Genomic DNA, 85,068 nt, shown 5'->3' with positions numbered 1-85,068 from the left:
GACCTCGGCCTCCGACAGTGCCGTCCTGGTCATCACACACCACATCCCCGATTCATCGTGAGAATCCAGTGTTGCGCTGACCTATTGAGAGCACCGCGCATTCCGCGCGTTCTCACGAGTAGCGGCCGATTATCCCAAGTTCATGAATGAACGGGCTCCTAAATCCCGCGTTTGCGCGCTTTCATGTCGTAACTTGATGAATCGTGAAGCATCTGTTGACTGCGGCCACGATGGTACTGGGTCTTTCGATCACAATGGGGCATATACCTGCCCGCGCGGAGGCGGATCCGCCGGAATCTCCGGTGTCGGTTGCCCCATCAGTTGGTGTACAAGAGGGTCCGAACCCGCTGCAGCAGTGGATCGATTCCCATCTTCCCGCGCCGACGAAAATGCTACCGCGAGCGGCGCGGCCCCTTGCGGCACCGAGTGATCTGCCGCAGGAACTGATAGCGCTGTGGAATGCCGTGCAGTCCGCGCCGTCCGGTGACCCACTGTTCGACACCTGGCCGGCGGATCTCGCCCGCTATGCGCCCGGCGACATTCTGGAATGGCGGGATGTGACGGCGTCGGCCACGCCGACGATGTTTCTCATGAACTTCACCTCCATTGCACGCGCCACTCTGCTGAAATTCCGCACCACCAACTCCGCCGGTGAGCCCTCCATCGGCACCGCGACGCTGGTCCTGCCCCCCAAGGCGTGGACCGAGCCCGGCAGCCAGCCCGTCTTGGTGAACGCGCCGGCCACCAACTCGCTCAACAAGCGCTGCACCCCCGGTTACATTCTCTCCCACGGCATGGAAGTCCCGACCGGCAACGATTTCACACCGTCGCCGACCGCCTGGGCGATCGAGCACGGCTACGCGCTGATAATCCCCGACCACGAGGGCCCCCTGATGGCCTACTCGGAGCCGACCGTCGCCGGACACAACCTGCTCGACTCCATTCGCGCGGTCCGCAATTTCGCCCCGGATCAGTTCGGCGAGAGCCGTTTCGCCTCGACCGGATACTCAGGCGGTGCCGTCGCTTCCCACGCTGCGGCCATGCTGGTACAGGAATACGCACCGGAACTGCTGCCGTATTTCGCCGGCGCGAGTTTCGGTGGATTGGTCACCGACTATCGCCGGTTCGCCCACGCTTTCGACGGTTCCTACATCTCCGCGTTCCTGCTCACCACCGCGCTCGCGCTCGGCCGGGAGCACCCAGAAATCCTCGGCCTCATGAACCATGCGGCGCAATGGGTGGCGACGTCCCCCATCAAAGATAACTGCAGCGGCAGTTTCGGCGCACTCGGGATAATGCCCATCCCGGTCGACACGATGGCCACAATCGATAAGTCGCTCGACAGCGAATCGGCCGAGGTGATCTTCCAACATCTGAGTATGAGCGGCCGGAAATCGGGTGTGCCGCTGTTCATTTACCACGGTATCCACGATCCTTGGATTCCCGCGCCGGAGGCCGAGCAGCTGTGGCGCGAGCAATGTGCTCTGGGAGTGGCAGCGACGAAGAATATCGTCGGCGGTGAACATCTGGCGGCCTACGTCAGCTCCTATAGCGCGACCATGGATTGGATGGATCAACGATTGCGCGGTGTGCCTGCGACCGGAACATGTGCCGCGACACCCGACGGACGGTGACGCTGCCGTCCATCGCGGCGTGGTCCACCGGTCGCGGCGCGGAGACCTGCGCCTCGCAACCGATCTCGGATCCCGTCGACTGACGTCATAGTTCGCCGATGACGGGCGTCGGAATTCACCAGCGTAGCCATTGGTGACAACTGGGATGCCGAACCAGCCGTACCCGACTTGCTCTCGGTCCGGTCCGAGTAGGTCCCGCCGTGTCCACTGCGAAGGCCCGGTCCAGCAGGACCGGGCCTTCGTCGTTTCTGCTCGAGCCGGCTTCCGGACGCCGGCAGATGACCCTTGCGTTAGTTCAAATATGTTCAACTGGGGCAACATTGAACTTCGAGACGCTGTGGGATGCCCTGCCTCATCGGGGTCGCTCAGCCGCCTGAAGTTCAAAAAATTTCACACCTGAACTTCAGGCTGTGATTCGACGGCAACCGACGTGCGACAAGGTATATGGGACGACTGGAGGATTGGATGGCGCAGGGGGGAGCGGGCGGCTTCGGGGGCAGGCTGAGTCGGCGTGCTGTCCTCGGCTCGGCCCTGGCCGCAACCTGGCTGGTCGGGGATATTTCCTCGGACAGCGTTGGGCGGGAGGTTCAACGGAACCCGGTGAACGCGGCGCGGGATCCGGCTCATACCGATGTGTTGTTCGTTGGTGCGCATCCGGACGATGAATCGAGCAACCTGTCCACCTTCGGACAGTGGCACGAAGACTTGGGCTGGAGCACCGGCGTCGTCACCGTCACGCGTGGCGAGGGTGGGGGCAATGCCGTCGGACTGGAGGAAGGGCCGGAGTTGGGTCTGATCCGGGAGATGGAGGAACGCAAGGCGACCGCCTTCGCCGGGATCGAGAATATCTATTACCTCGACAAGCCGGACTTCTGGTACACCCTCTCCGCGCCGCTGACCGCGCGCATTTGGGGCGAGCAGGACACCATGGCCAGACTGGTGCGGCTGGTGCGGCTGACCACGCCGCACACGATCGTGGTGATGGACCCCCGGCCGTTCAACCAGCATGGCGGCCACCAACTCTCGGCACGTCTCGGTATCGAGGCGTTCCGACTGGCAGGGGATCCACTGGCGTATCCCGAGCAGATCACCGGTGAAGGGCTGACGCCGTGGCATCCCAGTAGGCTTCTTGCCCAGAACTACGGGTTCGACTCGTTGCTCGGGCCAGACGCACCCAAACAGCGACGCACCGATCCTGACACCGGTTTGCCGGTCATCGGTGTGTGGTCCGGCGCTCGCTCGCACGAACACAACATGACTTGGGCGCAGGTCGAGCGCGACGCGACTCGGCTTTATCTGACACAGGGTTTCGGCGCGATGCCTGCGCAAGTGTCGTCGGACCCGGGGCAGCTCGGTTCCGATTGGTTCACGGTACTGGCTGAGGACGGTCGGTTCGTCCAGGCGGCCGTGCACCGGCAAACCGGACTGAAGCCGCTGTACGCCGAGTTCCGTGACTGGGCGGACCGCGCCGGGTTGCCGTGGTTGGCCAACCGGGTCCAGCCGAACTATCCACCGAATCCGAGCACCACGATCCCGGCCGTCGCGGCCGCGCCTGTCCTCAATGGCGTCGAGGCACCCGGGGAGTACCCGGGGCCGGAACTGCCGCTCGCCGTCTGGGAGGGCGGCGGCGGATGTGCGGCGACAGCGAAGCTGGTTCGGCACGACGACGACCTGTACGTGCTGGTCAACGTCGCCGACGACCGAAAGGGCGCCGAACTGGCGGCCGACGACATCAAGCGGCATTGGCGCACCGACTCGATCGAGATCGTCCTCGACCCACGCGGCGACTCCGACGACACCTCGACCACCCTGAAGACCGGGATCCTGCCGTACACGGCAGGCCGAGGTGGCCCAGCTGCCGAGCGCGATGCCGACAATCATCAGGGTGTGGCGGCCGAGGCAGTGCCGGGGATGCAGGTGGCCGCGTTGGTCACCGAGCCGTACCGGGGATACTCGATCGAGGTGAAGATCCCGCTCACCGGGCTTCCCGCCGCGGTCGATCCCACCAAGTTCGCGATGAACATCCTTGTCTACGACTCCGACACCGACGACAAGACCGGCCAGATCCGCCTGGCCTGGTCGCCATTCGGCAGTGCCCAGGCAGACCCCTACGTGTGGGGCACCGCGACACTCCTCGGCTATCGACAGCCAGCGGACCGCTCGACGACCGAGGTGCCGCCCGCCATTCCGCAGACCGCCGCGCGTAGCGCCGACTCGTCCGCGTCGTTGGCCCAGACCAGACGTACCGGAGTGCCGATCGCGGGCAGCCCGCGGCCCAGACTCATACGCTAGCTCGCGTTTGCGGTTCCGGAACCTGCATCGTGGCCGGATGTGTGGCTGTGCCATCGCCGGAGTCTCCAGCGGCGAGTCGAGTTGTGCCCGGCCAACCGGTGTTGTCGACCGGCATCCGGTCGCGGACCGGACCCGCAGCCGATGGTCGCAGGATGTGATCCACCCTATAGTTCGCGGCTGAAACGAAAACCCTGTTCGCTCAGATGATCTAGAAGCGTCCGCCACGTGGGCGGGCCCCTACCGTGGAGGAAATATGACCCGACCTGTTCTACTCGCGGCCGCGGCGGCCACCATCGCGGTGGTTCTCACGGCGTGTGGTGGTGAGGGCGTTTCCGATGCCGGTCCTTCGGGATCGAGCACCGTTTCCACACGCGTTTCGACCTCGACGGCCGCCGCCAAGAGCACTGAGCCGGCCGCCGGGAGCACTGAGCCCGCCGCCGAGACCACCAAGCCGGCTGCCGAGACCACCAAGCCCGCTGCCTCGGCGGCACCCGAACCTTCGACCGCACCGCCGACGGCCGATCCCTGCGCCGAGGTGACCCGCGAGTACTTGATAACCACGTTGAGAATGACGGGGTCGCCTCGGTTTCCGCTGGCCGATCTCCAGCGAGCACGGTGCAGCGGCACGTACGCATCGGCGCAAAGCATGCCGGACGGCGCCCTCCATCCGGAGATGTATCTGTTCAAGTACTCCGAGCTGAACGGGTGGCGCGTGATCGATGTCGGCAACGCCCTCGACTGTGTGAACAGGCACGGCGTTCCGGCGGACGTAGGCCGTGAAATCGGCTGCGCCGCATAGACCCATCCACACTCCCGAGCGAAATTCCCTTCTGACCTGGGTCGGAAGGGGATTTTTGTCATTAGACCACTCGCAGAGCGGAACCAGAACGGGACCGCAGGTGCTCGGAGAGCTTGTTACCGGCACCGTGTGATCTGGCGGCCGAGGCGGCAGTATCCTCCGACGGGCACGAGTTCCGCCGGACCACGAGGATGCATCGATGTCGTCACCCATACCGGGAGTCGTGGCCTGGGCGGTGATCGGATACGTCACGGTGCTCCTGTCGGCTCGGTTATGGCTCGGCGGCCGTGCTGTTATCGATCGGCTCGTCAACCACACGGGCCTGTGGAGCATCGCGACCCTGCTGATATACCGGTGCGCATCGACGCCAACCATCGATGACCCGGCGAATCAGCTTGCCCTGGGCTGCATTCTCATGACCACCACATACCAGTACAGCGTCGGTCGGCTCGCCAGCGCCGATTCCGAGCCGGATACCGTATGGCGCCACCAGCGCAACGCCGCTCTCCTCGCCTTGGCCGCGACGGCCTCGATAGTCCTGGCCGCGGCATCGGCGAGATATTCGGGACGATCGGTCGACCTGCACCTCGCGGGGGTCGGACTGGGCATCGGTTGCGCATTCGCCGTCACCTATAGCACGTTCGTGATCACGCGCATCTGTCTCGGCGCACTCCGCGATGTCGATACCCCGCGCGCGGCGCGGATCGTGTGTATCGGCCTGATCGGTAGCAATGCCGTTCTCTGGGGTGCGCAGGTACTCTCGCTGTCCCAGCCGGCCACTGGATGGCCCGACGGACCACAACTGTCGCTGGTTCAGCCTGCGTTCACCCTGTGGGTGGCGATCAATACGACACTGCACGCGATCCCGCTGGTCGCGGAGTTGGTGCTGCGAGCGGGTATGGATCGCGCCACCAGAACCTGCCGTCGGCTATTGCCGCTGTGGCGTGATCTCACCGCGGCGGTCCCGGAGATCGTCATGCCCGTCGATGCGCGGCACGGCTCGGATCCGGCCACCCGGCTACTGCGGATGACTGTGGAGATTCGCGACGCAATGCTCCACCTAGGCGCTTATCTCCCGGCCGAAACCGATGAAACGCAACGCAATACCGTGCGAGAGCCCGCATCGGACCGGGGGACTACCGATTACGCCCATCGGCTGATCCGGGCGGCGCAGGCCAGAAAGGCGGGCCTACCGCCCGCCGGCACCGGCGCACCATCGCTATCGCCCGTGGTCGCACACGATTTCGACGCCGAGCTCGCGCACCTGGTCGACCTGGCCCGCATTTGGCCGCAGGCCAAGGCCGGCGCCGGCAGCCGCCCCGGTCCGATCGTCGGGGCGCCGCAGACGTGGCTTGCCGCGCGAGAACCGTTGCCCGGCTGGATCAACCCGGTCCGCCGAACACGACGACGCAAGAATTTCTGGATCCGGCCGCGTTAGGCACGACCGCTTTCTCGTGCGGCCGCGTCGTCAGCGAGGGGAGCAAGCTGCTGCTCGACAGGTGGTGACCGAGCATCAACGACTCCGATCCGTTGGGTGCCCTGCGGTTGCGGGCATGACGGATTACGTCATATCGACCGCGCAAAGTGTCGATTCCCGGCGGATTCCCGGCAGCAGGGGGCGGGGCGTGCGGCGTCTATCCATACTCGGTCCCATCCGTTCCAAGAAGGAGTGAAAGATGCTGACTGTCCTGCCCATCAGGTACGTCTCCGATGTGGAAGCGTGCCGTAAGTTCTACGCCGGCCTCGGCCTTGTGTTCGATTCGAATGCGAGTCTCGATGTGTGGGCACAACTCTCGGCCGATGCCGGAGCGGTCGGGTTGCACGATTTCAGGGTGTCGAAGGGACGCCCGGTCGGATCGGTCGAACTCGGGTTCGCGACCGATGAGAAGCTGGAAGTAGTCGCGGGCCGGTTGCGCGAGCAGGGTTACGACTGTGAGATCTTCGACGAGGACTTCGGTCGCAGCTTGCGGGTCGTCGATCCGGACGGCGTGACGATCCAGATCCAGGAGATCGACATAGACGTTGCCAGAGCATCCGAGTCGGCCTTGTCAACGCACGCGCCGAGCGAGTAACGCCCGGGCACCGCAACTTTCCGGCTGCCAGCGGACAGTAAATCCCTCAACAGGCCTGGATCGACGTCCGCACCTGTGCCTGCGCGGGCAGGCTCTGACCGGCTTGCGTGAGCCCTGACCGGGACGCCCGAGACCGATCAACAGCACATCCGCGACATCGGCGGCAAGATCGCGGCCGGGCGCTGGTGGTCGAGATCGTCTTGATAAGCCTGGGCGTTCTTGCGTATGCGATCGAGGTTGTCCAGCTGGTCGTCGGTGCGGGCGTGTTCTTCGTGAATGCGCGATCGCGGCCATAGGTTTCGTGTTAAGAGTGATTCGTGGTGGAGGCAATCGAGCCGGTCGGCAGTTCGGGCGCGGGCGACGCGGTCTGGTTGCGTCTGGAGGATCAGGTGCGCTGGTACGCAGACAAGAGCCGGCGAGCCCAAAAGGCTTACAAGCAAGTAAAACTCGGTCAAATCGCGGTCGGTGCGATCGTTCCGGTGCTTGCGGCGACGGGTGTGGCGGGCTACGTCACGGCCATCGTCGCCGCGGCGGTGGTCATCGGGGAAGGGGCGCAACAGCTGTTCCAGTGGCAGTCCAATTGGATCCACTTTCGTACGGCCGCGGAAGCGCTCAGGCATGAGCGGTTTCTCTACCTGGCCGAAGCCGGTCCCTACACCGGAGCGGACCGACGCCGGATACTGGCCGAACGGATTGAGGCGCTTACTGCCGGGGAGAACAGAGCATGGGCCGTCGAGCGGGTGGGTCCGAACCGGTCGAATCCGGCCGCGGGGAACCGGGCGCCGGTAGACTGAGCCCGTGGGGGCGTCCCGAGGCGCTGGGTCCAGTTCTTCTGTGAGGCAATGGAATGCGCATCCGTGCCGGTGGGTCGGTATTTCTCAGCCATACCTCCGACATGGCCGGATATCCGGCGGACCGATCGTTCGTACAAGTAGCTGTCGACGCGGTGCTGAAGGCCGGTTTGCGGCCGGTCGATATGAGCCACTTCGCGGCATCCAGCGACGTCCCGGCCGAGTATTGCGAGCGGCGGGTCCGTGAATGTGATGTCTATCTGGGTCTGATCGGCTTCCGGTATGGCAGCCGGGTACCGGGAACCGTCGAGGACCTCTCGTATACCGAACTCGAGTTCGCCGCCGCGACGCGGGCGCGTATCCCGCGGATCATTTTCGTATTGCACGAAGACGCGCCGATACCCGTCCGGCTGCTCGATCGCGACCGCGACGATATCGATGCCTTCCGGTACCGGCTGCAACATGCCGGACTGATTGTCCGAAAATTCGAGTCGGCGCAAGACCTGGGCGCGGCGGTACTGCACGCCCTGTATGAACTCCGAAACGAACACCTGGCCGCCGAAAACGTTTCGGACTTCCCGTCGGTTACCGCGCGTCGGCCGTGGATGGCGCCGCCGCTGGACCGCATGGTCGAACGCCCGGAACTCGGCGGTTGGCTGATCGATGCGCTCTGCGCCCCGAGCCCTGTCGACGTCGGGTTGACGACGGGGCTGCGCGGCGCGGGCGGGTTCGGCAAGACGATGCTCGCCAATTGGGTTTCCCACCAAGCGGAAATAAAGCAGCGCTACCCGGGTGGGCTGCTGTGGGTGGCGCTCGGCCAGGAGGTGCACGGCGCGGACCTGGCCGAGCGCATCAATGACATCGCATATCTGTTGGATGGGAAGCGGCCGTCGATCTCGGAACCTGATATCGCCGGTGCGGAACTGGGCCGGCTACTCGACCAGCGCCCGCCGGTGCTGATGGTCGTCGATGACGTATGGGAGGAATCGCAGCTACGGCCGTTCCGCTATGGCGGGCGGGAATGCACCCGGTTGGTTACCACCCGCATACCAGACATACTGCCGAGCCGCTGTGTGAGCATTCCGGTCGATGAGATGTCCACCGCGCAGGCAGGCGAACTGGTCGGCAGTGGCATCGACGGGCTCGCGACATCCGTCGTCGACGGGTTGATCCGAGCGGCGGGCCGGTGGCCGGTGCTGCTCAACCTGATCAATGGAGCGCTGCGCCACCGGGTTTCCAGGGGGGAGTCCCCGCAGCATGCTGCCGCGGATGTGCTGGGGCTGCTGGCGAAACAGGGACCTTCGGCACTCGATACCACCAGGTCCACGGAGCGAGCGCGGGCAATCGAAGCGACTATGAACGCAAGCCTGCGTCTGCTCGACCGCGAAGACCTGGGACGCTACCTCGATCTGGCAATCTTTCCGGAAGACGTGGAAATCCCGATTCCGGTGCTGGAGATGCTGTGGCCGGGCCGTCGGGGCGATGCGCTGTGCGGGGAGCTGGTCAACCTCGGGCTGGTTGCGGACTATCGGCTCGACCTTCCTGGCCCTCGGTTGATTATCCACGACGTGATCCGGGCATACTTGCGCGCGCACCGCAGTCCGGCGCAACTGCGAGACGCGCATGCCCGCTTGATAATGGCGGTGCGCGCGCGATTGCTGCTGTCCCAGCAGACCCCACCGACGCCGTGGTGGCTGTTGCCCGCGGAGGATTCCTACCTCTGGCGCTTCGTGCCGTACCACCTCGCCGAGGCAGACCTGATCGACGAACTGGCCGCCTTGGTCTGTGACCTGCGTTGGACCGAGGCGAAAACCCGGCTGCTCGGTTCGGTGATCGGTGCCGCGGCCGATGTGGCACTGGTGGACTCCGGTGTCGCCAACGCGCTGTACCACGTGCTCAACCGGTCGTCCCGTCTGCTGGAACCGATACCGCCGCCTACCGCGCTGGGCGCGACGCTGGCCAGCCGAGTGCACGGAATACCCGCGCTGACAACGGTTTTGGACCAGTACCTGCCCTGCCTGCCCGCCCCCCGGCTGGAGCCGCGTTGGCTGCTACCCGACCGGGTCACGTTCGAGGACACCACAAGCGTGGCGGTCGGCGCGGTGACCAGTTGCGCGTTCTCCCCGGACGGCGTGCTGCTCGCGACCGCGTGCGGCGACGGCACGATCCGATTCTGGCGCACTGCGGATGGATCCCTGAGCTCGATACTGCCCGGCCATGCCGGTGAGATTTTCTACTGTGTCTTCGCACCGAACGGCCGGCTGGTCGCGGCCGCCAGTACCGACGGCCGGGTGTGGCTGTGGGACCTGGCCACCCGCACGCTGTGGACCGTCCTCGTACACGCCGAGTGGGTGACCAGTTGCGAGTTCTCCCCGGATGGACGACTAATCGCGACGTCCAGCGATGACGGTGTCGTCCGGCTATGGTCGGTCGCCGACGGCACCTTGGCCAGTACCCTCACCGGTCACACCGGCCGGGTGACCGACTGCGCGTTCTCTCCGGACGGAACCCGCATCGCCACCACCGGTTTCGACACCACGGTGCGCTTGTGGGAGGTGGCCACCGGCCGGCTCGAGCTGGTGCTGCGTGGTCATCGCAACAATGTGTGGGGCTGCGCGTTCTCCCCGGACGGTGCGCTGCTCGCGACCACGGGGCACGACAGCACCGTCCGATTGTGGCGCTGCGCCGACGGGACGGAATCGGCGGTGCTGACCGGACCCGACATGTGGATGCGCAAATGCGCATTCTCCCCGGACGGAACGCTGCTCGTCGCCGCCGCGGGAAACGGGGTGGTGCCGCTGTGGCGGGTATCGGACCACACCGAGTACGGCGCCATGACCGGGCATACCGACTGGGTCCGCGAGTGCCACTTCTCGCCGGACGGAAACCTGGTGGCCACCACCGGGTTCGACGGAACAGTACGGCTGTGGCAGGTGGCGGACTGCACCGCGCAGCTGGTACTCGGCGGTTCGTCCACCAGGGTGAACGGTTGCGCGATATCCCCCGACGGGAAAACACTCGCCGCAGTGGGCAACGACCAGACCGCGCGGCTCTACGACGTGTCGAGCGGACGCGAACTGGCCACGCTCCGTGGACACGTGGACTGGGTGCGCGACTGCGCGTTCGCTCCTGACGGAAGCCTGCTGGCAACCGCCGGCAGCGACGGTGTGGCGCGACTGTGGGACATCGACTCCGGGACCGAGTGGGCCACGCTGCACGGCCATTCCGACCGGATCCGCCGCTGCACCTTCTCGCCGGACGGCAGGCTGCTCGCCACCGCGAGCAGTGACCGCACAGTCCGCCTGTGGGATGTCGATGCCCGCCGCACGGTGAAAGTGCTTACCGGTCACCAGGAGTGGGTGGAGAGCTGTGCTTTTTCCTCGGATGGAAACCTGCTCGTGACCACCGGTTTCGACATGCAGGCCCGAGTGTGGCGGGCTCCCGACTGGGCCGAGGTGGCCGTGCTGTCGGGGCACACGGACAGTGTGACCCACTGCGCCGTTTCGCCGGACGGAGCGTTGCTGGCCACGGCTTCCGACGACCAGACGACACGAATCTGGCGGATCGCCACTGGTGCGAGCGAGACTGTGCTCGAGGGCCACACCGGATGGGTCGAGAACTGTGCGTTCTCGCCGGATGGCGGCCTGCTCGCCACAGTCAGCAGTGATCAGACGATACGGCTGTGGGACCTCGCCACCGGTCGGTGCCATTGCGCGCTGCGGCTGGCCGCGCCACTGCTCGGCGTCGCCTGGCATCCGGACGGTACCTGCCTGTGCGCCGTCGGAGACGCCGGGATCTACCTTCTCGCGTACCGGAGATGACGCCATGGTTCACGACCGAGATCCTGGCACCGGCTGCGCAGACGGACGTCGAATCTATATCCACCGACACACATTGCGCTGCCTCATAATTCAGGCACCCGAACTGGGCCCGGAGGTGTGCGATGTGCTGGCCGTGGTACGCGCTGCGAAGCTGATCCACCATCACCTCGTCGAAACAGGCGGCCTCCTCGGCTTGGTGCGCCCGGTGATCGCGGACCGGTTCGACGACTCGTTCTCCTGGAAGGCGCCGCTGTCGTCGCTGTTGCACCGACTGGCGTACCGTCCGTGCTTCCCGCGCGACCGCGGGGCCGTGTGGCCGGTACTCCAACCGGAGGAAGGCGTGATAGCCACGTGTACCGAGGCCGGTTACTACACATTTGCCACTGGAGAGGCCGCGGCGGAGCGCATGTTCGCCGATCATGTACCGATGGGAGAACTGCAGCAACTGCTGGCCGCCGGTCGAGGGCCGGGCGATCTCACCATCATCAAGGGGAGGAGCTTGGCTCGCGTCGACCCACGGCTCGGAGTGGGCCGGGTGGGCCGTCGGTACGCGGCGGCACTGGCCGCCGGTTCGGCCGCCGGGCACCGGACAGACGAGGTCGACGCACACAGCCGTGCCGACTGTCTGGCACGGGTGCAACAGCTCGCCGATTCGGTGCTGCCCAGCGCCACCGCTGACGAACGCCGGGTACTCAGCGACCTGACCGCTTCGCTGGCGCGTTCCTTCCAGCTGATGAATAGCCTGTAGCGGGGATGGGCAGATGACCGATCACATCAAGAACGTGGAATCCCACAGGCGTAGCCAGGCGGGGCACTCGAATACCGCTCGGGCGCTGGACACTTTGGATGCCCGGCTGCGGATGTGGGAGCAGGAGCGCGGCTATTCCGGTATCGCCGTAATCGCACGCGGTGGGGTGCGGGAGTTCGAGGGTTGTTATGGGCTGGCGAATCGGTCCGAAGGCATTCCCGTCAGTACGGAAACCCGTTTCGGTTTGGCGTCGGTGACGAAGATGTTCACCGCCGTCGCTGTGGCCCGTTTCGTCCGCAGCGGGCTGGTCTCCTTCGACACCGCGGTACGCGACATCCTCCCCGCCGGCCGCCGACCGACCACGCTGCGCCCCGATGTCACCGTCCACCATCTGCTCAGCCATACCTCCGGTATCGCGGACTACTTCGAGGAGGGCGAGGACTACGCAGCGTTATGGACGGACCGCCCGAACTATCGGATCCTGTGCCCGGCGGACATGCTTTCGCTGTTCGCGAACCTTGCACCGCATGGGCGACCCGGACAACGCTTTCAGTATTCCAACGCGGGCTTTGTCCTGCTCGGGCTGATCGTCGAGGAGATCGCCGGGGTGCCCTATCCCGACGCGGTCGCGGAGTCCGTGTTCGAACCCGCCGGCCTCACCTCGACCGGTTTCTTCGCTTTGGACGAGGTGCACTCGCACGTCGCCATCGGCTACCTGCCGCCACGAGAGGCGGGCGGGCCGTGGCGGTCGAACATCTACTCGATCCCCTCGATGGGTGGTCCCGACGGCGGAGCCTTCGCCACCGCCGCCGACCTGGACCGGTTCCTGCGCGCCTATGCCGACGGCACTCTGCTGGGTGACCAGTTGCGGGCCGCCATGCTCACGCCTCGCTGCGTGGTGCGCGACGGTGTGGAGGTGGGCTACGGGGTGTTCCTCCACGGCGGCGGACGATTCGGGCACACCGGCGAGGACCCCGGCTGTGAGGTGATGGTTCAGCACCTGCCGGAGTTCGACACCAGCGTTGTCGCGCTGTGCAACATGAACGGCTATGCCCATGAAATCGGTGACCTCATGGTCGAGTTGGTGCTGAAGGGTTTTTCGAGCCGGTAGATCTCGGGTGCGAGGTGGGGCAGGTAACGGGGCGGTGGTGTGGGAGCTGGGCGGCCACGGGGCTGCTGTCGCGGCTGGCGGTGCGGTTGTCCCGCCGAGCCACAGCGGGCCGGACATTCGACTGGTTACGAGAACTGGTCGCGGCATGCGACCTCCTCGGTGTGCAGCGGAGTGTCGTGATCGAATCCGACCAGCGATATATAGCATTTCGGCATCAGTGCCGTGGTCTCGACCATCGTGTTGTTCGGATTGATCCACTTCATCAGGACCAAGGCATGCCCGCGGGTCACGGCCGGTCCGACCGCACTAGATGTACCTGGACATAGGACGGTTCGACTCCGGGCACCGACATCTTCGGATCGGCCGGTAAGGGCCGCCGCGTATCGGAGCGTTTCTCGCTGTAGTTGCCAGCGCCGTAGAAGTGCCGTCGGCGCATACTCTTCGAAAGGTTTGCGCGATGACCATCATGTCCTCGACAGCACGGTGTCTCGGGTTGGTCATCTTGCTGCTGGGACTGACCACACCGGCCGCGGCGACGCCGACGGCTCCGGGACTGGGGCACGCGGGTCGCTGGCTCACCGACGAATTGGGCCGGGTAGTCACCTTGCACGGCGTGAATATGGTCTACAAGTACCCGCCGTATTTCCCCGCAGCGGGAGGTTTCGGCGAGAGCGACGCCCAGTTCCTGGCGGAGAGCGGTTTCAACGCGGTGCGGCTGGGTTTCGCATGGAACGCGGTCGAGCCGCAGCCCGGCGTTTACGACGACAACTACATCGCGCAGATCAAACAGACCCAGCAGCTGCTGGCCCGGTACGACATCTACAGCCTTGTCGATTCCCATCAGGACGCGTTCAACGCATCGGTGGGTGCGAGTTGGAGCGGGTTCCCCGACTGGGCGACGGTCACCGACGGGTTCCCCTTGCAGCCCGACCCCGGATTTCCGTTGGTCTACTTCACGAGCCCCGCACAAAATCAAACGTGGGCGAACTTCTGGCACGACCACGCTGCGCCCGATGGCGTCGGCCTGCAGGAACACTATGCGGCGATGTGGGCGCATGTCGCGCAAAGCTTCGTAGACGAGCCGTACGTGCTGGGCTACGACCTGATCAATGAGCCGTGGCCCGGTTGGGAATACCCGACCTGCTTTCCGCAGGGCTGCCCCCACTTCGAGCGCGGTGTACTCGCGCCGTTCGAAGCAAAAGTAATGAACGCCATCCGCCGAGTCGACCCGAAACATCTGTTGTTCTACGAGCCGTCCATCACCAACGATTTCGGTACGCCGGACTGGATGCCGAATCCCACGGGGGATCCGAACGCGGGGATGAGTTTTCACGACTACTGCTTCGGCCCGATCGACACCTGCGTGAGCAACGGATTGGCTCGCGCCGACCTCGAGGGTGTTGTCGGGCTGATCACCGAGTTCGGCGCGACCAAAGATTGGGCGAAGCTGACTCGTCTCACCGATACATTCGACGACCACATGGCTTCCTGGTTGTTTTGGTCCCAACCGCAGGATCAGACACGTGGTCATCCCCAGGAGCCACCGACCGGCCCCAACCTGATGGACCCGGCGATCGTCCGGCCATATCCACAGGCTGTCGCAGGCACCCCGCTCCAGTGGCATTACGACAGTGCGACTGGGACGTTCACCCTCCGATACAGCGCCCGCCGCGCAGATTCCGGTCAACCGTTCCCCCGTGATGCCCGGACCGAGGTATATCTGCCACAGAGCAACTACCCCGACGGCTACCAGGTCGAAATCCAGGGCGCCGATATCGTGTCGGTACCCGATGCCCGGCTACTTCAACTCGCCACCAGCCCCGGACAGGACACGGTGACGGTGACGGTGACGCGACGGTGACCGGCACCGAGGCCACCTGAGGTTCTCACCGACAGCGTTCGCCACGATGTCGAGTGTCTCCCGGCATCAGTCGGTCCTTCCTGCCCAAGCATCAGGTTCGGCGGGTCTGGCCATGATCCAGTAGCTGAGCTTCCGCCGCGACGGCGTGATCCGGTCGCTCTCGGCGCGCCCCTGGTTGAGGTATTCCGTCGCTCGAGGACAGGCCGATTGTCCGGAACGGTCTCGGGGATGTCGGTCTAGTGGCCCCTGGCCACTGCGGCGGTGTTGCCCAGCTGACGGCCCGCCCACTCGGGGTCCTCGTACTCGCGATCGACCTCGGTAGCGCCGCCGGCGCCGATGGCTGAGCGGGTGGTATCGAGGACGAAGTTGATCACGGCTTCGGTGGCGTCGCCGTGGCGCTGTTCGTGCAGCAGGTCGTGCCCGGCGCCTGCGAACTCACGCATATCGATATTGCCGCGAGCCCGTGCCCACTCTCGGATGGGTTCGATCGGCGCGATCCGATCGTCGTCGCCGTGTAAGAGAAGTGTCGGCAGGTTGGGGATGTCGATGTTCCGCGTCGCGACATCGCGGGGTGTTCCGCACAGGATTGTCGCCGAAAGTGACTGCATTTCCTCGGTATTCGACTGTAGGGCGATCACACCGGCGCCTGCGCCGAGTGAATGGCCCATGAGTGCCAACGGCTCCGGGTGCGCGCTGCGGGCACGTGCGACGAGCAGCCGTGCGTTCGCCGCGAGATCGGTGATCGGTGCCAAGGTGTCGGGATCGCCTTCGCTCAGGCCGTGACCGGGGTGGTCGAGCGCCCACACCTCGATGTCGCGTCGGCCCAGTGCCCGGCCGAAGCGGTGGTAGTCCGCGCTCTGCTGTCGTAGGCCGTGCAAGAAGACCACGACGGCACGAGGGTTGTGAACCGGCCATATTCGGTAGTGCACGCGGCCGCCGACGCCATCGAAGAACATGCGGAATATTCTGACATGAATTAGGTTAGGCTAAGCTGTGTCGATGGTCACCTGAATATCGCTGTGGTCGAATGACACTCGCCGTGCGACAGGCCTGCGGTGGGAGCGTATGCGCAGCGCGGCCAGTAGATGGACGAGCGGTAGCCGACATCGTTGAGACTCAGGAAGATCCCTTCCTGGTGGTCGCCCATCCTCGAGCCCGCTCCTGAGGGCTGGGTTCAACACTCCGTTGTGTCGGAAGTCGCATGCTGCTTGCCTGTTCGTCGCCCGTGCGGGTGTGCTTGTGATGTAGAGCGAGCCAGATGCGGTCGCGGGTGACCGGCAGGTCGGTGAAGCGGATTCCAGTGGCGTCGCGCAGCGCGTTGGCGAGGGCAGGCGCTACTGGGTTGAACGGGCTTTCGCTCATCGATTTGGCGCCGAGGGGGCCGATGGCATCGCTGGTTTGCATGAAGGTGACCTCGGTCCGTGGGACATCGGCGTAGGCGGGAAGTCGGTAGCGACGAAACGCTGCGGTGGTGACTTCGCCGCGGTCATCGATGCGGACGTTCTCGAATAGCGTTGCGCCGAGAGCTTGAGCGACGCCGCCTTCGACCTGGCCGCGACACTGCATAGGGTTCATGACCTTGCCCGCGTCGGCGGCGTGGACACTGCGCAGGATGCGGAGTTCACCGGTGTCAGGGTCTACGGCGACCTGGAAGAGTTGGGCGTTGAACGCGACCGAACGTGGGGTGCCGCCCCAGTGGCCGTCGGCGGCGAGAGTTCGGCCGTCCGAGGCGGCCAAAGAATACAACTCCGTCAACGGAACACAGCGCTCGCCGCAGAGCACGGCTGTTTCGGTCAATCGGCAGACAGAGCGGTCGAGCCCGAAATATGCGGCGGTGAAAGAACATAACTGTTCGGCGAGCGCTGCCGCCGCATGGAGTACGGCCTTACCCGCGACTACGGTTCCTGTGGAGCCGAACGCGCCGGTGTCGTGCCGTACGACATCGGTATCTGACTGCCGGATCGCGACGCGCTCGGCGGTGGTGGCGAGTTCCTGCGCGGCGATCTGCCGGTGGACGGTGGTGGTGCCGTTGCCGAATTCGGCTGTCCCGACGGCGAGGTCGTAGGAACCGTTGGCCAGCAGGCTGATTCGGGCATCGGCGAAGTGCCCGCCGGGCGGGCCGGTTGCGATCATCGACAGCGCGGTACCGGTGCCGGTGAACCAGCCCTCCGGAGCGGGGGGAAACGGCTCGGCAAGCGCTTGCCGGATGATGCTGAGGCACTGGTCGAGCCCGTAGCTGGCGATATGCAGATCTTCCTCGTGCCCGCCGGGTGTGATCATCGGTTCGCCGGGGCCGATCATGTTGAGTTCACGGAAGGTCAGTGGGTCGATGCCGAGTCGTCGGGCGAGTTCGTCCATTACCGACTCGATGGCGAACACGACCTGTCCTAGTCCGTAGCCGCGAAAGGCGCCTGCCGGAACGGTGTTGGTGTAGACGGCATAGCCGTCGGCTTTCTTGTTCGGGCACCGGTAGACGGCCAGTGATTCACCGACAGCGTGGAAAAGCACTGCCGGACCATGGTTTCCGTACGCTCCGGTATTCGACACCACCCGCGCTTCGATGGCTGACAGCGTGCCGTCGCCGCGTGCCCCTGCTTTGATCCGGATGATGAACGGATGCCGGGTTGTCGCGCCGTAGAACTGTTCGGCGCGTGTGTATTCGAGCTTGACCGGCTGCCCGAGCCGTAGCGCGGCAAGAACGACGATGTCCTCGACGAGCATCTCCTGCTTGCCGCCGAAGCCACCACCGACACGACCTGCCACCACGCGCACGCGATCGAGTGGAAGGTCGAAGAGTGCGCAGAGCGCGCGGCGGGTCAGAAACGGTGTCTGGGTACTGGAACGCACATTCAGTCGGGCGTCGTTGTCGAACCATGCGACCGCGCCATGTGTTTCGAGGCTGGCGTGCTGGACCCGCTGAGTGCGGAAGGTCTGTTCGTAGACGATCGCGGTATCGGTGAATCCGCTCGCTACGTCGCCTATCTCGCCGTGTACCTCGCCGACGACATTGTTTTCGGGTCGGGCGATGCGGGCCATGGCGGCGTCCTTGTCGTGGACTATCGGAGCGCCGGGCCGCATCGCCTCTTCCGGGTCGAGGACGAAGGGCAGTTCTTGGTAGGTGATGTCGATGCGCCGACACCCCTCCTCGGCGGCGGCTTCGCTGTCTGCGACGACGGCGGCGACGCGCTGTCCGACATAGCGGACGACGTCGTCGAGCACGCGGGTGTCGGCGGGGTCTTCGTCCGGGTGCTCGTGGCGAGCAGTGGAGTAGTGCTTGGCAGGCGCGTCGCGGTGGGTGAAGACGGCCTGCACGCCGGGGACACGCAGCGCATCCTCGATGTCGATGCGCAGAATCCGGGCATGGGCGTGTGGTGAGCGCAGCAGTTTCATGTGCAGCAGACCCGGGATGTCGACATCGAAGGTATATCGGGCGGTGCCGGTAACCACCTGAGGTCCCGCTGGTGCGCCGAGGTTGCGGCCGACGGCCGCACCCGCCTCTGGATCCTCGGTGTGCTCCACGCCCCGGATCGCGTCCTCGATCGCCCGATAACCCGTGCAACGGCACAGGTTTCCTTTGAGTGCCCGTGGTAGATCGGCGAGCTGGGTTTCGTCGAGGGCGGCGGTGGTCATGAGGAAACCAGCTGTGCAGAAACCGCATTGGAATCCCTGTGCTGCCAGGAACCGTTGCTGCACCGGATGAAGTTCCCCGTCGCGCGCCAAGCCCTCCACCGTGGTGACGTGCCGGCCCGCAGCGCGGACCGCGGGATAAATGCAGCTGTGTACTGGTGCGCCGTCCACGTGCACGGTGCATGCGCCGCAGTCGCCCGCATCGCATCCCTTCTTCACGCCGAACCAGCCGCACTCGCGCAGGTAGGTGCGCAGGCACTGGCCGGGGCGGGGTTCATTGCCGAAGGGCTGGTCATTGACGTTGATCTCGAAGCTCATGTCAGCTCATTCCTGATCTCTTCGGCCAACCGCAACGTCATGTGCTTGCGCCATTCCGGTAGGCCGTGGATGTCGTCGAACCACGCGTTGTCAGGGACGGCTGCGTCGATCGCAGTGGCGAGTTCGGCTCCGCCTGGTGGTAGTGGGAACCTGACGAGGATCGGTCGGGTGGTTGAGGCGGTGACGGTCAGCTGTAGTGAGCCGTCGACGTCGTGGGTGCCGATCACCAATACGCCGGAGCGACCAAGGCCGTACAGCGATGCCTGCCGGAAGGCGGTCCGGCGAGCGAGCGCGGCGGCAGGCAGTGTGATCGAACGGAGAAGTTCGCCCTCCCGCAGCGCGTTTTCGCCTGCGCCGGTGACGAATTCGGCGACCGGGAGGCGGCGCTGTTCGCCGGTGGGGGACCACAGCAGACAGCTGCCGTCGAGAGCGGCGGTCAAGGAGATCATCGGCCCGGCGGGCAGGGAGTTACACAGGTTTCCCCCGACGGTGGCCATGTTCCAGATCTTGAACGAGGCCAGGAACGCGTGGCAGCACTGCGTGAACAGGGTGCGCCCGGTGAAGCGGACGAGTTGAGCGATAGTGCAGGTCGCCGCGATCTCCAGATCACCACCCGGCAACCACTTCAACGGCGTCCATCCGGTGCGGCTCAGATCGATGAGCCTGCGTAAGTGCGGCTGGGGTTCGGAGAACAGGTAGGTCCCGCCTCCGAGCCATGCGTCACCGGGTAGCCAGCCGGAGTGCGTGCGGGCATCGCGCACCTCGGCCACAGTGTTCAGGTCCATGCTTCGGCGCCGTCCTCGTGGGTTGGTGCATTCGATTCAATGCGGTGGTCAGGGCGGTGCCATCGGCTGCGGCACACAGAAAAGCCGGTCGCGTGGCGGCGATTGTCGGTTGATCGCACAAGAGACCGCGGGCCGCTGATGGATCTACGATGCGGTGATCGACTGTCGGAGCGGACCGTGCGAGAGGAGCAGATCATGCGGGTAGATGACCTGCTTCATCTGGAATCGATAGGACTGCACCTGGTTTGGGGAGATCCCGGGCTGCTGCGCCGTGAGGTCACCGGGGTGACGGCCACAGACTTGCGGGATCCGACGGCATACCTGCAGTCCGGCGAGGTCGTCCTCAGCGGCCTGGTCTGGTGGACACCTCGCGGTGGTCGTAACAAAGCCGATCAATTCGTGGCAGCTCTGCGCAACGCCGGCGCGGTGGCCCTGCTCGCAGGTGTAGTCCGGCACAACGGCGTGCCCGCCGAGATCGTTCGAGCCTGCCGGGAACAGCAGATCGCGCTAGTGGCGGTTCCGGCTCACACCACGTTTCGAACCATCACCGATGCGATCTACGTGCGCCGCTGGAGTGATCTCAGCTCGCCCACAGATCTCGCGCTACCCGACAACGTTCCGCAGTCGCTACATCGGCTCGTCCGCGACGAGGTGGCGCCGGACGTTCTGCTCGATCGGATCTCCACATACCTCGGTGGCCTGCCGTGTGCCTTGGTGACCGCGAGCGGGCGGACGATCGCTCGCTGCTCTGGTGCGTCCGAGTCTGCTCCCGCTGCAATCGCCGATAGTCTCCGGCGCGCGGACAGCGTGAATCAGCAGATCAAATCCGCGGATGCGCCATATGACGCGTGGTACCTGCACCTGCCAGTCGGGCGGGAGGCACCGCCGCTGATGCTGCGGGAAGTCGCCGAGGTACTGCGCCACTACCGGGAGCTATCGATGCAGGCCCACGCCGCCGGGCAATTGGCCGTGGAGGATCTCTTGGCCGAGCTCGACGACGCGATGTCCGAGCGCGCATCGCTGGCGCTGGCGATGCGTGCCTGCGGTATGGCCGAACAGGGCCGATATCGGGTGATCAGTGCCGCGACGGTGCCGTATCGACGGGTCGATTCGGTCGCGGCGCTACGAGAGTTGGTCTCCCACATCACCGATCGACCCTTTGTCGTGGGCAGCCACGGCGCGCAGGCCGTCGCGATCATCGGCGATATCTCGAATCCGGTCGAGCTAGTGCGATCTGTCCATGACCTTGTGCAGTCCTGCGATCCAGGGACGAGCATCCATGTCGGCGTCGGGTCGGCCGCAGGCACCGCCGAAGAACTCCGCGACAGTTTTGTCCGGTCGAATCACGCACAGCGAGCCGCTGCTTCGCTCGGTCGAGACGTGGCCGCCGCCGAGGACCTCACAACGCTGAATGAACTGCTGGCCGGGGTGTCCGCGCCGGTCCGCGCCGCCTACAGCACCCAGGTTCTGGGCGCGCTGCTGGAACCAGGCGCCTCGCACGCTGGACTCCGCGCAACCTTGGCGGCGTTCCTTGACCACAACGGGTCATGGACCAAAACCGCCGAAGCGCTCTATCTGCACGTCAACACCGTCCACTACCGCATTGAACGCATCGAAAAGCTCACCGGCCGTGACCTTTCCAGTCTCGCCGATCGTGTCGACGTGCGCGCTGCTCTACTCAGTGCCGCCGCCACCGAGCCAGACGACTCGATCCGACACGCATCCTGAACAGGTTGGTTGTCGCCAATCCCTGAGTGCGCCCGTCAGCGGCCGAGACCGCACGGCCAGACAGGGACTACTCGACGCCGAGGGTGACTTCGGTCGATTTGATGAGGACTTTGACGCGGGCACCATCGGCGAGGTCGAGGTCGTCGGCTGCGTCGCGGGTGATGGAGGAGGTGATCTCATCGCCTTGGTCGAGCCGGATTCGTACGACAGCCATCGCTTCACCGCGGGTGACCGAGATGACGGTGCCGTCGAGTTGATTGCGGGTGCTCAGTCGCATGGCGGCGAGTCTACGCAGCGATGCGCCCAGTCGGTGGGATGCGCCGCAGGTCCGAGACCTGGGGTGATTCCCGCCGCTACCGATGGAGGCTGCTGCCAGCAGGCAGGCGCGGGCTGAGTTCACGTGTGTCGAGGTGTTGACCGATCGGGAGGTTCGGGTGGCGGAGCAGGCTGTGTTCGGTGGAGGGTTGCGCCGGGGAGCTGCGGGGGAATCCCGTCCCACGGAGTTGGACGAAGCGATCGGCAAGGCTCGCCTCGAGTTGGAGTCCAATCGGGATCTTGTTCCGCAGGACTGGGTCTCTTACGCCGTTCGAGGCGCGCCCGGTCACGGGAGAACGCAACGTCGAGACGACTCAAGATGCCGTCCTCCCGCAGGGTGTCGAGTTCGTCGCGGTAGTAGAAGTCGGTGGCTTGGTGTTGTTCGACGAACGGTGCGACGCCGGTACCGGGACCGATCATGATCGCCGCAGCGCTGTACTGGAATCGGTTGCCGCCACAGACTTTCCCTCCTAGACCCCATCGACCACACCAACCAGAAGCCAACCCTAAGAACGCCCTGTTACCGGCTGGTCACACGTCTCACGTCGCGCCATTACGTTCACCTCCTCGCGCGTAGTTCGTAGTTGTGCGCGACTGAGAGCCACGTCACCTATATCCCGCCGCGCAGATCTGATTGGGTGGATGCCATGGCCGAGATCTGGTTGTTCTCCTACGGAACCCTGCGACAGCCCGAGGTGCAGCGCACTGTGTTCGGACGTGAGCTCGACGGACACTTCGACGAGATCGCCGGGTACGAGCTCGGCGAGGTGACGATCACCGATCCCGCGGTGATCGCAACCAGCGGCAGCGCACGCCACCCTGTTCTGCTTCCCGCAGACCGCGCCGCCGGGGTTCCTGGCACCGTGTTCGCAATTACCCCAACGGATTTGGCTGCCGCCGACGCCTATGAGGTCGCCGACTACACCCGCGTCTTGCTGCCTCTGGGTTCTGGCCGTCAGGCATGGGTGTACGTCCTCGCATCGGCAGCACCCGAGACAACGCAGAGCAGGTAAAATCCGCGCAGCGCCGCGCCGTGCGACGGTAGTCTTGGTGAATGAGCGCCGGGGTGACGCTGGACGAGCTTGTGAAAGCTATCGAACAGTGCGACATCGCCTCTGAAATGCGTTCCGACTCGGCAATGTTCAGCGTTTCCATATCTTCGACTTCGAATATCGAGGGGACTGGGACCAGTTTTCGCCCGACGTGGCGTAGGGCGCATCACGCTGGATAGGTGTGGATTTCGGTGGCCTTGAGTGCGGCCCACAACGGCGCTCCGATCTGCAGGCGCAAATCGGCGACAGTTGCGGGGGTGACATCGGCGAGAACGGATGGGCTTCCGTCGAGACGGACTCGGGTGGTGTGGGCGTGCTGTTCGAGCCCGATGATGGTGACCGGCCAGGTGTTTCGCGGGCTGCCTGTGGGTTGTTCGAGATGCAGGCTCACTGCGCTTGGAGGAAAGGCGACATGGACTGCGCCCTGGGCTGGTTCGGCCACGGTGAGCGTGCCGTCGTCGAGGTCGACGGTATTTCCGTGGGCGGTGCCGCGATAGAGATTGAGGCCCACCAGGTTTGCGACGTAGTCGGAGCGTGGTCGGCGCGCTACTTCACTGGGCGGTCCTTCTTGGACGATGACGCCGTTTTCCAGTATGACCAGGCGGTCGGCGAGCACCATCGCATCGAGTGGGTCGTGGGTGACCAGCACCGTGTGTCCGGTGTAGTCGGCGAGATGGTGGGCCAGGTCGGAGCGAACCTGCAAACGGGTGCTCGCGTCCAGCGCGGCGAGTGGTTCGTCGAGCAGCAGCAGCTGCGGGTCGGTCGCCAGTGCGCGAGCCAGGGCCACGCGTTGAGCTTGACCGCCGGACAACGCGCGTGGTTTGGCGTGTACGTGTTCCGCGAGACCGACCCGGTCCAGCCAATACTTGGCGTGGTCACGGGCCGCGCGGCGGTGCTGGCCGCGGGCGCGCAGCCCGAAGGCGACGTTGTCCTGGGCAGACATGTGCGCGAACAGCAGGTAGTCCTGGAACACAACGCCGACCGCGCGTCGCTCAGCGGGAATGAACAGCTTCGGCGGTGCGTCCCAGATGTTTTCGTCGAGGCGAATACTGCCGCTGGTGAGTGGGGTCAGCCCGGCCAGCGCCCGCAGCGCGGTGGTCTTGCCCGCTCCATTGGGACCCAGCAGTGCGACAACCTCGCCGGGTGCCACGGTGACGCTGACGTCGAGTTCGAATCTATCTCGGGTGACGCGTATTTCGGCATCCAGGGTCATAACGCACCTCGTGTCCACCGGTCTCGCAGCGCCGCGAGGACGACCACCGACACGAAAAGCAACACCAGGCTGAGCACGATCGCGTCCTCGGGATCGGTTTCCAGGGCGAGGTACACCGCCAGCGGCATGGTCGTCGTCTTGCCGGGGAAGTTGCCCGCAAAGGTGATCGTGGCTCCGAACTCACCGAGGGCACGGGCCCAGCACAGCACCGCGCCCGCGATCACACCCGGCATGACCGAAGGCAAGGTGACCCGCCGGAAGGTCAGCCAGCGCGATGCACCGAGGGTGGCGGCGGCTTCCTCATAACGCGGGTCGGCGCCGCGCAGTGCACCTTCGACGGAGATGACCAGGAATGGCATCGCCACGAATGCTTCGGCCACGACAACCCCGGCGGTGGTGAAGGGCAGCGAGACGCCGAACCATTCGTACAAATGGCGGCCGACGATCCCGCGCCGACCCAAAACCAGCAGCAACGCGACACCACCGACAACCGGCGGCAGCACCAGCGGAACCGTCACCAAAGCTCGCACGAACCCGAGCCCTGGTAGCTCGCCGCGAGCGAGCAGCCACGCTAAAGGGATACCGAGCACGAGACAGACAACCGTCGCCAAGCTGGCACACACCAGCGATAGGCGCAGCGCCTGACCTACTTCGGCACTGAAAAGCCGATCGGGCATGCTGTGCCACGGTGCGCGCAGCAGCAGCCCAGCCAAGGGCAGCAACAGGAACGCCAAACCACAGACGGCGGGCAGCACGAGAATGAGCGGTCGTCGCCCTCGTGCTGCCCGCCGCCGCGCCGACGTCAAGGTCACGGGTTGTCGAATCCTGCCTTGGTGAACACCGTGTGGGCTTCGTCGGACTCGATGAACGTGACGAATGCGGCGGCGGCCGTGGAGTTCGGCGCCTTGGCCAGCGGTGCGATGGGGTAGTCGTTGATCGCCTTGTCGGCCTCGGGGAAATCGATGCCCTCCACCTTGTCGCCGGCGGCCTTGACATCGGTGCGGTAGACGAGCGCGGCATCGACTTCGCCGAGCGTGACCTTTGTCAGCACTGCTTTGACGTCGGCCTCGCGAGTGTCGGGCTGCGGGGTGACACCGGCGACCTCGAACACGGTCTTGGCGGCGGCACCACAGGGCACCTGTTCGGCGCAGAGCGCGATCTTCGGTTCGGTCTTGCCGAAGTCGGCGAGTCCGGTGATGTGGCCGGGATTGCCCTTGGGGACCGCGATCTCGAGGCGGTTGCGCACGAACGTCACCGGCTTGGCGGTGATATCGCCCGCGTCGAGGACCTGCTGCATGTTCTTCGGCGCCGCCGATGCGAACACATCGACCGGTGCGCCCTGTTTGATCTGCTCGGCCAGCGCCGAGCTCGCGCCGAAGCTGTAGACGACCTTGACGCCGGGATGCGCAGCTTCGAACTGCTTGCCCAGCTCGGTGAAGGTCCCGGTCAGCGACGCGGCGGCGAACACCGTCACTGTTCCGGAGATCTTGTCGGTGGGGGCTGGGTCGGACGTTTTGTCCGATCCGCAGCCGATCAATGTCAACGCGACGGTGCCGGTCAGGGCAATCGCACTCAGGGAACGAATCTTCCTCATCCTCATCAACTTTCCGGGATTTCAACAACAACATGAGTGGACTTGACCGACGCGACCGCGACGCTGCCGACCTCGAGGCCGAGCTCGTCGACCGATTCCCGGCTCAGCAGCGACACCAGCTTGAAGGGCCCCGCTTGCATCTCGACCTGGGCCATCACCGTGTCCTTCACGATTCGCGTCACGATCCCACGCATCCGATTGCGTGCCGAGACAGCCACCGTGGCTCCGGGCTCGGGCGCTTCGGAGTTGGCCCGCAGAAACTCCGCGAGCTCGTGGCCGCTGACGCCCTTGCGGCCGCTCTCCAGTTGGATCGCGGTCAGCCGGCCCTGATCGATATACCGCCGCACGGTGTCATCGCTGACACCCATCAGCACGGCGACTTCACTGATCCGCAGATTCGACACGAGTGGCAGCATATTGCCGTATCCACGGAATGTATAGCCATATGCAGGCGCTTCGGCGGATCGTCATCTATGCGGGCGCGCCGGTCGCTCGCGGTGAGAGTCGGCCAGAAGTCCGCGCAGGCGGTCGGCGCCACCGTGTCCGGTGGCCCGACTATGACCACCAGCTCCGTATCGCTCGACAACGCAAAACCACGAGCGCAGCAGGTCCTGGCAGTCATCCGAAAGCCATCGGGGAGCGGTGCGTGGGTGATGCCTGCCGATCGCCGTATCCGCGTGCGCGGGGCTGGGCTGGACGTCGGGCCGATCCTGATCGGAACATCGAGGCGGCCGCTGACCGGAGATCGGGGTTTTCCTGAGACGGACCGGGTTGGTTCGATACCTTCAGGCGGGGGTGTGGCGAAGACGGGTGAGGATGCGAGTGGTAGCGGTCGGTACAGAATCGGTCCCCGATCGGGTAGGCGGCGAGCCGCCGCCCGATGCCAGCGTCCAGCATTGGAACCCGTTCGTTCGCATCATATTTCGGTTCTGCTTTGTGTACTTCGGGCTGTTCTGCCTGGTGTACCCCCGGATCATCTCTGAGTTCCTCGGGCAGGCGGGCCGCTTACTGCCGGACTCGGCGCCGTTCTGGCCGGCACGCCTGTGGCGTCCCCTCGTCGAATGGACCGGCGAGCATGTGTTCGGCACAGACGCTGCCGCGCATGAGGATTCGATCAGCGGTGACCAGACGTTCCTGTGGGTGCTGCTGTTCTGCATGCTGGTCGTCGCGGTGATTGCGACTGTCCTATGGACAGTTCTCGATCGGCGCCGCCCGAACTATGTGGCGCTGAGCAGTTGGTTCCTGCTCTTGGTCCGGTTATGCCTCGCCGTGGAGATGCTGGTCTACGGGCTTTCCAAAGTCGTCCCCAACCAGATGCCGTCGCCCGCGCTGGCCAGGCTGCTCGAGCCATACGGGGATTTCAGTCCGATGGCCGTGTTGTGGAGCCAGGTCGGGGTGTCGCAGCCGTACGAGATCCTGCTCGGCACTGCGGAAGTGCTCGGCGGACTGCTGCTCTTCGTCCCGAGAACGACAACGCTGGGCGCGCTGCTGAGTCTGGTGTGCACGACGCAGGTGTTCGTGCTGAACATGACCTACGACGTCCCCGCCAAGATCCTGGCATTTCACCTGATGCTGCTGTGCTCGATCCTGTTGGCTCCGCAGGCGCGCAGGCTGGCGAATGTGCTCGTGCTCGACCGGCCCGCCGATCGCTCGACGCGTCGCCCGCTACTGCGCACCGTGCGCGGGAATCGGATCGCGGTGGGTTTACAAGCCGCGCTGGGCATCTGGCTGCTCGTCTCGGGCGTGTACTCGAGCGTGGACGCATACCGTGACCACGGCGGGGGCAGTAAGGAGCCACCGCTGTACGGGATCTGGACAGTGGCGGAATTCAGCCTCGACGGTCAGCGGATCCCGGCCTTGGTCACTGATGAGAATCGTTGGCAGCGTGTCGTTTTCGATCGGCAGAACGCGACTGTCCAGCGCATGGACGGCACGCTGGTGCCGGTGATCGCCATAGTCGACACCAGCGCACACACGATTGCCCTGGTGCTGCTACCCGCAGCACCCGGCGCGCAGCCGACGCCCTTGGGCGCCTTCACTTTCGACCAGCCCGCACCGGATCGCCTTGTCATGGCAGGACAACTGAACGGCCGGTCGGTGAGCATCGCCCTGCAACAGGTAGATCTGGGTACATTCCCCTTGCGCAGCCGCGGTTTCCACTGGGTCCAGGAGCAGCCGTACTTCCGCTGAGACCTCGTCCGAGCTCACGCCACCGCACGGGCAAAACACCTCCAACGGCGGCGAAGTGCGCGACTTGCTTTACCCACAACGCCGGCCACCGGGCGAGAGCTCATAGAAGTGGGGCCGGGTCGACCCCGAACAGGTCGCCCATGACTATTCGTCTTCAGTGGCGGTGAGGATGCGGGTTTCGCCTGCTGGGCGACGTCGGGTAGCGGCTGTGCCGGTGAGGGAATCGAGCTGGGTCAGGATCGAGGGGTCGCTGATCTTCTCGTCCTCGGCGAGCAGGAGCACCTTGCTCAGAATGATGCTTGTCATCCGGTCCTCGTCGGCGAACGGCAGGAACAGCCGCCGGTGCGCCGCGGCGCCGAACGAGGCAGGCACCACGCAAAGGTAGCCGCCCGGTTCGACGTGGATGCTGCCGCTGGTCAGATGCACCCGATAGGTCGCCCGAGTGCCGCGTACCACGGCCGAGTGCCCCTCGACGGTGACGCGGGCCGGCCCAAGGTCGGCAATGAGCGCCGCGAGCACCTGCGCCCGACTCGCCGCCTGCGCCGGTGACAGGTACGCCTCCGGCCCGGTGCCCGCGACCGACACCACCAAGTCCAGGTCTCGCATGACCTCGGAGAACACCACCGGCGAAACATCGACCAGCGGCACCGGCGTGCCACCGACGCTGCCTGATCCGGTCGGGGCGCCGTAGCGACCCGGGTCACGGTGGCCGCTGATCAGAAAGCGGACCTCACCGACCAGGACGTCCCCCATCCCGAAGTAGCCGTGGAAGTCGCAGCGCAGCGCCGCTATGAGGCCGTCGCCGACGATGCGGGTGGCCTGATGGTCGTCGTACTCACCATGGGTGAACCAGCCCCGACCGGACAGCAACTGGCCCGCCATCCGGCCGTTGACGGTCTGACCGGCGAACCTCCGCGACACATCGCCCGCCTCACGTTCGGCCGGAGTGAGCACATACAGCTCCCGGAACGCCTGCTTGACCGGCTGCCGTAGGCGACGTCGCACGATCTCCGCCTGCCAGTCGGCGAGCACCCCTCGCCCGTGCAGTTCGACGGGGTGGACGGCGGTGACCGGTCCGGTGGTGTCGACGTGGTCGAGCAGGTCGATCACGCCCGCTCGGTCACGCCAGAGCAGCGCGGGCAGCATCGCCGCACCGGCGGGCAGCGACAGCAGTCGGGCCAGCTCGTCCGGCGTCAGCGTCCCTGCGGTGGCGACCAGACGCTCCACCAGCCCGGTCCGCATTCGGCGAGCCTGGTCTCGCAGTCGCTCCTGGTGCTCGCGAAGCACCTGGTAGGCGGGGTCGGCGCGGACGGTGGCCGGTGGCGACTTCAGCGCCTTGCCCGCCCGGCTCACTGTCATCGTGGGGTCGGCGCCGTCGAACCGCAATGCGATCCGGTAGTCGCCGACCTCCGACTCCGTGGGGGTCGTGGTGGCGATGCGTGCCTCGCAGTCCCATTCGAGGCGGCTCGCCTCCGCAACACCGGCCACCTGCGCCAGGTGGTCGAGAGCGACCGCGATCGCGGCGGCGTGGCTGTGTCTGCGGTTGGGGCCGAGCTTGGCGCCTTTCTTCGCGGACTCGCGCAACGCCAGGTAGCGGTCGAGGACCGTCTCGTCCGGAGCGAGGGGCAGCATCCCGAACGCTGCGATGCCTTGCAGCGCGTTGTGCTTGACGCGTTTCACCACCTGGGCGCGGTTGCCACCGATGACCGCGGAGACCAGCTCATTGGGTTCGAGTTCCAGCAGGCGCCGGGCGGCATCCGCGCCGGCGTCCTCGATCGCGGCGAGGAGAACCGCCCGGTTCTGGCGGGTGGCTTCACCGACTGGCATCGCTCGGATCAGGCGCAGCAACGCAGCGGCGCGTTCCAGGCCGAACAGCGGTAGCAGCGTGTCAGCGTCGCCGGCGCGTAGCCGCCACTCGAACGCCCGGCGCTGCTCCTCCACCGGCCGATCCCGCAGCAGGTCGAGCAAGGCGGTGCGTTCCTCGTCGGTCAGTTCCGCCGCCCCGAGGTGATCGGCCACCCGCTGGTCGCCGTGCCAGCTCAGCGCCGCATGAGCGAATCGCAGACCGCGCGGTACCAGCACCTTGGGCAGCTCGTCCCAGTCGGCGGGGGCCGGTGCGGAGACGAGCCGCCAGGTCAGCGCATCCACGTGGTTCCGTACGGTGTCCGCGCAGGTCAGCGGCGGGCTGGTCGCGTCGCCGTTCGGCGAGTGGCCGATGATCGCGTAGCCGAGGTAGCGGTCGTCGGTGAAGGCCCGTTCGACCACGGTGGCGTCAAGGCCGCCGGCTCGGTGCAGCGTGTCGAGAATCTGCGCCACGCTCTCCCGGCGCAGGGTGCCGAGCGGCGTGAACACGAGGACCCGCAACAGGTGGATGTCGGCGGCGGCGATGGCTTGTTCCGCTATCTCGTCCAGCAGCTGCCGGTGCCGGACGTCGCTCCCCAAGGAGGCGGCGAGCAGGGATTTCCGGTGAGCTGTCGGCCACGGCGCGTCAAGCAGGCCGGTAACATCGTCCGGCCGGTCGACCGGGAAGCTGGTGTCGTAGAGGTCGTCGAGCTCCGAGACGATGTCGCCCAGGTGCGGTGCCAGGTTTCCGATCGTCTGGTCGTCGCCCTGCTCGATCCGGAGCCGGATCTCCTCGGCGGTGTCCCGCAAGCCCGCCAGGTCGCCGGCCTTCGCCAGGACCCGCGCCTGGTCCACCAGCCGCCACAGCGCCTCGCGCTGTTCGCGGACGACGTCGATATAGATCTCTGGAATGTCCACCGCGGTCAGCCTCCCGCCAGCGCGACCAGCCGCAGGAACACGACCGGCTCATCGAGCCGAAGGGCGACCTCCGCGTCCAGGTCGACGACCTGCCGTCCGCCGACGAAGACCACGAATGTCCCCACAGTGAAGGCCTGGTGCGCCCGGGTCACCTCCTCGGTCACGTCCGGGTCCGGCGGCGCCTGCTGCGGCATCTTGATCGCACCGGTGATGGCCTGCGTCCGGAGGTCGGCGTTGGACAGATACTGGCGGTCGAGGATCCGCCGACAGCGTGCCGCATCGGCGCGCAGCTCCCGGATCTGCTCCTCGACCGCACGCCGGATCAGCTCTCGCACTGTGGTGCGATCGTCGGCCAGCCGTACCAGCACCACCGGAAGGTCATCGCCGGGCATGCCGGGCACCCGGCTGCGCACCGCGATATCGACCATGTCCGCCACCATAAAACAGGGGTCTGACAGCGACCAGCCGTGAGAACGTGCGCCCATCGGTGTCGACTCGCTTGTAGCCGGTCCAGCCGTCAGGGATAAGTTCAGCCGCGGTTGACCGAGCGCTCCAGCGCCTGTTGCGCATTCGCGTCGAGTTCGTCGATGACATCGTCGCGACCCGCGAGGTACCTCAGCAAAGCCTGCTGAAACAGTCCGTCGAAAATGGCATAGGCCACCGGCGGTGTGACAGCGGGAGGTAGTCCGGTGAGGTCGGCGTACTTCTCGACCACTCGCCAGATCATCTGTTCGCGTCGCTGGTCGATATCAAGGACGTCGGCTCGGAACCCTTCTTCGAAGAGGCTCTGGTTGCGCAGGTCGTACCAAAGCCGGTGCATCGGGGCGTCCGTTCGCAGCGTGGTCGCCATCGCGGCGGCAAAGCCGTGCTGGAGCTCTTCGGCCGAGGTCGCGGTCGCTACGACCTCGTCGTAGCGAGTCACACACGCTGCTTCGTACTGCCGCACGGACTGGGTGAGCAGGTCCACCTTGTCGCTGAAGTAGTAGTGGAGCACACCATGGGAGAACTCCGAATTCTGCGCGATCTCGCGCAGGCTCGTCCGGGCGTATCCGAGTTCGGCGAGGGTCTGTAGCGCGGACGCGGCCAGCTGTGCCCGCCGTTCGGTGAACTTGTCCACCTGCCGGCGCGAGATCCGTTCGCGGTTCCGCTCCGTCACGTCAGTCACGGTGAACCTCCTGTCGGCTCTCGCTACCCGCGCCGTGCGAGCACCCGAACGAGTCTATCGCCGTGTGGCTGGGATGAGCTGTTCGAGGTCTTGACAAGTGTCCTAAAAAAACTTGACGGCTGTCAAGAAAAAGCTTGACGACTGTCAAGGGATTGATAGGGTATGGCGTACGTCACAACGGCCAGCGTTCGGCGTAACTGGCGACGACACCGCCAAAGGCTCATCTCGAAGAGGAGATCCACATGAGTTCTTATGACCTGACCGGACGAACGGCGCTGGTGACCGGTGGTGCGGGCGGCCTCGGAGCCGAGATGGCCGAGGCGCTCGCTCGCGCAGGTGCGGCCGTCGTGATCGCAGACATCAAGCAGGAGGCCGGGAGGGCAACCGCGGACGCGTTGAAGCAGTCCGGCGCCAAGGCCGCATTCGTCTCCCTCGATGTCACCGACGACGCGAGCTGGGAAGCCGCCGTTGCCGCGACGATTGCCGAACTGGGCGGCTTGGACATCGTGATCAACAACGCGGGGCTGGAAGTCACCGCGCTGCTGGCCGACCTGGATGTGGACGGAGCTCGCCGGATGCTCGAGGTCAATCTCCTCGGTCCGGCGCTGGGCATCAAGCACGCATTCCGGGCGATGCGTCCGGGCGGCCCGGCAGGCGCGGGTGGCGCCGTGGTGAACATCTCCTCGGTCGCCGCGACCATCGCGTTCCCGGGAATCGGCTGCTACTCGGCGACGAAATCCGGTCTCGATCGACTCACGAGGGTCGCGGCCATGGAGTCCGGCAAGCTCGGCTACGGCGTGCGGGTCAACTGCGTCTATCCCGGCTTGGTGGCCAATGAGATGGGCATCAAGCTCGCCAATGATGTTGTCGCCCTCGGCCTGTTCCCGAGCGCCGAGGAGGCCGTCGGTGCAGTCGTCGGCCTGACTCCGCTCGGCCGCCTCGGTGTCGCGTCCGAGACGGCTGACGCGGTGGTGTTCCTGGCGTCGGACTCCGCTCGCTTCATCACCGGCGCAGGCCTTCCGGTCGACGGCGGCATGGGCATGTGACCCGAGAAATCCAGCAACTTCCGAAAGGCTGATCCATGACTACTGCCAAACCCGTTGTTGTGTACGGGGCCTCCGGGTACACCGGTCGGCTGATTTGTGAATACCTTCGCGAGTACAACGTGCCCTTCATCGCGGCCGGACGTGATAAACGGCGCATCCAAGAAACGATCGACAAGATTCCCGGCATCGAGACTGCGGACTACGAGGTCGTCGAGGTTTCCCACGAGGTCGAGTCGCTGACCGAACTGTTCAGCAGCGCAAAGGTTGTCTGCAACACCGTCGGACCGTTCTCCAAGTACGGCCACGAAGTCGTCGAGGCATGTATCCGGGCCGGCGCGCACTACCTCGACACCACCGGTGAGCAGGACTGGTTGATCGAGTGCGACGAAACCTACGGCGAGCGGATGGGGGAGCATGGGCTGCTGCTTGCACCAGGTGTCGCGCAGATGTACACCACCGGTGAGATCGCGGCGAACATCTGCTTGGAGACGCCCGGCTTGGACACCCTCGACATCCTGGTCTTCTGGAGGGGCTTCCCGACGGTCGCGTCGACCAGGACGATCCTGGTCAATGCCGCGCTGTCGAAAGCGCACTACTTGGAACAGAATCGGTACCTCGAATGGCCCGCCGACGGCGGCCTGTACGACGTCACGGTGCCCGGGCAACACGAAGCGGGACTCGCGCTGCCGTGGGGCGGCACATCGCACCCGGTGTGGTTCAAGCGCGATCCACGAGTGGCCAATGTCAAGGCGCTCGGCGGAGTCTTCGATCGCCAGCTCATGCAAGGTGTGCCGCTGATCGTGAAAGCCGTTGTCGAACAGATCCAAGGACTCCCGGATTCGGAGAAATACAAGATCCTCGACGAGCAGGCCGCCGCTGTGCGTAGCGAGATGCCGCCGCGGGAGAATCCGCGCATCAACACCTCCATGGACTCCGTGCACGCGTCGGGCCCACTCGGCCGCGCTCACTGCGTGATCCACGGTAATTCCAACTACAAGCAGACCGGTCTGCTGCAAGCGTTTTCGGTGTATTCGCTGCTTCAGCAGGCGCCGAAGCGTGTCGGCTTCGCTTCCGCATGCCAAGCGTTCGGGCATCGTGAACTGCTGGGTGTGCTGCGAAGTTTCGGCCTGGTGCTCGAGCCGATCCATTCCGTCTACAGCTGATCGCGTCGGGCTCCCGGCTTCTACTTCCGGGAACCCGGCTCCGCACCAGATCAGAGTTCGAACCTGCAAAGGACGGCATTGTGCGTCTGACCGATTACCTCGACAAGGGGGCCTCCCTCGGTCCGTTGTCGCCATGTCTCACGACGGACGGTGAATCGCTGAGTTACGAAGCGGTACAACGACTGTCGTGGCAGGTGGCCCGTGCGCTGGCGCGGTCCGGTGTGCGACCGGGCGATAAAGTGGCGATCCTTTCCGGCAACGACCCGGTCGCGTTCGCGTGCGTTTTCGGTATTGCGCGGGCCGGCGCGGTGTGGTGCCCGATCAATCCACGCAATGAAGCGGCGGAGAACCGGGATCTGCTCGATCTTTTCGACTGCACGTGCCTGATCGTTCAGGGGGCGTTCGCCGAACTCGTCACAAGGATTCTTCCGGACCTGCCGCAGCTGACCACGTTGGTGTCTCTCGATGGGCAGATCCCCGCGGCCATACCGTTCGAGCAGTGGCTCGACGGTATGGCCGCGCAGCCCTGGCAGGCAGAACCGGTCGACGACGTGATCATGATCGTCGGCACCGGGGGCACCACCGGGCGCCCGAAAGGGGTGATGCTGACCGGCAACAACATTGCCACGATGTCCGCTCTGACACTGATGAGCTATCCATTCGACCAACGACCGAGATATCTGGCGCTCGCACCATTGACCCACGCTGCGGGCGTGCTCTGCTTTCCGGTGATGGCGCTCGGCGGCGAGATTGTTGTCATGCGGAAACCGGATCTGGCCGAGTTCCTTTCACTGATCGAGCGGCACCAGGTCACCCATACGTTCTTGCCGCCGACGCTGATCTACATGCTGCTGGACCATCCAGGCCTCGCGCAGGCCGAACTGAAATCCTTGCAGTGCCTGTGGTACGGCGCTGCTCCGATGTCGGCGGCGCGGCTGGAAGAGGCGATCGAGAAGATCGGTCCGGTGTTTGCCCAATTATTCGGCCAGACCGAGGCGCCCATGATGATCTCGACCATGGCGCCGAAGGACCACTTCTATGCCGACGGCACCCTCGCTCGCGGTCGCCTGTCCTCTGCGGGGCGGCCTACGCCACTGGTGCTGACGGCGATCATGGATGGCGAGGGCCGCCTACTCGGCAGCGGCGAGCGCGGCGAGATCGTCATCCGTAGCCCCCTCGTCATGGCCGGCTACTACAAGGATCAGGCGGCGTCGGAGGCTGCCGGGAAGTACGGCTGGCATCACACCGGGGACATCGGCTACCTCGACGAGGAGAACTATCTGTTCATCGTCGACCGTGCGAAGGACATGATCATTACAGGAGGCTTCAACGTGTACTCGACCGAGGTCGAGCAGGCGCTGATGACTCATCCCGCGGTGCGGGACTGCGCGGTGATCGGCCTGCCGGACGACAAGTGGGGCGAGCGGGTCACCGCAGTAGTGGAGCTACACGACGGACAACATGTGACAGGTCCCGAAGTAGTCGCCTTCGTACGTAATCTGCTGGGTAGCGTGAAAGCTCCTAAACAGGTGGAAGTTTGGCCAGATCTACCCCGTTCCAAGCTCGGCAAGGTTCTCAAGAACGAGATCAAGCCCCGCCTGCTTCACGACCGCGCCATCGACGGCTGACGCTGAGCTCGGCCGAGTGGTTGCCGGTCGTGTCGGTGGCAGCGCGCCCCAGTCGGATCTCGCGCTTTTGCTGGGACATGCCCTGGGTTCGCGCGCGGCCTTCGAACTCCTCCTCGCTGGGTTCCCTGGATTTGCGCGGCGAGCACAGTAACGTTGTCCTGCGCTTACGCCTGTCGGCGTGGCTATCGGATTCTCGACTGCGTAATCGACGTTGCCCGAATCGCGATCGGAGGCCGCGGTGCATGCGTCACGGGACTGGAGCGACGAGCTGGTCGCCTCGTTGCAATGGTTGCTCATCGCGTTCACCGTCACGGGCGTTGTATTCCTGGTTGTCGTGGTTGTGCTGCTGCGCATCACCGAGTGGGGGCGGCACTTCCGGTCGGTGACCGGGGCCTTCTTCACGGGCCCTGCGGCATTGCGCACCATTCCGTTCGTCGGGGTGCTGTTGTTGAGCGCGGTCTTGTCGGTTCGGGTGAAAGTGTTGTTGTCCTATCAGGGCAATGACATGTTCGCTGCCCTGCAGAATGCCGCCTCGGCGATCGGGCGCGGCGACGCCGCGGCGCTCGACAGCGCCGAAACCGCGTTCTGGCACTCGCTGATCGTGTTCGCTGTGCTCGCCGTCATCGATGTGGCGCGCACGCTGTTGGATTTCTATCTCGGTCAGATCTTCGAAATCGGTTGGCGGCTTTGGTTGACCGAGCGCGCGACCGGGGAATGGACAGCCGATCAGGCCTACTACCGGATCCGATTCATCGATGCGCCCATCGATAACCCGGATCAGCGCATCCAGCACGACATCACCGACATGGTCGCCCGTTCCAGGGCACTATCGCTGGGGGCGGTCACCGCGGTGGTGTCGGTGGTGTCGTTCACCCGAATTCTGTGGGATCTGTCCGAAGCCTTGACCGTCTTCGATGTCGCACTTCCCAGGGCGATGGTATTCCTCGTCTTCGTCTACGTGCTGGTGGCGACGACGGTCGCCTTCTGGATCGGTCGTCCGCTGATCGGGCTCGGATTCCGCTATCAGGCCGCGACGGCGAACTTCCGCTATGCGCTTGTCCGATTGCGCGACAATGCCGAGCGGATCGCCTTCTATCGCGGCGAGGACGTCGAAAGACAAGGATTGCGTGCGCGATTCGCGCAGGTGCTGCGAATCTATCGCAGTCTCGTGATGTTCACCACGCGGTTCATCGGCTGGAATCAGGCGGCCAGCGAGGCGGCCGTGGTGTTTCCGTGGATCATGCAGGCGCCGCACTTCTTCGCGGGAACGCTGACCCTCGGCGACGTCCAGCAGACCACGTCGGCATTCGGGCAGATCCAGGGCTCGCTGTCGTTCTTCCGCAATAGCTACAGCGAATTCGCGGCGTTCCGTGCGACATTGCTGCGCCTGTTCGGACTCTTCGAGGCGAGTGAGCTCGCACGCGCTTTGCCCAAGATCGAGGTGCGCGCGCTGCGTGATTCGGTGGAATTGCGCGAGGTGGAGGTGCGCCGACCCGACGGCGCGATCCTGATCGACAACTTGAATCTGCGGCTGCGCGCCGGGGATTCGGTGGTCGTCAAGGGGCTCTCCGGGAGCGGCAAGACCACCCTGCTGCGCGCCCTCGCCGAGATGTGGCCCTACACCCACGGCGCCGTCGGCAGACCGGATACCGTCGGCACACTGTTCATTTCGCAACTGCCCTACCTTCCGCTCGGCGATCTGCGCGCGGCCGTCACCTACCCTGCGGAGCCAGGAAGCGCTACGGATGCGACGCTGCGGGCCGTACTCACCAAGGTGCAGCTCGGCCAACTGGCTACCCGGTTGGACGAGGAGGCGGACTGGGCCGACATCCTGTCGCCGGGCGAGCAGCAGCGCCTGGCATTCGCGCGGTTGCTGCTGATCCGACCCGAGGCGGCGTTCCTCGACGAGGTGACCTCCGCTGTGGACGAAGGTCTGGAATTCGCCCTCTACACCCTGATTCGCACCGAACTGCCCGACCTCATCCTGGTCAGCACCGCGCATCGCGCCACGGTCGACCAGCATCACACCACGCGTCTCGAGCTCGTGGGCGGCGGTGCCTGGTCATGGGGGCCGAATCAGCAGGCGCACCGGTGAATTCGGCACAAGCGGGATGGGACTGCGATGTCGATCACGGGGTGCTCAGCAGGGTCGAACCAGCTCGAGGATCGTGCGTTCCGCGGTGATGGTGACGCCGCCCGCCGTGGCTCGGACCGTCGATGGCGTGCCGAGGTATTCGGGCTCGGGACCGCCGACGATGCTCTACAGCCCTACCGCGGTCGGCCGTGCCGATGCCGTCGGCGACACGGGCGAGCACCTGGCCGATGATCGCCGAGCATCCGGGTCGGTGACTACTTCGAGCGACGGCGCATGGTGAGTACGCCGGCGATCCATCCGACCGCGAACATTGTCAGCAGGATCAGCCACATCGGTGAACGAATAGTGATCAACAGGAATTCGATCGAGACCTTGTCGCGGTTCTCGGCGACGAAGATGACCGCCACGACCGTGACCGCGAGGGCAACCCACTGCGTCGGCGAGATACGGGCCAGTATCGAACGATTCTCGCTGCTGTTCATGGCGAATCCCTCTGTCTAGTTTGGTGTCGGAACGTAATTCGGCTGTGGTGAGCGTTGCCCGTAACTCGAGGGTGTCGGCCGCAGTCCAGTTCGGGGGCTGCGGGATCGTGGCCCAGGCGTCGGCGATATCGGCGTGGAAGGTGTGCCCGTGGCCGTCGGGGACATCCAGCGAGGTCGGATCATGAGTGGATACGCAAGTCGCGGCGGCCCGGCCACACCCATCAGCCTCCGCAACTGGTCCTGCCGGCTTGCGAACCACCCGACCAAAGTATGACGCGAGTCGCAATGGAAGATGCGCATTTGTGTAGAGCGGAAGTTGTCCGGATTCGCTCAGTTGTCGGCGATCGTCGCTCCGCTGGGCATCGGACCAGACCTACCGCGCACGCCACAGCGTCAGCTCGGGACAGTACCGATCGGTATGTGGCATTGCAGGACGGTGTCTGCCGATCTTGGTGGGCATTGGCATTGTTGTTATTGGAGATGTTCGATGGCTGCCTGTAGCCGTGCGGCGAGGAGGTGCGCGGGGCCAGTCAGCCGATAGCGTCCCTTGTGTTCCTCGACGACACTCAGGAACGGGGAGGCCAGCAGTTGCAGTGCCTCGACGATCCTATTGTGTGGGACAGCAAGTTTGCGTAGGTCGCGGCGTAGTTCGTTGGGGCCCAGCCATCCTCCGTCGTACATGGGAGCCGCGTCGCGCATTTCCAGGTCGAGTTGGGTGACGACGGCTTTGAGAATTGTCAGCAGCTGCAAGTGTTCGTTATGTCGGTGCCGCAGTTCGTTGTCCCGCTGGTCGGCGGTGATCTCGGTGTCGAAGAGGACCTTCAGCTCGGTGGGAGAGAAAGGCGTCCGGGCGTGCATGTGTACGGCGTCGGCGAGGGTTCGAGCGTGAAGAACTGCCAGCCGTGGGTCGGCGGCGGCTTCGGCGTGGATGCGGCGGTGGAACTCGGGTCCGACAAGAACCGTGATCTTCGCATCGATTTTGTCTCGGTGTTCTCTGAGCCCCTGGAAGCTGACCTCCCGGTCCGACACCGGCCCCTCGCCGGAGGTTTTCGCTTCGACGGCGAAGACGAGTTTCGAAGCGGGCAGGAGTAGCGTCGCGGCGATGTCTGTTCGCGCGGGCCCGGACAGGTGCTCGACATGGAGGTGGAGATAGCTCAAAGCGTCGTGAACAGCCAATTCGAAGCGTGTCGGATGACGGCTATCGCGCATAGCGTCTATCAATTCGTCCGCAAGCCGCGATGAGACGCGAGGATCGTCATCGGCGGGGAGAAGTTCGGTTGCGAGGGCCGTCGGCGTCGCGACTTCGCCCCGAGCTGCGACTGGGAGATCGGCGAGCAGTGCCTTGCCGACGGGAGTGAGGTGATAGCGCTGATGGTCGAACTTGTCCACGACGCCGCATTCTCGCAGCAACGCGAATCGTGTCCGCATGCTCGGTACACGTATAGCCTCGCGACCGTAGTTCGCACTCTGTCCCGCTAGCGTTATAGCGTCGGCAGGTCCGTCACAGAGTTCGCTCAGGACCTCTCCGACGAACCAGACATTGGCATGGACAATCCGAACAAGGTCGGCGTCGTCACCGTTGTCCAGCCACGCAGCGGCCGCACGTGTGGCAGCCCAACGCCCCAGACCGACTCGCTCGATGAGTCCGAGCATCTTCAACGACGCTCGTGCTTGACGCGCCGACGCCTCCGCGAGCCCGTATTGCCGCAGAAGCTCCTCCAGACCGACTTCCGTTACCTCGGGTATCGCGTTGCTGACCGCCTGCCTGAGCACTGCGACCGGTCCCACGCCTTCCGGGCTGGGCAGAAACAGGCTTTTCGCGTCCGTACGGTTGTGATGAATTTGTCCGCGTAGCGGGCCGAGGAGCTCATCGATCACCGGATGCGCGGGCGAGACCGCGATCTCCACTTCGAGATTCGGAGGTGCCGGCGCATTCAGTGGAAGCCAAGCCAGGAGGGTGTTGCCGGCGGCTGTCAAGTGCACTTTGCCGCCGTACAGCTCAACATGCCCGGATGCACGTAACCATGTCGTCCTTCTCCGCAGCTGGTCCAGCGCTGTCCAATTCATCCCGTACTGGCTATTGGCCAGCACACGAAGCTCCTCATGCGACAGCGGGCCCGCGTTCAACATCGACAGGAGCTCACCGACAAGCCGCACACGTGCATGAAGATGCACGATGAGCTGCTGAGGGTCTGTCGACCGCAGCCACTGCGTGACGCCATCGGTCAACACGAAACGTCCTTCACGACGAGTCACGAAGCACGGCCCCAACTTCTTGGCAAGCTCCGCAACCGCTATGGGCTCGTCGAAACCTGGCACCGCAACAGTCGTATCCGACTCCTGCGCACCGACTATGACCTCCAGCAACGCCGGTAGGAGATCGATCCACTGCTCACCGGAACCCGGCGCACTCGGGGCCGTCTGTATACGATCACGCCACTCGAGCAGCGCGTAGTTCGAGTCGGCATCGTCGACGCGATTCTTCATTGTCAGAACATTAGCTACCCTCGTCAGGAACATGACGAGAAGCGGTGGGTGGGTACCCGGCGGGTGTGAGCGGTGGCGCGCCAAACGGCACGCCTGCGCTCCGTCGCCGGGCGACCACGACGTGTTGCGAACGACCCCCGAATGCCGTTGCGCCACCCACGAAATGAGATGGGCCGGACAGCACTCGCTGTCCGGCCCTTGTCCCCCTCCGGCTCGGCTACCGGTCCGGTCGCTGCTCAATCAGACGCAGGTACTTGCGGATCAACTCGGCCAGCTTGCGGTCCAGGGCGTCGTAGATGCGCACGGGCAGTGCTGCGCCGCTGGCCACCTCCTGGCCCCTATTCGCCCGCGAGTACGGCCAGGGCACATTCCCGCAGGCGACATTGCGGGTCGCAGGTGGTGGTGGACGCCGAGCACGCGGATCGCGTCATCGACGTCGATTTCACCGGTATCGCTGTCACGTGCGGCGTCCGCGACGGGGTTGTCTTCGACCAGCATCAGGATCGGGAGGTTGGCGATCCTGACCGCGTCACGATTGCCGCGTCCCGGTAGTCCCTCGGGTTTCATCCGATGTGGCTTATTTATATCGCGCGGTATGTGTTCAGCACGTCTTTCACCGCGTCGGTGACGGGCAGCTCCTGCGTGATGCCCGTCCACGTGTAAGCGTCGTGCTCGGTCAATTTCACTGGTTCCGGCACACTCACCGCCACAGTGAAATTGAATTGACGGCTCTTCTTTCCGCTGCCACCCTGGTAATCGAAGCTGCCGAGGAATTCACGGAGGCCATTTACGTTCAGGCCGGTTTCCTCCGCGACTTCACGGATAAGGGCCGCATCTAGAGTCTCGCCAGGCTCAACCTTTCCGCTGGGCAGCTCGAATATCCCGCCCATGAATTCATCCTTGGGGCGCTGAAGCAAAAGCACCATGCCCTTGTGTTCCACTACAGCGCCTACAACAAGTTGCTGTATTCCGTCTATTTCGGCTTCAGCGGTGAGACGGGCAATCAACGCGGTATCGACCATTGTTCTCATTCATCCTTCACAGGTCGCGGTATCGGTCGGAGATTTTGCGGAACGCTTCGATGTAGCTGTCGACCAGCGGCATATCCTCCTCACGGTGCCAGACGGGCAGTTTCAGGGTGGTGGCATGTACGGCCTCGGCTTGCGGGAACTCGCCGGGGCCGTGGGCCAGCGCGTCTGTATAGGCCGGTAGCAGCGGTTCGGGCTGCTGGAACAGGGGCAGCAGGTTCAGCGGGCACGTGGAGCCGGGCCGGTCTACTTCGCGGCACCCTTCAGCGTGCAGCGCATCGTAGAAGCGCTGTATGGGAAGCCCGCCCAGCTCGTCTGCCCGGTATCGCAGTATCAGCCCGTACCAGGACGGGCGCACCCCGGCGGGTATGTCGGGCACGGTGATGCCCGCTAGGTCGCTGAGCTGGTCACACAGGTACCGCGCGACTCTGGCCCGGCCGTCTAGGTAGCCATCGAGGTTCGCGAGCTGGTCACGCGCGAGACTCGCCGCCAGCGGGTGAATGCGGTGCTTGAGCCCGGTACCGGTGACGGCGTAGCGGTAGAGCGGATGCTCTCGCGGGATCTCGTTGCGGCACCGCTTGTTGTACTGGCCATGCAGGAGCACCCGGTAATAGACCTCCGTGTCGTCGGTGAGGATAAAACCACCCTCCCCTGCCGATAGCGGTTTGGGGCCGTTCATGCTGAAAGCAGCAGCGCGGCCGAAGGTTCCGGCGCGCTGGCCGTTGATGCTCGCGCCGTGGGCGTGGGAACCATCTTCCAACAGCATCAGGCCGTGATCATCCGCGACCGCTTGAAGCCCCGGCATGTCGGCGGGCAGTCCCCACATGTGGGTAACGATGAGCGCCTTGGTATTTGGGGTGAAGCGCCGTTTTACGTCGTCGGGGTCGAGGTTGCCGGTCGCGTCGCAGTCGGCCAGCACAGGCACCGCTCCCAGGTGCAGCAGCGGCGTCACCGTGGCGAAGAACGTGTAAGCCGGGGCTATCACCTCATCACCGGGGCCGATGCCGCACGCCGCGTACATCGAATAGAGAGCAGCCGTGCCGGAGCTGGTGAGCACGGCGTGTGCCATACCGTGGTACTCGCGTAGTTCGTTCTCCAATTCTTCGATCACGCCGGAACGGTCATAGATCGACACCGCGCGGTCGAGCTGGGCCAGCACAGCGCTTCTTGCGCTGTCTCCCAGTGGCGGCCAGGTGAAATGTGGGCCGTCATGTCGAACGGTTGGTGTTCCGCCGAGCAAGGCTAGAGGGTTGGTCACCGCGTCCCCTTCGGATTTACGTAGGTGTGTGTATTGGCTGACTCGTAGCAAGCCGCGATGAAACTCATGTGCGCGAGATTTTCTACTGGGCCGCTGAGGTTGGGGCGTAGTCCTTCGATGACCCGGCAGAAATAATCAATCTGGCAGGTTGCCGCCGAAGGCCATGACTGTTCACGCGATAGCGATTCGATGACTTCGCCGCCGTTGGTGAGGCGGCGTAGCCGCCCACGCTCTAAATGCACCACGCCTTTACTGCCGACAAGCCTGATTTGCTCACTTTTCGGCCCGATGAACCGCGACAGCAGCAGCGACCCGTATAGGCCGGAGTCGTAGCCGAAATGAATGAGTGCGGTGTCTTCGGCGTCGTAGATGCGGTCTGGTCTGGCCTGTACCGACATGTCCGCCAACACGCGATCGGGCAGGCCGAAGTACCACAGGACCATGTCAATGAGGTGGTAGCCCATGTCGATGACGCAACCGCCCCCAGCCATCGCCGATTTGCCGCGCCACCCCTCGGAGGGATCATCGACAAACAGCGTGTATTGCCCCTCTACCATGAACGGTGTTCCGATCTGGTCGGCCAACTGCATGAAGCTCGTATAAATCGGATTGAAACGGCGCTGCAACGTGACCATGAGCTGAATATCGGCACTCCGGCACTGCTGTGCAAGGTCATGCGCTTCGGCAATAGTGGTGGCGAACGGCTTCTCTTTCAGCACATGAACACGATGCTCAGCGGCAGCGCTGATAACGGAACATCCGATGTGGTGTGGCACGGTAACGATCACCAAATCGAGTTGTTCTTTGCGGAACATCTCATGAAAATCGGTATAGCCGCCTACATTCAGCCGGTATTGATGCTCGCGCACCAACTCGGGATTGTCATCACACACCGCCGCCAATTCGGCACCCTCGGACTCTTTGAGCCCCGGTATGTGATCGTCGAGCGCCTGCCGACCGAGGCCGACCACGCCCGCGCGTAGCTTTCCCTGACGCTGCCCACTGCCTCTGAGCGGGTGGATATGGGCTCGAGGTTCGGCAACGTCCGGGTTGGCCGGTAGGCTGACCGTGGTCGTGTCGTGGCTAGAGATAGCCATGATGCGCCTTTCTCGCGGTGTTGACTTGTTGCTGTAGCCCGTGAAGCGTTCGTTGCATCACGGGCACATCAGAAAAGGCAGTGATCGGCGGATCGGGTTCGGGATATGAATAGCGGCCAACAGTGCGGCGCGGCATACGGTCGGCGGAGTGGTGGAGTTTGGCCCAGACAACTTTCCCGCCGCCGGGTGCCCGATACCAGCCCCATTCATCGCTGAGCCTTTGCACAGCGGCCAAATTGTCATCCAGAAACTCACCGTCCGGCGCAAGTGGGGCACCGCTTTTGCTGTCCCACACCTCGACAAGCAAACCGGGCCGGATGAGCCTCAGCCGGATACCGATCAGCGGCGGCAGGTCTTTCATCACCTCAATCAAGCGCGGCTGCGGGTTGGATACCCCGGTAAGTTCCACCGCCCGTGTGACCAGGTGCGATGTAATGGTTTCGGCGGTATCGGCCATATGCGAGAAACCCCACGCGATGGCCGCGCGGCGCGCGAACAGCAGCGACAGATTCTCTGCCCCGCCCAGGGACTTGCCGCTGCTCCCCAGCGCCACGAGGGTTAGTTCTTCGGGTGCGGCGGCCGGATGGGCATCGGGCGGTCTCAGATAGCTGGGATTCAAGCGGACGATACTCACGGCATCGTCCCAATTGTGTTGCGCCCGAGGATGATCGAAGGCACAAGCTGGTCAAGGTGGCGCAGGGAGAAGCCCAGCCCAGCGCCCACCGTGCATGTGATCCGCATCGGCCACGGCCACCACCAGCCGCGCACTTCACGGCACACCGTGCACCGGCCGCGCTTGTCGAGCTGGTGACGGTCCAGCAGCGGCGGAAGCTCCCCGGCAATACCAAGCAACCATCGCTCTGTCTCCAATTGCTCTGCTGTATCGGATTCGGGGAAGCTCATCGCGCGCCCCCCACAGCGCTCACTGTCCGGGGACTGACCGCGCTGCGCCGCGCTGTATCTTGGCTGGTCATAGCTCGTTGCCTCCATTGCTACACACTGGGTTTCGGCCGTACCCTGTAGCCAACCGTTGGCAGCGACCACGGACCAGAGCGCAGACTGTGCACTAATGAGGCGCGAAAGAGGCAATGCCCCGCTGAGTTCGGGTGTAGGGGCGGAAAGTGAAGGGCATGGCGGCTGTTGGGCGCGGGGCGCGTCGCGGTTTCGCGCAGCGCCGTAAGGCTCTGGGGTTTACTCAGGAGTCGTTGGCGGCGCGTGTAAACGTGGAGCGGTCAACCGTGGTGCGCTGGGAGGCCGGTAAGAGTGAGCCTCTGGCATGGCTGTGGCCCAAGCTCGCCGTCGCGTTGAAAGTCACCCCCGAACAACTCACCGACCTCCTTGCTGCTGACGCGATGCTGTTCGACGCTCCCGCCGCTGTGCCCCTGCGACTTGCCGACAAAGCAATCCCGGATGACTCGAGCAGCGGCTCGCATGACGGCAATATGTTTCATCTGCGGCGGGTGCTTATAGGATGCATTCCAGATACGCCGCCAGGCGAACCGCTGGAACTAACCGCTGCGGTAGCTCGCGCATGGGATTTGTTCTTTTCGGCTCGATTCGACGAAATGAAACGGGCGCTCCCTGCCGCTTTAGCAAGCGCCTACAGCGCAGCTGAGGCGGCGACAGGTGAGACGCGGCGTCAGATCAATATTTCACTCGCTCAACTACTGCACGCCTCATCAAATCTTCTGGGCTATGTGGCGCAGGAAGACTTAGCTGCACTGGCGCTCGTCCGCGCAGATGTACTGGCAACGGAGAGCGGGGACGAGCTGACACGAGCTGCCATTAAAGGATCGCAGTCATGGCTGTTTGCGAAAAACGGCATGTATGACGATGCAGCCGCATATGCCGACCAGGCAGCTGCCGACATTGAACCGCGTTTATCCACTGCCACCCCGCGCCATATCGCCATATGGGGAGAACTCCTATGCTATGCGGCATTCGCTGCCTCTCGAACGGGGGACTATCGCGAGGCACGAAGATATCTACGCTTATGCGAACCGGCTGGGACGCAGCTAGAAGACGAGTATGCCAGTAGGCCCGAGGTGTCCAATGTGTTCGGCCAGACCTCGGCCGCTAGTTTCGGTGTGATCAACGAGACTGGTGCGAATCGGCCGCGTGAAGCTCTGAGACTTGCCGCTGTTGTCAGTGGCGGTGGTACCGGAATTCCGCCCACGCTGCGCAGCCGCAGGCTCATCAATGTTGCACAAGCTCAGATCCACAACCGGGACGATGCGGGAGCCGTGGATACGCTTCGCCATGCCTGCTCGATGGCACCGGAATTCGTTGGTCACATACCCCTGGCCCACGCGCTGACCAATGAGCTACTGACCCGTGGAGGTAGGCAACGGCCGGATGGGCTTGTCGGCGTTGCCAAACGCCTCGGCGTTTCCGTCCAATCTGGAGGAATCCGACCTTGATCGTCAACCCTGCCGCGTTTACCATCTTGTGCTTCGGTGACTCCAACACCTTCGGCCAACCCTCCGAAGGGCGCGGCCGATGGCCGGCCGACGTGCGCTGGACAGGGCAGCTACAGCAACTTCTGGGTACCGGATACGCCATTATCGAGGAAGGTCTCGGCGGTCGTACCACCGACTTGGACGACCCCGATCGTCATGACCGCAATGGCCGTACCTACTTTCAACCATGCCTGCGCAGCCACTCGCCCTTGGACATGGTGGTCATCATGCTGGGGAACAACGATCTCAAAACCAAGTTCGGTCGAGAAACGGACGCCGTCGCAACCGCGCTTGAGGGCTATATCGACAACGTCGAGCGTACTGCTTGGACCCGCACCGGTGGAGTGCCAGCGGTATTGCTGGTCAGTCCGATCCATCTCGATGCCGACCAGCCCGCGTTTGCCGAGCAAAGTTCCGAGTACGACGCCGACTCCGCGCGCAAATCGCGCGAACTGAGCGCGGCGATACGCCGCGTCGCTGACAAGCGCAAGGCTTTGTTCGTGGACGCGGCTACCGTCGCGTGTCCGGGAATTGACGGTACACACCTGAGCCGTGACTCACACGAACCTCTTTCAAAGCTGATTGCCCAAAAAATCGGGTCGAACAAAGAGTCTGGTGCAGAATCAGCCCCTCTCTGAGAATCGTTCCTGGCAAGCTCCACAATCCGGTGATAAACCTAATTTTGTGTGGTGATCTTGATGTGTCCGTTCCGTGGCGTGTTCGGTGATGGTTTTCCGTGCGGTGCTCAAAACACGCCACCCCGAGAGCGCGTAACTGCTGGTGAGGCGGTATATCCCCGGCCGGGTGTCATCCAGGATTGTCTATATATTTCACCATATAGACATCCGTCGTCGCGCCATATCGGTGGTGTTTCCGGTGCCGGTCGTACCGTCCGGTGCGGCCTGCCCTTCCCCCTTGTCTTCCGCTGTTGTGTCGTCCGGTCTCGATTCCACCGCTCGGCGTCTCCCTGCCGGTCGTGATCGAAGGACCGGCGCGAAGAGCGCTCGGCGGCCTTCGGCCGGGCGAGGATCGTCGGCGCGATTGCGGGGGCCATCGGAACTCCCACCCGGTATCGCGTTCGGTGTCCCACCTCGAGCGGGACACTCACCCGCAAGGTCGCGGCAGGTCCGCGACGGTATCCGAGGGTGGCCCCGAAACCCGAAATGCCTGTACCTGGTCACCCGTTCACTCGACCCGACCGGCGCCGGTCGGGCACGATGGACCATGCGCTGGAAACCCGCGGTCAACGCATTCGCGATCACCTTCGCCGACCGCTGGCCCGACGCCCAAACCTACTGAGGAACAACGCCGGAAACACCGTTAACGAGGTAGTCCCGGATCAGGCGACAATCGAACGCTGTGGCACGCCGACGTATTCGCTCAGCGGTCGGATAAGGGCGTTGGACTCGCCTTGCTCGATGATGTGCGCGGCCCAACCGGTGATCCGGCTCATGACGAAGATCGGGGTGAATACCTCGATGTCGAAGCCGAGCAGGTAGTACGCGGGCCCGGTCGGGAAGTCGAGGTTGGGCTTGATGCCCGTCTCCTCGTTCATGGTGCGTTCGAGTTCCTCATACATTCGGACCCATATGTGGCCGTCGGTGGCCGCGGCGATGTCGAGGAGCGCCTTCTTCATCGTCGGTACCCGGGAGTCACCGTTCTTGTAGACCCGGTGCCCGAATCCCATCACCTTTTCCTTCTTGGCGAGCTTGTTGCGTAGCCACTGCTCGGCCAGGGCGGGGTCGTTGATTTCGAGCATGTCGTGCATGACGGCTTCGTTGGCGCCGCCGTGCAGCGGGCCCTTGAGCGCGCCGATGGCCGCGGTCACCGCGCTGTAGATGTCGGAGAGTGTCGAGGTGACGACACGGGCGGCGAAGGTCGAGGCGTTGAAGCTGTGCTCGGCATAGAGAATCAGCGATACCTCGAACGCCTCGACCAGTTCTCGGGATGGCACTTTCCCGAAGCACATGTTCAGGAAGTTCTCGGCGAATCCGAGGTGGGAGTGCGGGGCGATCGGGTCGTGGCCGTGGCGGCGGCGGTGGTCGGCCGCGACAATGGTCGGCAGGACCGCCATCATTCGTAAGGCTTTGGCGCGGTTGGCGGCCGGGCTGTTGTCCTCCTCGTCGGGGTCCTGGGCGCCCAGGTAGCTGATCGCGGTGCGGACAACATCCATCGGGTGACAGTTGTCGGGCATCTTCGTCACCAGCGACAGCAGCGACCGATCGGCGCGGCGGGCGGCGCGCTCCTGCTGGCAGAACCGCTCCAGTTGAGCGTCGTTGGGCAGTTCACCGTTCCACAGGAGAAAAGCGACCTCTTCGAAGCCGCAGTGTCCGGCCAGATCCTGTACGGCGTAGCCGCGGTAGGTCAGTGAGTTTGTTTCCGGCACCACCTTGGAGACTGCGGTGGTGTCGACGATGACGCCGGCGAGACCTTTGTAGATCGTCGGTATGGCGGTATCCGTCATCACTGGTTCCTTTCCAGGCTGAAATTGAAGATGTCGGAATCGAATTCGTTGTAGCGCTGGTACTCGAGCAGTTCGTAGAGCCTGCTTCGATGTTGCATGCGGTCGAGTAGACCGGCCTGGGTGCCTTCGGCGTAGATTTCGCGCAGACCGGTCTCGGCGGCCCACATCGCCAGGCGCAGTGTCGATACCGGGTAGATCACCGCGTTGTAGCCGAGCGATTCCAAGGTGGCCGCCGACAACAGCTCGGACTTGCCGAACTCGGTCATGTTGGCCAGCAACGGAGTCGAGACACCAGCACGGAACTTGGCGAAGTCGGCTTCGCCGGAAAGGGCCTCGGTGAAGATCAGGTCCGCGCCCGCGTCGGCGTAGGCCTCGGCGCGTTCGACGGCAGCATCGATACCCTCGATCGCGGCCGCGTCGGTCCGCGCGCAGATGACGAAATTCGGGTCTCGCCTTGCCGATACGGCCGCGCGCAGTCTGCGCACCATCTCTTGGGTCGGTACGACGGCTTTGCCGTCGAGGTGGCCGCAGCGTTTCGGGTTGACTTGGTCCTCGAGGTGGCAACCCGCGATCCCGGCATCCTCGAGGATCGTCACGGTCCGTGCGGCGCTCATCGGTTCACCGAATCCGGTGTCCGCGTCGATCAGCACCGGGAGATCGGTGACCCTGGCGATGTGCTGCCCGCGGTCGGCGACCTCGCTCAGTGTCGTCAGGCCGATATCGGGCAGCGCGAGATCAGCCGAGACCACTGCGCCGGAGACATAGACGCCTTCGAATCCGATCTCCTGGATCAGCTTGGCCACCAACGGATTGAACGCGCCGGGGAAGCGCTGAATCTTCCCCGAGACCAGTCCCGCGCGCAACGCCGCGCGTTTGTCGGCGGCCGAGGTGGCGGCGGCGAGCAGCCCGGACATCAGAACAGTCCCTCCGGCAGTCGCGGCGCCCGGGCGAGCACCTCGTCGGACACCGTGAACGACAGCTGGGACAGTTCGGCGGCACTCAGCTCGGCGGTGCGCTGGGCGACATCGAGGAAGCGGTCCTGCTCGGCGGTGTCGATCACTCCGTCGGCCAGGGTGCGGAACTTCGCGATGTACTGCTCGCGGGCGAAGGGACGCGCGCCGAGGGGGTGTGCGTCGGCGATCGCGAGTTCGTCGGTGATCACTTCGCCGCTCTTCAGCGTGACCTCGGCACGCGCGCCGAACGCCTTCTCCGCCGGGTCGGTGGAGTGGTAGCGCCGCGTCCATTCCGGGTCTTCGGCGGTGGAGATCTTGCGCCACAGCTCGACGGTGTCGGGTCGCTGGGCGCGCTCGGGCGCGTAGGACCGCTCGTGGTGCCAGGTTCCGTCCTGCAATGCGACGGCGAAGACGTACATCACCGAGTGATCGAGGGTTTCGCGCGATGCGGTGGGGTCGAACTTCTGTGGGTCACCCGAGCCGGTGCCGATGACGACGTGGGTGTGGTGGCTGGTGTGCAGCACGATCGAGGCGATCTGGTCGAGATCGCCGATGCGCTCACGCATCCGGCGGGCCAAGTCGATCGGCGCCTGACTCTGGTATTCGGCGGAGTGCTCCTTGGTGTAGGAGTCAAGGACGGCTCGCTTGGGTTCCCCCGGGCCGGGCAGCGGCACCGAGTACTCGACGGTCGGGCCGCCGAGCAGCCAGGCGATCACGCCGTCCTCGCCCTCCCAGATCGGTGACGGCGCACCTTCGCCGCGCAGTGCTCGGTCGACGGCCTCGACGGCCATCTTGCCCGCGAAGGCCGGTGCGCAGGCCTTCCAGCTGGAGATCTCGCCCTTGCGGGACTGGCGGGTCGCGGTGGTGGTGTGCAGCGCCTGGCCGACAGCCTGGTAGATGGTTTCGGTATCCAGGCCGAGCAGTGTGCCGATTCCGGCCGCGGCGGAGGGGCCGAGGTGGGCGACATGGTCGATCTTGTGCTCGTGCAGGCAGATTGCGCGCACCAGGTCGATCTGGATCTCGTATCCGGTGGCCAGGCCGCGAATCAGATCGTGGCCGCTGCGCCCGGCGTGTTGGGCGACCGCAAGGATCGGCGGAATGTTGTCACCGGGGTGGGAGTACTCCGCGGCGAGGAAGGTGTCGTGGAAGTCCAGTTCGCGGACCGCGACCCCGTTGGCCCAGGCTGCCCACTCGGGGGAGTAGCCGCCGGCGACACCGAACACCGCCGCGCCCGGTTGGTAGGGGTGCGCCTGTGCCTGGGCGCGGGCATTGGCGACCGGCCGCCGGGTGAGTGACGCGGCCGCGACCGAGGCGTTGTCGATGATCCGGTTGATGAGCATCTCCGCCGTCTCCGGCGCCACCTCGACCCGGTCGGTGGCGACCTCGGCGATACGCCACGCGAGGTGTTCTTCGCGAGGAAACTGCTCAGCGGAGCGGTGGGTGCGGACGAGATGATTCTTCACCGTCGAAATCCTCCAGACATCGGCAACTATCGATACCTTTCGCACGCTACACATGCAGTGAAGCTGCGGAAATGCCTCGCAAATGCCTATATTTGCGGAACAGAATCGGCAAATTTGTGGAAGTTGTGAAAATTGATGGTGCTAGATTTCGGGATATGCAGAAGATGTACGTGGGTGGGCGACTACGCGCGTTGCGGGAGCAGCGGGGGCTGACCCAGACCGGTCTGGCCGCGACGCTCGGGCTCTCGGTCAGCTACATCAATCAGCTGGAAAACGATCAGCGCCCGCTCACCGTGCCCGTGCTGTTGCGACTCAACTCGACCTTCGATCTGGACATGCAGTTCTTCGCCGCCGATTCCGACGCGCGCCTGCTGGCCGATCTGCACGAAGTCTTCGCCGAAGATCCTGAGGGCGCGACCATCACGACCACCGAGATCGACGAACTCGTTTCTCGCATCCCCGCCGCGGCGCGGGTACTGGTCGGCATGCACCGGCGGCTGCGCGGCGCGACCGAACAGCTCGAACGCGTCTCCGCGGGCCTCGACGCCCCCACCCGTGACTCGGGCGCCGCCATGCCCTACGAGGATGTGCGTGACTTCTTCTACGATCACCGCAACCACATCCCTGACCTGGACACCGCGGCCGAAGAGCTGTTCACCCGTCGGGGATTCACCATCGGCGGGCTGGATCTGCAGCTGACTCGTTTGCTGCGGGAGGAACACGACATCTCGGTCGCGATCCGCACCGACGATCCTGATCAGCCGGGTCCGAAACGCACCTTCGACCCGGACGCCCGGATCCTCACCCTCGCTCGACGGCTCTCGCCGGGGCAACGCGCGTTCCAGCTCGCTACCCAGCTTGCGTTCCTGACTCAGGCCGACGCCATCGACGCGATCATCGCGCGGGCGGATTCGCTGGCTGTGCAATCGCGTGGCCTGTTGCGGGTCGGGTTGGCGAACTACTTCGCAGGCGCGCTGATCCTGCCCTACACCCCGTTTCGTGACGCCGCGGAAGCGTTGCGCTACGACATCGACCAGCTCTCGGCGAAGTTCGAGGTCGGCTTCGAGACCGTCTGCCACCGGTTGTCCACACTGCAACGCCCAGGTGGGCGGGGTGTCCCGTTTCTGTTCGTCCGCACTGATCGCGCGGGCAATATCTCAAAACGTCAGTCCGCCACCGCATTCCATTTTTCGCGTGTCGGCGGCAGTTGCCCGCTGTGGGTTGTGCACGAGGCCTTCGCGACACCGGGACGCATCCGGACCCAGATCGCGCAGATGCCCGACGGTCGCAGATATCTGTGGCTTGCCCGCACCACCGACGAAAGCACACCGGGCTACCTCTCACCCAAACGTGACTTCGCGATCGGGCTGGGCTGCGATCTGAGCTACGCGCACAAACTCGTCTACTCCCACGGACTACCGATCGATGATCCCAGCGCCGCCATCCCGATCGGCCCCGGCTGCAAAGTCTGCGAACGCTCCGCCTGTGCCCAGCGTGCGTTTCCCCAACTCGGCAGACCCATTCGTGTCGATGAGAACAGCGCACTCAACATCCCCTACACACCGACCGATCAACGCGCCTGACCCGCCATCGCATTTTCGGGATGCTCTGAGCGGCAAAGTCTCTCGTTCGAGTCTGCGCTATACGCGGCATGAGCGAATGTCCTGGCAGGGGCGAACATCAACGCGAACCATCGACCGTGCGGGGCGTCAACTTCCTGCCCCTTCGGTCAGGCATGCGGTAGTCAGGTTCTGGGCAGCGAACCGGGCGATAGTGCATGCCTGGCGTGCATGGGCTTCTGGATGCGCGGAGCGCTGCTCCAGCGCGGCGCGGATCCTCTCCAACGATCTGGTGGCTTCGCCGGCCGCTCGGTGAAGCGCGGCGTACCGGTGGTCGAGTTCGTGGTAAGCGAGGTCGATGTCACAGTAGCGGCGGTGCAGGTCGGCTAGGTGGTTGAGCAGGTCCGCCACCTCGCGTGTGGTCAGCGTGAGGTGGGGATGCTCCTCTCCTGAGAGGATCGCCTCGCCCGCGATCTCAGCGCAGCGAGCGTGCAGTACATCGAGAATGTCGGCCACACAGATCACTTCCTACACTGCGGCGGAGCGTTTCAGAGCTTCTCGGGCGCCCCCGCCGATCGGACACGGCCCGCCGTCGCGCGGCCCGGACAAAAAGAGAAACGCTGCAGGTCAATGCATCTGGCAAGCGCTGGTCGCGACTCGATGCCCCCGCTCTCGTCCGAATACGTTCATCGACCCCCTGCTCAACTACGCTGTCGGCCGCCAGCGGTGGAATTCCGTCACCGCTGTCATGGCCTCATATGAGGCATTGCCCACGATACGCGCCGGTAACACCCGCACGCTGTGTACCTGCGCGCAATAGAGGTGCAACACTACGCGTGACGAGAGTCGCAAACCCCGCCCGTCCATCGGGCCAGTGCTCTGGAGAGGAAGGAGTCGCGAGTGTTCAGCCGCATCGCCATCGTGAACCGGGGAGAGGCCGCCATGCGCCTCATCAACGCCGTCCGAGACTTGGCCGCGGAGACCGCGCGACCGATCGAAACCGTCGCTCTGCACACCGATGTCGACCGGAACGCGACGTTCGTGCGCGAGGCCGACATCGCCTACGACCTTGGGCCGGCGTCCGCACGCCCGTACCTGGATCTGAAGGCGCTCGAACGCGCGCTGGTGGCAACCGGAGCCGACGCCGCCTGGGTCGGCTGGGGTTTCGTCGCGGAAGACCCGGCGTTCGCGGAGTTGTGCGAACAGATCGGAGTCACCTTCATCGGCCCAAGCCCGGAGGCCATGCGCAAGCTCGGCGACAAGATCGGCGCGAAGCTGATCGCCGAGGAGGTCGGTGTGCCGGTCGCGCCATGGAGCCGCGGTGCGGTCGAGACCGTGGAAGCCGCCCTGAGCGCCGCGACCGAGATCGGCTACCCGCTGATGCTGAAGGCGACCGCGGGTGGTGGCGGCCGTGGCATCCGGGTGGTCACGAACGAGGCTGAGCTCGTCGATGCCTACGAGCGCACCCGCCAGGAGGCCGCGCGGGCGTTCGGCAGTGGCGTGGTGTTCCTGGAGCGGCTGGTGACCGGCGCCCGGCACGTCGAGGTCCAGGTCATCGCGGACGGCCAGGGCACTGCGTGGGCGCTCGGCGTTCGCGACTGCTCGGTGCAGCGACGCAACCAGAAGGTCATCGAGGAGTCCGCGTCACCGGTACTGCGTCCCGAGCAGACAGCCGAGCTCAAGGCCTCAGCGGAGCGGCTGGCGATCGCGGTCGACTATCGCGGTGCGGCGACCGTCGAGTTCCTCTACCACCCCGGTGACCAGCTGTTCGCATTCCTCGAGGTCAACACCCGCCTGCAGGTCGAACACCCGATCACCGAATACACCACCGGGTTGGACCTCGTTCGGGCGCAGCTGTTGGTGGCCTCCGGCGGCCGGCTCGAGGGCGACCCGCCGGCCGAGCGCGGGCACGCCATCGAGGCCCGGCTCAACGCCGAAGACCCCGACCGCGACTTCGCGCCCGCCCCGGGCCGCATCGCGCTTCTCGACCTGCCTGCCGGGCCTGGCATCCGCGTCGACACCGGCGTCAGCGAGGGCGACACCATTCCCGCCGACTTCGACTCGATGATCGCCAAGATCATCGCCTACGGTCGGAACCGCGAGGAAGCGCTTGGCCGGCTGCGCCGGGCAATGGCGCAGACCAGGGTGATCATCGAAGGCGGCGCAACGAACAAGAGCTTCGTGCTCGACCTGCTGAATCAGCCCGAAGTGATCGACGCCAGCGCGGACACCGGCTGGATCGACCGCGTCCGCGGTGAGGGCAGGCTCGTGTCGCATCGACACTCCGCCATCGCGCTGGCCGCCGCCGCCATCGGTGCCTACGAGGAGGAGGAGCGCGTCGAGCGGCACCGGCTGCTGTCCACGGCCTCCGGCGGACGTCCTCAGGTGCAACACGCGAGTGGCCGACCGCTCGACCTCAAACTGCGCGGCGTCGGCTACCGCGTGCGTGTCGCACGCATCGGTGCGCACCGGTTCCGCATCGGTATCGAGGCGGGCGACGACATCCGCACCGCCGACGTCGATCTCGAGCGCTTCGATCACCACACCGCGCAGATTCTGGTCAACGGCACCCGATACCGCCTGATCACCGGCACCCATGGGCCGATCCACCTCGTCGATGTCGACGGTGTGACACATCGGATCAGCCGCGACGAGGGCGGCGTCGTGCGCTCGCCCGCTCCCGCGCTGGTTGTCGCCACGCCGCTCGAGGTCGGCGCCGAGGTCGAGGCGGGCGCGCCGGTGCTGGTGCTGGAGAGCATGAAGATGGAAACGGTGCTGCGCGCGCCGTTCAAGGCACGGCTCAAGGAATGTGCAGTGTCCGTCGGCACCCAGGTGGAGACCGGTGCACCGTTGTTGTGGCTCGAGCCGCTCGCCGACGAGGACCAAGCCGAGGACACCACCGCGGTCGGGTCCGTCGAGCTGGACCTGCCCGTCGAGTCCGCGCAGGTCCAACCGCATGAGCGAACGAGCCGCGGCCAGGAAGACCTGCGCAGCCTGTTGCTCGGCTTCGACGTCGACCCGCACGACGACCGCCGAGTGCTCGACGACTACCTCACCGCGCGCCGGGCGGCCCTGAAGGACGGCCACCGACCGCTCGCCGAGGAACTCGAACTCGTGGCGGTGTTCGCCGACCTCGCAGAACTGAGCCACAACCGCTCGTCGGACGAAGAGGGCAGCCACAGCCACGTCCACAGCGCCCGCGAGTACTTCCACACCTACCTGCAGAGCCTCGACGTCGAGCGGGCCGGGCTCCCGACGTCGTTCCAAGCCAAGCTCGCCAACGCGCTCGGGCACTATGGTGTCACCGATCTGGAACGTTCTCCGGAACTCGAAGCCGCGGTCTTCCGGATCTTCCTCGCCCAGCAACGCCCGTCCGACACCGTCACCGTCATCACGACGCTGCTGCGCGAGTGGCTGCGGGAGCCGATGCCGGATGGGGCGCTGCGCGAGCCCGTCGGCTTGGCGCTGGAGCGGCTGGTGGCCGCGACGCAGGTGCGCTTCCCGGTGATCGCAGACCTCGCGCGCGGCGTGGTGTACGCCTGGTACGGCCAGCCGTTGCTGCGGCGTAATCGCGCCCGCGCGTACACCAATATCCGCAGGCATCTGCGCCACCTGGACGCGCGCCCGGACGCGCCCGATCGCGCTGAGCACATTGCCGATATGGTGCGCAGCACCGAGCCGCTGGTGCGGTTGCTCGGCCAGCGGCTGGTGCGCGGCAGCCTGGACAACACGGTCATGCTGGAGGTGCTGACCCGGCGGTACTACGGCAACAAGGGCCTCGCGAGCGTTCGCACCGAAGACGTGGGCGGCTGCACATTCGTGATCGCCGAGCGCCGCGGTCTGAGTCTGGTGTCCGCGGCGGTCAGTTTCGACGCGCTCGGCACCGCGCTGCGCGGACTCGCCGAACTGGCGACCGGCGCCGCGTCCATCGACGCTGACATCTACCTCAGCTGGGAGAAGCAGCCAGGGGACTTCGACGAGATGGCAGCGGCGTTGCACGATGTCCTCAGCGCGCATCCGATGCCGAACCAGGTGCACCGGATCACCGCGACCGTCGCCGGTAGCGGCGGTGCGGTGATGCACCACCACTTCACCTTCCGTCCCTCTGCCACCGGTATGGCCGAAGAGCGACTGATCCGCGGCCTGCACCCGTACATCGCGCAACGGATGCAGATGCAGCGGCTGCGCAAGTTCGACCTCACTCGGCTGCCGTCCTCCGACGACGAGGAGGTCTACCTGTTCCGATGCGTCGCCAAAGAGAACCCGGCGGACGATCGCCTCATCGCCTTTGCCCAGGTGCGTGACCTGGCCGCACTGCGCGAGCACGACGGCAGGCTGCTCGCGCTGCCGACCGCCGAGGCCACCATCGCTACCTGCCTCGACTCGATCCGCCGGGCACAGTCGCTGCGACCGTCGGCCAAACGCTTCAACACCAACCGCATCGTGATGTACATCTGGCCGCCGATCGACGTCACCCCTGCCGAACTGGAGACGGTCGTCCAGCATGTGCGGCCGACGACCGCGGGCGCCGGGCTCGAGGAGATCCTGCTCATCGCGCGTCAGCGCGATCCCAATACCGGCGAGCTGACCAAGGTCGCCGTGCGCATCGGCTTCGACACCACCGAAGTGACCGTCGGCGAGCGGTCCGACGAGCCGGTCGAGCCGCTCGACGAGTACCGGCAGAAGGTGCTGCGGGCCAGCAGCCGAAACACCGTGTACCCCTACGAGCTGACCGGTCTGCTCGGTGACTTCGCCGAATACGACCTCGACGCCGACCACGCACTGGTGCCGGTCGGCCGGCCCAAGGGACGCAACACCGCGGCCATCGTCGCAGGCGTGGTCACCACACCGACCCCGCAGCATCCACAGGGCATCAGCCGGGTGATCCTGCTCGGCGATCCGACGAAGTCGCTTGGCGCACTGTCGGAACCGGAGTGCCGCCGCGTGATCGCCGCGTTGGACTTGGCCGAACGGATGCAGGTTCCGCTCGAGTGGTACGCGCTGTCCTCCGGCGCCCGGATCTCCATGGAGTCGGGCACCGAGAACATGGACTGGGTGGCGGCGGCGCTCAAGCGGATCGTCGAGTTCACCCAGGACGGCGGCGAGATCAACATCGTGGTCGCCGGCATCAATGTCGGTGCACAGCCGTACTGGAACGCCGAAGCGACGATGCTCATGCACACCAAGGGCATCTTGGTGATGACGCCGGACTCCGCCATGGTGCTCACCGGCAAGCAGTCGCTGGACTTTTCCGGTGGCGTGTCGGCCGAGGACAACTTCGGCATCGGCGGCTACGACCGGGTCATGGGTCCGAACGGGCAAGCGCAGTACTGGGCGCCTGATCTGACCGCGGCGCGAGACGTACTGATGTCGCACTACGACCACACCTACGTCGCTCCCGGCGAGCAGGCGCCGCGGCGGTCGCAGACCAGCGACCCCGTCGATCGGGACGTCTCCGACTTCCCGCACGCACTGGCCGACAGCGACTTCACCACCGTCGGCGAGATCTTCTCCGCCACCGCGAACCCGGACCGCAAGAAGCCCTTCGACATCCGGACCGTGATGCGGGCGCTCGCCGATCAGGACCACCCGGTGCTGGAACGCTGGGCAGGCATGGCCGACGCCGAAACGGCAGTGGTGCAGGACGCGCATCTCGGCGGCATCCCGGTATGCCTGCTGGGCATCGAGTCACGGGGGGTGCCGCGGCGCGGATTCCCGTCCACCGACGGTCCTGACACCTACACCGCGGGCACCCTGTTCCCGCAGTCGTCGAAGAAGGCCGCGCGGGCAATCAACGCGGCCAGTGGAAATAGGCCGCTGGTCGTGCTCGCGAACCTGTCAGGCTTCGACGGCTCGCCCGAATCGATGCGCAAGCTGCAGCTGGAGTATGGCGCCGAGATCGGCCGCGCGATCGTGAACTTCCAAGGCCCCATTGTGTTCTGCGTGATTTCGCGATACCACGGCGGCGCGTTCGTGGTGTTCTCGAAGGCGCTGAACCCGAACATGACCGTGCTCGCGCTGCAGGGTTCGTTCGCCTCGGTGCTCGGCGGCGCTCCGGCTGCCGCAGTGGTGTTCTCCGCTGAGGTCAACACGCGCACCGCGGCCGATCCTCGGGTGCGGGATCTGCAGGCGCGCGCCGCGAACGCACCCGGTTCCGACCGCGCGGCCCTGACCGCGGAACTCGACGAGGTCCGATCGTCGGTCCGCGCGGAGAAGCTCGGCGATGTGGCCGCAGAATTCGACCGCGTGCACAATATCCAGCGCGCTGTCGAGGTCGGTTCGGTCGACGCCATTATCAGCGCGTCCGAACTCCGCCCACGCATTATCGAGGCCATCGAGACTCGTCTGCCCGGTAGTACTTCCGGACTTCTTATCGATGATGCTCTTGGTCAGCAGGCTGGACTCGGGGTGGCCACCAACTGATCATGTCGTGATTGTGTGACATAGCTGCGCAGGTAGTGGTTGCGACTGGGCATATCCTGGGCCCCACCAAGTTTCGCCTCTCGGCCGAAACTTGGTGGGGTGGATCTGTAGCCATCGATATCAGCGAGCGGTTGGACCGCGGTGAAGCCGCTGCCTGGGTAGGGGACATCCTCGACCCGGGCAGCGGCTTCACCGATATCGCCGATCGTGCGCCGTTCCAACGCTCAGGGGCAGAGCAAACGCTCGCGATCGGCACCGTCTTGGTCATAACCCGGAAGTGTCGCTGTTCGACGAGCAGGCCGCCGCCCCGGCCGACCGGGAACTACTGCTCGAAGCCGATCTCATCCACGCGCACAACCGATTTCCGGTCCAGCAGCCCGGATGGCCGCCGCTCCGGCTCAGTCGTGGGCGTGTGAGTGATCGTCGGACAGATCTATTTGATGCACGTGCCGATGCGAATGCTCGACTCCGTCATGGGTATGGGTGTGCTCGTGTTCGAGGTGGTCATGCTCGTGTGCGCTGTGGGCGTGGCTATGGGTCAGCGTGCCGTGACTGTGTGCGTGGGCATGAGGCTCGGCGTGGGAGTGTTCGTCGGTCATATCCCGGTTCCCTTTCCGTATCGAGTGGGTTCTACGGCAATGCATGCATACCAGTACGTCGCGGTGATGTCCGGGAAGGTCCGGACCGGCATGTTCGGCGTTGCCGACCGCGTCAAGTACCAGTCGCAACCGGCGCGTCAGCCGACCTGGCCGGACTTGACGGCGCTCCGTGAACCCGGGTCGACCGCGAGACCGGAGATGAGCTGCTCGATCACCGAGCGGATCGCCGCGGTGTCCTCGGCGGCGTCGTCGTCGGAGTGCGCGAGGTATTGGGCGGCCTCGTCCAGCGCGCCGACGATAACCAGCGCCAGCGGCCGCACGGGTTGGGTTCTGATGCGTCCAGCGGCGATGGCTCCGGCCAAGGCGTTCTCCACCAGACCGATCGTGTGTCGCAGTTCGATCTCCCGCCACAGGCGCCAACCGAGCACCGCGGGCCCGTCCAGGAGCGCGATCCGTCGCACTTCCGGAGCGGTCGAGGCCCGCAGCCACGCCAGGCAGCCCACGATCAGGTTGGCGATCGGATCATCGGAATGCGACTCGGCGACCGCGGCACCGATCACCTCGACCAGACTGCGTTCGAGGTCCTCGAACACCGCCTCGAACAGATCCCGCTTTTCGCTGAACTGGTGATAGAGCGCACCACGACTGACACCTGCGGTCTCGGCGACCACGACCGTGCTCACCGCGCCGTATCCATACTGGCCGAACAGTTCTCGCGCGGCACGGATCACCGCACCGCGCGTCGAGGCCGAGCGTTCGGCTTGGGTTCGGCGACCAGCGTTCATAGCGACGTTGAAGTCTAGGGCAGCACCGAATTCGCTTTCGATCCGAGTCACGTCGCCCCTTGACCGGTGACACCACCATCCTGGAACATACAGTCATCCTGTTTGTATCTTAGAAGGATTTCTGATTATGTCCGCTGCCACCAAAGATCTGTTCGAGCGCTACCACGCCTGCTGGGCTGATCGCGACCCCGACCGCATCGTCGCACTGCACACCCCCGACTCGATATTCCACCTGCACTCCGGTAGCCAACCCGCTCGCGGGCGCGCCGAGATCCGCGCCGCCGCCGTGGAGACCTTCGCCCTGGTCCCGGACCTGACCTTCCACCTGGTCACCCTGCGGGTCGGCGACGACTTCTGGGTGGTCCAGTGGAGGCTGTCGGGTACCTCGGCCATGGGTGGCCTCGTCGATGTGGACCTCGCGGATGTGGTTCTGATCGAGGACGGCGCGGTGCGGGAAAAGCATTCCTACGTCGACGGGGTGGCGATGCAGGCCGCGCTGGCCGCTCCCGCCGATATCGCCTGAGCCAGCGCACGAGCCTACCGCTGTCCGCGGAGTCCGTTGGCGCTGAGGCGGGTTCGATCGGCGCGGGCGAGATGTCGACGCGGTCGCAGGTGTCGGGGGAGTCATCAGCCGCTCACAGAGGCCTCCGATCGCGTCGATCGGTATCCGTTGCGGCCAGTAGTGCGACACGCCCGATTCCCTTCGGGCACTGCAGGTTCAGTGCTGTCGAACAGTCGTTCTGATCGTCGCCGAAGCCGTGACGAAGGATTCATGGCGACGCTTCTGCTGTGGCTGTTGGGAATCGGTGATGGAGGCGGTCGATGTAGCCGCGGACTGCGACGAGTTCGGCGATGAGCTCTCGCGCGGTGGTTGGTCTGGAGCTGGGTGCGCGTTGGATTTCGCGGGCCAGCGTTCGTGCTCGGACTTCGAGAGCGTCCAGGAAGATCCGTGCTTGGGCTACGTCGGGGTCTTCGGTCATCTTGTTGCTCGGATCAGGTTGTCGGGATGGGCGGCTTCCCGTTGGCGATCATTCGACTCGTCTGTATCGCCGTTGCCGTCGTGCGGGCCTCCGGTGTGAGCATTCTCGCCCCAGCGGTGTGGATTGATCAGGCGAATCGCATATCCGTTGTGCCCCGGCGGCAGTGTGGCGTTGATGGTCGGCGCAAACCGAACATCACCTCCCGCGGGCAACTGCGCAACCTTCCCGGCCTCGGCGCGTGACCACCGCCCCACACTGACGCACGACGGTGCCCGCCCGGCGGAGCCGAGCGGGCAGTGGGGCGGCATTTTCAGAGGGCTGGAGCGGCGGCGCGGCGACGAGGTTCGAGGGCGGCGGCGACCAGGTAGCTGCCGCCGCCTGCGAGGGCCAGCACCCAGTAGGGGCTCGCGCCGTCGAGGAAGAGTGCGGCCGACGAGGTGAGGGCGAGCCATGCGCCGAGCGTGTATTGCAGTACATCGCGATAGGCGGCTCCGCCTGCGAGGTAGAGCAATCCGAGGATCAGGCCGGAGCCGGTCGGCCAGAGCAACATCTTCAGGTCGTCCTGGCTCAGCGCCGAGCTCAGTGCGGTGATGATGAAGAACAGTCCGCCGAAGCCGACCAGCCAGGAGGCGGCGAGCAGATTCCCGACGACCGCGTCCTTGCCGGTCGCGGAACGCTGGGCCTTCATGGACACGATGCCGGTGATGATCATCACGGTCAGCAGTCCGGTGATCAGCAGGATGCCCGGCACCGCGGACGGGAGCCGCAGGACGGGATCGTCGCCGTGGGACAGAGCGTACGTGCCGTGGCCGAGCAGCCACGCCACGCCGAAGCTCAGGTAGGACGGCCGGTTGTCGAGCATGGCACGCAGGGTGGATGGACGGGACTCGGGGTGCGAATTGTGCTGAGACATGGCGGATCTCCTGTGTGGAATGCTCCGGGGCCGGTGAGCCCGACCCGGAGGTGAGCGGCACAGTGGGGGAGGTGGATCGGACCGGGCGGTCGCGGCGGTGGGAACGTCGTGGGAAGTGGTTCAGGCCCGGGCGTCCGCGACGATGACGACCTTGCCGACGACGGTGCTGGACTCGGCGAGTTCCATGGCGCGTGCCGCTTCGGTCAGCGGGATGCGTGCGGCGACTTGGGCGCGCAGTGCGCCCTGGGCGGCGAGGTCGAACACTTTGCTCATGTCCTCGGTGATGCGGTTGCGGAAGCGGGTGAGATTGCGCTTACCCGCCCACAGGTTGAAGAAGTGCGCGCTTCGCTTGTTGGGCAGCGCATTCCACACCAGCAGCTGGGCGAACAGCTTCAGCACGGGCAGTCGTGAATTGCCCTCGTCGTTCTTGGTGGCCGCGGTGCCGTAGGAGACCAGCGTGCCGTGCGGAGCGAGCAGCTCGAACGAGTCGTTGATGCCCGGGCCGCCGATGTGATCGAAAACGGCGTCTACGCCTTCGGGTACGAGCGCTCGAACCTGTTGCGGCACATCGCCGCGGTAGTCGATCCAGGCCGCGCCGAGTGCTTCGACGGCTTCGGCATTGCGGGCGGAGGCGGTGCCGATGACGCGAATTCCATTGGCGCGGGCCAGCTGAACGAGCGTCGAGCCGACGCCGCCGTTCGCGCCGTGCACCAGAATGGTCTGCCCGGGCCGCACCTTCGCGGTTCGGTAGAGCATCTGCCAGGCCGTAATCCCGTTGACCACAAAGGTTTCCGCCTCGGCCGCATCGAGGGAAGCGGGCACCGGCACCAGGTCCGCGGCATCGAGCAGGGCGTGGCTGGTCCAGCCGCCGATCTTGGTCAATGCGGCGACACGCTCGCCGACCAAGGTCGGATCGACGTCGGCCCCGACCGCGGTGACGGTCCCGACCAAGTCGTATCCGGGCACGAACGGGAAGGCCGGCTGGTCGTAGTACTTGCCCCGCCGCATCTGCTGCTCGGCGAAGGAGACGCCGCTCGCCTCGACCTGGACCAGGGCTTGGCCGGCTCCGGGAGCGGACAGTTCGCGCTGGGTGACCAGCAGGCCGTGGGGCTCGACGCGGCCGGGCAGGACGATTTCGGTGGCGGTGGTCGTGGACATGATCTTCTCCTAGTGTGTGACTGGTCAATCACTCGATGGGTCGAATAAATGCCCCACGAGGGGGCGGTTGGTTGACGTTAGTGGGAGTTCGGGTGACGAATGCCCGCGGTGAGGATGGCGGCCCAGGAGCTGCCATCGCCGTCCAGGCCGAGGGTGGTGATCAGGTGGCAGAGTTGCCCGAAGGCGATGAACCGCTGCACCTGATCGTCTTCGGCGCCCGACCGCTGTTTGGCGAGGTCGGTCACCCGGCCGAGGCCGTGGCGCAGTGCGTCGCCGATTTCCGGGACATCCGCCACGGACTGGGCGTGCACCTGCAGCATGAGCAGGCTCTTGTCGCTGATGAGTTCGGCGTAGGCGCCGCCCATTTCGTGCAGGATCTGCTCCGGGCTCGCGCCGTCGGCGCGGGCGGCGCCGGATGACAGTGCGCGCTCGATCAGTTCGAAGCAGCGATCGAGCGCGGCGACGAACAGCGCGACCTTGCCGGGAAACAGTTTGAAGACATAGGCCGGTGAGATCTGCGCCGTCGCCGCCACCGTGCTGATCGGTGTGCCGTGATAGCCGGTCCTGGCGAACTCGGTGATCGCGGCGTCGACGACGGTGTCGCGTCGTACATCCGATCGGGAGAGGGTGACTCCGCTCTTGCTCATGTGAGTGACTGTACACTCACTCTTTCGAAGGCGTCAACACCTTTGCTCCGGCCGACGTGAGCGCGCCATCGCTCCGAAGGGGAGTCCGCGCAACCGGCAACTACGTGTGCGCCGCTCCGTCGATCCGGATCTCGGTGCCGCTGATGAAGCGGCCGTCGTCGGAGACGAGCATCGCGATGACACCGGCCACGTTCTCGGGGCCGGCCAGCTCTTCCGGATTATCTTGCGGCAGAACGGCGATCAGGCGACCGAACAGAGACCAGTCGGAGTCCTGGGGGAGGTAGCCGGGGGTGGAGTCGGTGATGCCCGACTTGATGCCACCCGGGGCGACGCTGACCGCGCGCAAACCCTGCTTGCCGTATTCCAGTGCCAGCACGTGGGTCAGCGTCTGGATGCCGCCCTTGCTCGCGGAGTATGCCGCCATGTAGGGGTGTGCGAAGTTGGCCGAGGTGGAGCTGAAGTTGACGATGGTGCTGCGCGGGTTGGCCAGCAGCGCGGGCAATGCCTCTCGGATCACCAGGAAGGTGCCGGTGAGGTTGACGTTGATGATCTCGTTCCACAGGTCCAGTGACGTCTCGTGGGTGTGTGCCGCGCGCAGCATGCCCGCCGCGTTGATTAGTGCGTCCAGCCCGCCGAGGGACTCGATGGCGCTCTTCACGCCCGCGACTACATCGACCTCCCGGCCGATGTTCATCTCGAGGGTGGTCAGCCGGGTGTCGGTGCCCGCTTCGGTGGCCTGCTTGCCGGTCAGTTCCAGGCCCTCGGCGTTGACGTCGGCGCCGACGACGACCGCGCCTTCCGACAGCAGGCGCAGGACGGTGGCCTGGCCGATGCCGGATCCGGCGCCGGTGACCAGAATGCGGCGCTGTTCGAGACGGTTCATGGGCTCTCTTCCTGATCAGTGAAATTGTTTCTGACACAGTATGCTGATATTGGCACTCTGCGCCATTAAATGGCGCGGGCTCGGTACAGTGCACCTGTGAGAAACGAGCGAATCCGTGCCGTGCCCGGACGGGGGCGCCCGGCGCTCAGTGCGACCCGCCGCGCGGCCACGCGCCGGGAAGTGGCGATGGTGGCGGCGCACCTTTTCATTGAAAATGGTTACACCGCAACAACTGTCGACGATATCGCCGCTGCCGCAGGCATGGGGCTGCGCACTTTCTACCGTTACTTCGCCAGCAAGGAAGATGTCGTCGCGCCGCTGCTGGCCATCGGAACCCAGGCCTGGGCGGACGAACTCGCCGCCTGCCCGCCCGAGGTGCCGTTGCGCGAGGCGCTGAGCCGCTCCTACCGCACCGCCACCGCGGGCACGCTCGCGGCGGAGGGCATCGCCGAGACGAGCCTGCGTCCGCTGGTGCACGCCGCCACCCAACTCCCCGCCCTGCGCGCGACCTGGCTGCGCGTCCAGCACGACTGCGAAACCCAGCTCATTCCGATCCTCGCCGCCCGCACCGGTCGCTCCGTCGACGACCTCGACGTCGCCCTCACCGCCGCCATGGCCAATACCGCCGTGCGCCTGGCGACCGAACTGTGGGCCGCAGGCACGGGATCCAACTCCGCCGCCGACGTCGTCGACACCTGCCTTGCCCGCCTCGCCTCCCAAAGTCTGCTGTAGACGCGACGTTTCAGTCCGTCCGGTGACGCCGCCCGTCCATCTCTCACAGCAGCACCCGTTCGGACGGCGATCCACCGACGTTCGTGTCCGCACTGAGCTGCGGGAATCATGGCCTATTCGAGCCGAAGGTCCCGGAGGTCGTGGACAATGGGCCTGGACATTGACGGGCGAGGTGGGAACCGGGAATGCCGCAGGGAAGCCTCGGGCGATCGCCACCTGCGAAAGGAGGACGCGCTATGTCGCGCCGCAAGCCATGGCTCCCTCCACGATGGGTGGTTCGCCTCGCCTGGTACACACACCGCGCCCTGTATCGCGTGACCCGTGGCCGCACCGGGTTGTGGCGTCCCAAGGACCGCACCCACTGGGGGACGATGCGGCTCACCACTACCGGACGCCGCACCGGTCGTGCGCGCGGCGTCATGCTCGGCTACTTCGAGGATGGCTCGAACCTCGTCACGCTGGCGATGAACGGGTGGGCTGACGGCGAACCGGCCTGGTGGCTCAACCTCCAGACGCAACCTGACGCGACGGTCGATCTGAAGGGTGGCTCCCGCGCGGTGCGCGGGCGCGCCGCGGGGGGAGAGGAGCAAGTGCGGCTGTGGGACAGGTGGCGGGAGATCGACCGCGATCTCGATACCTACGCCGCGCTCAGGTCGTCGGAAACTGCCGTCGTGGTCCTCGAGCCGCGCATCGAGTCACGCTGACCGGAAACTCCGATGGCGGGACGATGACCATGGCAGTTGCCGCCCCGCCCGAGACCGCTGTGGCGGATAACAGGACGCAGCAGCGGGTTTCGGCGCTCTCCTCTCCCGACTACGGTCGGTCCTTGCTGTGTTCGACGCTGCCTCCCTCGTCGCGTCCAGCACTCCCGTCGGATGCGGGTTGCGGGGGAGGACCGGGGGTGGTGGCACCCATACCGTGATTCGCACTTCCCTCGAACTGGCCGGTTCCGGACAGCACCGTTGTCAGCATCCGAACCAGCTCGGCCTGGCGATGCGTTCCGGTCTTTTCGAAGGCGCGTTGCAGGTGCGTGCGCGCGGTGTTCACCGAGACCGCCAGTTCCTCCGCGATCGCCCGCAGCCCTTCGCCGCGTAGCGCCGCCACCGCCACGCGCGCTTCGGCCCCGGTCAGCCCGTACAGCTGTCGCAGCGCCTTCGGTCCTCCCGATGTTTCCTGATCCGGGTCGACGATGACGACGAGCGCCGCCGAGGTGCGCTCATCGCGGCACTCGGCCTTCGAATCCAGCGGCACCACCAGCAGTGCGTACGCGCTGGCGCCGCTGTGTCGTGGAATGAGGGCGCGCCCTCCGACATACGGCCCGTACTGGCGGAGTGCCGAATCGATGATGGCGCGCAGTCCGACCGCGGATCTGTTGTCCGATGACTCGAGGTGGCCGCGGCGTCCTATGGCGAGGCCGTCTCGCGATTCCAGGATCGACAATGCCGCTGGGTTCGCGTAGCTGATCGCCCCGCAACTCGACACGATCACCAGTCCGTGCCGATGCACGGCGAGCACGGCGATGGCTTGGTCGCGCTCGGTCCGGACCTCTGTCAAACAGGACTGGACGTTCAGTGCGTGCCGCAGATGTGGGAGCAGCAGGTGCATTGTCGCGGTCGCCTGTGATCGGTCGAGGTCGCGGCCTGGAGCGGGATACACCCCGATCCACGATGTCCTGGCGCCACTGGTGACCAGCGCGAGCATCCCGTTGCCGAGCCGGTGCGGAACCATCCAGTCACGGAAGAATGGATGGCGGCGAAGGTAATCCGGCCCCAGCAGCTCTTCGCACGTCGTAATGACACCGGCGGGTTGGTGTTCGAGCGCACTGGCGATCGGATCGATACGCCAGAATCGGGCGTTGTAACTGCGGCGCAGCTCGTCCGCTCCGAGTGAACAGGCGGTCATCCGCCGGCTACTCGAGCCGGACACGACCAAGCCGCCGTGGTTTGCGCCCAGCGCTGTGACGATATCGTGCACCGCCTGCGACCAGTCACGGGGATGCAGCGCCGCGCGGTTGATTCGCGCAACGATCGCGGAAAACCTCTCGATTGTCATCGCCATATGAAATGACCTGCGGCACAAGAGAAACGGCAATCATCCAGAGTTGAGCATGGGTGCTGATGATAGGTGTTCGGGAGGCACGTCACACGAGTAGTCCGATACTCGATTCTACTCTCCCGAATGCCATCGGCAGGGCCCGCGCTCTCATCTGTTCGGATGAGGACCCGCGTCAGCAACCCTGCTCTACTCGGTAGGGCAACCGGTTCGCTACAGACGGTCGGCTGTGTCTTCCTGGAGGGCATCGTGATCGAGGCATCTGACCACCGGAACCATGCGGGCCCGACATGACAAGATACTGGCCCTTGCCGCGTGGCCGAATCGTCACCTCCCGATTCGGTTCTCGTGGCGACGTTTTCCACTGGGGTGTCGATCTCGGCAGGCCGGGCGGCAGCGGCGCAGTACCCGTCTATGCGGTCCGAGCCGGCACGGTGGTATTCGCGGGTCCGGAGTCCGGGTTCGGCGGGCCCGCCCCCGCGCGCCGGGTCGTCCTCGACCATCCCACCGAAGACGGCGGCGGCGCGACCGTGTACGGACACGTGATTCGCGAAGTCGCAGTGGGCGATCGGGTGGAAGCCCGGCAGCGCATCGCCCGGATCAACACCGACTCCACATCCAACGGCGGTGTCGCCCCGCACTTGCACTTCGAATGGCATCGGCACGCCTGGGGACCGCCCCCGGCTCGACCCGTTGCCGCTGCTGGCCGAAGCCGTGGACCCACCGTCCTCGACCAATGGAGGTTCCCGCATGTCGACGGCAGTTGATTTCGCCGCACGTTTGATCGATCCCGAGGCCATCAAGGCCGCCGGTCACAGTGCTGTCCTGGTCTACGTAGCACCGAGCAGACCCGGAGCCGGTCTCGGCGCCAAGCCGGTGACCAAGGAATATGCCGACCGCCTGAAAGCCGTTGGCCTCGACATTGTTTCGATATGGCAGTACGGCAAGCCCGGTAATGCCCAGGCGCCCTCGGACTGGACCACGGGCTATGACGGCGGGCATCGGATGGGCCGTCAGGCCAGGGAGATCCATTCCGCTGCCGGCGGGACCGGCCGGTGCCCGATCTTCTTCGCGGTGGACGAGGACATCGGGCTGAACGAATGGAACGACCGGGCAGTCGACTTCTTCCGGGGTGTCAACGACTCGATCGGCCGTGAGTGGACCGGCGTCTACGGCTCGTCGAAGGTATGCGCCTGGGCCATCGAAGACGACGTGATCGGCCGGACTTCCGAGGGGCGGTACTGGGCCTGGCAGACGCGCGCATGGTCGGGCAACCGGCTCGATACCCCCGAGGCCGTCCTGTATCAGCGCGTAATCGACACCCCATCCAATCCGGGCCCGCTCATCGACGGTACTTCGGTCGACGTCAACGACATCTTGGCCGCCGACTTCGGGCAGTGGTCCATCGTTCGCGCTGCGACGCAAGGAGAACACACCGTGACCGCCCCCGAATACACCGAACTCGACAGGTTCGGAAACTCCCGCTCGGAGCGCTGGGGAGCTCGTATCACCAACTTCCTGCTGCATACCCAGGAAGGCAACGGCACGGCTGAATCACTGGCGGCGTACCTCAACAACACGGCCAACGGCGTCTCGTATCACTACACGGTCAAGGATGGAATCGTCTGCGATGTCGTGGATACCGATTACGCGTCATGGTCGGTCTTGGATGCCAACAGCCATACGATCAATCTCTGCTTCGCGGGCAGCCGGGCGTCCTGGTCGACCGACGACTGGCTGGCCATCGAAGCAGACCTTCGGATAGCCGCATGGCTGGCGGTGCAGGACGCGAAGAAGTATGGCTTCGCCCCCGATGTCATCGCCCCGCCGTATACGCGCAGGGACGGCATCTCCGACCACAAATACGTGACCGAGTGCCTCGGGATCGGCACGCATACCGACGTTGGCTGGAACTTCCCCTGGGGCGTGTTCGAGAGCCACGTTCGAGAGTTCGCCGGTGGCATACCGATTGCCGGAGCAATCGGCGCGAAGGCGGCCGCATCACCCTGGCTGGGCCCGCGGCTTGGCCCCGAGGGGGAAATGAAGACGGCTGACGGTGTGGGTCGATTCGTCCAATTCCTGCACGGGTACATCTATTGGCATCCGTCCACCGGTGCGCATCCGATCCCGAATTCATTGTTCGAGAAATATGCGGAAACAGGGTGGGAAGCAGGGCCTTTGGGCTATCCGATTACCGACCACACCGTGCTGCGGGACCCGAAGGACGAAGTGTGGGGCGAGGTGCAGGGCTTTCAGAACGGGGCTCTCTACCGGCGCAACGGTCGGCCGGTGTACCGGGTGCATGGCGAGATCCGTGAGCGATGGAACCGAAGCGGATTCGAGAACGGCCCCCTCGGCTGGCCGACATCCGAGGAAATCCCCTTCGACACCGGGACCTACCAGGAGTTCGAAAACGGCCGGATCTACTGGACACCGAAACCGACACTCGCCCTCCTGACAATCGGCGGACGGGTGGAGCCGCTGCGCGATACTGCCTGAGCCCGGCTCGGGTGATGACTTCGCGTCCGTCGGGGCTGCCCGGCCCCGACGACACCGATGGCGCGATCGTCCGCCCTCGAGCGCGGATTCCCGGCATCGACCAATGCGGCTCGGCCGAAAGTGGCTGCCTCCCACTGGGTCACCGGTAGCCATGGTGAGTTCCAGGACCGGATATGGTGCGTGCGACTTCCGTGGTGGTGTCCGGGGTTACGGTGTCCTGCATTGCCGGTGTCCCGGCAGGCACAGTGCTGGGGTTGTTCGGGGGATGGCGGTCGGCGTGCTGGGCCGTCGCCGTCGTCAGCGGCGACCGTCATCGCCGACGGATCATCACTGTCGGAATGGTGGTACTTGTCGGAGTCTGGCTGCTGGCTGCAAGCAGCGCAAGGTCTTCCACCGATACGGTGTCAGCTCGGTGTTGCCCCTGTTGCCCGATCGGCCAGATAGGCCATGATCGTGGTGTACCACTCGTGGTGGTCCAGCCGCCGAAACTCTGGCTCCAACTCCTGGAATCGCTGCTGGACCGCGCGCACCTGGGCCGCGGAAATATCGGGGGCTAGCCAGGCAGTAGTGCGCGCGATCTCTCGGTCGAATCGCTGCTGCCATTCTTCGTCCGATTCGGCCTGCTCCGGTGCGCGGGTTTCGGCCCCGGCAGCCAGATCCAGCGCTCCGTTCTTCAGGGCCGCCGCGATCTTTTTCGCAAGTTTCTCTGCACTGCCTGCGCGCCAGCCGTCGAATATTATCGACAGCACCGAGCTGGGATCGGAACCGGAGTCGCGGGATTGGGCGACTTCATAGCCACCGTGCTGGTCCGGCGCCATCGGGATCTCGATGTCGAAGCCCGCGACCTTGATCGTGTGACAGGTCGTGAACTCCGGCCGGCCGGGTCGTGGTTTGTGCCAGCGGTGTCGCACGGCGATTTCCGCACTGACCAATCTGCGCACGATTTCCCATGCGGAGAACGGCTCGGCGGCAACACCTGCGAAACCGCGCTCGACCTCCTGAACAATGGCAGCCACTGGGCCGGCCGTCGCGGTCTTGCTGGGCTTGGCCAACCGATCGGTGAGATCGCTGATGGATGTCTCGGAGGTTATCGGGCCGATCGGTTCGAGCCACGCCTGGAAGCCCACCGGAGTAGTCAACAGCCCGTTCTGGCGATATGTGAGATACGCGTACAGGAGTACCGCCATAATCTCGCCCGCCGTCGGCTGCTTTTCGGGCGGGACGCGCATAGTGCGCTGGATAGATGCACCCTCGCCGTCCGGCGACGGCGTCACCGTTACGTTGAATATGAGGTAGGGCGGAATGGGGCCCAACGCCGCCGTGAATTCTGGCTTCTCGATGACGAGCCGGTTCAGTGCCAGGCGGTGTCGGCCCGAAGTCGCCACGACCCACAGCTGCGCAGGTTGACCGTCGTCGGTAGCCGGGACGTGTTTGACATACGGGGTCTCCCAGGTGCCCCATACATCCGGCAGCTCACAACGCTTCGACACTTCTTCGTCGAGGATCTGAACCGCCTGGTGATGCTCGTTGACCACGTCGACGAGCCGCAAACTGTCGACGGCGCGTTGCGCGATCTCCGTGCGTTGTTTATCGGCGGCCCGGAATTGGGTGGCGATGGGGCGAAGTGGATCATCATGCGCGAGGTCGGCGGGGTTCCCGAGGATATTCAGCGGGATATCGGCGAGATCCGCCGGATCGACCTGTAGTTGGTCGGCCAGCGCAACCCAGTCCCGCTCCGCCTCTCCTCTCAGTTCGGCAAGGCGCACGGTCGTCGGCATAAACTCGAGCGGTTCCGAAATCTTCAAGCGCTTGGCCAAAGAGCGGCGCTCGTCCCCCAACAATCCGATCCGGACTTCGGCGATCCTTAAGTCGAGGACCGTCGCTGCGTTATCTTCTCGTCCAGCAGGGATCTGCACCATCGGCTCCGGCCGCGGATCGCCGACCGTGTCCGCTACAGTCCGATGGCGTTCCAGCACCTCCGACAGCCGCGCCAGCCAGGCTTCTTCGCGCAGAACCGCGGTTCTTCTGCTGGCTATCATGTTCAGCAAATCGCGTCCGGCCAGCGTGACCCGGGCGAGTTGCCCTGGTTCGATACCGATTCGCGCGGCCGTTGCCACGTGCTTGGCGGCTGCCCGTTCCGTCAGGGTCGTGACCGCTTCTCGGAGCGAGACGATCGGCAGGTCGCGTTCCATGTTGCTGACAATCCGTAGCCGCTTCATCAGCTCGTCACGCTCACGCTCGAGTGCTCGAAGCTGTTCAGGGACGCCACGATCCGTGCTGGCCGCCAAGATATGGGCGGCTGGGCCGATCGGATCAGCGGCGACCTCTGCCCAGCCCGACGCCGTCCACCGCAGCGACCACGCCACACCTGCCTCGCGCCGACTCACCGGTGCGGACCGCGCTTTCCTGTCCAGGTCGCTAACCACATTGTCGAGCCACGGCTGCCAGCCGGTCCGGACGAGCGCTGGGTGCAAGGCTGCCAGTTGTTCTCGACAATCATCGATCTCCGACCACAACATGCCATCGACGACGAATTCGACCAGGTACTTGGACCATTCGTCGGTAACGCGGAGCTGGTCGGCGAGCGGGCCGAGCGCCTGCCGCAGCGACGCGAGATCGAGATTCTCATAGTGCCCCTCGTTGCCCGCGCGGATCTATGCCCGGCTGTTCGTCGGCGATCGGCGCCGACGCGGGCGCATCGGACGCTGGCTCGAGCAGCGTTCTGAGAAACGGCACCTGCGCTGCCGCGCCGTCAGGGTGGCGCTGGGCGACGGCGGCCCCGACGTCCTCGACGAACGCCGGTCCCTCCGGAAGTTGCCGATGGTGCACATAGGTGCCGAAATCGTAATGCCCGTCCAGTAATTCGCTCACACGCGAGGCGAATTGCTGGACCACTCGGTCTTCGGCAGACAGCGAATCGACGTCGAGACGTGCCTGCGCCTGCAGGGCCTCGTGCAGCAGAGCAGGGGCAGAATCGGGCGGCGCGGTCAACATTTCCGCCACAATCGACGCGAACCATCGACCTACTCGATCTTCGGCGGACGACGGACCGGTGTCGTCAGCATCCCGCAGTTCGAGGGCTGTGCGGAGCAGGTAGGGCGCGACGACGTCGTTCATTATGTACTCGTAGCCCCGTTGGCAACCGATATCGTCGAGTACGACGTCGGCTTCGAACCGTGCACGCAGATACTCCAGGTCCTGAGCCTCCTGCGACCGGGAGCCCGGGTAGTGCAGACCGAACACCCCGTCTCGGGCGATCGAGTTCCAGTACTCCCGCTCGGCGTCCGTGAGCACCGGCGGCTTCATCAGGTCGCGGTCGAGGTCGAGCAACGGTCTCGTCGCCACCAGCGCGGTGTAGTAGTACTGCGGAAGCTCATCGAGTGACAGAGCGCGGGCGGCTCGGCCGATGACGCTGGCGCGGCTCGTGGTGTCGCTGCCGCCCGACTGCTCCGGCGCCCCCACCGGCAGAGTCCGGAACTTCCAGATCGGGATCCGCTCACCGGGCAAACGGAGCCTGTCCTGTTCGATCAGCAGTGGGCCCGGCGACGTATTGGAAAAGCCCAGCAGCGCTTCCGCTTCCAACGCGGCTGCGGTGAGCGCGCCGAGGACCGAGAGGCGAGGACCGTGCTCGCCCAGCCAGCTGCGCTCCCAGGCGTGCCGCTGTGGGCTCTCGCTCCAGGCGCGGCCGCTCAGCTCATCGGGCGCGGCCCTCGGTACCGTGGCCACGTATCCGAAGCCGGGGCGGCGCAGCAGCGCGGCTTCGGCCTGTCCGGCATCCGGGCGCTCGGCCTCGGGTCGGGTCGGCGTCTCGCCTACCACAGTAGGAGTTGTTTCGAGCTCGAATGACTGCGTCGCTCCATCAGTTGGCGTTTCCTGCGGAACTACCTGATCCGAAACGCCTTTCGGGCTGACCGGTTCCGCTGCTCGAATCGGTTCGCTGTCGGGTGTCGGCCGGGTGGGTGCGCCTTGGATGTTGTGTGGGTGTTGGCTGTGCGCGCGGGCGCGCAGTGGTTGGGGGAGCGGGGTTGGTATGCCGTCTTCGTTCTTGAAGTAGGCGGCGAATCTTCTTGTGGGATTCGGGTTGGCGGGTTGCCACTTGTTCTGGCCGTGTTCGTCGCCGTCGTAGTTGCGTACTCGCGGGGTATTGATGTCGGGGTTGTCGATGGCGGAGGTGATGTGGTTGAGGGTGATTCCGTGGGCGGTTTTGGTGGAACGCGGGGCGTTGGCGAGGATGTCGAAGACGAGGATTTGGCCTTCGACGTTGGTGATGAGGTAGCCGTGTGAGTTGGCGTCGTCCTCGTCGATGAGGACGGCGGTGTCGATGCCGTTTCGTCGGGTGCGGACGGTTTCGATGACCTCGGCGAGGCCGTCGTCGCCGGTCTTGATCGGTCGGAGTTGGGCGCCGAGGGCGGGTTCGACGATTTTCCAGTTGTCCTCGGCTTTCCATCGGAGGTCGGTGTCGTCGGGTTCGGGTGCGTCGGGGTTGCCGCCGAGTGCTCGGAATATGCGGGTGAGGTGGATCGCGCAGTTCTTGACAACGATGGGGTCTGGTGGGTGCAGGCTGGTGAGGTTGTTGTCGTCGTCGGTGGTGAATTCGGCGATGTATGCCCTTTTGATGTCGTGGGAGGACTGTTGCCACTCCTCGCGGGTGCGGACGCGGGGGATGCGGTCGGGGTCATCGACGTCGGTGATTTCGGGGTCGGGGATGTTGGTATCGAAGATGACGGCGTGGCCGCCGACGTTGGTGATGGTGTACGGGTGCAGGTTCTTACTCTTGCCGTAGTCGACGAAGACGACGACAGTGTCGACGTCGTTGTCGGGATCCTCGACGGCGTCGAGGATGTGGGCGAGGGGATCGGCGGCGTCGGGGCCGAGGTGGGTTTCGACGAGTTGGGTGGCGATGGCGTCTCTGAGGTCAGTCCAGTTCTTCAGTCGTCGTTCGGGTTTGATTCCTTCGTTGAGGCCGAGCGCCCACAATGCTTTGGCTGTTTGGTTGATGGAGTTCAGCAGCTTCCGGGCCTTCTCGGGTGCGAAGACTCGTCGGAGGACGGACCAGGCGGTGATGGCGCCCACGCCCGCGGCGATAGCTACGCTGCCAGGCTGGTTTCCCAGTAGCGAGACTGCGCCGCCGCCGACCAGGCCGCCCAGTCCGAACCCGGCCATGGACGTCTGGAGGCGCACGGCTGACGCTCGTCCGCGTACTGCCTGCGGGGTCTTCTCGCGCGCGTAGGTGGTGATAGGTATGAAGGCCGAGCCGAGGATTGTCCAGCTGGCGCCTAGTGCCGCCGCGGTTATCCAGGGGTCGCTGGTGATTGCCATTGCCTGCACGACGGCGGCCCCGGCCAGGCTGGCCATTCTGGCGTCGAGGAGCCTTTTGATCCGGACTTTTGCCAACAACTTGTTGGGTATGAGGTTCCCTAGAACGGCCCCGGCCGGGACGAGCGTCGATACCAGTCCGATCTGTGTATGCGTCATGCCGGAGTCGAGGAGCAGTGAAGCGAACGGGATCGACTGCATTCCCAGATAGAAATTGTTGAGACTCAGGCCGTTGTTGATACGCCGCATCAGGGGATGGCCGTAGACCGTACGCACGCCGGCGGGGACCGAAGTGCGCAGTTCTTTCCAGATACTTCCCTCTTTCCGTTCGGTCGGAAGATCGGGTACCCCCGACATTGACGCGACGTTAAAAATGTTCGTGCCGAGATTGACGAGGGGGGGAAACATAGCTCCGGCCGACAGCAGAATGGGCCCTAGTCCCCCGATAACTCGGGTGAAGTTCTGTTTGAGGTTATTGTAGCGAGTCAGTCCTGTTGGCGCATCGGCAGCCATCGAGGCGATCACCTTGCCGGAAGCATTTCCGTAGAGCACGGAAACTCCCGCTTCCACGAATGTGGTTGCGACGAGTATGGGGACGGCGTATGAAGTTCCCGTCGCAAGGGCGGCAGTCGCTATGGCTGCTGTTACCGTCCCCACGATTGCGCTGCCTTTCATCAACTTCTTGGGGGAGAAGTAGTCGGTCAAATATCCCGCGATCGGTGCGCCGAGAATGATTGGCAGGGGGGTGAGCGCCGCAATGGCGCCCGCCAGACCCGGCCCGGCCTTGTCTACCATCCAGATGCTCATCGCCGAGTTCAGGATCGCGAAACCGATTTCGTTCAGGAACTCGGAGCCGAGTCGTATACCGACATTGAAGTCGTTGCGAATCACGCGCAGCAGTGATTTTTTTTCTCCGAATGGTGTGGCACTGGAATTATTCGCCGCGGTGGATGGCTCCGGGGATGCCGCCGAAGGCTCGGACGCATCGGGCTGTTGTTCGGGTCCCGTCGACTGCTGCTCTGTGGCTGCTGACGCCGTGGTGTGCGGAGCAGGCGCCTGCGGGAGTTCCTGCCCGTCACCTGGTGGGAAACGGTGTGCGAGCATCTGGGGTGGCAGGCCTCTGCCGATACGCAGCGGGGCCACCGCCGCGTTGTGCTCATCTCGCACGCGAGGCCCGGCGTCGTCCGCGCCTCGCAACAGCTCCGCGAATCGCGGATCCCGGTGCAGCGCTTGCGCGCGCGGGTGCGCGTGGTGAGCTGCGGGTTCGGCGATAGGTGTTCCCGCAGTGGGCTGCGGAGTAGTTGGCTGCGCGGGAGTGCGCTCTTCGGCCGTGGCGTTGGTGGGGCCGGGTTCGGCGGCGGTGCCCGGCGCGGTGGCGAGCGGCGTTGGGTCGGATGATGGGATACCGGGCTGGGACTCAACGACCTCCTGTGGGGAAACCGGCCGATCCGGGCCGACGGCAGCTTCGGCGGGAGTCGGAGTACCGCTGGCCGCACTGTTGTCGATGAGTTGCTCTCCGGCAGAGGGCGGATGCCGCACCACGACAGCAGCGACGACGATGCCATCCCGCTCGACGACAGATCCCGTTGTCGAGAGGTCCGAATCGGTCGAGCTGCCGACATGAACGTCTGCCCGGAACCCGCCGTCTTGGAGATCCACCGTGATGTCTACCTGGCGGGTGTCCGCTACCGTTTGTCCGATCAATTGCGACCAGGCATTGTAGGCGGCCTGTTCAGCGGCAGACTCGGCCGACCACGGTCCTGTCACCACTTTGGCGGCGATTCCGATTGCGGCAACCTCTCCTTTGCGGGCCACTGCTGCCGCACGATAAACCGGTACTCCGTTATCGACGGCCACTGCGATGTCGATAACGGCGTCGTCGTGCCGTGGCGCGGGCCCTGAAGGGCGCTCGGTTGTGAAAGCGTCGTCAGGCAGACCGAGTTTCTGCAGCGCTGTAGCGGCGCAGAGGTCACCGTCGAGGTCTGCCACTTCCTTGGACATGGCCTCGCGCGCCGTGCCGAAAATCTCGACTGCAATCACGCCGTCGGGTAATACCCGATGCAGCATTGATTCGTTGATCTCGAACCATGCTCGTGTCTTGCTGTCCTGGTGCACGACACCGGAGTTGTCTGTCAAAACGTCGAATCCGGTAGACGACCAGTCTTCGGTGCTGTCGGCGATCAAGTCGAAACGCATGACACGCTCGCCAATTCGCGTACCGGTCATTGTCAGTTCGAGCTGTACCTTGCTCTTGCTGCGCGCAACCGATGTCAAGATATTGCGCTTTGCTGCCTCGATCTGCTCGGGACTGCTCCACGTGCTCAGACGCAATTGCTCAACCGCCCAGCGGCTCGCCTGATCGGCGTGGCGCATGTTCTCATCGTCAGTCAGCGAAACACCGGCCATGCCCTGCCCGCCGACGGTCAACTCGACGGGACCGAACCCGGCCCACTCCATGGGATTCGTCGGAACTGGAGTCCGCTCCACTGGGTTCGGACCGAGTTCAGTGTTCGGTGAGAACTCGGTCGTCCCGCTGTGCTCGAACGACTCGTTCAATGTCAGCCTGGCGCCGGGGAATCTATCCTGCAGAGCCGCGACAATCATTGCGCGCACCCGATCGAAACCGGCAGTCTGCGGGCTACCCGTATAGATCGCGAATACACTTACCGCGCCAGCGAATTCCCCTTCGTACTGCTGCCGGTATTGCAGATAGACATCCATCGCCGCACCGCCGGTCGCGATTCGCACCCTATTGATGAGGGGTATTTCGTCTTGTCCGTCCCAGAACTTTCTCCGGATCGCATCGTGTGACGCGTATTCCGCTTCTACCGAGCGAAGAACGAGTGAACCAGGCCGACTTCCCGCAGCAGCGGCGATGACAATCCCCGCAAGTCCATTATTGATGTCCAGGTCAGACCCGAAAGAGCCCAGGTTGCGTTCGATGATGATCGAACCCGAAACGTCGGAGATCCTCTCGTCAACCGGATTGTCCACTTCCTGCGGCGAATTGGTCTCGGCTTCGAGTGCCTGACCGGCACTCGGGGGCAGCGCATGCCTGTCGGCTGGTAGATCGTGTTCCTGGGGAGCGTCCATCTCGGACGCGTCGGCAACGGTCTTCGGTCGATCCGGATTCTCCGGGTGCGCGGAATTTATCGGGCCGAGGTCGGTGAGCACCCACGGGTTCGGTCTACCGGTTTTCTGCCTCTTCAGCTCGGACGCGGGTCTGATCGAGGGGTCCGACAGCTGTGCTCCTCTGCCCCGAGGGAGGTCCAACGCCTCCTCGAACTCGACTTGGTCCTGAGGCATCGCGCCCCTGCCCTGGCGGAATTTCTTGGCAGGGGGCGATGCTTCGGCGTCGACCTCGTTCGCTTCGTTCTCGGCGGTCTCGGGTGCGTGGCGCGCACTCAGAGACAGCTCACCCCGGACGGGCGCCTGAGCTTGGGAAGTGGCGCTGCCTTGGAGATCGGTTGCAGGTGGCTGGAAAAAGGCCACGGCGTTGTCACGGAGTCCCGCGAATCCAGGCCCTCCCAAGAATCGCCCGGTGCGCTTGTTGTCATCGAGATCGAGCGTCGCCCGGAGGTCGGAGTCGTTGTCGTGCACCGTGTTCGGGGCATCGTCGGGTTGTGTGGCCTCGGTCCAGTGTTCTCGACCCGCCACAGTGAGGACGACCTCGTCACCGCTGCTCGCCAGGTATCCCTCACCGCTCAATTGCTGGTAGCCCTTGCGCAGGGAGGTTGCTGATGCCATGCCCAGGTGTTCGGCGAGTTCTTCGGCCGCAGGCAGTAACCGACCTGTGGTCAACCGACCGGAGATGATCGCCTCGCGCAGCGCGGGAACGACGGTATCGCGCCAGCCTTTACGTCTCGCCTGCTCCAGAAGGTCTTCTCTCGACGACCCCGCTGAGAGGATCTCCATCAGTTCCTGTGGGGAAACCGGCCGATCCGGGCCGATCAACTCGGCGATATCGGCGAGGACGTCGCTGGTAGCCGGGGTAGATGTCGGTTCGTCACCGGTGTGCGGCGTTGGGACGGACTCGCCAAGAGCCGCGGCGATATCGGCGAGGACGTTCTCAGGATCGACCTGATCCGGCGCGCGCGTCGGTCCGCCCGGTCGAACCGACCCACCGCGGTCGACCGCCGTATCGGCAGCTTGGGACAGATCGCTGTCGCGTTCCGCACCCGGCTCTAGTGCTGTCTCGGAGACGAAACCCCGCTCGGTCGACAACCCGGTCCTCGGGTCGATGACGGCGAACTCGATGGATCGGACTCCCGCCTCTGGATGGGCCTGGATCTCGAATCCGTAAACCGCATCCGGGTCGTCATGTCGAGCAGCCGCGGCCCGGAGCGCCCTTTCGGTCGCCTCCCGCGCGACATCGACTCGGTCAGAAGGCCATCCGGCCGTCAGCTCACGAACCACCCCATGCACACCGGTGATCACGGTGTTCAACTCTTGTGCCGGATCGATCGCCAGCGAGATCTGCGGCGACACATCGGCGAACCCGCCGCTGTCGGGCACCTCCATCGTCAGCGTGGCGGTCGCTCCGCCACGCCGGCCCAGCAGCGCCGACAACTCGTGCGCGCTGTCCAAGCCCGGCGAAATACCGAGCTGCAACCAGCCATCCCCGTCCGAGTCGAGTTGCGCGGCAAGCTCTTCCAGCATCGCCCCGAACTTCGACGGCTGGTCGCCATCCAGCCTGCGTCCCAGCGTTTCGTCCACCAGCAAACGCGGCTCGCCGTCTAGAGGCGCGAGGCGCGCCACGTCGATCTCCCATTCGTCGGGAGACTGCACATAGGACGACGCCAGCCGCTCTGCGCCGTCCGAGAGCTCGAGCTCGAGTGCAGGGCCCAACGGCCCATCATTCGCTCGCACCGCCAGCTGCCCCTGCTCGACTGTGCCGAGCCCGAGGGTGAGGCCGACCATCCGCCGCGCGAGCAGCTTGGCCGCCGCCACTGTCTCCGGTGACATGCCTGCCGACAGCTGGTCGATCAGTTCGTCGGTCCGTCGCGCACCGTCCGCCTCGTGGCCGGCACGGTACTCCACGATGGGTTCGGATTCGGTCCGGTTCCCATCGGCGGACCGTGGTGTATTCCCGCCGTCACCGGCCGGCGTTGCCGTCACCTGTGGCGACTCGCCTTCCCGTGCGGGGTCGGTCGGCCTGCCACCTGGGCCGAATGCGGCTGCCCCTGGGCCGGTACGTGTGGCGTTACCCGGCTCGTGATCGATGCCCGAGTTGGCCGGCTTCGGCGCTCGCCCAGCAACATTCAAATCCTCTGGACTCGTGGCTTGACGGCGCTTCCATGGCGACGGCTTGGAAGCGGCTTGCGGCGGACCATCGTGGTCGGCAGCTGACCCACCTGTGCTGGTGGGGCCAGGGTTGCGCGCTGCTTCCTGCCCGGACGCTCGGCGCCGCGCCCGAGGGGAGAGACTATTCTGCTGCGGGGCTCGATGATCGAGAGCCCCGGGGTTGCGCGTTTTCTGCTCTGTCGATGCGCCCTTCGCCTCTGGAGCACTTTCACTGCCGCCGCGACCCGGGACCGGAGGTGTCGCGTCGATCGACTCCTCTTGCGGCGCAGCTACATTCGCGCCGTCCGGTCGCGGCACCCAGGCCGCTGCGATAAGAATGCCGTCCCGCAGGTACCAGCGCCCTTCCACCGTCCTCACCTGTGGGCTCAATTCGGGCAGGCCATCGGGAATGAGAAGGCGCGCCTGGAAGGTTCCGTCCTCCAGGTTGAGCGTGACGTCGATCTCGTTGTCGACGACGTTCTCGGGAACCAGCCTTCTGGCGACCGAGTAGACGGCGGCCTTGGTTGTCCACAGCAGTTGGTCCAGGTAAACACCGTCACGTCTCAGGTCGTGGTCACCTGTGGCCCGCAGCCATTCCAATTCCCGGAGCGTGAACATCTGCTCCGGTGAGAATGTTTCGGGCTCTGCGGGTTCGAACTGGTGGTTCTTGTCGGCGAAGAAACCCAGTCCCAGGAAGTTCTTGGTGGCAACCCCAGCGGCATAATCCAGTTTCGCTGTCGTGTACTCCTCGGTGATGTCGCCCTCGACGTCGTGCGGCCATGGGAACAGCTCGGAAAAGTCCGGGCGAGCGTCTCTTGTGAACTGGGCTGTTTCCTCCTCGGAGAAACCGAGACGCAGCAGGGCCTCTCGGCCGGACCTGACTCCGGGATCGATGCCCATGTTGGTCGACTCGCTGTAGGCCACGCCCTCCGGTAGTACATGCCAGATCAGCGATTCACGGAATTCGAGCCAGATCCGCTCGCGCCCCTCGATTTGGACGATTCCCGCTCCGTCCACTTTTCGACCAGTTGTGAACTCCTGTACGGTGTGTGACTCGCGGCTCTTGATGGCCACGCTGATAATCAGCTTGCGGTCGCCGATCACCCCTTCGGTGTCGACAGTGACCACGACCTCGCCGTCACTGACGGCGAGCGAACGCAAGACCGCGTCCGCGACAGCGGACCGGACGACGTCGATCTGCTCTTTGCTGAACCAATTTCGTGGCTGCAGCCACCCGGCCACCTTGATGCCCGCGCTCCACGCGGCAAGCGCCGCCTCCTCGTCGCCGAGCCGAGCCTCGGTCACACCGCGTGGGCCCACCGACACCTCGAAAGGTGGTTCCCCACTGTGTCGCCCAGGGTGTGTCACCCGGGGGTCTTCAGCCGGGCTTGGTTCGAAGAGTCTGACTGACCAGTCAGCGTCGTCAGGCCCTACTCGAACATTCCAGCGCTGTGGCCGTTCATTTTCGGGTGATGTCTCTATCAGCTCAACGAAGGTCACCAACCGCTCGGGGTTGAAGGACCTCACCACCACGGTGTTCATGCCCGGCCGGGAGTCGGCGATGCGCTTCGCCTCGCTCACGCCCTCCTTAAGTCGAGTGAGGTACGCCAGCTCCTGACGCTGCGCGTGGTCGAGTTCCTCCGCGGGTAGTGAAGTAAGCCGCTGCTCGAGCAGCTTCATCGCCCGTGTGTTGGCGGTGTCCGCATCCTGTGGTGTCAGGAAGGGCTGGCGGCCGATCGTCGGGTGCACGGTGATGACAGCGGCCTTGTGGGCTGCGCTCAGCGAATCCCACCAGTCTGAAAGCCGTCGCGAGACAATAGGATTGCCGACCCGGGTGAACAGCGCGGCGGTGGCCGACGGCTCGACCATCGCTCGCCGCGTGAGGGAGGCAAGCGCCTGCTCCGCCAGTTCGCGTTCGGCAGGCGACGGCATTGCCACGGTGTCAGGAACGCCCGCAGGCTGTGTAGTCGTTTGCCTGCTATCGGCTGAGGCCGGTGTTTCCCACTGCGGCCGGTGGCCCCAGTCCGGGTTGGATGCGATCCACCGAATCCCGGCCTGCTGAAGCGCGTTGCGTAGTTCCTCGTTCGGCGGCGCTCGATGGAACACGACATAGTCGATATCGGATACTTGGACGCCGCCGTGCGTCTGAGTTTGGATGTGCGAGTTACGGCGGAAACTTTCTCCGGCATAGTCGCGGCCGACCCCTTCGAGGCCGTAATAGCCGAATTCGCGGTGGTTACTCGGCGTGGCGCCGAAGGATTCGGGCTTTGGATCATCGACTTTGCTCGGTATGGCACTTACGTACGCCGGGCTGCCAATATTTGCTGTTGTTCTCAGTCTCACTGCCGGTTTGAAGACGATGTCCACATCGCCGTACTCTGCAATGCCAGGGAGCTCGGCCTCGTGCTTCCAGTCCCCGCGGCTGGTGCGTATGCGCCCGTGGACCGGCCGCAGTTCCACCGGAAGATCGAGTGTGTGTCCGAACAGCTGCTCCTCGATTTTCGCCCTGCCCTCCAATGTTATTTGTGCCAGCATTCTCCCCTCATAAATTTCGAAGAGGGTCTTGAATCTGCCGCTCGCGAGAATCTTTCCGAGATTCGAGGATCTGGTCCGATGCACGATCTCGCCGCTGAACGCCTGCTTCAACTCCTCGGTCATCAATACATTGAGCTGTCCGAGTGTGATCCCCAACTCCGCCGCCAACGCCGCGGTGCGGCGCTCATTCGCGACATAACGCTCGGCATACGCACGGTCTCCGTCATCCGGAATGCGCTGTTCGGCCTCGGCTCGGATCTGCTCCACGAGCGGGTCGGCGGCGTTCCTCGCGTCGAAGTAGCGGTGAAACAGTTCCACCACATCGTCATCGGGCCGACCACGGAACTCCGGCACCGAGTCCGTATCGAGGTTTGCGGACGTGCCGTCGTGTGCTCGAACCGGTTCTTTGTCGGGTGTCGGCTGGGTGGGTTCGTGGTCGGGTGTTCGGGGGGCCTCGGGGGGTTGGCCTTGGATTTGGTGTTGGGGTCGGCGTAGGCGTGGGAGGAGTCTTCGGAGTCGGGGGGCTTTCGGGGTGGTTGTGCCCTTTTTGGTCGTGAAGTAGGAGACGAAGGCTTTGTCGATGTCGTGGTAGGTGGGTTCCCATTTGTTGTCGCCGTTTTCGTCGCCGTAGCTCCGTACGCGGGGGCCGTCGCCGGTGATGAGGGTGTCGAAGACAAGGACGGTGCCTTCGACGTTGGTGATGAGGAATCCGTGTGCCTTGTCGCCTTTTTGGACGACAATGGCGGCGCTGTCGATGCCGTTTCGGCGGGTGCGGACGGTTTCGACGATGTCGTCGATAGCGCCATCGCCCTTGATTTTATGCTGTCGGAGTTTGGTGCCGAAGATGGATTCGAGGAGTTTGTAGTTTTTATCGGTTTGCCACGCGGGGTCGGTGTCGTCGGGTTTGTGTGCGGATTTGTTGTAGTTGAGTGCGTAGAATGTGCGGGCGAGCTGGATCGCGCATTCTCTGACGGCGGCGGGGAGGGATGGGCCGGATTCCGGGTGTCCGGTGGAACCGTCACCGCTCGGCGGCAGCTCACTTGCGCTTTTGCGTGTGAAAATTCCGAGTGCTGCGAACGCGAGGGCTGTTGTGCCGAGTATTCCGCTGTTTATCAAACCTCCCCAATAGCTACCGGCGGACGTCAACAGATAGCTGCCCAATATGCCGCCGAGGATTCCGCCTGCAGCGCTGAAACTCGCAAGGG

The 85,068-nt window shown here is 65.0% G+C and carries 60 protein-coding genes and 2 pseudogenes (1 of these 62 running past the window's edge); 28 read left to right on the top strand and 34 right to left on the bottom strand.

What is annotated here, in order from left to right:
* Window positions 1–464 precede the first annotated feature (464 nt).
* From ACFU4Z_RS09030 to ACFU4Z_RS08990, 9 genes are all read left to right on the top strand, one after another.
* Window positions 465–1,634 (top strand): lipase family protein, encoded by a 1,170-nt coding sequence (locus ACFU4Z_RS09030; RefSeq protein ID WP_379060872.1) that lies wholly within the window; start codon window positions 465–467, stop codon window positions 1,632–1,634.
* Between the two features lie 465 nt (window positions 1,635–2,099).
* Entirely contained in the window at window positions 2,100–3,926 is a 1,827-nt protein-coding gene (locus tag ACFU4Z_RS09025; RefSeq protein ID WP_379060871.1) for a sugar-binding protein, read from the top strand.
* A 253-nt stretch (window positions 3,927–4,179) separates the two neighbouring features.
* On the top strand, window positions 4,180–4,725 hold the full coding sequence (locus ACFU4Z_RS09020) for a hypothetical protein (RefSeq protein ID WP_379060870.1): 546 nt from the start codon (window positions 4,180–4,182) through the stop codon (window positions 4,723–4,725).
* A gap of 199 nt (window positions 4,726–4,924) precedes the next feature.
* Window positions 4,925–6,163, top strand: coding sequence for an MAB_1171c family putative transporter (locus tag ACFU4Z_RS09015; protein ID WP_379060868.1), 1,239 nt, complete (start codon window positions 4,925–4,927; stop codon window positions 6,161–6,163).
* Window positions 6,164–6,401: 238 nt separating this feature from the next.
* Window positions 6,402–6,797, top strand: a complete 396-nt coding sequence (locus tag ACFU4Z_RS09010) for a VOC family protein (RefSeq protein WP_379060867.1) — start codon at window positions 6,402–6,404, stop codon at window positions 6,795–6,797.
* Window positions 6,798–7,114: 317 nt separating this feature from the next.
* Entirely contained in the window at window positions 7,115–7,591 is a 477-nt protein-coding gene (locus ACFU4Z_RS09005) for a DUF4231 domain-containing protein (protein ID WP_379060865.1), read from the top strand.
* A 53-nt stretch (window positions 7,592–7,644) separates the two neighbouring features.
* Window positions 7,645–11,409, top strand: coding sequence for a DUF4062 domain-containing protein (locus tag ACFU4Z_RS09000; protein ID WP_379060864.1), 3,765 nt, complete (start codon window positions 7,645–7,647; stop codon window positions 11,407–11,409).
* Window positions 11,410–11,533: 124 nt separating this feature from the next.
* Window positions 11,534–12,157, top strand: coding sequence for a hypothetical protein (locus ACFU4Z_RS08995; protein WP_379060863.1), 624 nt, complete (start codon window positions 11,534–11,536; stop codon window positions 12,155–12,157).
* A gap of 13 nt (window positions 12,158–12,170) precedes the next feature.
* Window positions 12,171–13,268, top strand: coding sequence for a serine hydrolase domain-containing protein (locus ACFU4Z_RS08990; protein ID WP_379060862.1), 1,098 nt, complete (start codon window positions 12,171–12,173; stop codon window positions 13,266–13,268).
* A 125-nt stretch (window positions 13,269–13,393) separates the two neighbouring features.
* Here the strand turns inward: ACFU4Z_RS08990 and ACFU4Z_RS08985 are convergent, their stop codons facing one another.
* A complete protein-coding gene (locus tag ACFU4Z_RS08985; protein ID WP_379060861.1) occupies window positions 13,394–13,558 on the bottom strand; it encodes a hypothetical protein in 165 nt (54 codons plus the stop codon).
* A gap of 167 nt (window positions 13,559–13,725) precedes the next feature.
* Here ACFU4Z_RS08985 and ACFU4Z_RS08980 point away from each other — a divergent pair, with 167 nt between their 5' ends.
* Window positions 13,726–15,129, top strand: a complete 1,404-nt coding sequence (locus tag ACFU4Z_RS08980) for a cellulase family glycosylhydrolase (protein WP_379060860.1) — start codon at window positions 13,726–13,728, stop codon at window positions 15,127–15,129.
* A 236-nt stretch (window positions 15,130–15,365) separates the two neighbouring features.
* Here ACFU4Z_RS08980 and ACFU4Z_RS08975 read toward each other — a convergent pair whose 3' ends face one another.
* The 3 genes from ACFU4Z_RS08975 to ACFU4Z_RS08965 all read right to left on the bottom strand — a co-directional run bounded on the left by ACFU4Z_RS08975 (window position 15,366) and on the right by ACFU4Z_RS08965 (window position 19,859).
* Window positions 15,366–16,085: an alpha/beta hydrolase gene (locus tag ACFU4Z_RS08975; RefSeq protein WP_379060859.1), complete on the bottom strand. Its 720-nt coding sequence runs from the start codon at window positions 16,083–16,085 to the stop codon at window positions 15,366–15,368.
* Between the two features lie 160 nt (window positions 16,086–16,245).
* Window positions 16,246–19,074 (bottom strand): molybdopterin-dependent oxidoreductase, encoded by a 2,829-nt coding sequence (locus ACFU4Z_RS08970; RefSeq protein WP_379060858.1) that lies wholly within the window; start codon window positions 19,072–19,074, stop codon window positions 16,246–16,248.
* The gene (locus tag ACFU4Z_RS08965; protein WP_379060857.1) at window positions 19,071–19,859 is read right to left on the bottom strand and encodes an FAD binding domain-containing protein; all 789 of its coding nucleotides are present in this window, start codon (window positions 19,857–19,859) and stop codon (window positions 19,071–19,073) included. The genes ACFU4Z_RS08970 and ACFU4Z_RS08965 overlap by 4 nt, the downstream gene beginning before the upstream one ends.
* Window positions 19,860–20,054: 195 nt before the next feature.
* Here ACFU4Z_RS08965 and ACFU4Z_RS08960 point away from each other — a divergent pair, with 195 nt between their 5' ends.
* Window positions 20,055–21,587 (top strand): PucR family transcriptional regulator, encoded by a 1,533-nt coding sequence (locus ACFU4Z_RS08960; protein WP_379060856.1) that lies wholly within the window; start codon window positions 20,055–20,057, stop codon window positions 21,585–21,587.
* 67 nt (window positions 21,588–21,654) lie between these two features.
* Here the strand turns inward: ACFU4Z_RS08960 and ACFU4Z_RS08955 are convergent, their stop codons facing one another.
* Window positions 21,655–21,864, bottom strand: a complete 210-nt coding sequence (locus tag ACFU4Z_RS08955; RefSeq protein ID WP_379060855.1) for a molybdopterin-binding protein — start codon at window positions 21,862–21,864, stop codon at window positions 21,655–21,657.
* Window positions 21,865–22,549: 685 nt separating this feature from the next.
* On the opposite strand from ACFU4Z_RS08955, the gene ACFU4Z_RS08950 reads away from it, so the two are divergent.
* Complete coding sequence (locus ACFU4Z_RS08950; RefSeq protein WP_379060854.1) at window positions 22,550–22,915, top strand: gamma-glutamylcyclotransferase family protein; 366 nt, start codon at window positions 22,550–22,552, stop codon at window positions 22,913–22,915.
* Window positions 22,916–23,120: 205 nt separating this feature from the next.
* On the opposite strand, the gene ACFU4Z_RS08945 is transcribed toward ACFU4Z_RS08950, so the two are convergent.
* From ACFU4Z_RS08945 to ACFU4Z_RS08930, 4 genes are read right to left on the bottom strand one after another with little or no spacing between them, the layout of a single operon-like run.
* Window positions 23,121–24,167, bottom strand: coding sequence for an ABC transporter ATP-binding protein (locus ACFU4Z_RS08945; protein WP_379060853.1), 1,047 nt, complete (start codon window positions 24,165–24,167; stop codon window positions 23,121–23,123).
* The gene (gene modB / locus ACFU4Z_RS08940) at window positions 24,164–24,973 is read right to left on the bottom strand and encodes a molybdate ABC transporter permease subunit (protein WP_379060895.1); all 810 of its coding nucleotides are present in this window, start codon (window positions 24,971–24,973) and stop codon (window positions 24,164–24,166) included. The genes ACFU4Z_RS08945 and modB overlap by 4 nt, the downstream gene beginning before the upstream one ends.
* Window positions 24,974–24,975: 2 nt before the next feature.
* Window positions 24,976–25,761: a molybdate ABC transporter substrate-binding protein gene (gene modA, locus ACFU4Z_RS08935; RefSeq protein ID WP_379060851.1), complete on the bottom strand. Its 786-nt coding sequence runs from the start codon at window positions 25,759–25,761 to the stop codon at window positions 24,976–24,978.
* 5 nt (window positions 25,762–25,766) lie between these two features.
* The gene (locus ACFU4Z_RS08930; protein ID WP_379060850.1) at window positions 25,767–26,165 is read right to left on the bottom strand and encodes a molybdopterin-binding protein; all 399 of its coding nucleotides are present in this window, start codon (window positions 26,163–26,165) and stop codon (window positions 25,767–25,769) included.
* Window positions 26,166–26,697: 532 nt separating this feature from the next.
* Here ACFU4Z_RS08930 and ACFU4Z_RS08925 point away from each other — a divergent pair.
* Complete coding sequence (locus ACFU4Z_RS08925; RefSeq protein WP_379060848.1) at window positions 26,698–27,951, top strand: DoxX family membrane protein; 1,254 nt, start codon at window positions 26,698–26,700, stop codon at window positions 27,949–27,951.
* Between the two features lie 144 nt (window positions 27,952–28,095).
* Here the strand turns inward: ACFU4Z_RS08925 and ACFU4Z_RS08920 are convergent, their stop codons facing one another.
* The 3 genes from ACFU4Z_RS08920 to ACFU4Z_RS08910 form a co-directional block, all read right to left on the bottom strand.
* The gene (locus ACFU4Z_RS08920; RefSeq protein WP_379060847.1) at window positions 28,096–30,711 is read right to left on the bottom strand and encodes a DUF4132 domain-containing protein; all 2,616 of its coding nucleotides are present in this window, start codon (window positions 30,709–30,711) and stop codon (window positions 28,096–28,098) included.
* 5 nt (window positions 30,712–30,716) lie between these two features.
* Entirely contained in the window at window positions 30,717–31,139 is a 423-nt protein-coding gene (locus ACFU4Z_RS08915) for a hypothetical protein (protein ID WP_379060846.1), read from the bottom strand.
* A gap of 101 nt (window positions 31,140–31,240) precedes the next feature.
* The gene (locus tag ACFU4Z_RS08910) at window positions 31,241–31,876 is read right to left on the bottom strand and encodes a TetR/AcrR family transcriptional regulator (protein ID WP_379060844.1); all 636 of its coding nucleotides are present in this window, start codon (window positions 31,874–31,876) and stop codon (window positions 31,241–31,243) included.
* A 242-nt stretch (window positions 31,877–32,118) separates the two neighbouring features.
* Here ACFU4Z_RS08910 and ACFU4Z_RS08905 point away from each other — a divergent pair, with 242 nt between their 5' ends.
* The 4 genes from ACFU4Z_RS08905 (at window position 32,119) to ACFU4Z_RS08890 (ending at window position 37,808) form a co-directional block, all read left to right on the top strand.
* On the top strand, window positions 32,119–32,922 hold the full coding sequence (locus ACFU4Z_RS08905) for an SDR family NAD(P)-dependent oxidoreductase (RefSeq protein WP_379060842.1): 804 nt from the start codon (window positions 32,119–32,121) through the stop codon (window positions 32,920–32,922).
* Between the two features lie 35 nt (window positions 32,923–32,957).
* Window positions 32,958–34,085: a DUF5938 domain-containing protein gene (locus tag ACFU4Z_RS08900; protein ID WP_379060841.1), complete on the top strand. Its 1,128-nt coding sequence runs from the start codon at window positions 32,958–32,960 to the stop codon at window positions 34,083–34,085.
* Window positions 34,086–34,165: 80 nt separating this feature from the next.
* A complete protein-coding gene (locus ACFU4Z_RS08895) occupies window positions 34,166–35,713 on the top strand; it encodes an AMP-binding protein (protein ID WP_379060840.1) in 1,548 nt (515 codons plus the stop codon).
* A gap of 238 nt (window positions 35,714–35,951) precedes the next feature.
* Window positions 35,952–37,808 carry an ABC transporter ATP-binding protein/permease gene (locus ACFU4Z_RS08890; protein ID WP_379060839.1) on the top strand — a complete coding sequence of 619 codons (1,857 nt, stop codon included), beginning with the start codon at window positions 35,952–35,954 and terminating at the stop codon, window positions 37,806–37,808.
* 254 nt (window positions 37,809–38,062) lie between these two features.
* On the opposite strand, the gene ACFU4Z_RS08885 is transcribed toward ACFU4Z_RS08890, so the two are convergent.
* The 4 genes and pseudogenes from ACFU4Z_RS08885 to ACFU4Z_RS08870 form a co-directional block, all read right to left on the bottom strand.
* Window positions 38,063–38,290: a hypothetical protein gene (locus ACFU4Z_RS08885; protein ID WP_379060838.1), complete on the bottom strand. Its 228-nt coding sequence runs from the start codon at window positions 38,288–38,290 to the stop codon at window positions 38,063–38,065.
* A gap of 76 nt (window positions 38,291–38,366) precedes the next feature.
* Window positions 38,367–38,549, bottom strand: a pseudogene (locus ACFU4Z_RS08880) (alpha/beta-hydrolase family protein); the annotation flags it as partial.
* Window positions 38,550–38,761: 212 nt separating this feature from the next.
* Window positions 38,762–40,609, bottom strand: coding sequence for a hypothetical protein (locus ACFU4Z_RS08875; RefSeq protein ID WP_379060837.1), 1,848 nt, complete (start codon window positions 40,607–40,609; stop codon window positions 38,762–38,764).
* Window positions 40,610–40,994: 385 nt separating this feature from the next.
* Window positions 40,995–41,144 (bottom strand): hypothetical protein, encoded by a 150-nt coding sequence (locus tag ACFU4Z_RS08870; RefSeq protein ID WP_379060836.1) that lies wholly within the window; start codon window positions 41,142–41,144, stop codon window positions 40,995–40,997.
* Between the two features lie 35 nt (window positions 41,145–41,179).
* Here ACFU4Z_RS08870 and ACFU4Z_RS08865 point away from each other — a divergent pair, with 35 nt between their 5' ends.
* A complete protein-coding gene (locus tag ACFU4Z_RS08865) occupies window positions 41,180–41,329 on the top strand; it encodes a hypothetical protein (RefSeq protein ID WP_379060834.1) in 150 nt (49 codons plus the stop codon).
* A gap of 29 nt (window positions 41,330–41,358) precedes the next feature.
* Here ACFU4Z_RS08865 and ACFU4Z_RS08860 read toward each other — a convergent pair whose 3' ends face one another.
* The 5 genes from ACFU4Z_RS08860 to ACFU4Z_RS08840 all read right to left on the bottom strand — a co-directional run bounded on the left by ACFU4Z_RS08860 (window position 41,359) and on the right by ACFU4Z_RS08840 (window position 45,063).
* Entirely contained in the window at window positions 41,359–41,799 is a 441-nt protein-coding gene (locus ACFU4Z_RS08860; protein WP_379060833.1) for an NUDIX domain-containing protein, read from the bottom strand.
* 16 nt (window positions 41,800–41,815) lie between these two features.
* Window positions 41,816–42,964, bottom strand: a complete 1,149-nt coding sequence (locus ACFU4Z_RS08855; protein WP_379060832.1) for a DegT/DnrJ/EryC1/StrS family aminotransferase — start codon at window positions 42,962–42,964, stop codon at window positions 41,816–41,818.
* Window positions 42,965–43,059: 95 nt separating this feature from the next.
* Window positions 43,060–44,160 (bottom strand): Gfo/Idh/MocA family protein, encoded by a 1,101-nt coding sequence (locus ACFU4Z_RS08850; protein WP_379060831.1) that lies wholly within the window; start codon window positions 44,158–44,160, stop codon window positions 43,060–43,062.
* Window positions 44,147–44,794, bottom strand: coding sequence for an ATP-binding protein (locus ACFU4Z_RS08845; RefSeq protein WP_379060830.1), 648 nt, complete (start codon window positions 44,792–44,794; stop codon window positions 44,147–44,149). Before ACFU4Z_RS08845 ends, ACFU4Z_RS08850 begins: the two co-directional genes overlap by 14 nt.
* Window positions 44,791–45,063 carry a hypothetical protein gene (locus ACFU4Z_RS08840; RefSeq protein WP_379060829.1) on the bottom strand — a complete coding sequence of 91 codons (273 nt, stop codon included), beginning with the start codon at window positions 45,061–45,063 and terminating at the stop codon, window positions 44,791–44,793. The genes ACFU4Z_RS08845 and ACFU4Z_RS08840 overlap by 4 nt, the downstream gene beginning before the upstream one ends.
* A 227-nt stretch (window positions 45,064–45,290) precedes the next feature.
* On the opposite strand from ACFU4Z_RS08840, the gene ACFU4Z_RS08835 reads away from it, so the two are divergent.
* The 3 genes and pseudogenes from ACFU4Z_RS08835 to ACFU4Z_RS08825 form a co-directional block, all read left to right on the top strand.
* On the top strand, window positions 45,291–46,580 hold the full coding sequence (locus tag ACFU4Z_RS08835) for a helix-turn-helix transcriptional regulator (RefSeq protein ID WP_379060828.1): 1,290 nt from the start codon (window positions 45,291–45,293) through the stop codon (window positions 46,578–46,580).
* Entirely contained in the window at window positions 46,577–47,257 is a 681-nt protein-coding gene (locus ACFU4Z_RS08830; RefSeq protein ID WP_379060827.1) for a GDSL-type esterase/lipase family protein, read from the top strand. The genes ACFU4Z_RS08835 and ACFU4Z_RS08830 overlap by 4 nt, the downstream gene beginning before the upstream one ends.
* A gap of 523 nt (window positions 47,258–47,780) precedes the next feature.
* Window positions 47,781–47,918, top strand: a pseudogene (locus tag ACFU4Z_RS08825) (IS256 family transposase); the annotation flags it as partial.
* A gap of 40 nt (window positions 47,919–47,958) precedes the next feature.
* Here the strand turns inward: ACFU4Z_RS08825 and ACFU4Z_RS08820 are convergent.
* From ACFU4Z_RS08820 to prpD, 3 genes are read right to left on the bottom strand one after another with little or no spacing between them, the layout of a single operon-like run.
* Window positions 47,959–49,083, bottom strand: coding sequence for a bifunctional 2-methylcitrate synthase/citrate synthase (locus tag ACFU4Z_RS08820; protein WP_379060826.1), 1,125 nt, complete (start codon window positions 49,081–49,083; stop codon window positions 47,959–47,961).
* Window positions 49,083–49,997: a methylisocitrate lyase gene (gene prpB, locus ACFU4Z_RS08815; RefSeq protein ID WP_379060825.1), complete on the bottom strand. Its 915-nt coding sequence runs from the start codon at window positions 49,995–49,997 to the stop codon at window positions 49,083–49,085. Before prpB ends, ACFU4Z_RS08820 begins: the two co-directional genes overlap by 1 nt.
* A complete protein-coding gene (gene prpD, locus ACFU4Z_RS08810) occupies window positions 49,997–51,499 on the bottom strand; it encodes a 2-methylcitrate dehydratase PrpD (protein WP_379060824.1) in 1,503 nt (500 codons plus the stop codon). Before prpD ends, prpB begins: the two co-directional genes overlap by 1 nt.
* 155 nt (window positions 51,500–51,654) lie before the next feature.
* Between prpD and ACFU4Z_RS08805 the strand changes: the two genes are divergently transcribed.
* Window positions 51,655–53,082 (top strand): short-chain fatty acyl-CoA regulator family protein, encoded by a 1,428-nt coding sequence (locus ACFU4Z_RS08805; protein WP_379060823.1) that lies wholly within the window; start codon window positions 51,655–51,657, stop codon window positions 53,080–53,082.
* 126 nt (window positions 53,083–53,208) lie between these two features.
* Here the strand turns inward: ACFU4Z_RS08805 and ACFU4Z_RS08800 are convergent, their stop codons facing one another.
* Complete coding sequence (locus ACFU4Z_RS08800) at window positions 53,209–53,574, bottom strand: hypothetical protein (protein WP_379060822.1); 366 nt, start codon at window positions 53,572–53,574, stop codon at window positions 53,209–53,211.
* 384 nt (window positions 53,575–53,958) lie between these two features.
* Between ACFU4Z_RS08800 and ACFU4Z_RS08795 the strand changes: the two genes are divergently transcribed.
* A complete protein-coding gene (locus ACFU4Z_RS08795; RefSeq protein ID WP_379060821.1) occupies window positions 53,959–59,481 on the top strand; it encodes a carboxyl transferase domain-containing protein in 5,523 nt (1,840 codons plus the stop codon).
* A 398-nt stretch (window positions 59,482–59,879) separates the two neighbouring features.
* Here the strand turns inward: ACFU4Z_RS08795 and ACFU4Z_RS08790 are convergent, their stop codons facing one another.
* Complete coding sequence (locus ACFU4Z_RS08790; RefSeq protein ID WP_379060820.1) at window positions 59,880–60,080, bottom strand: zinc transporter Slc39a7; 201 nt, start codon at window positions 60,078–60,080, stop codon at window positions 59,880–59,882.
* A 137-nt stretch (window positions 60,081–60,217) separates the two neighbouring features.
* The gene (locus ACFU4Z_RS08785; RefSeq protein WP_379060819.1) at window positions 60,218–60,865 is read right to left on the bottom strand and encodes a TetR/AcrR family transcriptional regulator; all 648 of its coding nucleotides are present in this window, start codon (window positions 60,863–60,865) and stop codon (window positions 60,218–60,220) included.
* A 127-nt stretch (window positions 60,866–60,992) separates the two neighbouring features.
* Between ACFU4Z_RS08785 and ACFU4Z_RS08780 the strand changes: the two genes are divergently transcribed.
* The gene (locus ACFU4Z_RS08780) at window positions 60,993–61,388 is read left to right on the top strand and encodes a nuclear transport factor 2 family protein (protein WP_379060818.1); all 396 of its coding nucleotides are present in this window, start codon (window positions 60,993–60,995) and stop codon (window positions 61,386–61,388) included.
* 767 nt (window positions 61,389–62,155) lie between these two features.
* Here the strand turns inward: ACFU4Z_RS08780 and ACFU4Z_RS08775 are convergent.
* The 4 genes from ACFU4Z_RS08775 to ACFU4Z_RS08760 all read right to left on the bottom strand — a co-directional run bounded on the left by ACFU4Z_RS08775 (window position 62,156) and on the right by ACFU4Z_RS08760 (window position 65,446).
* Window positions 62,156–62,758, bottom strand: a complete 603-nt coding sequence (locus ACFU4Z_RS08775; protein WP_379060817.1) for an ABC transporter permease — start codon at window positions 62,756–62,758, stop codon at window positions 62,156–62,158.
* 120 nt (window positions 62,759–62,878) lie between these two features.
* Window positions 62,879–63,916: a medium chain dehydrogenase/reductase family protein gene (locus ACFU4Z_RS08770; protein ID WP_379060816.1), complete on the bottom strand. Its 1,038-nt coding sequence runs from the start codon at window positions 63,914–63,916 to the stop codon at window positions 62,879–62,881.
* Window positions 63,917–63,993: 77 nt separating this feature from the next.
* The gene (locus tag ACFU4Z_RS08765) at window positions 63,994–64,563 is read right to left on the bottom strand and encodes a TetR/AcrR family transcriptional regulator (RefSeq protein WP_379060815.1); all 570 of its coding nucleotides are present in this window, start codon (window positions 64,561–64,563) and stop codon (window positions 63,994–63,996) included.
* 100 nt (window positions 64,564–64,663) lie between these two features.
* Window positions 64,664–65,446: an SDR family NAD(P)-dependent oxidoreductase gene (locus ACFU4Z_RS08760; RefSeq protein ID WP_379060814.1), complete on the bottom strand. Its 783-nt coding sequence runs from the start codon at window positions 65,444–65,446 to the stop codon at window positions 64,664–64,666.
* 96 nt (window positions 65,447–65,542) lie between these two features.
* Between ACFU4Z_RS08760 and ACFU4Z_RS08755 the strand changes: the two genes are divergently transcribed.
* Window positions 65,543–66,178 carry a TetR family transcriptional regulator gene (locus ACFU4Z_RS08755; RefSeq protein WP_379060813.1) on the top strand — a complete coding sequence of 212 codons (636 nt, stop codon included), beginning with the start codon at window positions 65,543–65,545 and terminating at the stop codon, window positions 66,176–66,178.
* Between the two features lie 236 nt (window positions 66,179–66,414).
* On the top strand, window positions 66,415–66,882 hold the full coding sequence (locus ACFU4Z_RS08750; RefSeq protein WP_379060812.1) for a nitroreductase/quinone reductase family protein: 468 nt from the start codon (window positions 66,415–66,417) through the stop codon (window positions 66,880–66,882).
* Between the two features lie 109 nt (window positions 66,883–66,991).
* On the opposite strand, the gene ACFU4Z_RS08745 is transcribed toward ACFU4Z_RS08750, so the two are convergent.
* Entirely contained in the window at window positions 66,992–68,230 is a 1,239-nt protein-coding gene (locus ACFU4Z_RS08745) for a helix-turn-helix transcriptional regulator (RefSeq protein WP_379060811.1), read from the bottom strand.
* A 290-nt stretch (window positions 68,231–68,520) separates the two neighbouring features.
* On the opposite strand from ACFU4Z_RS08745, the gene ACFU4Z_RS08740 reads away from it, so the two are divergent.
* Together ACFU4Z_RS08740 and ACFU4Z_RS08735 are read left to right on the top strand one after the other, a co-directional pair.
* Complete coding sequence (locus tag ACFU4Z_RS08740) at window positions 68,521–68,997, top strand: murein hydrolase activator EnvC family protein (protein WP_379060810.1); 477 nt, start codon at window positions 68,521–68,523, stop codon at window positions 68,995–68,997.
* Entirely contained in the window at window positions 68,981–70,729 is a 1,749-nt protein-coding gene (locus ACFU4Z_RS08735) for a glycoside hydrolase domain-containing protein (protein ID WP_379060809.1), read from the top strand. Before ACFU4Z_RS08740 ends, ACFU4Z_RS08735 begins: the two co-directional genes overlap by 17 nt.
* A 404-nt stretch (window positions 70,730–71,133) precedes the next feature.
* Here the strand turns inward: ACFU4Z_RS08735 and ACFU4Z_RS08730 are convergent, their stop codons facing one another.
* Window positions 71,134–73,116, bottom strand: a complete 1,983-nt coding sequence (locus ACFU4Z_RS08730) for a hypothetical protein (protein ID WP_379060808.1) — start codon at window positions 73,114–73,116, stop codon at window positions 71,134–71,136.
* Between the two features lie 238 nt (window positions 73,117–73,354).
* Window positions 73,355–85,068: the final stretch of an MFS transporter gene (locus ACFU4Z_RS08725; RefSeq protein ID WP_379060807.1), read on the bottom strand. Its footprint extends 25,702 nt past the window's final position; the window shows 11,714 of its 37,416 coding nt (coding positions 25,703–37,416); the start codon falls outside the window, past its right edge; the stop codon is at window positions 73,355–73,357.

Origin of the sequence: Nocardia sp. NPDC057440, assembly GCF_042802915.1 — a bacterium.
Taxonomy (GTDB): Bacteria; Actinomycetota; Actinomycetes; order Mycobacteriales; family Mycobacteriaceae; genus Nocardia.
Note: the sequence above shows the minus strand (reverse complement) of the source record. Positions and strands in the feature narration are given on the sequence as shown.

Bases quoted from the DNA above. Each gene is read 5' to 3' on its own strand.
- ACFU4Z_RS08980 (WP_379060860.1), top strand. From the start codon at position 13,726: ATGACCATCATGTCCTCGACAGCACGGTGTCTCGGGTTGGTCATCTTG.
- ACFU4Z_RS08905 (WP_379060842.1), top strand. From the start codon at position 32,119: ATGAGTTCTTATGACCTGACCGGACGAACGGCGCTGGTGACCGGTGGT.
- ACFU4Z_RS08785 (WP_379060819.1), bottom strand. From the start codon at position 60,865: ATGAACGCTGGTCGCCGAACCCAAGCCGAACGCTCGGCCTCGACGCGC.
- ACFU4Z_RS08975 (WP_379060859.1), bottom strand. From the start codon at position 16,085: ATGTTCTTCGATGGCGTCGGCGGCCGCGTGCACTACCGAATATGGCCG.
- ACFU4Z_RS08820 (WP_379060826.1), bottom strand. From the start codon at position 49,083: ATGACGGATACCGCCATACCGACGATCTACAAAGGTCTCGCCGGCGTC.
- ACFU4Z_RS08750 (WP_379060812.1), top strand. From the start codon at position 66,415: ATGTCGCGCCGCAAGCCATGGCTCCCTCCACGATGGGTGGTTCGCCTC.
- ACFU4Z_RS09010 (WP_379060867.1), top strand. From the start codon at position 6,402: ATGCTGACTGTCCTGCCCATCAGGTACGTCTCCGATGTGGAAGCGTGC.
- ACFU4Z_RS09015 (WP_379060868.1), top strand. From the start codon at position 4,925: ATGTCGTCACCCATACCGGGAGTCGTGGCCTGGGCGGTGATCGGATAC.
- modA (WP_379060851.1), bottom strand. From the start codon at position 25,761: ATGAGGAAGATTCGTTCCCTGAGTGCGATTGCCCTGACCGGCACCGTC.
- ACFU4Z_RS08775 (WP_379060817.1), bottom strand. From the start codon at position 62,758: ATGTCTCAGCACAATTCGCACCCCGAGTCCCGTCCATCCACCCTGCGT.
- ACFU4Z_RS08900 (WP_379060841.1), top strand. From the start codon at position 32,958: ATGACTACTGCCAAACCCGTTGTTGTGTACGGGGCCTCCGGGTACACC.
- ACFU4Z_RS08860 (WP_379060833.1), bottom strand. From the start codon at position 41,799: ATGGTCGATACCGCGTTGATTGCCCGTCTCACCGCTGAAGCCGAAATA.
- ACFU4Z_RS08740 (WP_379060810.1), top strand. From the start codon at position 68,521: ATGACAAGATACTGGCCCTTGCCGCGTGGCCGAATCGTCACCTCCCGA.
- ACFU4Z_RS08790 (WP_379060820.1), bottom strand. From the start codon at position 60,080: ATGACCGACGAACACTCCCACGCCGAGCCTCATGCCCACGCACACAGT.
- ACFU4Z_RS08780 (WP_379060818.1), top strand. From the start codon at position 60,993: ATGTCCGCTGCCACCAAAGATCTGTTCGAGCGCTACCACGCCTGCTGG.
- ACFU4Z_RS08960 (WP_379060856.1), top strand. From the start codon at position 20,055: ATGCGGGTAGATGACCTGCTTCATCTGGAATCGATAGGACTGCACCTG.
- ACFU4Z_RS08950 (WP_379060854.1), top strand. From the start codon at position 22,550: ATGGCCGAGATCTGGTTGTTCTCCTACGGAACCCTGCGACAGCCCGAG.
- ACFU4Z_RS08765 (WP_379060815.1), bottom strand. From the start codon at position 64,563: ATGAGCAAGAGCGGAGTCACCCTCTCCCGATCGGATGTACGACGCGAC.
- ACFU4Z_RS08990 (WP_379060862.1), top strand. From the start codon at position 12,171: ATGACCGATCACATCAAGAACGTGGAATCCCACAGGCGTAGCCAGGCG.
- ACFU4Z_RS08840 (WP_379060829.1), bottom strand. From the start codon at position 45,063: ATGAGCTTCCCCGAATCCGATACAGCAGAGCAATTGGAGACAGAGCGA.
- ACFU4Z_RS08915 (WP_379060846.1), bottom strand. From the start codon at position 31,139: ATGGTCGATATCGCGGTGCGCAGCCGGGTGCCCGGCATGCCCGGCGAT.
- ACFU4Z_RS08945 (WP_379060853.1), bottom strand. From the start codon at position 24,167: ATGACCCTGGATGCCGAAATACGCGTCACCCGAGATAGATTCGAACTC.
- ACFU4Z_RS09025 (WP_379060871.1), top strand. From the start codon at position 2,100: ATGGCGCAGGGGGGAGCGGGCGGCTTCGGGGGCAGGCTGAGTCGGCGT.
- prpB (WP_379060825.1), bottom strand. From the start codon at position 49,997: ATGTCCGGGCTGCTCGCCGCCGCCACCTCGGCCGCCGACAAACGCGCG.
- ACFU4Z_RS08835 (WP_379060828.1), top strand. From the start codon at position 45,291: ATGGCGGCTGTTGGGCGCGGGGCGCGTCGCGGTTTCGCGCAGCGCCGT.
- ACFU4Z_RS08770 (WP_379060816.1), bottom strand. From the start codon at position 63,916: ATGTCCACGACCACCGCCACCGAAATCGTCCTGCCCGGCCGCGTCGAG.
- ACFU4Z_RS08745 (WP_379060811.1), bottom strand. From the start codon at position 68,230: ATGACAATCGAGAGGTTTTCCGCGATCGTTGCGCGAATCAACCGCGCG.
- ACFU4Z_RS08965 (WP_379060857.1), bottom strand. From the start codon at position 19,859: ATGGACCTGAACACTGTGGCCGAGGTGCGCGATGCCCGCACGCACTCC.
- ACFU4Z_RS08850 (WP_379060831.1), bottom strand. From the start codon at position 44,160: ATGGCTATCTCTAGCCACGACACGACCACGGTCAGCCTACCGGCCAAC.
- ACFU4Z_RS08885 (WP_379060838.1), bottom strand. From the start codon at position 38,290: ATGAACAGCAGCGAGAATCGTTCGATACTGGCCCGTATCTCGCCGACG.
- ACFU4Z_RS08805 (WP_379060823.1), top strand. From the start codon at position 51,655: ATGCAGAAGATGTACGTGGGTGGGCGACTACGCGCGTTGCGGGAGCAG.
- ACFU4Z_RS08735 (WP_379060809.1), top strand. From the start codon at position 68,981: ATGTCGACGGCAGTTGATTTCGCCGCACGTTTGATCGATCCCGAGGCC.
- ACFU4Z_RS08970 (WP_379060858.1), bottom strand. From the start codon at position 19,074: ATGAGCTTCGAGATCAACGTCAATGACCAGCCCTTCGGCAATGAACCC.
- ACFU4Z_RS09000 (WP_379060864.1), top strand. From the start codon at position 7,645: ATGCGCATCCGTGCCGGTGGGTCGGTATTTCTCAGCCATACCTCCGAC.
- ACFU4Z_RS09020 (WP_379060870.1), top strand. From the start codon at position 4,180: ATGACCCGACCTGTTCTACTCGCGGCCGCGGCGGCCACCATCGCGGTG.
- ACFU4Z_RS08955 (WP_379060855.1), bottom strand. From the start codon at position 21,864: ATGCGACTGAGCACCCGCAATCAACTCGACGGCACCGTCATCTCGGTC.
- ACFU4Z_RS08760 (WP_379060814.1), bottom strand. From the start codon at position 65,446: ATGAACCGTCTCGAACAGCGCCGCATTCTGGTCACCGGCGCCGGATCC.